The 115,343-nt window shown below is 42.3% G+C and carries 105 protein-coding genes and 1 tRNA gene (2 of these 106 cut by a window edge); 61 read left to right on the top strand and 45 right to left on the bottom strand.

Translation table 11 applies throughout. The annotated features are described in order from the left end of the window. The 6 genes from N7U62_RS16105 to N7U62_RS16080 form a co-directional block, all read left to right on the top strand. Positions 1–395 carry the 3' portion of a hypothetical protein gene (locus tag N7U62_RS16105; protein ID WP_264139042.1) on the top strand. It extends 391 nt beyond the left edge of the window, so 395 of the gene's 786 nt are visible here — the last part of the coding sequence; its start codon lies off the left edge, out of view; it ends in the stop codon at positions 393–395. Further along, positions 392–907 (top strand): DUF350 domain-containing protein, encoded by a 516-nt coding sequence (locus N7U62_RS16100; RefSeq protein ID WP_264139041.1) that lies wholly within the window; start codon positions 392–394, stop codon positions 905–907. Before N7U62_RS16105 ends, N7U62_RS16100 begins: the two co-directional genes overlap by 4 nt. Before the next feature lie 6 nt (positions 908–913). Beyond that, complete coding sequence (locus N7U62_RS16095) at positions 914–1,864, top strand: helix-turn-helix transcriptional regulator (RefSeq protein ID WP_264139040.1); 951 nt, start codon at positions 914–916, stop codon at positions 1,862–1,864. Positions 1,865–1,948: 84 nt separating this feature from the next. Next, positions 1,949–2,239, top strand: a complete 291-nt coding sequence (locus tag N7U62_RS16090) for an antibiotic biosynthesis monooxygenase family protein (RefSeq protein WP_264139039.1) — start codon at positions 1,949–1,951, stop codon at positions 2,237–2,239. Positions 2,240–2,244: 5 nt separating this feature from the next. Then, complete coding sequence (locus N7U62_RS16085) at positions 2,245–2,856, top strand: GyrI-like domain-containing protein (protein WP_264139038.1); 612 nt, start codon at positions 2,245–2,247, stop codon at positions 2,854–2,856. A 172-nt stretch (positions 2,857–3,028) separates the two neighbouring features. Beyond that, a complete protein-coding gene (locus N7U62_RS16080) occupies positions 3,029–3,634 on the top strand; it encodes a YceI family protein (protein ID WP_264139037.1) in 606 nt (201 codons plus the stop codon). A gap of 77 nt (positions 3,635–3,711) precedes the next feature. On the opposite strand, the gene N7U62_RS16075 is transcribed toward N7U62_RS16080, so the two are convergent. Continuing rightward, the gene (locus N7U62_RS16075) at positions 3,712–3,930 is read right to left on the bottom strand and encodes a hypothetical protein (protein ID WP_264139036.1); all 219 of its coding nucleotides are present in this window, start codon (positions 3,928–3,930) and stop codon (positions 3,712–3,714) included. A gap of 108 nt (positions 3,931–4,038) precedes the next feature. Then, the gene (locus N7U62_RS16070; protein ID WP_264139035.1) at positions 4,039–5,895 is read right to left on the bottom strand and encodes a vWA domain-containing protein; all 1,857 of its coding nucleotides are present in this window, start codon (positions 5,893–5,895) and stop codon (positions 4,039–4,041) included. A 141-nt stretch (positions 5,896–6,036) separates the two neighbouring features. Here N7U62_RS16070 and N7U62_RS16065 point away from each other — a divergent pair, with 141 nt between their 5' ends. Further along, positions 6,037–6,594: an RNA polymerase sigma factor gene (locus N7U62_RS16065; protein ID WP_264139034.1), complete on the top strand. Its 558-nt coding sequence runs from the start codon at positions 6,037–6,039 to the stop codon at positions 6,592–6,594. Next, positions 6,587–8,041, top strand: coding sequence for a TonB family protein (locus N7U62_RS16060; RefSeq protein ID WP_264139033.1), 1,455 nt, complete (start codon positions 6,587–6,589; stop codon positions 8,039–8,041). Before N7U62_RS16065 ends, N7U62_RS16060 begins: the two co-directional genes overlap by 8 nt. Positions 8,042–8,088: 47 nt before the next feature. On the opposite strand, the gene glmM is transcribed toward N7U62_RS16060, so the two are convergent. Then, a complete protein-coding gene (gene glmM / locus N7U62_RS16055; RefSeq protein WP_264139032.1) occupies positions 8,089–9,486 on the bottom strand; it encodes a phosphoglucosamine mutase in 1,398 nt (465 codons plus the stop codon). A gap of 120 nt (positions 9,487–9,606) precedes the next feature. Continuing rightward, entirely contained in the window at positions 9,607–9,837 is a 231-nt protein-coding gene (locus N7U62_RS16050) for a hypothetical protein (protein WP_264139030.1), read from the bottom strand. A 121-nt stretch (positions 9,838–9,958) separates the two neighbouring features. Between N7U62_RS16050 and mazG the strand changes: the two genes are divergently transcribed. The 6 genes from mazG to N7U62_RS16020 all read left to right on the top strand — a co-directional run bounded on the left by mazG (position 9,959) and on the right by N7U62_RS16020 (position 15,938). After that, entirely contained in the window at positions 9,959–10,759 is an 801-nt protein-coding gene (gene mazG, locus N7U62_RS16045; RefSeq protein WP_264139028.1) for a nucleoside triphosphate pyrophosphohydrolase, read from the top strand. An 11-nt stretch (positions 10,760–10,770) separates the two neighbouring features. Further along, positions 10,771–11,259, top strand: a complete 489-nt coding sequence (gene ispF, locus N7U62_RS16040; protein WP_264139027.1) for a 2-C-methyl-D-erythritol 2,4-cyclodiphosphate synthase — start codon at positions 10,771–10,773, stop codon at positions 11,257–11,259. Further along, a complete protein-coding gene (mnmC2, locus tag N7U62_RS16035) occupies positions 11,252–11,923 on the top strand; it encodes a tRNA (5-methylaminomethyl-2-thiouridine)(34)-methyltransferase MnmC2 (RefSeq protein WP_264139026.1) in 672 nt (223 codons plus the stop codon). Before ispF ends, mnmC2 begins: the two co-directional genes overlap by 8 nt. A gap of 104 nt (positions 11,924–12,027) precedes the next feature. Continuing rightward, a complete protein-coding gene (gene trkA, locus N7U62_RS16030; RefSeq protein WP_264139025.1) occupies positions 12,028–13,368 on the top strand; it encodes a Trk system potassium transporter TrkA in 1,341 nt (446 codons plus the stop codon). Beyond that, a complete protein-coding gene (locus tag N7U62_RS16025) occupies positions 13,365–14,822 on the top strand; it encodes a TrkH family potassium uptake protein (protein ID WP_264139024.1) in 1,458 nt (485 codons plus the stop codon). Before trkA ends, N7U62_RS16025 begins: the two co-directional genes overlap by 4 nt. A gap of 9 nt (positions 14,823–14,831) precedes the next feature. Then, positions 14,832–15,938 (top strand): prolipoprotein diacylglyceryl transferase, encoded by a 1,107-nt coding sequence (locus N7U62_RS16020; RefSeq protein ID WP_264139023.1) that lies wholly within the window; start codon positions 14,832–14,834, stop codon positions 15,936–15,938. Here the strand turns inward: N7U62_RS16020 and N7U62_RS16015 are convergent, their stop codons facing one another. The 3 genes from N7U62_RS16015 to N7U62_RS16005 form a co-directional block, all read right to left on the bottom strand. After that, on the bottom strand, positions 15,939–16,907 hold the full coding sequence (locus N7U62_RS16015) for a hypothetical protein (RefSeq protein ID WP_264139022.1): 969 nt from the start codon (positions 16,905–16,907) through the stop codon (positions 15,939–15,941). It lies immediately after the preceding gene. 72 nt (positions 16,908–16,979) lie between these two features. Further along, positions 16,980–17,630 (bottom strand): PAQR family membrane homeostasis protein TrhA, encoded by a 651-nt coding sequence (gene trhA, locus N7U62_RS16010; RefSeq protein ID WP_264139021.1) that lies wholly within the window; start codon positions 17,628–17,630, stop codon positions 16,980–16,982. 69 nt (positions 17,631–17,699) lie between these two features. Next, entirely contained in the window at positions 17,700–18,122 is a 423-nt protein-coding gene (locus N7U62_RS16005) for a hypothetical protein (RefSeq protein ID WP_264139020.1), read from the bottom strand. A gap of 82 nt (positions 18,123–18,204) precedes the next feature. On the opposite strand from N7U62_RS16005, the gene N7U62_RS16000 reads away from it, so the two are divergent. Continuing rightward, the gene (locus N7U62_RS16000; RefSeq protein WP_264139019.1) at positions 18,205–19,080 is read left to right on the top strand and encodes a hypothetical protein; all 876 of its coding nucleotides are present in this window, start codon (positions 18,205–18,207) and stop codon (positions 19,078–19,080) included. Here the strand turns inward: N7U62_RS16000 and N7U62_RS15995 are convergent. The 3 genes from N7U62_RS15995 to N7U62_RS15985 are packed head-to-tail and all read right to left on the bottom strand — an operon-like array spanning position 19,058 to position 20,977. Further along, positions 19,058–19,573 carry a GNAT family N-acetyltransferase gene (locus N7U62_RS15995; RefSeq protein WP_264139018.1) on the bottom strand — a complete coding sequence of 172 codons (516 nt, stop codon included), beginning with the start codon at positions 19,571–19,573 and terminating at the stop codon, positions 19,058–19,060. The two genes, N7U62_RS16000 and N7U62_RS15995, sit on opposite strands and share 23 nt — an antisense overlap. Continuing rightward, positions 19,570–20,037 carry a free L-methionine (R)-S-oxide reductase MsrC gene (gene msrC / locus N7U62_RS15990; RefSeq protein WP_264139017.1) on the bottom strand — a complete coding sequence of 156 codons (468 nt, stop codon included), beginning with the start codon at positions 20,035–20,037 and terminating at the stop codon, positions 19,570–19,572. Before msrC ends, N7U62_RS15995 begins: the two co-directional genes overlap by 4 nt. A gap of 4 nt (positions 20,038–20,041) precedes the next feature. Further along, positions 20,042–20,977: a polysaccharide deacetylase family protein gene (locus N7U62_RS15985; RefSeq protein WP_264139016.1), complete on the bottom strand. Its 936-nt coding sequence runs from the start codon at positions 20,975–20,977 to the stop codon at positions 20,042–20,044. A 75-nt stretch (positions 20,978–21,052) separates the two neighbouring features. Between N7U62_RS15985 and N7U62_RS15980 the strand changes: the two genes are divergently transcribed. Next, complete coding sequence (locus tag N7U62_RS15980; protein WP_264139014.1) at positions 21,053–22,162, top strand: NAD(P)/FAD-dependent oxidoreductase; 1,110 nt, start codon at positions 21,053–21,055, stop codon at positions 22,160–22,162. Between the two features lie 52 nt (positions 22,163–22,214). On the opposite strand, the gene N7U62_RS15975 is transcribed toward N7U62_RS15980, so the two are convergent. The 8 genes from N7U62_RS15975 to N7U62_RS15940 form a co-directional block, all read right to left on the bottom strand. Further along, positions 22,215–23,582, bottom strand: coding sequence for an MFS transporter (locus N7U62_RS15975; protein ID WP_264139013.1), 1,368 nt, complete (start codon positions 23,580–23,582; stop codon positions 22,215–22,217). 214 nt (positions 23,583–23,796) lie between these two features. Continuing rightward, complete coding sequence (gene amt / locus N7U62_RS15970; protein WP_264139012.1) at positions 23,797–26,097, bottom strand: ammonium transporter; 2,301 nt, start codon at positions 26,095–26,097, stop codon at positions 23,797–23,799. Between the two features lie 290 nt (positions 26,098–26,387). Further along, positions 26,388–27,320 (bottom strand): type IV pili methyl-accepting chemotaxis transducer N-terminal domain-containing protein, encoded by a 933-nt coding sequence (locus N7U62_RS15965; RefSeq protein ID WP_264139011.1) that lies wholly within the window; start codon positions 27,318–27,320, stop codon positions 26,388–26,390. A gap of 2 nt (positions 27,321–27,322) precedes the next feature. Further along, complete coding sequence (locus tag N7U62_RS15960) at positions 27,323–28,150, bottom strand: ABC transporter ATP-binding protein (protein WP_264139010.1); 828 nt, start codon at positions 28,148–28,150, stop codon at positions 27,323–27,325. A 15-nt stretch (positions 28,151–28,165) separates the two neighbouring features. Next, positions 28,166–29,050, bottom strand: coding sequence for an ABC transporter ATP-binding protein (locus tag N7U62_RS15955; protein WP_264139009.1), 885 nt, complete (start codon positions 29,048–29,050; stop codon positions 28,166–28,168). A 55-nt stretch (positions 29,051–29,105) separates the two neighbouring features. After that, positions 29,106–30,206 carry an ABC transporter permease gene (locus N7U62_RS15950; protein WP_264139008.1) on the bottom strand — a complete coding sequence of 367 codons (1,101 nt, stop codon included), beginning with the start codon at positions 30,204–30,206 and terminating at the stop codon, positions 29,106–29,108. Between the two features lie 157 nt (positions 30,207–30,363). Beyond that, positions 30,364–31,758, bottom strand: coding sequence for a CmpA/NrtA family ABC transporter substrate-binding protein (locus tag N7U62_RS15945; RefSeq protein WP_264139007.1), 1,395 nt, complete (start codon positions 31,756–31,758; stop codon positions 30,364–30,366). A gap of 20 nt (positions 31,759–31,778) precedes the next feature. Then, the gene (locus N7U62_RS15940; RefSeq protein WP_264139005.1) at positions 31,779–33,098 is read right to left on the bottom strand and encodes an alginate export family protein; all 1,320 of its coding nucleotides are present in this window, start codon (positions 33,096–33,098) and stop codon (positions 31,779–31,781) included. Positions 33,099–33,406: 308 nt separating this feature from the next. Between N7U62_RS15940 and N7U62_RS15935 the strand changes: the two genes are divergently transcribed. Further along, complete coding sequence (locus N7U62_RS15935; RefSeq protein WP_264139004.1) at positions 33,407–33,940, top strand: methyl-accepting chemotaxis protein; 534 nt, start codon at positions 33,407–33,409, stop codon at positions 33,938–33,940. Between the two features lie 50 nt (positions 33,941–33,990). Here N7U62_RS15935 and N7U62_RS15930 read toward each other — a convergent pair whose 3' ends face one another. Continuing rightward, complete coding sequence (locus N7U62_RS15930) at positions 33,991–35,487, bottom strand: MFS transporter (RefSeq protein WP_264139003.1); 1,497 nt, start codon at positions 35,485–35,487, stop codon at positions 33,991–33,993. Positions 35,488–35,581: 94 nt separating this feature from the next. Continuing rightward, positions 35,582–36,292 (bottom strand): Crp/Fnr family transcriptional regulator, encoded by a 711-nt coding sequence (locus N7U62_RS15925; RefSeq protein WP_264139002.1) that lies wholly within the window; start codon positions 36,290–36,292, stop codon positions 35,582–35,584. Positions 36,293–36,464: 172 nt separating this feature from the next. Here N7U62_RS15925 and N7U62_RS15920 point away from each other — a divergent pair, with 172 nt between their 5' ends. Further along, positions 36,465–37,775, top strand: coding sequence for a cytochrome P450 (locus N7U62_RS15920; protein ID WP_264139001.1), 1,311 nt, complete (start codon positions 36,465–36,467; stop codon positions 37,773–37,775). Positions 37,776–38,081: 306 nt separating this feature from the next. On the opposite strand, the gene recF is transcribed toward N7U62_RS15920, so the two are convergent. Continuing rightward, positions 38,082–39,188, bottom strand: a complete 1,107-nt coding sequence (gene recF / locus N7U62_RS15915) for a DNA replication/repair protein RecF (protein ID WP_264138999.1) — start codon at positions 39,186–39,188, stop codon at positions 38,082–38,084. 107 nt (positions 39,189–39,295) lie between these two features. Here recF and pdhA point away from each other — a divergent pair, with 107 nt between their 5' ends. The 4 genes from pdhA to N7U62_RS15895 all read left to right on the top strand — a co-directional run bounded on the left by pdhA (position 39,296) and on the right by N7U62_RS15895 (position 42,537). Further along, the gene (pdhA, locus tag N7U62_RS15910) at positions 39,296–40,327 is read left to right on the top strand and encodes a pyruvate dehydrogenase (acetyl-transferring) E1 component subunit alpha (RefSeq protein WP_264138998.1); all 1,032 of its coding nucleotides are present in this window, start codon (positions 39,296–39,298) and stop codon (positions 40,325–40,327) included. Between the two features lie 71 nt (positions 40,328–40,398). Then, positions 40,399–41,103, top strand: a complete 705-nt coding sequence (locus tag N7U62_RS15905; protein ID WP_264138997.1) for a tetratricopeptide repeat protein — start codon at positions 40,399–40,401, stop codon at positions 41,101–41,103. A 74-nt stretch (positions 41,104–41,177) separates the two neighbouring features. After that, positions 41,178–41,654: a 6,7-dimethyl-8-ribityllumazine synthase gene (gene ribH, locus N7U62_RS15900; protein ID WP_264138996.1), complete on the top strand. Its 477-nt coding sequence runs from the start codon at positions 41,178–41,180 to the stop codon at positions 41,652–41,654. A gap of 61 nt (positions 41,655–41,715) precedes the next feature. Further along, entirely contained in the window at positions 41,716–42,537 is an 822-nt protein-coding gene (locus N7U62_RS15895; protein WP_264138995.1) for a carboxypeptidase-like regulatory domain-containing protein, read from the top strand. On the opposite strand, the gene N7U62_RS15890 is transcribed toward N7U62_RS15895, so the two are convergent. Continuing rightward, the gene (locus tag N7U62_RS15890; RefSeq protein WP_264138994.1) at positions 42,534–44,009 is read right to left on the bottom strand and encodes a sodium:proton antiporter; all 1,476 of its coding nucleotides are present in this window, start codon (positions 44,007–44,009) and stop codon (positions 42,534–42,536) included. The genes N7U62_RS15895 and N7U62_RS15890 overlap by 4 nt on opposite strands. Before the next feature lie 213 nt (positions 44,010–44,222). On the opposite strand from N7U62_RS15890, the gene N7U62_RS15885 reads away from it, so the two are divergent. From N7U62_RS15885 to N7U62_RS15850, 8 genes are all read left to right on the top strand, one after another. Beyond that, positions 44,223–44,945, top strand: coding sequence for a type III pantothenate kinase (locus N7U62_RS15885; protein ID WP_264138993.1), 723 nt, complete (start codon positions 44,223–44,225; stop codon positions 44,943–44,945). Next, on the top strand, positions 44,929–46,203 hold the full coding sequence (gene bamG / locus N7U62_RS15880; protein WP_264138992.1) for a BamG family beta-barrel-assembly machinery protein: 1,275 nt from the start codon (positions 44,929–44,931) through the stop codon (positions 46,201–46,203). Before N7U62_RS15885 ends, bamG begins: the two co-directional genes overlap by 17 nt. 85 nt (positions 46,204–46,288) lie before the next feature. After that, the gene (locus N7U62_RS15875) at positions 46,289–47,581 is read left to right on the top strand and encodes a tetratricopeptide repeat protein (RefSeq protein WP_264138991.1); all 1,293 of its coding nucleotides are present in this window, start codon (positions 46,289–46,291) and stop codon (positions 47,579–47,581) included. A 100-nt stretch (positions 47,582–47,681) separates the two neighbouring features. Then, the gene (gene lptC / locus N7U62_RS15870; protein WP_264138990.1) at positions 47,682–48,314 is read left to right on the top strand and encodes an LPS export ABC transporter periplasmic protein LptC; all 633 of its coding nucleotides are present in this window, start codon (positions 47,682–47,684) and stop codon (positions 48,312–48,314) included. A 183-nt stretch (positions 48,315–48,497) separates the two neighbouring features. Then, positions 48,498–49,772 (top strand): hemolysin family protein, encoded by a 1,275-nt coding sequence (locus tag N7U62_RS15865; RefSeq protein ID WP_264138989.1) that lies wholly within the window; start codon positions 48,498–48,500, stop codon positions 49,770–49,772. Positions 49,773–49,864: 92 nt separating this feature from the next. Further along, positions 49,865–51,937, top strand: a complete 2,073-nt coding sequence (locus N7U62_RS15860) for a peptidylprolyl isomerase (protein WP_264138988.1) — start codon at positions 49,865–49,867, stop codon at positions 51,935–51,937. A 57-nt stretch (positions 51,938–51,994) separates the two neighbouring features. Then, entirely contained in the window at positions 51,995–52,255 is a 261-nt protein-coding gene (locus tag N7U62_RS15855; RefSeq protein WP_264138987.1) for a DUF493 domain-containing protein, read from the top strand. A 51-nt stretch (positions 52,256–52,306) separates the two neighbouring features. After that, positions 52,307–52,732, top strand: coding sequence for a hypothetical protein (locus N7U62_RS15850; RefSeq protein WP_264138986.1), 426 nt, complete (start codon positions 52,307–52,309; stop codon positions 52,730–52,732). Between the two features lie 58 nt (positions 52,733–52,790). Here N7U62_RS15850 and purB read toward each other — a convergent pair whose 3' ends face one another. Then, the gene (gene purB, locus N7U62_RS15845; protein WP_264138985.1) at positions 52,791–54,146 is read right to left on the bottom strand and encodes an adenylosuccinate lyase; all 1,356 of its coding nucleotides are present in this window, start codon (positions 54,144–54,146) and stop codon (positions 52,791–52,793) included. A 263-nt stretch (positions 54,147–54,409) separates the two neighbouring features. Here purB and N7U62_RS15840 point away from each other — a divergent pair, with 263 nt between their 5' ends. The 7 genes from N7U62_RS15840 to N7U62_RS15810 all read left to right on the top strand — a co-directional run bounded on the left by N7U62_RS15840 (position 54,410) and on the right by N7U62_RS15810 (position 65,663). Then, entirely contained in the window at positions 54,410–55,327 is a 918-nt protein-coding gene (locus N7U62_RS15840) for an ion channel (RefSeq protein WP_264138984.1), read from the top strand. A 54-nt stretch (positions 55,328–55,381) separates the two neighbouring features. Continuing rightward, complete coding sequence (susR, locus tag N7U62_RS15835) at positions 55,382–57,049, top strand: SusR family glycan utilization regulator (RefSeq protein WP_264138983.1); 1,668 nt, start codon at positions 55,382–55,384, stop codon at positions 57,047–57,049. A 267-nt stretch (positions 57,050–57,316) separates the two neighbouring features. After that, complete coding sequence (locus N7U62_RS15830; RefSeq protein WP_264138982.1) at positions 57,317–60,277, top strand: SusC/RagA family TonB-linked outer membrane protein; 2,961 nt, start codon at positions 57,317–57,319, stop codon at positions 60,275–60,277. 12 nt (positions 60,278–60,289) lie between these two features. Further along, positions 60,290–61,765, top strand: coding sequence for a RagB/SusD family nutrient uptake outer membrane protein (locus N7U62_RS15825; protein ID WP_264138981.1), 1,476 nt, complete (start codon positions 60,290–60,292; stop codon positions 61,763–61,765). Between the two features lie 25 nt (positions 61,766–61,790). After that, positions 61,791–62,720, top strand: a complete 930-nt coding sequence (locus N7U62_RS15820; RefSeq protein ID WP_264138980.1) for a PKD domain-containing protein — start codon at positions 61,791–61,793, stop codon at positions 62,718–62,720. Positions 62,721–62,781: 61 nt separating this feature from the next. Beyond that, positions 62,782–64,233 carry a glycoside hydrolase family 30 protein gene (locus N7U62_RS15815; RefSeq protein ID WP_264138978.1) on the top strand — a complete coding sequence of 484 codons (1,452 nt, stop codon included), beginning with the start codon at positions 62,782–62,784 and terminating at the stop codon, positions 64,231–64,233. Between the two features lie 2 nt (positions 64,234–64,235). Beyond that, complete coding sequence (locus N7U62_RS15810; RefSeq protein ID WP_264138977.1) at positions 64,236–65,663, top strand: glycoside hydrolase family 30 protein; 1,428 nt, start codon at positions 64,236–64,238, stop codon at positions 65,661–65,663. 61 nt (positions 65,664–65,724) lie between these two features. Here N7U62_RS15810 and N7U62_RS15805 read toward each other — a convergent pair whose 3' ends face one another. After that, a complete protein-coding gene (locus N7U62_RS15805) occupies positions 65,725–66,645 on the bottom strand; it encodes an NAD-dependent epimerase/dehydratase family protein (RefSeq protein WP_264138976.1) in 921 nt (306 codons plus the stop codon). A 65-nt stretch (positions 66,646–66,710) separates the two neighbouring features. After that, positions 66,711–67,367, bottom strand: a complete 657-nt coding sequence (locus tag N7U62_RS15800; RefSeq protein ID WP_264138975.1) for a phosphoadenylyl-sulfate reductase — start codon at positions 67,365–67,367, stop codon at positions 66,711–66,713. Positions 67,368–67,681: 314 nt separating this feature from the next. Between N7U62_RS15800 and N7U62_RS15795 the strand changes: the two genes are divergently transcribed. From N7U62_RS15795 to N7U62_RS15785, 3 genes are read left to right on the top strand one after another with little or no spacing between them, the layout of a single operon-like run. After that, positions 67,682–68,089, top strand: a complete 408-nt coding sequence (locus tag N7U62_RS15795) for a 6-pyruvoyl trahydropterin synthase family protein (protein ID WP_264138974.1) — start codon at positions 67,682–67,684, stop codon at positions 68,087–68,089. Continuing rightward, positions 68,052–68,753 carry a GTP cyclohydrolase I FolE gene (gene folE / locus N7U62_RS15790; protein WP_264138973.1) on the top strand — a complete coding sequence of 234 codons (702 nt, stop codon included), beginning with the start codon at positions 68,052–68,054 and terminating at the stop codon, positions 68,751–68,753. The genes N7U62_RS15795 and folE overlap by 38 nt, the downstream gene beginning before the upstream one ends. Before the next feature lies 1 nt (position 68,754). Further along, on the top strand, positions 68,755–69,207 hold the full coding sequence (locus N7U62_RS15785) for a DinB family protein (protein WP_318840696.1): 453 nt from the start codon (positions 68,755–68,757) through the stop codon (positions 69,205–69,207). On the opposite strand, the gene N7U62_RS15780 is transcribed toward N7U62_RS15785, so the two are convergent. Both N7U62_RS15780 and N7U62_RS15775 read right to left on the bottom strand, forming a co-directional pair. Then, positions 69,197–71,809 carry a DUF5916 domain-containing protein gene (locus N7U62_RS15780; RefSeq protein WP_264138972.1) on the bottom strand — a complete coding sequence of 871 codons (2,613 nt, stop codon included), beginning with the start codon at positions 71,807–71,809 and terminating at the stop codon, positions 69,197–69,199. The genes N7U62_RS15785 and N7U62_RS15780 overlap by 11 nt on opposite strands. A 231-nt stretch (positions 71,810–72,040) precedes the next feature. Beyond that, positions 72,041–73,129 carry an NAD-dependent epimerase/dehydratase family protein gene (locus tag N7U62_RS15775; protein WP_264138971.1) on the bottom strand — a complete coding sequence of 363 codons (1,089 nt, stop codon included), beginning with the start codon at positions 73,127–73,129 and terminating at the stop codon, positions 72,041–72,043. Positions 73,130–73,251: 122 nt separating this feature from the next. Between N7U62_RS15775 and N7U62_RS15770 the strand changes: the two genes are divergently transcribed. Together N7U62_RS15770 and N7U62_RS15765 are read left to right on the top strand one after the other, a co-directional pair. Continuing rightward, the gene (locus tag N7U62_RS15770) at positions 73,252–73,779 is read left to right on the top strand and encodes a hypothetical protein (protein ID WP_264138970.1); all 528 of its coding nucleotides are present in this window, start codon (positions 73,252–73,254) and stop codon (positions 73,777–73,779) included. Between the two features lie 75 nt (positions 73,780–73,854). Further along, positions 73,855–74,466 (top strand): hypothetical protein, encoded by a 612-nt coding sequence (locus tag N7U62_RS15765; RefSeq protein ID WP_264138969.1) that lies wholly within the window; start codon positions 73,855–73,857, stop codon positions 74,464–74,466. Positions 74,467–74,629: 163 nt separating this feature from the next. On the opposite strand, the gene N7U62_RS15760 is transcribed toward N7U62_RS15765, so the two are convergent. From N7U62_RS15760 to N7U62_RS15715, 11 genes are all read right to left on the bottom strand, one after another. Then, positions 74,630–75,292: a LiaF transmembrane domain-containing protein gene (locus N7U62_RS15760; protein ID WP_264138968.1), complete on the bottom strand. Its 663-nt coding sequence runs from the start codon at positions 75,290–75,292 to the stop codon at positions 74,630–74,632. 118 nt (positions 75,293–75,410) lie between these two features. Continuing rightward, complete coding sequence (locus N7U62_RS23275) at positions 75,411–75,647, bottom strand: T9SS type A sorting domain-containing protein (RefSeq protein WP_404818038.1); 237 nt, start codon at positions 75,645–75,647, stop codon at positions 75,411–75,413. Continuing rightward, complete coding sequence (locus N7U62_RS15755; RefSeq protein WP_264138967.1) at positions 75,647–75,901, bottom strand: hypothetical protein; 255 nt, start codon at positions 75,899–75,901, stop codon at positions 75,647–75,649. The genes N7U62_RS23275 and N7U62_RS15755 overlap by 1 nt, the downstream gene beginning before the upstream one ends. A gap of 6 nt (positions 75,902–75,907) precedes the next feature. After that, a complete protein-coding gene (locus N7U62_RS15750; RefSeq protein WP_264138966.1) occupies positions 75,908–76,321 on the bottom strand; it encodes a hypothetical protein in 414 nt (137 codons plus the stop codon). A 25-nt stretch (positions 76,322–76,346) separates the two neighbouring features. Then, on the bottom strand, positions 76,347–76,676 hold the full coding sequence (locus N7U62_RS15745) for a hypothetical protein (RefSeq protein WP_264138964.1): 330 nt from the start codon (positions 76,674–76,676) through the stop codon (positions 76,347–76,349). A gap of 304 nt (positions 76,677–76,980) precedes the next feature. After that, positions 76,981–77,364: an HU family DNA-binding protein gene (locus tag N7U62_RS15740; RefSeq protein WP_264138962.1), complete on the bottom strand. Its 384-nt coding sequence runs from the start codon at positions 77,362–77,364 to the stop codon at positions 76,981–76,983. Between the two features lie 389 nt (positions 77,365–77,753). After that, the gene (locus tag N7U62_RS15735) at positions 77,754–78,230 is read right to left on the bottom strand and encodes a hypothetical protein (protein ID WP_264138961.1); all 477 of its coding nucleotides are present in this window, start codon (positions 78,228–78,230) and stop codon (positions 77,754–77,756) included. A 26-nt stretch (positions 78,231–78,256) separates the two neighbouring features. Next, a complete protein-coding gene (locus tag N7U62_RS15730) occupies positions 78,257–78,601 on the bottom strand; it encodes a hypothetical protein (protein WP_264138960.1) in 345 nt (114 codons plus the stop codon). Beyond that, positions 78,591–79,004, bottom strand: coding sequence for a hypothetical protein (locus N7U62_RS15725; protein WP_264138959.1), 414 nt, complete (start codon positions 79,002–79,004; stop codon positions 78,591–78,593). The genes N7U62_RS15730 and N7U62_RS15725 overlap by 11 nt, the downstream gene beginning before the upstream one ends. A gap of 313 nt (positions 79,005–79,317) precedes the next feature. Beyond that, positions 79,318–79,890 carry a YceI family protein gene (locus N7U62_RS15720; protein ID WP_264138958.1) on the bottom strand — a complete coding sequence of 191 codons (573 nt, stop codon included), beginning with the start codon at positions 79,888–79,890 and terminating at the stop codon, positions 79,318–79,320. 128 nt (positions 79,891–80,018) lie between these two features. Beyond that, positions 80,019–80,396, bottom strand: coding sequence for a VOC family protein (locus N7U62_RS15715; RefSeq protein WP_264138957.1), 378 nt, complete (start codon positions 80,394–80,396; stop codon positions 80,019–80,021). Between the two features lie 163 nt (positions 80,397–80,559). Here N7U62_RS15715 and N7U62_RS15710 point away from each other — a divergent pair, with 163 nt between their 5' ends. The 10 genes from N7U62_RS15710 (at position 80,560) to N7U62_RS15665 (ending at position 96,324) form a co-directional block, all read left to right on the top strand. Then, entirely contained in the window at positions 80,560–80,763 is a 204-nt protein-coding gene (locus N7U62_RS15710; RefSeq protein ID WP_264138956.1) for a Sec-independent protein translocase subunit TatA/TatB, read from the top strand. Between the two features lie 3 nt (positions 80,764–80,766). Continuing rightward, positions 80,767–82,197, top strand: a complete 1,431-nt coding sequence (gene gatA, locus N7U62_RS15705) for an Asp-tRNA(Asn)/Glu-tRNA(Gln) amidotransferase subunit GatA (RefSeq protein ID WP_264138955.1) — start codon at positions 80,767–80,769, stop codon at positions 82,195–82,197. Continuing rightward, positions 82,194–83,561, top strand: coding sequence for a lytic transglycosylase domain-containing protein (locus N7U62_RS15700; RefSeq protein WP_264138954.1), 1,368 nt, complete (start codon positions 82,194–82,196; stop codon positions 83,559–83,561). Before gatA ends, N7U62_RS15700 begins: the two co-directional genes overlap by 4 nt. Positions 83,562–83,611: 50 nt before the next feature. Continuing rightward, entirely contained in the window at positions 83,612–84,697 is a 1,086-nt protein-coding gene (locus tag N7U62_RS15695) for a DUF4837 family protein (protein ID WP_264138953.1), read from the top strand. Positions 84,698–84,739: 42 nt separating this feature from the next. Then, a complete protein-coding gene (locus tag N7U62_RS15690) occupies positions 84,740–87,007 on the top strand; it encodes an NADP-dependent malic enzyme (RefSeq protein WP_264138952.1) in 2,268 nt (755 codons plus the stop codon). Then, positions 87,004–87,597: a Holliday junction branch migration protein RuvA gene (gene ruvA, locus N7U62_RS15685; protein WP_264138951.1), complete on the top strand. Its 594-nt coding sequence runs from the start codon at positions 87,004–87,006 to the stop codon at positions 87,595–87,597. Before N7U62_RS15690 ends, ruvA begins: the two co-directional genes overlap by 4 nt. Before the next feature lie 75 nt (positions 87,598–87,672). Then, positions 87,673–94,725 carry a T9SS outer membrane translocon Sov/SprA gene (sov, locus tag N7U62_RS15680; protein ID WP_264138950.1) on the top strand — a complete coding sequence of 2,351 codons (7,053 nt, stop codon included), beginning with the start codon at positions 87,673–87,675 and terminating at the stop codon, positions 94,723–94,725. Positions 94,726–94,816: 91 nt separating this feature from the next. Next, complete coding sequence (gene gcvH / locus N7U62_RS15675; protein ID WP_264138949.1) at positions 94,817–95,197, top strand: glycine cleavage system protein GcvH; 381 nt, start codon at positions 94,817–94,819, stop codon at positions 95,195–95,197. Further along, complete coding sequence (locus tag N7U62_RS15670; protein WP_264138948.1) at positions 95,198–95,569, top strand: VanZ family protein; 372 nt, start codon at positions 95,198–95,200, stop codon at positions 95,567–95,569. A gap of 80 nt (positions 95,570–95,649) precedes the next feature. Then, positions 95,650–96,324, top strand: coding sequence for an energy transducer TonB (locus N7U62_RS15665; protein ID WP_264138946.1), 675 nt, complete (start codon positions 95,650–95,652; stop codon positions 96,322–96,324). 88 nt (positions 96,325–96,412) lie between these two features. On the opposite strand, the gene N7U62_RS15660 is transcribed toward N7U62_RS15665, so the two are convergent. The 3 genes from N7U62_RS15660 to N7U62_RS15650 are packed head-to-tail and all read right to left on the bottom strand — an operon-like array spanning position 96,413 to position 101,664. Continuing rightward, positions 96,413–97,288, bottom strand: coding sequence for a YicC/YloC family endoribonuclease (locus tag N7U62_RS15660; RefSeq protein ID WP_264138945.1), 876 nt, complete (start codon positions 97,286–97,288; stop codon positions 96,413–96,415). 59 nt (positions 97,289–97,347) lie between these two features. Continuing rightward, positions 97,348–100,593 (bottom strand): translocation protein TolB, encoded by a 3,246-nt coding sequence (locus tag N7U62_RS15655; RefSeq protein WP_264138944.1) that lies wholly within the window; start codon positions 100,591–100,593, stop codon positions 97,348–97,350. Between the two features lie 12 nt (positions 100,594–100,605). Next, complete coding sequence (locus N7U62_RS15650; protein ID WP_264138943.1) at positions 100,606–101,664, bottom strand: NAD(P)/FAD-dependent oxidoreductase; 1,059 nt, start codon at positions 101,662–101,664, stop codon at positions 100,606–100,608. Between the two features lie 63 nt (positions 101,665–101,727). On the opposite strand from N7U62_RS15650, the gene N7U62_RS15645 reads away from it, so the two are divergent. From N7U62_RS15645 to hemH, 6 genes are all read left to right on the top strand, one after another. Then, positions 101,728–102,375 (top strand): MBL fold metallo-hydrolase, encoded by a 648-nt coding sequence (locus tag N7U62_RS15645; protein WP_264138942.1) that lies wholly within the window; start codon positions 101,728–101,730, stop codon positions 102,373–102,375. After that, on the top strand, positions 102,372–103,058 hold the full coding sequence (pssA, locus tag N7U62_RS15640; RefSeq protein ID WP_264138941.1) for a CDP-diacylglycerol--serine O-phosphatidyltransferase: 687 nt from the start codon (positions 102,372–102,374) through the stop codon (positions 103,056–103,058). Before N7U62_RS15645 ends, pssA begins: the two co-directional genes overlap by 4 nt. A gap of 62 nt (positions 103,059–103,120) precedes the next feature. Beyond that, the gene (gene porU, locus N7U62_RS15635; protein ID WP_264138939.1) at positions 103,121–106,474 is read left to right on the top strand and encodes a type IX secretion system sortase PorU; all 3,354 of its coding nucleotides are present in this window, start codon (positions 103,121–103,123) and stop codon (positions 106,472–106,474) included. A 12-nt stretch (positions 106,475–106,486) separates the two neighbouring features. After that, a complete protein-coding gene (gene porV / locus N7U62_RS15630) occupies positions 106,487–107,701 on the top strand; it encodes a type IX secretion system outer membrane channel protein PorV (RefSeq protein ID WP_264138938.1) in 1,215 nt (404 codons plus the stop codon). Between the two features lie 4 nt (positions 107,702–107,705). Beyond that, on the top strand, positions 107,706–108,974 hold the full coding sequence (locus N7U62_RS15625) for a M16 family metallopeptidase (RefSeq protein ID WP_264138937.1): 1,269 nt from the start codon (positions 107,706–107,708) through the stop codon (positions 108,972–108,974). A gap of 216 nt (positions 108,975–109,190) precedes the next feature. Beyond that, a complete protein-coding gene (gene hemH, locus N7U62_RS15620) occupies positions 109,191–110,195 on the top strand; it encodes a ferrochelatase (RefSeq protein ID WP_264138936.1) in 1,005 nt (334 codons plus the stop codon). On the opposite strand, the gene N7U62_RS15615 is transcribed toward hemH, so the two are convergent. After that, positions 110,189–111,322, bottom strand: a complete 1,134-nt coding sequence (locus tag N7U62_RS15615; RefSeq protein WP_264138935.1) for a cysteine desulfurase family protein — start codon at positions 111,320–111,322, stop codon at positions 110,189–110,191. The two genes, hemH and N7U62_RS15615, sit on opposite strands and share 7 nt — an antisense overlap. 195 nt (positions 111,323–111,517) lie before the next feature. Here N7U62_RS15615 and N7U62_RS15610 point away from each other — a divergent pair, with 195 nt between their 5' ends. Further along, a complete protein-coding gene (locus N7U62_RS15610; RefSeq protein ID WP_264138934.1) occupies positions 111,518–111,898 on the top strand; it encodes a response regulator in 381 nt (126 codons plus the stop codon). 220 nt (positions 111,899–112,118) lie between these two features. Continuing rightward, positions 112,119–112,667, top strand: a complete 549-nt coding sequence (locus N7U62_RS15605) for a hypothetical protein (RefSeq protein ID WP_264138933.1) — start codon at positions 112,119–112,121, stop codon at positions 112,665–112,667. Between the two features lie 98 nt (positions 112,668–112,765). On the opposite strand, the gene N7U62_RS15600 is transcribed toward N7U62_RS15605, so the two are convergent. The 3 genes from N7U62_RS15600 to N7U62_RS15590 all read right to left on the bottom strand — a co-directional run bounded on the left by N7U62_RS15600 (position 112,766) and on the right by N7U62_RS15590 (position 114,862). Further along, positions 112,766–112,840: transfer RNA gene (locus tag N7U62_RS15600), tRNA-Val, on the bottom strand. 100 nt (positions 112,841–112,940) lie between these two features. Further along, the gene (locus tag N7U62_RS15595) at positions 112,941–113,597 is read right to left on the bottom strand and encodes a DUF2461 domain-containing protein (protein ID WP_264138931.1); all 657 of its coding nucleotides are present in this window, start codon (positions 113,595–113,597) and stop codon (positions 112,941–112,943) included. Further along, complete coding sequence (locus tag N7U62_RS15590; RefSeq protein WP_264138930.1) at positions 113,588–114,862, bottom strand: UDP-N-acetylmuramoyl-tripeptide--D-alanyl-D-alanine ligase; 1,275 nt, start codon at positions 114,860–114,862, stop codon at positions 113,588–113,590. Before N7U62_RS15590 ends, N7U62_RS15595 begins: the two co-directional genes overlap by 10 nt. Positions 114,863–114,960: 98 nt before the next feature. On the opposite strand from N7U62_RS15590, the gene N7U62_RS15585 reads away from it, so the two are divergent. After that, on the top strand, positions 114,961–115,343 hold the 5' portion of the coding sequence (locus N7U62_RS15585; RefSeq protein WP_264138929.1) for a T9SS type A sorting domain-containing protein. It continues 1,720 nt past the right edge of the window; 383 of the gene's 2,103 nt are visible here — the first part of the coding sequence; it begins with the start codon at positions 114,961–114,963; its stop codon lies beyond the right edge, outside the window.

The following is a 115,343-nucleotide window of genomic DNA, read 5'->3' as shown; positions in this document are numbered from 1 at the left end:
TATCCACGATAGTTTCCTTAGTTCAGGATATTCCATACGTACTCATCAAAACGGGCTCTTGTGATGAAGGTACTAATTCGGGTTCTTGTGAAGGGGGGCATAAATTTGGCGTCTTGTCTGGACCAGAGTTCATCTATTCACTTAAGGGTGATTGCGATACCAGATGCTTACTATTGTATGCCGTTTTGGAGGCATTGGGCTATGATGCCATGATCATGATCAGCAAGCAATATCGACATGCCATGCTGGCGGTGAACACTACTGCAACGGGTGATTATTACATGTACCAGCACAAGAAATATTACTTTTGGGAAACGACCGGTAAAGGTTGGCAAATAGGTATGTTGCCACCGGATATGCAAAATATCAACTACTGGAAAATTGCGTTATCATGAATTATAGAATAGCTGTTTTAGGTCTGCTTGAGATTTTTTCTGCCCTCAGTATTGGAGTGTTTATTTTGGCACTGACTTACAAATTGGTCAAATGGATTGGACAGAGGTATCACGGGATTCGCGAGCAGGAAAACCTTGCCTATAGCATCTATACAGCGAGTATTTTATTTTCTGTAGGGTATTTGGTCAGCTCGGTGATTCAGCCTTTGTTGTCTTCTTTTCGCTTGCTCAGTCAGAGTGAAAGTCAATGGTTGCTTGTTTTTAAATACCTGGGTCAAGGAGCCATCTACATTGGTATCGCCTACTTTTTTGCTATGATCATAGGTCTACTCAGTACGCTGCTTTATGCCAGAATCACGCCTATCAAGGAATTTGAGGAAATCCGAAACAACAATATCGGAGTGGCGATAGTGGTCAGCGTGATCATCATCACATTGACCATGATGTGCAAGAGTGGAGTGGCCTTATTGATAGAATCCATCATCCCATATCCGGAGCTACCGCCTAATTGATAAATCATGAACCGTATCGACCGCCTTACTGCCATTTTGATCCAGCTCCAAAGCAAGAAACGTGTGCCTCTAGTAGAGATCGAGGAGCGCTTTGAGATTGGTCGGCGTACAGTCTTTAGAGATATCCGAGCACTGACGGAAGCGGGTGTTCCCATCGGAGGTGATGCAGCGGAGGGCTACTTTATCGTCGAGGGTTACCATTTGCCTCCGGTGATGTTGAACAAGGAGGAGGCGGCTGCTCTTTTGCTGGGAGGAAAACTGCTGGCGCCTAAGGCGGATAAAAAGACCTATCGAGCGTTTGAGGAAGCGTTGCTGAAAATAAAGGCGGTATTGCGCTATTCTGATAAGGACTATCTTCAAACACTGGAGGATAAAGTGCAGGTTTTGCAATTTCGACATTCCAGCGATACGGAAGATCAGGATCGTTTTTTTCCAGATATTCAGAAAGCCGTCGCAGGTCATCTTTTGGTAGATATGTTGTATTACTCCAACTACAGCGAATCGATCAATCAAAGAAAGGTAGCTCCGTTGGGTTTGGTCTATTACAACGACAACTGGCACATTATTGGCTTTTGCTTTCTGCGCAAACAGATTCGAGATTTTAGAACGACGAGGGTTCGAGAGCTGATGTTGCTGGAGGAGACTTTTGATCCCTGCGACTATCCAAACTACGATGATTTTCTGAAAGAGCAACTCAGTCGCTTTGATGTGGAAGAAGTGACAGTAGAAATCCGAAATGATATCACTCGTTTTATATCTGATGCCAAATACAATTATGGCTTTGTCAGTGAGAAGAAGGGACAGGAATGGACAGAGATGAAATTTGTGATTCCGGATCATCACTTCTTTGTGCACTGGATGATGATGCATGGCAAGTATGGCAGGATTCTTTCTCCTCCCTCTTTGATCAAAAGGGCAAAAGAGCTGAGTCGGGAGATTTTCGAGCACTATCTATAATTTTTTTTCCATCCCTAAAATAGAGTGACATAGGGCTGTCACTCTGCCTGATTTCTTTGTGTTCAAATCAAAACCATAGAACAAATGAATACGGAAATCAAAGAAGTGATTGTCTATACGATCAAAAATGAATTTGAGAAGGAGTACGGCAAAGTCCAGCACATAGTGAAAAGCTGTTTGGAGGGAATGGCAGGGTTCAAGGGAGTACATAGCTTTCGCTCGTGCAGCAAGGCCAATCAACTCATGGATTGGGTAGTGTGGGACAACTATGAAAACGCCAAGGAGGCTGAAAAGGAGTTCGAAAAACATCCACAGTTTGGATTGCTGATGAACTATCTGGAGGAGATGAAATTTTCTGATCACTTTAAAAACTAAGCGTCATGATTGCAGAAAAACTAGATTTGGCCATTACAGATAAGTCATATTATAGGGCAAAAACTGAGGCGGCTGTAGAGGATTTTGGGACTTATCCTTACTTGACGATTGCGGGTCAGTGCGCTCCAGAGGATGAGATCTTTTTAGGTGCAATTGAGAAGATCTATCAGCTGGCATATGCGATTAAATTTTTGCAGAAGGCGGATGATCTCGATTTTAAAGTGCCCAAGATGGAGTGCGAATGGTGGGTGAAAGGTGGCCCTGAGAGGCAATCTGATTTTATATCGGTCGCAAGAGAAGAATGGTGCTGGAGAATCATGATCCGAATGCCGATATCTGTGAGTGATGAGGTATACAAACAGGGAATGGCTGTTGCCAAAGAGAAGGGGAAACAGGTGGCTGATGTCCAATATGAAATTATAGAGCAGGGCAAATGCGTGCAATGTCTTCACTTGGGATCCTATGAAGAGGAGGGGCCAACGGTAGATAAGATTCTCAATTTAATGAAGGAAGAGGGCTTGAAACACCGTGGCTATCACAAGGAAATCTACCTGAGCGATCCAAGAAAAACGGCAGAGTCAAAGCTCAAAACCATCATTCGTCATCCTGTGATGTAATTCTTTTGGACCAGTAGGAGGAAACACCATGTGGTTCCGGCTTTGTCAAGGACTGATCTCTATTAGGCCTGAATGGGAGAACAGCTTGACAAAGCCTTTAATCATGGCTACTTCTATTGTATCCCTATTTCATTGTGTTAAATTTGAGTTCACCGTTAAAAAACACAAACACATGAAATTGAAAAACAACATATTAATATTAGCAGCCCTCGTGGTGACTTTTGCATGTTCTACTAAGAAAGGTGGAGAGACTGCAAGTGAGGAAAAAGAAGTGGTGACTTACGATCCATCAGCCGCTAAAATCAAGTGGACAGCTTTTAAATTGACTGATCGAGTAGGTGTATCAGGTACTTTTGATCAAGTAGCAGTTACTCCAGGAACTGGATCTACTATCGATAGCCTTTTGACTGACGGTAGTTTCGTGATTACCACCGAAAGCGTCAACTCAAATGAGGCAACTCGTGATCCTAAAATCAGAGAATCATTTTTCGGTGTATTCAACACTCCAGAGATAAAAGGAAGCATCTTGTCTGCCAAGGATGGTAAAGGCGAAGTTTCTTTGATGATGAATGACACGACTAATACAGTTCCTTTCACCTATGCAGCGACTGACTCTACTGTGGTGATGACCACTACTGTAGACGTGACTAACTGGAATGGTGGAGCCGCGATAGATTCGCTCAACAGCGTATGTGAGCTGTTGCACAAAGGCGCCGATGGTGTCTCTAAGCTTTGGCCAGACGTGGTAGTTCAGGTGACTATCCCTGCTAAGAAGTAATAAATTAAATGAACGTCACTACGACGTAAGGAGAAGTCTCATTCGGTATGCCTTGCCAAATGAGACTTTTTTTGCGCTCAAGCCAAAAGTCCATTCAATAAATCAGAGGCTGATTTGAGTTGTTTTTTCCCATCCTCGTGTAAGCGCACATCTTCGAAGGCTTCTACTAAGTCTTGAATAGACTGTTCTGTCTTTTCGTTACTTATGGTTTTTAAGATGTTCACGTAATCTAGTCCTTCTACCAGCTTTAGAAAAGCGGTAGTGTTGCTATCATCTATGTCTAAAATTACCTTCATATCCGGATGTCTATGTCTTTAGTATATCAAATATAATGAATCTAAATGGAGATTTCGGGAATACAAGGAAACGTCAAAGAGGTTCAAAACCTCTTTGACGTTAATTCATCACATCGCCATCAGCTGATAGCTTTTGACCAGTTGTATGAATTCTGATCTGTAACCATTCACATCCGTTCCTTTAGCTGCCTTTGCCATTGCAAGCGCGTCTTTCGTTTCAAAATCCCCTTTGAATTCTGAGTCTCTCAGGATCATCCCAAATGCTGCCACACTGGCCGACCATCTGAAGTTTTCCGAACTTTCGCTCAAATCAACGCTGCGGTCCATCAGAGGCTGCTCGATCAATTGACTTTCGCTGCCCTTTGGACTTTTGTATCTGAGTTTTACGTTCATGAGTTCATTGGAGGCGCTGGCGCTTTCTGTTATTTTGGTTTCCTGATATTTGAGGTCGTCCACAGGACTGAATTTGCTTATGACCCCTACTGGAATGATTTCGTAAAGGGCAGTCACTGTGTGTCCTGCACCTAGTTCACCTGCATCCTTTTTGTCATCGTTGAAATCCTCATCTTTCAAAGCACGGTTTTCATAGCCGATCAATCGGTAGGCTTGCACCTTAGTAGGATTGAATTCTACCTGGATTTTTACGTCTTTGGCTATGGTGAACAGCGTTCCGCCAAATTCGTTGACCAGTACCTTTTTGGCTTCCAATATGTTATCGATATAGGCATAGTTGCCATTGCCTTTATCAGCCAACGTTTCCATTTTTGAATCCTTGTAGTTGCCCATGCCGAATCCCAATACGGTGAGGAAAACCCCTTCTTCTCTCTTTTTCTCGATCAACCGCTCCATGGATGCGTTGCTGGATTCTCCCACATTGAAATCCCCGTCAGTGGCGAGAATGATTCGGTTGTTACCTTCTGGCTGGAAGTTCTCCTTGGCGATTTGGTAGGCCAGGTTGATACCTGCGCCACCGGCTGTGCTGCCTCCGGCTTGCAATTTGTCCAATGCTTCAAGGATTTTATCCTTTTCCTTGCCAGAGGTGGAGGGCAAGACCATACCAGCCGCCCCAGCATAAACTACGATGGCTACTCGGTCCTGCGGTCTCAACTGCTGCACCAGTAGTTTGAACCCTGATTTCAACAGCGGCAATTTATTTGGGCTACTCATGGAGCCAGATACATCGAGTAGAAAAACCAGATTAGAAGGCGGCAAATTCTCCGTTGGAATGTTTTTGCCCTGAAGACCAATATGTACAAGCTGATGTTGTTCGTTCCAGGGAGCCTGCGCTATTTCTGTATTGATTGAAAAAGGATCGTCTCCAGTGGGTTCTTTATAGTTATAGCTGAAATAATTGATCATTTCCTCAATGCGGACTGCATCTTTAGGAGGCTTCTGGCCATTGTTGATGAAACGTCGCATGTTGCTGTAAGAAGCCGCATCTACATCGATGGAGAAAGTAGAAAGTGGCTTGTTTTTGGGCTGATGAAAGATGTTTTCTTCTATCGCTTCATATTCTTCAGTATTATACTGAATTGCGGATTCATCGTACATCATCATAGATGGAGCAGAGGCTTTGGCTTTTCTGTTTACCACCTTCGCAATACTACCGGTGACAAAACTTCTTTCTTGTGCTCCATAGCCTACTACGACTACTTCCTCCAGCTGAGCCATGTCGGGTTCGAGTGCCAAGTTGATTACGCTTTGCTTCTCGACTTTTATTTCCTTGGTGACATAGCCGATGAAAGAAAAGCTCAGCGTTTTCCCTTCCATGACAGAAATGCTGTATCGGCCATCCAGATCGGTGATAGTGCCCTGAGGGCTACCTTTAATAATGACATTAACGCCCGCTATTGGGTTTCCATCATCTGCGCTGATGACTTGTCCGGTGATTTGTCTGGCTACTTGTGGGCTCTGTGCTGCAGTAGCGATGATGAATGTGAGTAGAAATATTGTAATCCGTCTCATGGTTCTTCGGTTTTTAGTGAAACATTTTGCTACTAGGATGCAGGGCCAATCAGGATTCCATAAAAGTTTTTGAAAAAATTTTTAGATTGATCGATGGGCAGTTAATCGGATGATTGCCTAAAGTGTGATATCTTCCCGAGATTGACAGTAAACAAGCCAAATACAGATAAGGAGATCATCCAGGCCTATAAGCGCTCGGGTGATATGGAATTGCTCGGAGAGCTGTACGAGCAGTACATGCACCTGGTACTTGGCGTTTGTCTCAAATATCTGAAGAGCAAAGCAGAGGCTCAGGATGCAGTCATTGAGATCTTCGAAGAGCTGGTGGTCAAGCTACAAAATCACGAAGTGGATCATTTCAAAAGTTGGCTCTATGTGCTCACTCGAAATCACTGCCTGATGAAATTGCGTAAGCAAAAGTCAAGAGGGCATGAAGAAGAAATTGGCGAGGCTTTTATGGAATCCGAGCCATTCCAGCATCATGAGGATGAGACTCGGCTGGAAGACAATCTGGAAAAACTAAAGTCTTGTATCGCAAAGCTGAAGGAGGAACAAAAGCGCTGTGTCGATTTGTTCTTTCTTCAGGAAAAATGCTATCAGGAGATAGCAGATAGTACCAATTTTGATCTGAAGAAAGTAAAGAGCTACATCCAAAACGGAAAGCGAAATCTAAAAATATGCATGGAGCAAAGTGAGTAAAGATCGCAAACATATTGACCCACTGAAGGAGCTGAGTCCTGAAATGATGGATGCTTATCTCAAGGGTAAGTTGAGTCCACGGGAGCGTCATGCAGTGGAGCGCTTCTTGCTGGACCACCCCTTCGAGGCAGAGGCCATGCAAGGTCTAGAGGCTCATGAATTCGATCTTGGTTCATCACTTCGTGGACTTAGAGACAGATTGCCGAAAGAGGACAAGGAGGAGACCAAAGTACTACCGCTGTGGAAACGACCACTAGGTATAGCTGCAACGATTGCTTTGCTTTTTGTGAGCTCCATCACGATGTGGCTGGTAGTGGATCAGCTGTTACCAAGTGATGAAGTAGTGATCAAGGAGGCACCTTTGGAGGAAGAGGAACAAGAGCAGAAAGAACTGTCTCAGCCCGAGCCTGTCCAAGATGAGGTGACTGTAGAGGAATCAGAGAAACAGGAAGTGACAGATGAGTCCAAAGAAGAAATGTCAAATGCCCCTGAGAATATCGAAAGACAAAAGGCCGCTGAATCGATCAGAATGGAGAAGGCTAGAATGGAGTCTGAACAAAAGATCGCTCCCCAACCCGTGGTTGAAGAATTGGCGCTGGCTCCAAAACCTGTTGCCAGACAAAGGGAAGTTAGCGATGAAAGGGTGATTACAGAGGAGGAAGAAGCCCAAATTGTACAAGAGTTACAAGGGGTGGTTTCAGGAGTTAAGGTTGAAGAAGAAAGTGCTTTCGCAGCAGATGAGGATGTTGTTGTAGAAGGAATGGAATTGGAGACTGTGGAAGTCGTAAGCTACGGCGTACAAAAAAAGCAATCAGTGACAGGTTCCGTAGCTGTTGTTGAGAGAAGTGCATATGCCGGTCCGCGATTGGTCAAAGGAAAAGTGGTAGATGCATCTGGAGAAGGCATACCTGGAGCCACAGTAATTGTTAAAGGCAGTACGACCGGAACGATTACCGATATCGATGGCAATTTTGAGATTGGGTTGGAAAATGAAGATGATCTCCTGGTCGCTAGTTTCATTGGTTATAACAAGAAAGAAATCAAGCCAGATAGCTTTGCACCTGTCACAATAGAAATGAGCGAGGATGTAGCTTCTTTAGAGGAAGTGGTCGTAGTGGGTTATGGAACCAGCACTACTCCAAAACCTGACAATGAAGCCTATCCTGATGGAGGTTTTATAGCTTTTCGTAGATATGTCAAGGAGAATTTGGAGTATCCAAAAGAGGCACATTTCCTTCAATTGGAGGGAAAAGTAGTGGTTAAGTTTAAAGTTAGCGATACGGGAAGCCTTTCTGATTTCGAAATCAAAAAAGGGTTGGGGCATGGCTGTGATGAAGAGGCCATCCGACTCATCCAAGAAGGACCAAGCTGGAACCCCTCAAGAGAAGAGGGGCAGTTAGTAGAAGATGAGGTGACGCTTAGAATTCGATTTAAGCTAGAAGACTAAGCGCCTTTGCTCTCTAATGCGAGATAAATGGAATCAAAAAAGCAGATTTAATCCTCTACCTTCTCGCTTACGATTTCCTTGATGTCCATCATGATTTTCTTGGCCAGTACTTCTGCAGTGTTTTGCGATTCAGATTCTGAGTAGATTCTAATGATCGGCTCAGTATTCGATTTGCGCAGATGTACCCACTCGCTCTCAAAGTCGATTTTAACCCCATCCTCAGTATTGATTGGATGTTTTTCGTACTTTTTCTTCACTTCTGCCAACACATGATCCACATCTATGTCCTTGGTCAAGTCAATCTTGTTTTTGGAGATGTGGTAGTTCGGGTAAGTTGCTCTCATAAAAGAAGAAGATTTACCAAACTTAGCCAGAGCCGTCAGGAATAAAGCAATCCCAACCAGAGCATCACGTCCATAGTGTAGTTCAGGATAGATCACACCGCCGTTTCCTTCACCGCCGATGACAGCATTGGTAGCCTTCATTTTAGTGACCACATTGACTTCTCCTACTGCGGAGGCCTCATATTGTCCACCGTTTTTCAGCGTTACATCTTTCAGGGCGCGGGTAGATGACATGTTAGAGACGGTGTTACCCGGTGTGTTTTTCAACACATAATCTGCAATCATCACCAACGTGTACTCTTCACCGAATGGCTCGCCATTGTCAGCTACAAAGGCCAATCTATCCACATCCGGATCCACTACAATGCCCAGATTGTATCTCCCACTTTCTACTTCGTTACAGATGTGGGTAATGTTTTCTGGAAGTGGTTCAGGATTGTGAGGAAATAAGCCGTTAGGCTCATCGTAGAATATTTTATAATCACGAACACCTAGTTTGTCTAGCAATTTTGGAATGGCCAGAGCTCCCGTAGAGTTGACTGCATCTACAGCAATCTTCAAATTGGCGTTCTTGATCGTTTCAACGTCTACCAGGGGTAGTTCTAAAATCTTGTCGATGTGGAAATCAAAGTAGCTATTATCTACTTTGTATTCACCCAAGTCTTTGGAGTAAGCAAATTTGATTTCACCAGAATCTGCCAATTCCAATACTTTCTTGCCTTGCTCATCATTGATGAATTCGCCATCTGCATTGAGTAGTTTCAACGCATTCCATCCATTTGGATTGTGGCTAGCCGTGATGATAATACCGCCTGCTGCTTGTTCTGCCGGTACAGCCATTTCTACAGTAGGGGTGGTCGACAGACCCAAATCCACCACATCTATTCCGAGGCTTTGCAAGGTGCCTGATACCATTTTGGCAATCAGCTCACCAGAAGGACGTGCGTCTCTTCCGATTACAATCTTTCTGAATTCACTGTTTTCTTTGGCCCATTGACCAAAAGCAGCTGCATATTTTACTACATCATTGGGAGTGAGAGATTCTCCCTTCTTGCCTCCAATGGTTCCCCGGATTCCGGAGATAGATTTAATCAATGTCATCTACGCTAGTAGTTTTTTGGGAGCGCAAAGGTATTCAAAGCTTTCAAAGCACAAAGCTATTGGCTGTTTGAAAACAATTCCCAGCTCCAAGGTTAGTTAAAAAAGGTTGCTAAATATGTGCTAGTTGAATTTGCCCAATACTTTGTCTACTTCATTATCTGGATTGCCACATGAGGCTCCAGGAGTAACTGTTTTACCACAGTAGCCACATGGTTCACCCGTTTTGTTGAGATAGGGGTTTTGCGACGCACATGTGCCTTTAAACTCTCCATTTTTCAAAAAGATGAGTCTTACGCTCATAAAAATGAAAAATATACCGACTAATCCTATTCCTAAAAGTACTGTTGTCATAATTTCCGAATACTTGCTGCAAATTTATACATTAAAGCCAATAGCTTTGTTGCTTCTTTCACGAAAGAATTAGTGATCCTTATCATTTTGTCAACTAAAGTCCCTTGCAAATCATATTATTATGAGTGAAGCGAAGAGTAAACCAGACCTAAACAGACCCGAAAAACTCAAAGCTTTTGATCGATTGCTAACCGTGATGGATGAGCTGAGGGAAAATTGCCCCTGGGATAAGAAACAGACGCTGGAGACCCTCAGACACCTGACCATAGAGGAGACTTATGAGCTATCAGATGCGATATTAGAAAATGACCTACCAGAGGTAAAAAAGGAATTGGGTGACATCATGCTGCACATGGTCTTCTATGCTCGGATCGCACAGGAGAAAGGTGAATTTGATGTGGCAGATGTGTTGAATGGGATCTGTGAAAAGTTGATTTATCGCCATCCTCATATATATGGGGATGTAAAAGCCGAAGATGAAGCGCAAGTCAAAGCCAACTGGGAAAAGTTGAAACTGAAAGAGAAAGGGAACAAGTCTGTATTGGGCGGAGTACCGAAATCTCTACCTGCTATGGTCAAAGCCATGCGTATCCAGGAGAAGGCCCGCGGAGTAGGTTTTGACTGGGATGATCAGGCACAGGTCTGGGACAAGGTGCAGGAAGAGCTAGCTGAGTTCAAAGAAGAAATAGAACAGAACGAAAAGGAAAAGGCCATGGATGAGTTCGGAGATGTACTCTTTTCTATGGTCAATTATGCGCGATTCGTGGGGATTGATCCTGAGGAAGCACTAGAGCGCACGAATAAGAAATTTATCAAGCGCTTTCAATATTTAGAATCCGAAAGTAAAAAAGACGGCAAGACCATGGGTGAAATGACGCTGGAGGAAATGGATCAGTATTGGGAGAAAGCTAAAGAACTATAAGAATTGAAGTAATGAAACCAAACATCAGAGTAGGATATGGGTATGATGTCCATCAACTAGCAGAGGGAGAAGAATTTTGGCTTGGAGGTATTAAGCTGGAGCATACTCATGGCGCAGTGGGACATTCGGATGCGGATGTTCTGATTCATGTGATTTGCGATGCATTGCTTGGAGCGGCCAATATGAGAGATATAGGTTATCATTTTGCCGATACCGACCCTCAGTACAAAGGGATTGATAGCAAGATTTTACTGAAGGATGTGATGAAGTTGCTTCGAGATGCAGGGTATGAGGTTGGTAATATCGACACCACTGTTTGTCTCCAGAGGCCGAAAGTCAACCCGCACATCGATAAGATGAAGACGGTTTTGGCGCAAGTGATGAACATGGATGAACATGACATTTCAATCAAGGCCACTACCACTGAAAAGCTTGGGTTTGTGGGGAAAGAAGAAGGAGTATCTGCGCATGCTACAGTTTTGATTTTCAAAAATGCCTAAGGTAGAAATATTCGAAACCAGAGACGGATCGCATTCTTTGCTATTGCCTGAGATGAATGAGACCTATCATTCGACACATGGGGCTGTCACCGAATCCCTCTATGTTTTTATAGACAAAGGGCTGAAGCATTTGCTAAAAGAACAGCCTGCACTCAAGGAAGTCAACATTCTGGAAGTGGGTTTTGGAACAGGACTGAATGCCTGGTTGACAGCCGTGGAAGCAGCTAATTTAGGAATCAAGGTCAATTTTGTGACGTTGGAGAAATTTCCTCTCGAAAAGGAAATCTGGAGTCAGCTTAATTATGCTCAGTCAGAAAGTGATCAAAAGCTATTCAAAAGTGTGCATGAGGCTAAGTGGAACTCTATGGAAAAGGTTTCTCAGAATTTTTCTATCCAAAAATTAGAGACGGACATTTTTGAATTCAAGCCGGAAGATATGTCCTTTGATTTGGTGTATTTCGATGCTTTTGCCCCCTCCAAGCAACCAGAAATGTGGCAGCCAGAGGTGCTGGAGAAAATGTATAATGCCTTAAAAAAGAGCGGTGTATTTGTGACCTATTGTGCGCAAGGGCAGTTCAAAAGAGATTTTAAATCGGCAGGTTTTGTTGCCGAAGAATTAGAAGGCCCTCCAGGTAAGAAGGAAATGACCAGAGGTAAAAAATAGTAGCCCAACCTAACCACTGGGTTTAACTAAACATCAAAGTAGTATCATGGATAGGATGATTAATTTATATTTGTCCAGATTCAATGAATACTCAATAGAATTCAATGAGGATAATCATAGCAGGAGCAGGAGATGTGGGCTTTCACTTGGCTAAACTTTTAGCCTTTGAGTCACATGACATCAACATCATAGACATGGATGACGATAGGCTCCAGTATATCTCCAATCACCTGGACGTACATACGACCAAGGGCAATTCCACCTCTTACAAAATACTGGAGGAGGCAGAGGTGTCTAAGGCAGACCTGCTGATCGCAGTGACTGAATCCGAGACCACCAATATCTCCACTTCTATTATTGGCAAGAGTTTAGGAGCGAAGAAAACGATCGCCAGAGTCAGCAATACTGAGTATATCCAAAGAAAGGATATTTTGGATTTGAAATCTGTGGGTATCGATGAAGTGATTTCACCTGAATCGCTTGCAGCCAAGGAGATCAAAAGGTTGCTGAAGGAAAATGCATTGACGGATACTTTTGATTTCGAAAAAGGGGTGCTATCGCTGGTTGGGATTTCTATAGATGAGGAGTCGGAACTAAAGGATAAAACTCTTGTAGAAACGGCTTATCTCAATCCCGATTATTCATTTATTACAGTTGCCATTCTTAGAGGGGAGGAGACGATCATTCCTCACGGTGACAACAAGTTTGAACTCAACGATCACGCCTACTTCATCTGTCAGCCCAATGGGGTAGACAGAGTATTGGACTTGGCTGGTAAGCAGCGCGAATCCATCAAGAATATCATGATTCTGGGTGGAAGTAAGATTGGCATCCAGGCTGCCAGACAGCTGAGCAAAAAATACAATATCAAACTGATCGAGCAAGATCGTGACAAATGTTTCGACCTGGCCGATTCTTTGCCTAACACCATGATCATCAATGGCGATGGTCGAGATGTGGAATTGCTGAAGGAAGAAGGAATCGACGATATGGACGCATTCATCGCTGTGACGGGAAACTCCGAAACCAATATGATTTCTTCTCTGGTAGCCAAAAACCACGGTGTGCCCAAGACTATTTCCCTGGTCGAGAACATGGACTACATCCACCTATCTCAGAACATAGGAGTGGACACCATGATCAATAAAAAATTGATTGCGGCGAGCTTTATTTTCCGCTATATCCGAAAAGGAGAAGTGGTCAATATGACTACTATTCATGGTGTGGATGCGGAGATAGTAGAGTTCGAAGTGAAAGAAGATACAAAAATCCTGGAGGCAGAGCTGAGAAATCTGGACTTCCCTCATTCGGCGATTATCGGCGGGGTAATCCGAAGAGGGCAAGGAATCACTGCCAGAGGTAATTTTACTTTCGAACCAAAAGACCGAGTTGTGGTGCTATCTAAACCTGAATGCATCAGAAAGGTAGAAAGCTTCTTCAAATGAGATTCAATTACAAAGTCATTTTAAACATTTTGGGTCTCCTGATTCTATTGAATGGAGCCTTTATGATGACTTGCGTTCCTTTCAGCCTTTATTTTGGAGGCAAAGATTTGAATGCCTTGCTGATATCAGGCGCTTCGGCCATGATCATTGGTTACATGATATTTGCCCTTACCCAAAAGAATCGTTCTAAGGATCTGAAAAAAAAGGATGGGTATCTCATCGTAACGCTCGGTTGGTTGTCCATGTCTTTATTTGGGACCTTGCCTTATATTCTTAGTGGTTCGATTCCCGATTTTACGGACGCTTTTTTTGAGACCATATCAGGTTTTACTACTACGGGCGCGACCATATTGACAGATATTGAGGGCCTTGATAAAGGAATTCTTTTTTGGAGGAGTCTGACGCAGTGGATCGGGGGTATGGGAATCATTGTGCTGGCGGTGGCGATCTTGCCACTGTTGGGTATTGGAGGTATGCAGCTGTTCGTGGCAGAGGCTCCAGGTATCTCACCAGACAAACTGAAACCGAGAATTACCGAAACGGCCAAACGGCTCTGGTTCATCTATGTGGCTTTGACCCTAGTGGAGATGATATTGTTGTGGGCAGGTGGTATGACCTTTTATGATGCCATCAACCATGCTTTGACTACAATGGCAACTGGGGGATTTTCTACTAAGAATGCCAGTATTGCCTATTACCAATCGCCTTTCATTCAGTATGTGATCATTTTCTTTATGTTTTTGGCAGGCACCAATTTTACAGTGACCTATTTTGCTTTGCATGGTCAGTTCAAGACCGTCCTCAAAAATGAAGAATTCAGATTCTATCTAATCATTACGTTTTTGGTAATGACCTTGATAAGCATTGGTGTTTATCAAACACAAGGTCAGGGACTAGAGCTTTCTATTCGTCAGGCTTTGTTTCAGGTAGTCTCCGTCATCACCACTACCGGATATGTCACGGCAGATTATACCCAGTGGCCTTATGAAGTAGTCTTACTTTTGTTTGTATTGATGTTCGTGGGAGCTAGCGCAGGTAGTACTGCAGGAGGTGTTAAAATCGTACGTCATCTTATACTGGTGAAAAACAGTATACTAGAGCTCAAAAGACAATTGCACCCTTCAGCGATTTTGCCAGTAAGGTTCAATGGAAAGGCGGTACATAAGGACATCACTTTTAACATCCTGGCCTTTATCATGATCTATATATCCATTTTCGCATTCGGGTCGATTTTGGTATCATTCATTGGAGTAGATTTTATGACCTCCATCAGTGCAGTGGCCACCTGTCTGGGTAACATTGGTCCTGGTTTAGGAAATGTTGGACCGGTAGATCATTTTGGAGAAATCCCCGTATTAGCCAAGTGGGTTTTGTCTATCCTTATGCTTTTGGGTAGGCTAGAGCTATTTACAGTACTGATTTTATTCACCCCATATTTTTGGAAAAAAGTTTAAAGAGAACACATGACATTATTTGAAATGATTATTTGGAGTCCCAGTCCTGAGATGTTTGTTATTCCAGGCCTGAATCATCCAGTAAGATGGTACGGTCTTTTGTTTGCACTTGGTTTTATTCTGGCGCAGCAAGTCATGTATTGGATCTTTAAGACTGAAGGAAAAAAGCAAAAAAATGTAGATCAGTTGACCATGTATTTGGTAATAGCTGTAGTGGTGGGAGCCCGATTGGGACACTGCTTATTTTATAATCCCGGCTATTATTTGAGCAATCCATTTGAAATTCTGAAAATATGGGAAGGTGGATTGGCTAGCCACGGTGGCGCAATAGGAATGCTGATTGCTTTATATCTCTACAGTCGAAAACATGCTGATCAGAGTTACTTGTGGATTTTGGATCGAGTGGCTATTGTGACCGTTCTAGTGGGCGCATGCATTCGTTTTGGTAATTTCATGAACTCTGAAATTATTGGCTTACCTACGGGTTCAGATTCAGGGATCGTGTTTGCCAGAAGTGCCGAAGACATGTTTACCAGTCTGGACTCAAGAATAGAAGAAGTGAGCTTTGAAAAGGGTGGTAAAATAGAAAGTACCGAAGCGGGTAAAATCCCTATGACGATTCATCTGGAATACAAAAGAACCGTGAAGTTGGATGAAGCAAATGCCAAACTGTTTTTTGAAACTACGCTCCCTCGTGCGATTGATAGATACTATGGAGTTGCTGAACATATCGCGCTACCAGCCAATCAGGCGGTGGTGTATGACACTTATGAGAGAAGAGGAGTGCAGCAGGCTGATGTAGCAGTTTTGGCCATCCCAAGGCATCCGGGGCAGCTCTATGAAGCTTTGGCCTGTGTGATTATGTTTCTTATTTTAGCCCATATCTGGTACCATCACCGTTCCCAAATCAAAACAGGGTTTTTGTTCGGAGTTTTTATGATGATGCTCTGGTCCGAACGCTTCTTTGTCGAGTTTTTCAAAGAAAATCAAGAGGCTTGGGAAGCAGATATTCCACTCAATATGGGGCAATGGCTCAGCATCCCAATGTTTATTATTGGATTGGTAGTTGTGATTAAGTGCTGGGGATTTACTCCTAAGGATAAAAAAGCAGAGTGATTACCACACTCTGCTGTTGCCGTCTTGATCTTCAAAAGCTTCTAATTCGCTCCAGATTATTTCTCTAACGGCGGCATAGTTTTCTGCTACCCGTGAGTCTATGATATCAGGAATTGTAAAATCTGCTGGAGGCATCTCTCCATACATGGCGGAGTAGGTGATCATAGCAGCCAAAAAGTAAACCGTGGGTCGTCCATGAGGCGCGTCATCTTCATACAGTATGTCGACTGGGATTTCGCTTAAGTTAGTTTCAGTCAACAAATGGCTTAGTATCGGACCTACAGGAATCATATGAATGCTTTGATTGGGTCTTGCCTCCACGAGCGCATCGTGATAGTCTAGCCACCATTGGTGGAAATCTCCGGTGGTATAAGCTTGGTAATTGGCAAATTCTGATTCAGTTGGTGGGAAAGAATTGATATACCCTGCCATATCTGGCCAATTTTCATAGATATAGATATCTAAACCCTCTTCTTGACTGGTCGTCCAATCCGTGATAGTAAGTGTCGACAATACTGGAGAAGTATCAGAAGCGTCACCGTCGTAGGTTTCCTCAGGGCCTTTGTATTGGATGAAATTGCCCGCAGTAATGAGTATCGAATTGAAGTCAACATCACTGAATTGATCGCCTGTTTCGTCACTCCAGATTGTAGGGATGATGTCAAAGCCCCATTGAGGTATTGGAGGCAGATCATCGTGCTGTGGTAAGAAGCCATATTGACCGGAAACGCCGTATTGGTAGTTGGCAGCCTCGGCTAGTAAAAACATCCAATGAGGAACGGAAGTTTCATTGCTAGGGACTGGGTTTACATTGTATTCGTGGTTGATCAGGCTGTGCCCGAAAATGTATGTTCTTAGTTCGGTTGTACGCGGAGTAGTTTCTATTTCTTCTTGAATATCTACGTCCTTAGAATTGTCCTGACAGGATACAGCTGTGATTAACAGTAATAGAAAAATAGCTCGATTCATAGTCTATTGGTTTTGTTACGCGCTATAAAACGATGGACTGCTAAATTATTGTGTGAAAAGTTCGAGTCTCATTTATTTGAAGACATATAGCACCATCATGAGATAATGAAGGATACTGCCAGCCATTACGAATAGATGCCAGATGAAATGGGCGAACTTAAGACGGTAATCAATGATGTAAAAAATAATACCAATGGTATAGCAAAAACCACCAGCAGCTAGCAGCCAAAAGGCACCATTTTCCATGGCGTTTCGAACCGTATCGTACTGAAAGACAACAATCCAGCCCATGAAGGCATAAAGCAGAGTAGATAGTAGATTGAATCTGCCTGTGAAAAATACTTTTAGTACGATCCCGATGACTGCCATACTCCATTGGATACCAAAAAACACCCAGCCAGTGACTCCCCCAATCGTAATAAGCATCACAGGTGTATAGGTACCAGCGATGAGCAGAAATATCCCACAATGATCCAGGATATTGAATACACGTTTGGCTTTTTGGTGGGTCAGGCTATGATATAGGGTAGAGAAGGTATATAATAACACCAAACTACTGCCATAAAACAACGCGCTAAACAAGCTCCAGGGCTGATCGCTCTTAGCTCCGAATACGATTAGCACTACAAATCCCCCTATGGCCGTCAATGCTGTAATGCCATGAGAAATGGCATTGGATATTTCTTCCCCTATAGTTTGGTTTTTTTCCTTTCGCTGACCCATTTGATGATCTTCATTTTGATGACAAAGATACGTTCAGCCCAGCTTAGAGGTTCTTGCTGTCAATATGATTTAATTCAGTTTTTCGAACTTTTGTCCGCAACCTTCTATGCAGAAATAATACAGCAGTAGTTGACCATCCTCCATCTTGTATTGGATTTGGAACTCTACATCATCATACAAATTGTCACATCCTTCAGGATAAAGAACTTCTAAATTTAAGTCCACCTTTCCTTCGGTGGTTTGTGGCTCATAATTGGCGAGACTACACATCGATCGGGTGGCCTTGAATGTTTTATTCTCAAAAAACTCAATCTGTAAATTTTTGTCAGTGGCTCGGAAGGTACCACTTCCATCACCAGGATCTGCGAGTTGTTCTATTAGTTTCCATTTGCCGACAAGTGGATTGTCTATGTTTTCTTCATGAATAACCTCCTGTTGCTGGCAAGAGGCAAGAAAAACCAACACAATTGATAGGGATAATAGCATTTTCATCTTTATATATTTTGATTTGCTATAGTAAAGGCACTATGCAGATGTTTTTGGTTGTAACACAAATTTATTTAGCTCTAGACAAATGAAATACCTGGTGGTAATATTGATGTTTTTTTCACTAGAATCTTTGGCTCAGGATATTCTGGTGTTGAATTCTGGTGAAAGGGTGCCCTTTTTGAGAATGCAGGAATATGAGGATGTAATCAGAATTAAGGATTTTGAGGAAGGGGAATTGGTAGATTACCAGCCTGATTCGGTTTTAGGCTATGCGGAGGTGAATTCTGAGCAGGATTATTTTCTGATCTTTGATCCTGAAGACACGACGAATTACCTCTTTGTTGAGCGACTGATCGTTGGTCCTATTACGCTCTATGTTTATGAGAAAGAGGGTAATGCCTTGTTTGCCGAGAAGAATGGAGAGCTAAAAGAGGTGTATAACAAATACACGAAAGGGGAAGAGGCTCAAGATCAATTTGAGCAACTGCTGAATATGGTGTCAGATGATACTAAGGTATTCAAAGCCATGAGGTCTGCGGAATATAGACATAGACAAAAGAATATCGAACAGTTGTTAATGGCATATAACCAGCGAAACTACGAAGAGAATCCTCCAGCTGAGGACGAAATATTGGGTTCGGTATACATTTACAGGACCCGGTTTCAAAAGACCAAAGACCCTATCCATGTCACACTTTTTGGAGAGAGTGAAGAGGTATGGATAGAAGACTTTATCCATCTGCAAGTACCAGTCAACAGACCCGTGAAAATGCTCCTGTCCGATCGATACACCAGCAATGAAGTTCTACTCGCCGGTCAGCTGGGAGAGCAGTTTTACGAGGTGCTATATGATCGACGTAGGGACGGATTTATTCTGGATGATAAATCTGGTACAGAGCTTCAGTATGAGTTTTATGACATTAAAAGGAAGGTTGGGGCTAGCCTTCCTGATGAGGAATAAATAAAACCATAGATTCTTCATCAAAATACTTGCCTTTGAATTTGACAGCTTGTTTTTCCAGGGAATAGCTTTTGAAACCGAACTTTTGATAGAGGTGTCTGGCAGCCGGATTACTTGCTATGACTGTCAGGTTGATTTGCTCAAGATTAGGCAGAGCTTGAGTGCGATCTAGTACTTTTTGAATGAGTGCTGAGCCTATGCCCTGACCGCTATGCTCTCGTTGCACATACATCCTGAACAACAAGCCTTTGTGACGAAGTTTTTCTCTATTGGCACCTTCACGTTGGAAGCTCACAACTCCTGCTAGTCTGTCATTGACATATGCACCTAGCGTGAAGCTGTCTTCTCGATCGTGGGTCGGGAAATTCAGGTCTTTTTCATCAGCCGGACTGATGCGGAAGTTATCCGTTTCATCAATGAGTCCTTTGGTAAAAAAGTCCTTGTATTCATCACTGAGATAACTTTTGATTTCCTTGATACTAAAATGACTCATAATGCAGTGAGCAGGTCCTCTAGATACTTTTGATCTATTTCGTCAAATGTACCTAGTTGTTCACTATCAATATCAAGAACCGCCACAACCTGGCCATCCTTAATAACAGGCAATACGATTTCTGACCGGGAAGCCGAACTACAGGCTATGTGCCCAGGAAACTGATCGACATCTACTACCACTTGCGTCTTAGCTTCAGCCCATGCGGTACCACAGACTCCTTTTCCTTTGGAAATTCGTGTACATGCTATTGGGCCTTGGAAAGGACCTAGTACCAGCTGGTCTTCTTTGACGATATAGAATCCCACCCAGAGAAAGCCAAAAGCCTCTTTCAGTGCTGCAGAGGTATTGGCCAGGTTGGCAATCCAGTCACTTTCATCGGCTACTAATGCTTTGATTTGAGGAATGAGTGATTGATAGACCTCTTCTTTATTTGTTCCTTGTAGAATTAATTCTTCTGCCATGCTCTTATAACTTCAAACTGTCCATTTGGGTTTTCAAATATTCGCTCCCCATGTTGCGATATACCAATGTCTTGAAAAATTCTTTGTCCTCTTTAGCAATTGATCCTATGAGATCACCACCAGCGGGCATTTCATTTGGTATGGATTGAAATATTTCATCCTGAAAGGCCTCTTCTGCATCTATCACCTCCCAACCCTTGGCTTTGAAATGAGCAATCAAGTCATCCAGAAACAAGGCAGCGGCGAGATTGTGATGCAGTAGCATGGTGTGTTTGATTTTTCTTCCTTGCATAGCGGTAGCTAGCGAGTCAAAGAATTGAGCAGACTGAAAGTTGTGCAATACATAGAACTCCTGAAAGTCACTGACGTCCCTGGCACTGTCTTTTTTAAGTGCATCAACCAATCGGTCGTTGATGTACCAATCATATCCATCGGCTGTAACATAGCCATGTCGGTAATTGTGCTCTTTTAAAAATTGACGAAAGCCATCTCTTTTCTCGATGGTATTGCCTCGCCTGAGATAGGGAAAGCGAAAGTAGGGGTAGTAATTGCTATATTGACGAATGATAGAATCATTTTTTAGCATTTCAACCTTGTATTCTTCTAGTGTGATCTCCCCATCAAAATTTGGGTGTGAGTAAGTATGGTTTCCTATTTTATGTCCAGCTTTATTCCATGCTTTGAGGACTTGATCGCCTTTTTCTCCCTGTAGATTCTTTCCATTGACAAAGAAAACAGCCTTTAGGTCATGATCCTGCAAGTTGTCCAAAATCATCTGGTTCCACTCTGCTCCAGGATACCCTGGCATATCTCGGACCGATCCATCATCAAATGTGAAAGAAATAGTCGGCCTGGGATCTGCGGTTTTTGTTTGGCATCCTAAGATAAAAAGAAGGAAAAATAGTAGGATGGCCCATCCTGGTTTTGGGTATTTGTTCATGGCGCTAAATTAAGCTAAATCGGATTATTTCCTTGGATTGATGGCTGTGAATGGATTTTTATGGATCTTTAGACCATGCGGGATGTGATCATCATTGGGGGTGGATTGGCAGGATTGGTCAATGCCACATTGCTTTCACGAAGCGGGCTAGATGTACTGCTGATAGAGAAGAAAAACTACCCATTTCATCGGGTGTGTGGCGAATATATCTCCAACGAAGTGAGACCTTTTTTAGAAACCAATGCTTTGTTTCCTAAGGAATTAAATCCAGCCGAAATTAAGCACTTTAGCTTGAGTTCTATCTCTGGAAAAACAGCAGAGGCTCCTTTAGGTTTGGGTGGATTTGGAATCAGTCGATACGACCTGGATCAATTTCTCTTTGAACAAGCCAAGGAGGCTGGAGCGGAAGTTTTAACAGGTCGTAGTGTTCAATCTGTTCGCTATGAGGAAGAGGATTTTTTTGTGGCCGCAAATAAAGAGATACTAAAATCGCGATTGGTCATTGGAGCCTTTGGCAAGCGATCGGCTTTAGATCGAGAGATGGATCGTGATTTCATGAAACGGCGATCGCCTTATCTAGGGGTCAAGTACCACATCAAAACTGATTTACCCAAAAATTTGATTGCTCTCCATAATTTTAAAAACGGTTATTGCGGTTTGAGTTCAGTGGGTGGTGATACTTATAACCTATGCTATCTGAGCCATCGAGACAACCTAAAAGACCGAAGTGTTGCAGAGATGGAAGCTGAAATTTTACATCGAAACTCGCACTTGAAGGCCATCTGGGAGAATTCTGATTTCCTTTTCGATCAACCAATCGTAATCAATGAGATTTCATTCGAAAAAAAGGGCCCACTGCATGACCACATATTCATGAGTGGCGATACTGCGGGCATGATTACGCCTCTCTGCGGCAATGGCATGGCCATGGCGATTCGGTCCGCCTATTTGCTGTCAGGGCTAATTCTAGCAAATTGGAATGATGGAAAGATAAATAGAGCCCGGTTAGAGAAAGAATATGTTAAGGAATGGAATAAGGCCTTTTCACAACGTCTTTGGGTAGGGCGACAGTTTCAGAAACTCTTCGGATCAGAAATTTTGTCCGAATGGGCGGTGGGACTTGTGAAAAAACCGGCGATTGCTTCCAGATTGATAGCGGCCAGCCATGGCAAGCCTTTTTCATAAAAAAAGCCTCAGTCAGTGACTAAGGCTCTTAAATAAAGTGATATAGGAATGATTAAGCGGCTAGTTTTTCTTTTCTTTTGATTTCAGCTTCGAATGCTTCCAGTTCCTTTTGCTCCTTTTGAGCGGCTTCCTCGTCCGCTTTAGAAAATTTGATTCCGAATCCCATTAAGCTAATAGCAATCACGGCCAACCCGAAGTACATGAAACTGTTTTCTAAAGTAGCCCCAGATCTCAGTAGAAACTGAGCGTAAATCACGGCACCCACATTGCCCCCGGCTCCTACGATACCAGCTACTGCTCCAAGGGATTTTTTGTTGATGAATGGAACGACTGAATAAGTGGCTCCTTCCGCCATTTGGACGAAAAGGGAGAACAAGATCATCGTGGTGATTGCGAATCCTAGCATATCCATTCTAGAGAATAGGATCAGTGCAAAACCTTCAATGAAAAGCACGATGGTCAACCATTTGACGCGACCCGCTAATCCGCCTGTTCTAGAAAATTTATCTCCTAACCAACCTCCAGTAGATCTGGCAAACAGATTCATCAGCCCGAAAAGAGCGGCAATCATACCTGCAGTCGTTTCGTCTAGCGAAAATTTCGTTTGGTAATAGGTAGCAGCCCTTCCGTTTACAAATAGTTCAAGTCCGAAGCAGGCGCCATAGATGGCAAATAGAATCCATACCCTTCTGTCTTTGACAGCTGACATAAAAAGGCCAGATTCGCCTTCTTTCTTTTCTGGTTTTAGGCCAGTAGTTGAGGCAAAGTTTCCTTTTGGAGTGTCCTGGGTGTATTTCCAATAAAGGTAAGCGACAACCAGCATGATCGCCGCAGGGACAAACATTGCGGGTCTCCATTTTGACAGTTCTGATTCGGCAAAACCGAAGGCCAACATTCCTGAAGCAATCAAAGGCATAACAGCTTGCGTGACGCCTCCACCGAGATTCCCCCAACCTGCGGTGGTGGCGTTAGCAATTCCTACTACATTAGGTGCAAACATTTTGGTGGTGTGGTATTGTGTGATCACAAAGGATGCACCTATCACACCGATAGCCATACGAGAGATCAAATAAGTCTCCCAGTTGTAGGCCAAAGAAGATCCGGCAACTACTATGGCTCCAAATACGAGCAGATATGTATAACTCTTTCTTGGTCCTATTTTATCGCAAAGGTTGCCTATGAACAGACGTGCAACAATGGTAATCCCTACAGATGCGATGAAGGCCGTAATTTTTTGAGACTGTGTCAAGTCCATGTCTGGTCCAATGGTGGAGTTCATCAATGGAGCATGGGCAAACCAGCCAAAGAAACAAAGGAAAAATGCTAACCAGCTCAGATGAAAGGTTCGCATTTGAACCGAACTAAGGTCGAATAGATTGATTCGGGTGGCTTTTTCTAGTGATGTCGAATTGTTCTGCATAATATCAAGTCTTTTACTACTACGTAGATATGTCGTTTACTACGTAGTGATATGCAAAAGTATGATGCTATTAACTTATAAATAATGTTATATAATCATGGTAAATCAAATTTATTCCCATAAAAAAACATGCGATAAGTTGGTTAAGCAGACAAAAACCTTGTTTAGAAGCTTTTAAAGACTGTTTCTATTTGATCGGAATAAAACTACGTAGTTACCGTAGTTTTATTCCGATCAATAGGACATCATCGGTCTGCATAGTTGTACCTTGCCATTCGCTGAGGTCGGCAGTAAGGATGCGATGTTGCGCTTCGGTGTCCAGATCTTTCACTTGTTTGAGCTGTGCATTGAGGCTTTCCATTCCCAGTTCTTTGCCATTGTCATTGAGCTGTTTGGCATAACCATCAGTGTACAGATAAATCATTTCTCCTGGTAGGTACGATATGACTTCACGCTTAAATTTCACTTTGTCATCTGGAGAAGATTCTCCAATAGCCCATTTGCTTCCGGGATATTCATTTAATCCGCTAGAGCTGGTGTGAATTAAATCATTGTTAGCTCCTGAGAAGTATACTTTTTGCTTGAGTTCATCAACAATGATGACCGACACGTCCATAGTATCCTTGAGTTTGGCGCTGAGCGTGCGAGTACGTAGAGAATGATCAAACTTCTTGTCAAGCAATTTTAGGAATTTGTCTGGGTACAGCAGTTTGTTGGTGCTGAATATCTCTTTGACCAGTGACATACCTAACATGCCCAAGAAGCCTCCTGATACTCCAGTACCAGTACAATTAGAAACCAATAGGACTTTGAAACCGGAGATTTGCTTGAACCAGTAGAAATCTCCCGACACTTTTATTTTGGGTCTGAATAATAAGAAAGAGTCTTCAAATAAATCTTTTAGGGCGTTTTCATCTTCTAATACCGCAGTTTGCAGGGATCCTGCATGTTGCAATGAACCTTCGAATTCGCTTTGCTTGTTGCGTAGCTCGTCTCTTTCTGCAGTGGCTTTGTCCTTCATGGTGTCCAGCATAAGCCCAAGCTGTCTAACGGCGACAAGTGGAGGAATGACAGAGCCTACTTCATCCATGTATTTGATTCTATCTTCGGCAATGAGTTTTTTACGTCTTTCCTGACTCAGAGATAAGTATTCTGTGATGTTATAGATGTTGTATCCTTTGTCACTGATACGGATAGAAACCTGAGCGACTTTTTGATCATCTCTTTCATCTATGCCAATTTCTTGGGAGTAGTTCCCAACAAAGGCACCATTTTTTTCTTCTGTAGGAGACACTCTAAGTCCAATAGTTTTCTTGATGATAGTGAACATCACATAAGAAATACCTGTGGTGAAGATGAAGCAAGTCGCAATACCCATAAATTGGATCCCTAACTGCATCCAACGGCTATGAACAAGCAACTCTTCCTGACCGAAGAGAGCAACACATAGCGTCCCGAATATCCCGCCGATTCCATGCACTGCAATGGCGCCTACTGGATCGTCCAGTTTCCATTTTTCAGAGATGATCACATAGAAAATGTTGTGAATGACACCTGATAATAGCCCAATTAAAAGACTAGAAATTGGCGTTACCACATTGCAGCAGGCTGTAATGGCCACCAAACCGGTTAAGCTACCTCCAGCGATTTTTTCGATTACATCTGTTTTGTTCTGGAAGAAATAGGCATGAAAGAATGCAGCAAAACAAGCCGCGGCTCCTGATAGATTGGTGTTCAGGATGATTTTTACCACGTCCTCGTTGAACTCCAGGGTACTGCCTCCATTAAATCCCCACCATCCGAGCCATAGAATCATGACACCTAGGATGCTATAGGCATAATCTGAGGCCTTAGTGGGTTGCAATCTACCATAGGCATCGTAGCGACCAAGTCTGGGGCCTACCATGTAAATCCCCATGACCGCCACCCAGGCTCCCGTAGAGTGTACGACGGTCGAACCGGCAAAATCCATGAAACCCATGGCTGCAAGCCAGGGTTCATTGTCGCTAATCCAGAGGTTGCCCCAGGCCCAGTGACCAAAGACCGGATAGATAATCGTCGCAGTGATCAAGGAGACGATGAAATAGGCAACAACACCTGTTCGACCAGACATAGCTCCTGATACAATCGTGAGTGCGGTACCAGCAAAGGCCAGCTGGAAAAGGAAGAAAATCAGAATTTTACCAGAATCGAGTTTATCTCCAAAAAAATAATCTAGTCCTATAAATCCATCGGCAGAATGTCCAAACATAAAGGCAAATCCTACCAGAAAGAAGGCGATACTTCCGGCGACCCAATCCAAAAGATTTTTAGCACCAATACCTGATCTGTGCTCCTTTTTTACCAGGCCAGTTTCTAAAACCTTGAAGCCCGCCTGCATGAAAAATACCAGTGCAGCTGCAACAAGTACCCACAAATCATCAAGGTTCAGCTCCATGATTTGGGCAGTTTGGGTTAAGGTCGGATCAGGTGGGGCGGCAATTATATTGCCTAGATTAGTAATGATTTGGTTCATGAAAATGAGTCGAGTTTTGAGTGATCTACGTACTCATTTTTGGTAAATGTTGTTTAATACTTTGGCTATAGAGCTACTGTCTTCGAGACGGGAAGTTCCATAGCATGCTTTTCAATAGATTATCAATAATCGCCAATGTTAGTAAGAATGGAGTGCCAATAAAATGTAGACTTGCACGAGAAAAGCTGTTTTTACCACAGGCTTTTGTAAGTGTATATAAACAAACAGCCACCTCTGCGAGCAGTCAGGTGGCCGTTACGTACACATACTTATTTACCAATAATGGTTTCTTATAGGGCTGTTTTGATTTTGGCTAGTTCTCTTTCCAGTCCTTTGATCTTTTTTTCATATTTCTTATTCAACTGTTCGATCTGAGAATCTTTTATGATTTGATCACCAGTAGCTACTATTTTGCTGTTTTCGAGGCTTTTCACAATCATGCTTAACTGTACGTTTTCCTCTGTTAGCATTTTTATTTTTTCTTCGGCTTCCTTTATCTGGTTTTCACCTTCCTGGCTTTTGCCTATGAAAGAAATCGACTTCTGCACATAGTCGTGCAATTCTGAAATCTCGGAGTCTTTCTTTTTCGAGTTTTTGATCATCGGTCGGAAGATGAAGAATGCTTCCAGCACTATTAGTAAAAGTGCAACTGCCAATAGATAGAATTCTGAGCTTGATAGCTCCTCTACTTTTTGAGCGGCTAAGTGATCATACTCAAAAGTGATGTCGTTCATCAGTTTTAGAAAGCTGGCTTCATTACCGGAAATAATTTTTACGCTTTCAGCCAGTGTTTCCTCTTGCTCGCCCGACTGGCTCGCTGAGTATCCAAGTTTTTTTACATTTTCTACGGCTCCAATTATTGAGCTGTAAAAAGGTTCTATTTGGGTAAATAGTTTGTTTAATGTAGCTGATTGATTCATTTCAGTTACATCTAGACTTTCATTTCCATGCTTCAGTGCCTCATGTGATCTGGACCATAGATCTGCGGCATTGGTCAATTCTAATTTAGTCTCATAAAACTCTTGTCGAGTCTCACAGCTTTGAAGTTTGAGGGCTGCTTTGGTTATTTTCTGGCTAAGCATCCTCTGTCTCCCCGAGATGTTGATGATTCTAGAATCTGTTTTACTGTCGGAGATAGCTTTCTGAATCAGTATCTGACTTGTAACAATGGCGACTGTGAGAATGCCAAGGAAAATCAGATACTGCACAGACAATTTTTTCATAATCAATGGTTTAAAAAGTTCATCAAATAGCTTCTATAATCGTAGTAGTCCTCGTGTTCCAGGACATGTACACGATCTCTAGGCCGTTCGAATGGGATTCTGAGCTCATCGCCAATTTTGGCAAAAGGTCCGCTTGTCATCATGATTACGCGGTCCGCCAAAAATATGGATTCGTCTACATCGTGAGTTACCATCAGAGCGGTGATTTGCTCTTTTTGCCAAACTTCCAACAGGACGTCTTGCAGTTCACCACGAGTCAGGGAATCGAGCATACCGAAAGGCTCGTCAAGTAACAAAACTTTAGGTTTCAATGCAAACGCGCGGGCGATTCCTACACGCTGCTGCATTCCCTGAGACAGTTCTATAGCCTTCTTGTGAAGGTCATTTCCCAATCCTACTTTGTCTAGATAATAGGTGCAAATATCGACTTTTTGTTTTTTAGTTGCGTGAGGGAATACTTGTTTTACTCCAATCATTACATTTTGGAGTGCTGTAAGCCATGGAAACAAGCTAGGCGATTGAAAAACTACCGCTCTGTCTGGCCCAGCCCCACGTATTGGATCCTTGTCTACTAGTACATCTCCTCCGCTGATATCGTTCAAGCCTGCAATCATCGAAAGCAAAGTGGACTTCCCACAACCCGAATGCCCGATGATGGAGATAAATTCCCCTTTTTTTACTGTCAGTTGGAGGTCTGATAGTACCGTATAATCTCCTTTTGGAGTTGGATATATTTTGGTAATGTTATCACAGACTAGCATGTCCGGACGCTTATCAATACCCTGGCTATTGGCCTTTTTTTGTATTATTTCTTTTTCTAAAACTTCCATGTGTACGTGTCTCTGTTAAAAGTATTTTACCTTCTCTTTCGGCTTTTTCTTGCCCCATTGTAATCTGCCTGGCATGATAGGCTCTAGGTCTGGCAAGACTAAATCCTCGTGTGTTTCTTGCTTTCTAGTAGCACCTACGGCAATTAGGTATTCGATCACTTCATTCCGCAGTTTCTTGTATTCAGGGTCTTTGTTGATCTCGGTAATTACTCGAGGACGATCAAAGTTCACCTTGAATTCTGGTCCCAATGTAGCATTAGGCCCTGGAGTCAAAGGAATAATTCTATCCGCCATTACAATACCCTCGTCCACATCATTGGTAATAAGCAAACATGTTTTTTGATCCTGGCTCCAGATGTTCACGATTTCTTCCTGCAGGGTTCCTCTTGTCAAGGCATCCAATGCAGACAAAGGCTCATCCATCAGTAGCATTTCCGGATTCATGGCCAATGCTCTGGCTACAGACACCCTTTGTCTCATACCCCCGGATAGTTCTGCCGGTTTTTTGTCAATTGCATGCGAAAGGTGAACCATCTCCACATACCTTTCTATGCGTTCTTTTTTCTCTTGTTTAGAAGCTTTCGGATATACTTCATCTATCGCCAGCTTCACATTGTCTCTTACGCTGAGCCAGGGAAGGAGGGAATAGTTTTGAAAAACAACTCCTCTATCTGGTCCTGGACCTTTGATCGGTTTACCGTTGAGCAATACCTCTCCACCATCGGGGAAGTGCAGACCATTGATCAGATTGATCAATGTGGTCTTGCCACTACCCGTAAAACCCACGATGGCTACAAATTCCCCTTCTTCTACATGAAGGTTGATGTCTTTGAGCACTGGAACTTTTTCCTTGCCAGTGCCATATGACTTGCTTACATTGTTCAGTTCTAAAAATGCCATTTTTTGTTGTAGTTAATTGTGATTGAAATAATTCTAGTAGTTAATATTCAACTACTTAGGCTACTTCTGATTTGTCAAATGACACGAACTTTTGAATCGTAAGCATGATTCTGTCGAGTGCAAAACCGATGATTCCAATCACGAACATGGCTACAATAATCTTGGCATTCGAGTCATTTGCACCATTTTGGAATTCCTCCCAGACAAATGATCCCAGACCTGGACTCTGAGCCAATAGTTCGATGGCAATCAGTACCATCCAAGCTACCGAAAGCGTAATTCTCAATCCTGTGAAAATCAAAGGAAAGGATGCTGGTAGGATAACTTTAAAAATATTTTTACCAACAGATAGTCTCAATACTTTAGATACATTCATGAAATCTTTGTCCACTGTAGATACGCCCATGCTGGTGTTGACCAAAGTCGCCCACATGGCACATAGACCTACGGATATAAAGGAGATCATGAAAGATTTGTCCAAATTCGGATCAGTGATCAACGTTTTGATGATCATAAATACCAAAAGCAACCAAACTACTGGTGATACGGGCTTAAAGATTTGAATCAACCAGTTGAAGGAGGTTCTTAGCGTGGAGCTAAGCCCGATGATGATACCAATAGGAATAGCGATCAATGCAGACAAAAGGAAACCTGCAAATACTGTTTTGATACTGGTTTTGATTTGATCTACGAAAGAAGGACGACCTGTATAGGTAATAGGGTCTTCACCGTTTTCCGCTCTTTTAGCATTGATTTTTGCTGTTTTTTCTTCGAACTCATCCTTTTTCTTTGCGATGTTTCTGTGATCGTCTAGCAAAGAAAGGTAGGCGCCCCATACCTGCTTTGGAGAAGGTAAGGTGTTTGGTTGGCAGGATACATTGCCTGCTTCTATACAAGCTTCCATTTCTAAAGCTGCTGCTTCGCCCTGGTCGGTACGGGCTTTTTCAATTTTTCTACTGGCTTCCTGATTGTAGAGGTAGGTTGCACCGCTGTGCCAAATGATCAAGAATAGTCCAATTGAGAACAATGGGAATAAGGCTCTTTTGACAAAAGCTGTGGCGTTTTTCTGACGCTCCTCCGCATAAAATAGTCGAATCAATGGCTCGAGAAACCCGAGACCGATGAATCGTATGGTTTTGATGATCTTATCTTTCATTGTATTAAGTATTTAAGTACGTGTATTAAGTGTTCGTATTATTTGGGAAAGATGTCATTTCGAAACTGAGAGTCCCTTGGCATTACTGCACGCTACCTCGGGTTCCAAGCCCGAAATGACATTTTTCAATCTAGATAACTAATAATGAAGTGGATGTTTAGTCCTTGTTTCCAATCTCAAAGCTGTTGATATAACCGATTGGATCTTTTCCGTCGTAAGTGATACCATCGATGAAGTCAGCAGTAGCTGGCTTGTACCCATCTGTTTTTGGAATCTCCTCTTCTGTCAAATAGCCTTCTTCCAATAGTAGCTGAGCCGCTTTTTCCCAGACATCAGGTCTGTAGATTTCCTTGATCGTTTCTGAGTACCATTCTGCTGGCTTAGACTCTGGAATTTGTCCCCATCTTCTCATTTGAGTCAGGAACCAGGTTCCGTCAGAGTAGTATGGATAAGTCGCGTGATATCTAAAGAACACGTTGAAATCTGGCATTGAGCGCTTGTCCCCTTTTTCGAATTCGAAGGTTCCAGTCATTGAGTTGGCGATCACGACAGAGTCTGCACCTACATATTCTGGCATAGAAAGAATACCTACCGCTTCAGGTCTGTTGCCTGGCGTATCCAGCCATTTACCAGCTCTGATCAGTGCTTTTGTCACAGCAACAGCCGTATTTGGATACTTTTCTACAAAATCCTTAGTCATTACAAATACTTTCTCTGGGTTGTTTTTCCAGATGTCGTAGTTAGTGGTCACTGGCACACCGATTCCTTTGAAAACAGCTTGCTGATTCCAAGGCTCACCTACACAGTATCCGTAGATCGTACCTGCTTCTAGTGTAGCTGGCATTTGTGGTGGAGGTGTTACAGATAGTAATACATCAGCATCTACCTGTCCCTGAATGTTCTCAGCAGTGTAGAAACCTGGGTTGACACCTGCAGCTGCTAACCAGTATCTGATCTCGTAGTTGTGAGTAGAAACCGGGAATACCATACCCATTTTGAATGCATTTCCGTCTTTTTTGTACTCGTCGATTACTGGCGCCAAAGCATCCGCCTTGATTGGATGTATTGGTTTTCCGTTCTCGTCCTTTGGTACGTTTGGCTCCATTTTGCTCCAAACTTCGTTTGAAACCGTGATACCATTACCGTTCAGGTCCATAGAGAATGGAGTAACTAGTTTGGCCTGACGACCGAATCCAGCTCCTGCCGCGATTGGCTGACCTGCCAACATGTGAGAGCCGTCTAGCTGACCATCTATTACTCTATCCAACACGTTTTTCCAGTTAGACTGTGCTTCGATAGTTACGAAAAGTCCCTCATCTTCGAAATAGCCAAGCTCTTTAGCGATGGCCAGTGGGGCCATATCAGTCAGTTTGATAAAACCAAAAGTCAACTGTGGCTTTTCAATTTCTAATTGAACGGTTTGAGAGGTAGCATCGGAGAGAACCTCCGTGCTACTTTCTTCAGACTTTTTGCTTCCGCACTGGCTGAGTAAGAACATCAGCGTAGCAAATGCACAAAAGCGGACAAATAAGTTGTTAAATATCTTCTTCATATCTTAAATGATTTGATTGATTACAAAAATTTAGGTTTGAATATGAGTTGAGTCCAGATCCAGTTGTTCGTTCCGATTTCTGAACTTGTAGTGTAAGTCATTCCACTCACACCAGTTTTAGATGCAAGCATGGATTCTGTTTCGAACATGTGAGAATATCCCAGTTTCCAGGTAACTCCATCAGCTAGCTTCTTGACATAAACAAGGTCAATTTCGGTACCCAACCCTTTGTCGGCAGTACCCGTACCATCAAGTGCTGTTACATCTGATGCAGACATGAAGTAGTGTAGATGACCTAATAAGGCTCCTCCAGCTACTTTGAATTTAGTTTTTAGAAAAATATCCTGCAGACCTCCTCTGTTGCCATTTCCTACATAGAAGTAATCCATGAATCCATAAAATGCGTGGTTAGTACCAAATGCAGGAGCAAAAGCTTCTGATTTATCGGTCGTTGAAGTATCATCTCCTGATAAGTAGTCAATTCCTAAGGTGATTGGCGTAATGTCTGTTTTCAAAGTGGCAGAGACAGAGAACATCAATGCGCTTAGGTCTCTTTTTGCTGCTACTTTTCCACCTTGGTAGAAAAATTCTCCATTCAAGGTCAATTGGTCTCCAACAGGTGCTCCAACCATCAAACCGTAAGTCTGTCTGTTGTTAACTGTGTCTTGGGGTACTCCTGCAACCATGTCTTGTCTGCCTTCATTTACCAGGTAAAATGATCCAGTCAGTCCAGATTCAAATTTTTTGTTCAACCACAAGTACTCCATGTGCTTGTAGTTACCCGTAGCGTGATATGGATTAACACCAGGAGAACTGTAGTTAGTACTCACAAGTCTTACTGGCTCAGCTCCATCGGCTGGATTTTGGTTGAATGCCCCACCTACGTGAAGTTTCAAGCCATCCTTTTCGTACATGAAAAGTAAAGCGTCGTGCTGACGTCCCTGCATCGCCCATTCCAATCCACCAAAAAATCTTTGGTTGTCATAAGAGATGGTTTGGCGACCTGCTTTGATAGAAACTGCATCGGTGAAGTAGTATCTACCCCAGGCATTGTGGATAGCAGTCATTGCCGAGGAGCCTTTGTAAACCTGGCCGTCTCCGCCCCACATTCTTACATCTTGTAAGTTGAATTGAACTTCAAATTTTTCGGCCTTGTAGTTCATGTAAAGTCTCGATCTCTGCTCGATAAAAAAGGCGGGATCTTGACTGTCTAAAATTGGTCTTTTAAATCCATTTCTAAACTCAGCTCGAGCGTTGACTTCCCCAGTGATTGAAAGCTGTGCATGTGCCGTAAAGGAGGCTATGCAAAGAGCTGTTAAAAGTAGATAAAGAGTTTTCATAGTGATGATAGCGTTTTGTTTAAAATTTTCTCTTTTTGAATAAAACTACGTAGTGTTTTTGCTTTTCTAAGTAGTTACTTGAGCAAACATAGGCTGAGGTTTTTCCACGGGAAATGTGATTACGCATATGAAAAAAACTTTTATAACCATAAAACAGAATGTCAAAAAGCAGCGAAAAACGAAAAAAGCCATTATTCAAGCTTTTTTGGCTGGTTGAAGTATTCGGAGTGCGAAATCGGGAATTTTCACCCAAATAAATTTTTTTCGTTAGAATTACGTAAAAATAAGTACCACTACGTAGATAAAAAATGACTATTAAGAGCAAATTGAACACAGTGATCAGTAGCATGAGCGACTTTTCGAAACAGACGAATATGGTTGCAATCAATGCTTCGATTCACGCTGGAAGGCTGAGCCCGAGAGAGGGTGCACCCTTCCAGGTTTTGGCGAGGGAGATTCAAGAAATGAGCTCCCGATCGATGGACAAATTGGCCGAACTGGATCAGCTCATGAAGGAGGTCGGAGAGATGTCTAGATTGATCAATTATACAGGTCGGCAGAGGATGCTTTTGATGAAGCTAGTCAATGGTAAATTGATGAATGACGAGGAGCAAATGAAAGCAGCCATTTCGGCATTCGAAGAAGGCCTGGATTTCATAAAGTCGTCGGGTATTAATGATGACGAATGCAGTCACATTTTAGATTTGATTGACAAGCGTAGGGCCTCTATGATCAATGATCTGAAAATTGGCTTGCAGTCTGCACTTCATGAACAAGCCAATGAAGTAATCGAATTGATTAATTCTTTGTTGGGAAGGTACGAGGAGTTTGCTGGCCAGTAATGGGCCACCCGACGTTTTCGGGTGGCCTTAATTTGAAGGGGGTAATTTTATTAAGCGGCTAGATTGTCGAATTTTTGAGAAAGTTCTGGAGCTTTTTTGTCCGCCATATTTTGGATGACACGATGCATCCAGATTAGACAAGTAGCAGAAAGTAGGATCATCACCAACCAACAGCTCGACCACAAACCTGTCATTTCTAAAAGGTATCCGAATAGTATGGGGCATATAAATCCGCCAAGTCCACCCAAAACACCAACCATGCCTCCTACTACTCCTACTTCTTCTGGAAAATAATCCGGTATATGCTTATATACTGCGGCTTTGCCAATTCCCCAAATAGATCCTAGCAGAATAGCTAAGGAGGCGAAAATCCATATGTTGGCTTGAAAATAGATGTGTGTTTTACCCTCTGCCAGTAGTTCTTTTTTAGAAACTTCGTCTCCGACCTCTACGATAGGTTGTTGCCAGGTTTCCTTTACTGGCCAAAAATGAAATTCTTCATCCACTTGGCTCAATTCATTCGATCTGTTAGCGAATGGGTAGGTTTGGTCACCAATTTGAATCGATTGTTCTGATACTTTTGAAACTATTCCTGTCTGTTTGGCAACTATGCCTTTACCAGCAGAGTAAATGTCCATCTTAGGCAATAGTAGGGCAAAGGAAATAATAAGCGAACTACCCAAAACCCAATACATGACAGTTCGGGCACCAAATCGATCAGATAGCCATCCGCCAAATGCACGGATCACGCCAGAGGGTAAACTAAAGCAAGCTGCCAGGAGCCCTGCTGTGGCTAGATCTAATCCATATACATTGGTATAGTATGGTACCAACCACCCTGCGAATGCAACAAAACATCCGAATACTAAAAAATAATAGAGACCGAATCTCCAGACTCGTGTGTTTTTTAATGGACTTAGTTGACCTTTTAGGGTTTTTGAGCTTGATTGGGGCTTTTTGTTTTCGGCAAGAAGAAAAAATATGATTGCCATTATCACCAAAAATCCGGCGTACATCATGGGCATCAATCTCCAAGCTTCTAGTTCAAGTCGATTGTTGGTAAGGTGGAGCAGGAGGCTGGGCCCGATCATTGAGGTGATGGCAGCCCCGGCATTTCCTGCGCCAAATATTCCTAATGCAAGCCCTTGCTTTTCTTTTGGGAACCATAAAGAACTGTAAGCAATACCGACTGCAAAACTAGTACCTGCAAGTCCAAAGCCTAAACTGCAGAAGGCATATCCCCAAAAACCCGTGACCTGTGATAGGAGAAACATGGGGATAGCACAAATAATTAATAGTGAAGTGAAAACAGGTTTTCCACCAAATTTGTCGGTGAGTAAGCCTGCAGGCAGTCTGAAGATTGATCCTGTAAGTACGGGAATTCCTAAAAGCCAGCCTACTTGAACTGATGACCAGGCGAAAACCTGATTGTCCACCAAAAAAGTAACCAGCACCCCATTGAGCATCCATGCTGCAAAGCTGAAGGTAAAGGCAATGGTGTTGAGACCAAGAATTTGGTTGGATTTGAAAAGATGTGTATTAGACATAAATAAGTACGTAGTAATACGCACAAAATAAATGCGTAATTACTAGACTTAATATGTGTAATAACAGGTTAAAACATGTAATAAAACATAAAGACTAGCTATCCAGGAAGAAGTTGTGTTCAGATATTTCCTTTTTAAGCAGGTCTAAGTCTACGATTCCCAGTCGTTTACCACTTGCGCGAAGTAAATTTTCCTTCTTTAAACTGGAAATTACACGGATCACTTGCTCATCAGTAGTTCCTGCAAAATCAGCAATTTCCTTTCTCGACAATTGAATGTTTAAATAGTCATTGCTCTGACCGAATTTTCTATATATGTATAGGAATGCATCAATGACTTTTTCTCTTACTGTCATTTGAGCAAATTTTCGAACCTTCGTTTCACTTCGGTTGAGTTCTTCTGCATAGAACATCATGAAGTCATAAGTAAGGTTTGGCATTTTGTGCAGCATATCCTGTAACACTTCGTTGGTGAAATTGCAGAGTACAGTATCTTCAAGTGCCACAGCGTTAATCTGATAGGATTGACCTACCCCAAAACCCCTATGGCCAATGATTTCACCATCTTTTGCGAAACGTACGATTTGCTCTCGACCTTGGAAACCAGTCTTGGCTACCTTTACTTTCCCATTGTAGACAAAGTAAAGACCGTGTACAGGTGCGCCTTCCAAAATAAACTGCTGTCCTTTTTTGCACTGAATGGTGTGTTTTTGCACTAAGAATTCTTCTGCGCCTTCACCATAGCTATTTCGCTTGATTATACAGTCCAGGTTTTGACAGGTTTTACAAGGTTCATTTTTCATCATTATTAAATTTACGTATAACTACGTACAAATAAATATAAATACTGAATAATCTGCAACTATATGTGATGAATGAAGTGAACTTATTGCAGGAAATATTAAGTGCTTAACTCAGAAAACATCCTGTATCGCTTTGAGGGGCTATTTGTGGCTAATTTGATCTATTTTCGTTTTTATGATTGATCTACCGAAAGCGTTTCCTCAGAACAGAAGCATCAAAAACTTAAAAAAGTTTCAGTCCAATCCTCTCCTTTACATGAAAGAAGCTGCCAAATGGGGATCTCCAGTGGACTTGAATTTGCCTATGGGAGATTTTGTATTGATTTCGGATCCCGAACAGGCACAATTTATACTAGCGACTAATCATCAGAATTATAAAAAGAGCCGTGGATACAAAGAGGTCGCCAGAGTGTTGGGTCAAGGTCTATTGACTGCAGAAGGTGATTTTTGGCACAAACAGCGAAAGTTGCTGCAGCCTTCATTTCATAAGCCAGAGTTGAAAAAACTATTGCCGACCGTTTGGGAGACGACGAGGAGTTACATCGAATCTTACCAACAAGATGAAATCCGTTTGGATACCGAGATGAATGGCCTGACATTGACTGTTTTGCTCAATTCTTTGATCAAATATCAGGATGAGGAGTTGAAAAGTGCCATGAGCCGAAATATTGAGTTTGCTCAGGAATTTATTGTAGATCGCATTCGATCTCCTTTAAAATGGCCCCTTTGGCTGCCTACACCTACTCATCAGCGCTATCATCGAATGATGAAAGAAAGCAATGAGCTGATTCAAAAATGTGTTGATAGCAGAAAGGCAATTGCCGAAGAGGATGTCAATGATATTCTTTCGGTGTTGATGGATCATTTGGATCCAAAAGATGAATTTGGTCAGATCAGAGATGAGCTTTTGACATTTTTGGTGGCTGGTCATGAAACCTCGGCTCTCGCGATGACATGGACCTTACATTTGTTGGCTCACTATCCTGAGGTGCAGGATAAGTTGTACCAAGAGGTGAAAGACATGGATCAATTGGAGGCCATGGACATGATGAATTTTTCTAATCTGCAATATCTGCACCGTGTGGTGATGGAATCCATGCGTTTTTATCCCCCAATATGGAACATCGTGAGGCAGGCGAAACAACCCGATGAAGTTGGGGGCGTGCGGATCGAGGTGGGTAAGCAATTGATGATTAATATTTATCAGCTCCACCATAACTCGGATTATTGGTCTGACCCAGAAACCTTTCGTCCTGAAAGATTCGAAGAAGGAGAACTCAAACACAAATTTCAGTACTTACCATTTGGAGCGGGTCCTAGATTCTGCATTGGAAACAATTTTGCCATGTTCGAGATTATGATTCTTTTGACTCAATTCGTCAAAATTTTCCGTTTTAGCCCTATTACGCCTGAAAAAGTTGAATTTAACCCATTGCTAACTCTTAGGCCTAAAGAAGAAGTTCGGGTAGTTGCCGAACGGAGATGAGAAATATACCGCTTTTGGGGTATTGTTTCTTAGTGCCACAGTTGGGACTTTTGTAAAGTATTAAAACCAACTCGAGTTATGAAAACAACAATCACCTACAAAAAAAGCAAATTGATCATTATAGCCATCTTATATTTTGTCATGATGGTATTGATTAAAACAGGTTCTACGATAGAGCTTGGTAATACACTGTGGTAATAAATACTAGAACTTATTTAGTACCTATTTTAACCTGACCAACCTAACCATAGCATTGAAGCACAATCTGGCGGTTGTATGCCTGATCGAAACCCGGTCAGGCATTTTTTATGATTTAGGTGTAATGCTGCCTTCGGTAACTAAAAAGATTTTTTTAGGTTCGAACTGATCGGTGAGTAGGCTTTCGGTTCGTTCTGCCCGGGCATCGGTGATGAAGATTTGTTTGAAGTTGTCCGAAGCGATGATTTGCAGCAGCTTTTCAATCCTGAGGTCATCCAGTTTGTCAAATATATCATCCAATAAAAGAATCGGAGTAATAGATAGGTGCTTCTTCACAAATTCGAATTGAGCGAACTTTAGAGCGATCAAAGTAGATTTTTGTTGTCCTTGAGAGCCGAATTTTTTTAGGGGTTGATCGTTGATAATCAACTGGTATTCGTCCCTGTGCACACCTACATGCGTACGAAGCATGATTCGGTCTTTTTCCAGACTGTTTTTAAATATCGATTCAAAATCCGGCTCTAAAGCTTTACTCTTATATCGAATTGTGACCATTTCCTTCTCTTCCGAAATGATGCGATAATATTTTTCGAAATAGGGTAGATAATCTTCGATCAGGCTTTTTCTTTTTTGAGCGATCCATGTACCAATCGAAATCAAATGTTGATCGTAGTTGCTCAAAAGTGTAGCGTCAAATCTTCTGGTTTCTTTGAATTGCTTGAGAAGTGCATTTCGTTGTTTGAGGTGATGATTGTATTGAATCAGTCGATTGAGGTATTCCGCATCATATTGGGATACGATGCTATCGAAGAATTTTCTTCTGATTTCGTTGCTTTCTCGAATTAACTCATCATCGTTGGGGGCGATCATTACCACAGGAAATTTCCCTATATGCTGGCTTAGTTTTTCGTATTCAGATCCATTGACCTTAAATACCTTCTTTTCTTGCTTCTTCAGACTGCAGTGTATGTGCTTGGATTTTCCGTCGATATCCATGTTTCCCTCTACTAGAAAATATGGCTGACCGTGCCGGATATTTTGACTGTCGATAGAGTTGAAAGCAGATTTAGTCAGGGAGAGATAATAGATCGCATCCAGAATATTTGTCTTTCCACTACCATTTAACCCTACGAAACAGTTGATGTGTTCGCAAAAGTTGGCCTCTTCTGCTGTGTAATTCTTAAAATTGTGGAGTTTGAGTGACTGAAGAAACATATATATTTGCTGGAGTTGCGAAAATAACTAATTTCGCACTTCGCTGAACCAGCGTTTAAGCCAAACCTTGAAAACATTGCGTATTTACGCTTTAAACCTTATTAGAAATGGCAAGTGTAAAAGATAAGAAGAATTCCAGAGCAAAATCGAAGAGTGATTTTCCAAAAGAGACATACATGGAATGGTATGAGTCCATGTTGTTGATGAGAAAGTTTGAAGAAAAAGCAGGGCAATTATATGGCCAGCAAAAAATCAAAGGGTTTTGCCATTTGTATATAGGACAAGAGGCTTGTGTAGCTGGTGCAGTATCTGCTTTGGAAAAAGGAGATAAATACATCACAGCATACCGAGATCACGCGCACCCAATGGCTTTGGGATCTGATCCTAAAGCAATCATGGCTGAGCTGTACGGTAAAGAGACAGGTATCTCAAAAGGTAAAGGAGGTTCCATGCACATGTTTGACAAGGAGAATGGATTCTTTGGAGGACATGGTATCGTAGGAGGCCAGGTGCCACTAGGAGCAGGGATTGCATTTGCTGAGCAGTATAACAATACTGGAAAACTATGTATGACCTACATGGGAGATGGTGCAGTAAGACAAGGTGCATTTCACGAGGCTTTGAACATGGCCATGACGATGAAGTTGCCAGTGATCTTCTGTATCGAGAACAACGGATATGCCATGGGTACTTCGGTAGCCAGAACATCCAACGTAACAGGTCTTGATGATCTAGGTAGCTCATACCAAATGCCTTCAGAATCTATAGATGGTATGTCTGTAATAGACGTACACCATGCTGTAGCTCGTGCTGCTAAGAGAGCAAGAGCGGGAGAAGGCCCAACTTTATTGGAGTTCAGAACTTACAGATACAAAGGACACTCTATGTCTGATCCTGCTAAGTACAGAACCAAAGAGGAAGTAGAGCAATACAAACAACGTGATCCAATCGAGCAAATCAAAGCTGAAATTTTAGATAAGAAATTGGCGACTGAAAAAGATCTGGAAGCAATAGGTAATAAGATAAAGGAGATCGTAAACGAATCAGTGAAGTTTGCTGAGGAGTCTCCATTCCCACCTGCAGAGCATGCTTACACAGATGTATATGCGGATCCATCTTATCCATTCTTAGAAGACTAATCGACCCGACAGATTATAGCTGGCTGTAAATCAAATTCTTATTAGATTTGCGGCCTTGAATTTGAAGAAGTATGACAAAAAAGAGAAAAGACGCAGAGGAGCACGGAAATGACTTACTAGAAAGTCCGGAAGCACTAGCGGAGCAAATATCCAGAACGGAGCAGTTCATTGAAAAGAACAAAACAATGGTGTCCGTAGTAGGAGCGGTATTGGCTGTAATTGTTTTAGGGTTTCTATTTGGTAGATATTATATAGAGAGCCAAAACAAAGATGCGCAAAGAGACTTGTTTCAGGCTGTTTATTATTTTGAGGCAGACAGTTTAGGTTTGGCTTTGAATGGAGATGGCAATAACTATGGCTTTCTTGAGATCATCAATAGCTACGGTATGACCGACGCGGCTAACATGGCCAATTACTATGCAGGTGCTACTTATTTGAAGTTGGGAGATTTCGACAATGCGTTGAAATATTTGAAAGCATTCAGTGCTTCTGATTATCTGATTCAGGGTAGAGCTTATGCTTTGACTGGAGATGCTTACATGGAATTGGGCGAATATGGTCAGGCTGCCAGCTATTACGAAAAGGCTGCAGGCTATAATGCCAACGACCAGTTTACTCCAGGCTACCTTGTGAAAGCTGCTATTGCTAATGAGACCAGTGGTGATACAGCTGCTGCCCTTGCCAACTACGAGACGATTGTAGATGATTACAAGGAAAGCACGGTTTATCAAGATGCCTTGAAGCATGTGACTCGTTTGAGTGGTGAAATCAACTAAGGTTGAATAAAAATATTAAAGAAGTGGAGGGATGGATTTAGGTTCATCCCTTTTTTATTGAAAAATTAAAGATCATGGCAAGTTCACAGAAAAACCTAAGTGATTACAGTAATAAAAACCTGGTAGATATCTCAGACAAGGTATTCGCTATAGTTGTTTCGGAATGGAACGAAGAGGTAACAGATTCTTTGTATAATGGCGCATTGCAAACTCTGTTGAGTCATGGTGCGAAACAGGAAAACATTGTAAAGGTAGATGTACCGGGAAGTTTTGAGTTGAGTTTAGGCGCCCAAAAGTTGGCCCAAAGAACAGATGTAGATGCAGTGATCTGCCTGGGTTGTGTGATCCAGGGAGAAACGAGGCATTTTGATTTCATCTGCGATGCAGTGGCAAAGGGAATCACAGATGTATCTCTCAAGTATGACAAGCCGGTAATTTTTGGTGTGCTAACTCCAAATACACAGAAGCAGGCCATGGACAGAGCTGGAGGAAAACATGGAAACAAGGGCGATGAGGCTGCCATAACTGCAGTCAAGATGCTCGCGCTATAATTCGTAAACAACCTTTATTACCTATTCGGCATTGATAGTTTGAAACTTAATCTTACTATCTATGCCGAATTTTTTGTGTGCTTTTTTTCTTCTAATCTCGGGTTCTCTCTATGCTCAGAGTCAAATTTCCGCCAAAGTAACCAACGGAAATGAAAGCATACCCTACGTTAATATCAACCTGCTGCATACCAATCTTAGGACCGTTTCTAATCAAAATGGTCATTTTTCATTGAGTTATACGGATGAAAATTTGGCTGATACTTTATCGATTTCCTGTGTAGGTTTCGAGCCGTATAGAAGGCCACTCAGTCAATTCTTGAAGGAAATGAAGGAAGCTAATGAACTGGTTCTGGTCCAATCCACCACGCAATTGCCAGAGTTTGTGTTTTCTGATCGACCTCTCAAGAAAAAAGTATTGGGGAGCAAGAATGCAGGTAAAATGATTCAGGTCGGATTTTCATCGGTCGGTCCGGGCGATCAGATTGGAACTATCTTTCGGGTTCGAGAGGACCTGACCTTTATCAATCAACTACACATCAAACCGACCTACGTCAACAACGATTCCTTGTTGTTCAGGCTCAATTTTTATGATATCAAAAAAGGTCTACCCAACACTAAGCATCAGGTACCATTGATTTTGTTCAACTCTTCAGAGCTCAAGGCCCACGAGGTATTTACACTTGATCTGACTGAGTATGGAATCGTAATGACTAATGATTTTTATCTTTCGATCGAATGTGTCGAAAACCTGGACGAAGATGGCCAAATAGTCTTTGCTGGAAGCTTCTCACATGGTCCAATTATTGGAAGATTGCAGGAAGATGCAGAATGGAGAAAGTTCCCAATGTTCGGAATGGGAATCTTCCTATCTGTAGAATACTAAATAATGCCCCAGTAGAAGAAGATCAACCAAACTACCACGAAAAGAGGCAGCAGAATAGGAATCGAAAATCTAATGATGTATCCAAAGAAAGAGGGCATCTTAATACCTACTTGTTCTGCTATTGATTTCACCATAAAATTTGGGCCGTTTCCAATATAGGTCATGGAACCAAAGAATACAGCCGCTACAGAAATGGCCTTTAAGGATAAAATAGAATTAACGAACTCCGAGCTTCCCTGAGAAAAGGCGATTACATCTGCCAAATTGGTAATAGAAGCGCCTTGAGATGCCATTGCGGCGGTTAAAAAGTTGATATAAGTGGGTGCATTGTCCAAAAATCCTGATAGCAAGCCTGTACCCCAATATAAAGTGTTAGGTGTAATCATCGCTGCTCCAGCGTCAGATTGTGCAAAGTTGCTTACCAATTCCAGTGCAGGCATCATGGTTCCAAAAATACCGATGAAGATAAATGCTACCTCTCTAATAGGTTCGAAATTGAATTCATTTCCATTGATAGCATCTTTATTCGCGAGTTTGTAGGATAGAAATCCCGAGCTAAGCATGATTAATTCTCTTACGAATGAGAATTTTTGCCCTTCATAGTTGATAGCAGGGACCCAATCGATCACATTAGGATCCAGAAATACTGAGCCAACAATTACGGCTAACCAAACAAAATTCTTGGTTCCAATAATGGTGAGCTTGCCCGAGGGAGTTTCCGTGTCTTCTCCAAAACTGTAATCAGACTTATTTTTTCTATCCATAAGGAAAAACACCCCTGCTAGTATCAAACTGGCAAATATCCATGGGATTAGGTTGTATTGGAGTGTCCAGAAAAACGGAACTCCTTTCAAGAACCCCAAGAAAAGTGGAGGGTCACCAATAGGAGTCAATGAACCTCCAATATTGCTCACCATAAAGATGAAAAATATGATGTGATAAGGTTTAATTCTGTTTTTGTTGAGTCGGATGAATGGTCGAATCAACAACATTGAAGCCCCTGTAGTTCCTATGATGTTGGCTACTACAGCTCCAATAAGTAGAATGAATACGTTGGTTAGTGGCTTGGCCTCCTTGTCTACCTCTATCATGATACCACCTGAGGCGATGTACAATCCACTTAGCAATGCGATAAACTGAGCATATTCTGCTAGTGCATGGACTGGGCTATGGACATTGTGAAGTACGAATAGATAGTAGGACACTACGATTGCCGCCAGGGCACATGCCACTATGGGATAGTTTTTGTGCCAAAAGTGCTCATAGAACAACGGGCCTGTTGCTATCATGAGCAGCAGAAGTACAAAAGGAATAACCGTCCAGGCAGGGGCATGATGATGCTCCTCACCGCTTTCGGTGCTTGACATTTCAATTGTTTCTCGTTCTAGGGATGTTGGGGTGGTTTCCGATGAACTGGCGTATGTCAGCTGAGCCAGATTAAGAAAAATAACTAGAAAAATAAACTTCCGCATGAGGATATAAATATCGTGGGGCAATTATATATAAATGAGTCGAACTCATCTATCCAATAATTACATTATTTGTTTCTTTTCGCAGTTTACGAGTTCTTTTTGTCGGATATAAAGATAAGAAACCCAATTTCTACTTAATGTTATTCATTCTGTATTTTTTGAATTATAAGCAGAAAAATTCACCGTAACTTCACGGCTTTCTGGAGTAAAGAAATGAAGGCTATCGCATTAGACATAGGCAACACACAGATCAAAATTGGAAAGTTTGATTCGGGTCAGATGCTTGACCTAGAAACTGTTGAGTCCCTGGTGGAAATGAAAAAAGTGGTTGATGAATTTATGCCGCTTCACATTATTTCTTCTAGTGTGGCTTATTCACCTTCAGAGCAGCAAGACTTTTTGTCTAATTATAGGGTTTTGTATTTGGATGCAAAGACACCTGTACCTGTACTCAATAAGTATGGTACTCCTCACACCTTAGGTCTGGACCGAATGGCGGCTGTAGTGGGGGCTCAGCAAATGTTTCAGGAGCGGGATTGTTTAATTATTGATGTCGGGACTTGTATCACATACGACCTTTTGGATAGTAAATCGCATTATCATGGGGGAGGTATTTCTCCCGGAGTAGAATTAAGATTCAAATCGATGAACGATTACACCAGAAATCTGCCGTTAATCACAAATTACGAGGAGGTGCCGTTGATAGGTGGCTCTACTCGAGAATCCATGATGAGTGGGGTATTTAATGGTATAGCTGCGGAAATTGATGGTATAATAGATCGTTATAGTCAAATATACCCTGATATACAGGTGATTCTGTGCGGGGGTTGGACAAAACGTTTTGAATCTAAATTAAAAGCATCCATCTTTGCATCCCCTGAATTGGTGCTGGTCGGTTTGATTAGGATTTTGGAGTACAATGAAGAGAAAAAATAGCATAGCTCTAGTAGCTGCCTTTATGATAAGTAGCTTTTGGGCTCAGGCACAAATCACGTTTTCCCCTTATTCTGTTTTTGGTATCGGAGATATTCAAAGCAGAGCTATGTCCCATCAAGGAGCTATGGGCGGAGTGGGAATTGGTACGCCTAGTTTTTATCATATCAATAGTATGAATCCTGCGCTATTGACTTATAACAGATTGACTTCATTCGAAATCGGAATCCAGGGAGAAAGCCGTACATCCGCCACCTCGATTGATTCTCAAACCAACGGTTCTGGGGGATTCAAGTATCTCAGCTTTGCATTTCCCATTATATATAATAGGATGACCACTAACATTGGGGTTCGCCCATATAGTGCAGTTAACTACAATTTTCTTTCTGAAGCATCGGTGGAAGGCAATGATCAGGTTACAGCATTGGTTGAACGTACAGGAGAAGGAGGGCTTACAGAAGTATACTGGTCCAATGGAATTAGGGCCTATAAAAACTTATCCTTTGGAGTGAGAGGGTCATTTCTTTTTGGTTTTATAGAAGATGAAAATAGAATCACCTTGACAGGAGATGATGTGACCTCTCAGGTTCCTTCTGGGATCATGCAAAAAACAAATTATAAAGGATTCACTTTGGGATTTGGTGCAGCCTATCGATTTGAAATAGGTGAGAAGAAAAATATTTCTGTGGGTGCAACCTACGATTTAGGTCAAGATTTGAAAGGAGAAAGATTGACGAGACAAGTTACCTTCATAGGAGATCGAGATTTGCCGGGTGATACTTTAGTGAATGGAAGTTATGATAGCAGTTTTGGGCTTCCAACTGAATTAGGATTAGGTATTTCGTATGAATACGAAAATCGTTTGATTGTTGGATTGGATGTAACTATTGCAGACTGGCAAGATGATGCGGCCTTTTCGGATAACAGTGCATTGGGTTTTAGAAGGACTTTATCTGCAGGGTTAGGAATAGAGATAATCCCTAAATATAATGACGTGGACAGTTATTTGAGTCGTGTCAGATACCGTGTGGGTGTGAGTTATCAGCAGCTGCCTTATGTGACGGGAAATACCAATATCGATGATATTGGCATCAATTTTGGATGGTCATTACCTGTTAAGACTGTTTCGGCTTTGAATATGACATTTAAATACGGGCAGCGAGGTACTAAGGACGATGGATTGGTTAAAGAAAATTACATCAAATTTACCTTAGGTGTTACGCTGAATGACCGCTGGTTTATCAGAAGAAAGTATAATTAATAGTCTAATAGTTGAGAAAGTGAATTGTTCATCATAATTTTTCGCTTTTTTTAGCACTTAACTATCAAAACATAAATTGGATAAAATGAAAAAGCTACTATTGATAGGGTTAGTTGTTGGTTTGAATGCAGCAGCAATCGCTCAGCCAGGATGGAACTGGCCAGAAGATGTAGATAAAGCAAAAGAGAAAAACGCACTCTATGTAGATGCTGTTAAAAGTGAGCAATATGCAACAGCAGTAGAGCCTCACAAGTGGTTACTAGAGAATTGCCCTGACCTTAACGAGTCGCTTTATATTAATGGTATCAAGATATATGAAGGATTGGCTGATGAAGAGAAAGATGCTGCCAAGCAGCTTGAGTATCAAGAGATGGCCATGAAGATGTACGATGACCGAATCAAGTATTTTGGTGATGAAGCCAATGTATTGAATAGAAAGGCCTTTAGTGCTTACAAATACTATAAAGGAAACAAAGCCAAGTATCAAGAAATGATGGATTTGTTCAAAAAAGTATTTGAACTAAATGGTACTGAAGTTCTTAACAACAACTTGGTTGGCTACATGGATGTAGTGAGAAGATATAAATTGACTGGTGGAGCAATCACTGATGAGGAGGTGATTGAGATATATGGAATGGTCTCAGATATCATCGCTGAGAAGCAAGCCAAGTCAGGCAATGATAAATATGAAAAGTATCAAGAGAATGTTGATAAACTTTTGACTGCCACGGTAGATGTCAACTGTGAGTTCATCGAAGGAAAATTGGTTCCTAAAATGAGAGAAACACAGGATGTGAAAATGGCTAAGAAAGTTTTCCAATTGATGTTATCTGCAAAATGCACTGATAGCCCAGCATTTGCCGAGGCAGGTGAGTTGGTTTACACGACTGATCCATCTTACGGTATGGCAAAAGTATTGGGGATTAAATTCGCCGCTGCTGGAGATATGGATAAGGCAACTAAATACTATGATGCTGCGATCGATATGTCAGATGATAATTTGAAGAAAGCAGAGATCTATATGAACAAGGCTCAGATGTATGCTAGTAAAGGCATGAAGCCATCAGCTAGAAGCGCTGCGAGAATGGCATTGGCCAATGATCCATCTGCTAAGGAAGCATATACTTTAATTGGTAATCTTTATTTCCAGAGCTACAATGATTGTAGAGAGGGTGTGAGCAAGGTAGATGACAGATTGGTTTTCATCGCAGCTTACAACCAGTATGCGAAAGCAGGAAATTCTGAATTGATGGCAAAGGCCAAAGAACAATTTCCTTCTATAGGAGAAATTTTCGAACTTGGATTGACTGAAGGTCAGTCTATGACTCTGGGATGTTGGATCAACGAAACGGTTGTTCTAGAAAGAAGACCGAACTAATATCTCTATATAAGAAATCAAAAAAAGCACCTTACTTTTGCGAGAAGGTGCTTTTTTTATGACAAAGCATTTCAACTGAAAATTTGATTGGTTCATTAGAATGAAACATCTTTTTCCCTTATTCATATTATTAGGTCTGTTAGCCTGTGAGGACAAAAAGGCCGTACTGGATCAAGAGCGCTATGAGGGGCCTTCTGTATCAATGGATAGCATAGATGTGATGGTATCTGATTCAGCTGTCGCTAAGATCCGTCTGGTGGCTGCCAAGCAGTTGGTCTACGAAAATGAGGATCGAGATTTTCCTGAAGGGATTTATCTGGAATTTTATGATAATGCTGGACGTCTGGCTTCCACCCTGCGAGCGAATACGGGTTACTATTTTTCTGAGGAAGATTATTATAAGGCCGAGGGAGATGTCCAAATGGTAAGTCTGGCCAAGGGTGATGATTTGCATACCGAGCTGCTCAATTGGGTACCGAAAGAAGAAAGAATTCATACGGATAAGTTTGTGACCATCCGATCCGGAGGGGAGGTACTCAAGGGAGAAGGTCTGGAAGCCAGCGAGGACTTTGATGAATACACGATCCTGAAACCAACTGGTGTCATGAATCTGGCGCCAACTAACGAAGCTAAAAGTAACTCTGGTGGATTTGACGATGATTTGGTTTTCGAGGAAGATACTACAGATTATGAGTTGCTAGAGGAAGAAGCAGAAATAGAAAAGTCAGAATAGTATGGGTGGATCGGTTTTTCAAATAGTGATATTTACATTAGCGGCTGGATTTTTTCTGATTGGCATTCACCAAACCATGCTTTATGGTGCTATGCAGTCCTATTGGATTTTTATGTTAAGCATAGGTCTTTTACTTTTATACAAATTAAAGAAGAACCCAAAGTAGTTCACATCTAATCATATATGGATACATTCCTGACAGGGGCCATCCTGACATCAATTTTCTTCTCTGCGCTGTTTTCTGGTATCGAAATAGCATTTATCACAACCGATAAGCTTCATATAGCATTGCAGGAAAAGCAGGGTGGGTTGTCAGCAAGGATTCTACACAAGTTTTCGAACAATCCTTCCAATTTCATTGCTACCACATTGATTGGTAATAACCTGACGCTTGTAGTCTATGGTATATTTATGGCGATGCTTCTGGATCCCTGGTTGGCGAGAGTGCTGCCCGAACCTTTCAACAACGATTTGGTGATTTTGCTGTCACAGACTGTAATCTCTACGATCATCGTTCTCTTTACCGCTGAGTATGTACCCAAGAGTATTTTCCTAACCAATCCTTACCGTTTTCTTTCGGTTCTATCCGTACCTATTTTGATCATTTACTACTTGCTCAGTCCGGTGGTCTTTATGGTTGTGGCTGGTAGCAAGTTTTTGTTAACCAGAGTTCTGAGGTTGGAATATTCGGATGATCGACCCGTATATGGTTTGACAGACCTGAACAACTATATCCGAAATATTATGGAGGATGATACGGAGGAAAATGATCAGGATGTCGATGCACGTTTTTTCAACAATGCCCTGGATTTTAAAACCGTTAAGGTGAGGGAGTGCATGATTCCTCGTACCGAGATCAAAGCTGTAGATGTCAGTGATACGATAGAGGAGTTAAAAGAAATGTTCATCGAAACGGGGCTTTCGAAGATCCTGGTGTATGATGAATCTATTGATGATGTGATTGGTTATTGCCATTCGCTGGCTTTGTTCAAAAAGCCACAGGATATTCCTGAAATTCTTACTAAGATCATTATAGTACCTGAAACCATGCCAGCAAATGAATTGATGATTCAATTGATTACTGAACACAAAAGTTTAGCTTTGGTGGTCGACGAGTATGGTGGTACGTCAGGGATCGTTAGTTTGGAAGATATTATCGAGGAGATTTTTGGTGAAATTCGTGATGAGCACGATGAAGAAGATTTGCTCGAGCTAAAACTCAATGATAAGGAATATGAATTCAGTGCCCGACAAGAAGTAGATTATCTTAATGATACTCATGGTTTTAACCTGCCGACAGGTGACTATGATACACTAGGAGGACTGATTTTGTCTATCAATGAGAACTTACCTGAACCCGGAGATGTGATTGAATTACCGGGATATAGCTTCGAAATTTTACTCATGGAAGAAGCTCGAATCGAAAAAATCAAATTAAGAATTTTAGATCAAGAATAGCCTCAAATACAAGGATTTAACTAAGCGCAGGAAAATTTTGATATTAACAGGAGGCTTTCTTATTTTGCGCATCTTTTTTAACATAAATAGACATGGCATTAATTAATACATTAAGGAATAAAGGGGGGAAAATAGTCGTAGGCCTTATTGGGTTTTCTATTGTCGCTTTCATTGGAGCGGATTTATTGGGACCTAATTCTCGATTATTTGGTGGAGCTGCCAATATAGGCGAGATAGCCGGACAGACTATTTCTTATCAGGACTTCTTGGACAAGCAGGAGGAGATGACTTACAATTTCCAAATGAATCAGGGAAGAAGTCCTTCAGCTTCTGAGCAGGAGTTCATCCGCAACCAAACCTGGGATGCGTTGATCAGTGAGTATGCCTTCGAAGCACAATACAATCAGTTAGGATTGGATATCTCTGCTGAAGAGATTGTAGACATGGTTCAGGGAGACAACATCAGCCCACAGATCAGACAGGCATTTACGAATCCTGAGACTGGCGTTTTCGAAAAGGAAAGAGTAATTGAGTACTTGAGAACACTTCCAGAGCAAGCACCGCAGCAGCGTGCAGCATGGTACAACTTCGAAAATAGTTTGGCACCCACTCGTCAGCGTACGAAGTACAACAATTTGATCATAAAGACTAACTATGCAACAGAAGCTGAGGCTAAGTTTGAGTATAAGTCATCTAACAATACAGCAGAAGTAAATTACATCTATGTGCCTTACTTTTCAGTATCTGATACGGCGATTGAAGTTTCTGATGCTGACTTGAAAGCATATTTCGCTGCACATAAAGATGAATACAAGGGAGAGGCTTCTAAATCATTGAAATTCGTTGTAATAGACGTGGTTCCATCTGCTACCGATACGGCAGTGGTAAAAGAAGAAATTCAAGAATTGGTGAGCCAGTTTGCTGCCGCTGAGGATGATTCTTTGTTTGCATCTATCAACTCTGACGCTACGGATGCTTTCAAAGCGTATTCGGCAGATCAATTGCCAAGCGCTGTTCAGGATGCAGCAATCGGTGATGTAGTAGGACCATTGGTAGAGAATGGTAGCTTTGTTCTTTATAAGTTGTCAGCCCTGACAGAAGGAGATGACTTCACTGCTAGAGCTAGCCACATTCTATTCAAGTTAGAGGATAAAGAAGAGGCTAATAAGGTCTTAAGACAAATCAAAAACGGTGCTGATTTTGCTGAAATGGCAAGACTGCATGGAACAGATGGTACTGCTTCTAAAGGAGGTGATCTTGGATGGTTCGGGTCTGGAAGAATGGTTCCAGAATTCGAAAAAGCAGTTTTCGATGCTACAAAAGAAGGTTTATTACCTAATCTAGTAGAAACTCAGTTTGGATACCACATCATCGATGTAACCGGTGTTAAAACCAATGAAGAGTATAAAGTAGCTAAAGTGGCTAGAGAACTATATGTAGGAGACGAAACTAGAAATGCTTTCTACAGAGATGCTGAGAAATTTGCTTTCGATACAGAGTCTTCTTCAGAATTCCAGGCCAATGCAGAGGCCGCAGGATTAGCGGTGAAATCTGCTTCTAACCTTGGACCAAATGCGAAGAGAATCCCTGGCATCAATGAGGCAAGAAACATTGTTTATTGGGCTTACAACAAGGCAAGCGTAGGGGATGTTTCTGAGGTATTCGAGATAGAAGATCAATATGTAGTTGCTACTTTGGTATCTGAGCAAGAAGAAGGTGAGGCTACTTTGGCTTCAGTAGAAGTGGAGGTTCGTAAGCAGGTTGAAAATGAGAAAAAGGCTGCGATCATTACAGAAAAATTGAACTCAATCGAAGAGGAGAACTTGGCAACTAAGTTGATCTCTTACGATGGCAATGGAGCGAAATACTATTCGATGACAGACCTGAAAATGAGCAGCAACTCATTGAAAAGTGTAGGTCTGGCGCCTAAGGCAGTTGGTTTGGCTTTCGCCATGGAGCCAGGAGAAATCACTGAGCCTTTCGCCATCGACAATGGTGTGATCCAAATGGAATTGGTGAACAAGGCAGAAGCTCCTGAAGTTTCGGACTATGAGGTCTACAGAAATCAGGTAACTTCAAAGAAACAGTCTAGATTGGCATATAGCATCGATGAGGCAGTAAGAGAGCTGGCTGAAATCGAAGATGAGAGATATAAGTTTTTCTAGGATAGAAACAAACGATAACTTTGAGTCCTGGCGATAGCCAGGACTTTTTTTATTTATATGGATTTTTCATCACAGTCATTCAAGGAAAAGTTGGAGAGTGTTCACACCTTCCCAACGCTCTACATGTTCAAGTTCATTGTTCCGCATGCCCAGCTGGATAAGGTTAAGGCCATATTGCCAAAGCATGAGATGGATCTAAAAGAATCCAAGAAGGGGACATACATTTCGGCCACTATACGTGTAATGGCCGGCAGTAGCGATCAGGTAATTGAGATCTACCAGAAGGCCAGTGAAATTGAAGGTATAGTTGCACTATAATTCAACCTGCTTCCGTTCCGTTATCGGATTATTTGATTTATCATTGAACCAGTGATACGCTCTATCTATATCGTCTCGGTATTTTTTTCTTTTGCTCTTTGTGTATTGTTCTCTTCAGAGTTGCATGCGCAGGAGGAGATCAAAAAGGAATTGCCTACCCGAAAGGTGGATAGGAAAGTGAAAGAGGATGTTCGGCGCAATCAACCTGATATTCGGGACTACAATCACATATATATCAAGGATGGAAAGAGTATGCTCTATGGTAATCGATGTGCGCTAGAAGCGACTCATCAGATGGGATTCGAATATGTGCTGGAACATAGACCAGAGCAGTCCTTCAAATCGAAATGGTATAGGTTTAAAAACAACTTTTGGGTTAAGTCCAAGCTGTGCGTAACACGAGGACCCTGGTGGAAACTCACCGTCAATAAAAGACTGAAAGAATGTGCTAAGCTCAGCGGAGATTCCAGAGGATAAAAAAAACGGGCCTAATTGCTTAGCCCCGTTTATTTCTTAAACAATTTTGGTTTACCTCTTATTTCAAAGGATTGATTCCTGTATAGTTGAAAGGCGTGATGTTTTTCATTTCCTCCTTTAGATCTTCACTAATCTCTAGCGTATCGATGAACTCTGCCAATGATTGCTGAGTCACTTCCTGATTCCCTCTTGTAAGCGCTTTGAGAGCTTCATATGGCTCAGGGTAAGCTTCGCGTCTGAGTAGGGTCTGGATCGCTTCAGAAACTACTGCCCAGTTCTGATCCAAATCAGCGTCAATGGCTGCTTGATTCAATTCCAGTTTACCCATTCCTTTCTCCAGCGATTTGAGAGCAATGAAGCCGTGTCCTACTGGCACACCGACGTTTCTCAATACAGTAGAGTCTGTCAGGTCTCTCTGAAGACGTGAGATAGGAAGTTTAGCAGACAGGTATTCAAATACCGCGTTAGCCATACCCAGGTTGCCTTCCGCATTTTCGAAATCGATAGGGTTCACCTTGTGAGGCATAGCAGACGATCCTACTTCTCCTTTTACGATTTTTTGCTTGAAGTAGCCCATAGAGATGTATTGCCAGATGTCACGTGCAAAGTCGATCAATATGGTATTGATTCTTTTCAGGTTGTCGAAAAGAGCTGCCATGTCATCGTAGTGCTCGATCTGGGTAGTTGGGTAGCTTCTTCTCAGTCCCAATGTGTTGTCCACAAAGTTGTTGGCGAATTTGATCCAGTCGATCTCTGGATAGGCGATAAAGTGAGCATTCATGTTACCAGTTGCACCACCGAACTTAGCACCATAGCGCACTGAATCCAGCATGTTTACCTGCTGTGTCAAACGCTCGTGGAATACCAAAATTTCTTTGCCCAGCATAGTCGGAGAGGCAGGCTGACCGTGCGTCTTGGCTAGCATAGGGATGTCTTTCCACTCCTCTGCCATTTCCATCAGGTTAGCTTCTATCTGATTCAAAGCTGGAATGTATTCGCTTTCTATGGCATGCTTGAGCTGCAAAGGAATCGCCGTATTGTTGATGTCCTGAGAAGTCAATCCAAAGTGGATGAATTCTTTGAATTGCTGCAGTCCTAAATTGTCGAATCTTTTCTTGATGAAGTATTCGACAGCCTTCACATCATGGTTAGTTGTTTTTTCAATGTCTTTGATCTCCTGAGCATCGGCTTCAGAAAACTCTACTACAATCTGACGTAGTTTACCGAATAGGCTGTGGTCTACACTTTCGAGCTGTGGCAGTGGGTGCTGGCAGAGGGCGATGAAATATTCTATTTCTACATGTACTCTGTATTTGATGAGTCCATACTCTGAAAAATATTCTGCTAATTCTGCAGTGTGTCTTCTGTATCTGCCGTCTACCGGCGAAATGGCTGTCAGTGCATTCAAATCCATCTTATTCTAATTTTACCTGAACGATCAGGTGTTAGTAGTTTTATGTTAATAAGAAATAGTATTGCGATTACTACTTGATTAATTAGCGAATAAAGTCAGCTACTGAAAAACCAATAACTTGAATCTATTCACCATTAACCTTGAGTTTGCCCAACAAACTCAATCCAAGTGAGGCGCAAAATTAGCCAATCTCAGCTACTAATGACTGATTCCCAGCTAACATTATTGACTAGCACTTATATTTGGGATTGATAGTTTAAACCATGAGTGAAGAAATACAAGATCCGGGTCTGGGGCTAAAGTTTGAGCGGGTAGCGAACCGGTCTATCAATAAGGATGGCTCATTCAATGTGAAGCGTGTCAATTTTGGTTATCATTTTAAGAACACCTATCAGTCTTTGATTCGGATGAACTGGTTTTTGTTTTTTGTGGTAGTTACAGTTTTTATTCTGGGGAGCAATTTACTGTTTGCGGGAGCCTATTTCTTGGCAGGGAGAGCCGAGCTGTCTGGTCTGTTTAGCCATAACGAATGGGATCATTTCTTGCAATGTGTTTATTTCTCTTTTCAGTCCTTTACTACAGTAGGCTTTGGTTCTATTTCTCCAGTGGGACACTTCAGTAGTATCGTTTCGTCGATTGAGTCGGTGTATGGATTGATTTCTTTTGCCTTCATCACGGGTTTGCTATACGGACGTTTTTCCAGACCTCAGGCGATGTTTAAATACAGCAAAAACGCTCTGATTGCTCCATACAAGGATGGAAAAAGCTTGCAGTTTCGATTTGTGAATCGACGGAGTAGCCAGATCATAGAACTGTCTGCAGATGTGATGTTGAGTTACAACAAGAAAATTGGAGGTAGCTATGCCAGAAAATTTTCCAGACTTCAATTAGAAATTGATAGTATTCTTTTCTTGCCTCTCAACTGGACGCTGGTGCATCCCATCGACGAGAAATCACCTCTTTATTCTTTGACTCAAGAGGAGCTGGTAGAAGGTGGTGCAGAAATCATGATCCTTATTAAAGGTTTTGATGACACCTTTAGTCAAATTGTTCATTCGCGATATTCATATACTTTCGACGAAGTAGTATGGGATGCCAAATTTGTAAAGCCCTATCATGTAGATGAAAATGGTGAGATGGTCCTGGATAAGGATTTGGTCGATGAGTATGAAAAAGTCTAAAAGGGATTTCTGTAATTTCGCTGTTGATTAAAACAAAATTCGCTAATATTCGAGATGCGTAGCATATTGGGACTATGGTTACTATTTGGCGTTCTATGGCCTGCTCAATCAGAGAGTTTGGATTCGCTGCTTTTGGTTTTAGATCAGGAGATTCAGGAAAGGTCCGCTTATGACTCCCAGAGAGAGCTTCGCATCAGCAGCATCAAAGGGCTATTAGATGATCCTAATCTTGATCCAAGTGAAAAATACCATGTGCAGGCGCAGCTGATTCGTGAATATGCTACCTACACTTTTGATTCAGCCCTCCACTATATCAATCAAAATATTAGCTTAGCCGAAGAGCAGGGCAATTCTGAGTTTTTGTCAGAAGCCAGATTGTATCAGGCCAAAATGCTGGCCTATTCGGGTTCTTACAAGGAAGCCTTAGATATTCTGCAATTGGTAGACAAGGAGACCTTGAAAGAAAGTACAGTTAGGATGTATTTCATGGTCTATCACAAGGTCTATGAAGATCTCCATTTTTACTCAAGAATAGAAAGCAACAATCAGAATTACCGTGTACTTCTGGATGCATACACCGATTCTTTGACCCATTATTTGAATCCAGATACTGATCTCTATTGGGATCTGATTGAGAAAGAATATCGTGACAGTCGCAAAATGGAGAAGTGTCTGGAGATCAACAAAAAGCGAATGGCACAGGCGAAAATGGCCACTCCACAGTATGCTTTGATTGCTTTTCAACGTTCCCTGATTCATGAGATCAATGGGGATATAGAGCAGCAAAAGGTTTATTTGTCCCTTTCAGCTATTTCGGATTTACGTGCTTCTATCAAGGACAATGCCTCTCTGACCCAGCTGGCTTTATTGCTTTATGAGGAGAAGGAAATCGATAGGGCCTATCGCTACATCAAAGTGTCCTTTGAGGATGCGGAGTTCTTTAATTCTCGTCTTCGGTTCATCGAGATTTCGAATATTTTTCCTTTGATCACGGCGGCCTACCAAAAGCGAATTGATAAGCAAAACGAACAACTTAGGACCAGTCTTGCATTGATTAGTTTATTGTCTCTGGGTCTTGCGATAATGGTATTCGTGACGATCCGACAAGTCAAAAAAGTGCGAAAAGGACGAAATGATCTGCGTGTGGCCAATATGAATCTCAAGGAGCTGAATGACGAAATGAAACTAGCCAATGAGAAGTTGAATGATTTAAATAATCAATTGGTTGAGTCGGACAGCATCAAAGAGCAATACATCGCCAGTTTCCTCAATATCTGTTCGGATTTCATCGATAAGCTCGACAACTATCGTCGCATGGTGAAAAAAATGATCACGAATCGCAAATACGAAGAACTCTACCAAACTACGAACTCACACGATTTGATTGATCGGGAATTGCACTTGTTCTATGAGACCTTTGACAGCACTTTTCTCAATATCTATCCGGATTTCGTACAGCAGGTCAACGGGCTCCTTTTGCCAGAGGAAAAGATTGAGCTTAAGCAAGGAGAACTCTTGAATACGGAATTAAGAATTTTTGCTCTCATTCGTTTGGGGATACAGGACAGTTCTCAAATCTCGAAGCTACTGCGCTACTCTGTCAATACGATCTATAACTATCGGGTCAAAGTCAAGAATAAGGCTGCAGGTCCTCGAGATGAATTCGAAGACCAGATCATGCAGATCAATGCAATCGCAGTCTCTAAAGACTCCCAGTCATAGTTGATTAGAAGTTTGGTTTTTGATCTCTCTTCAGAGAATTAATCCAAAATTAGATCCATTTCTATCCACTATAACTTTAAAGACATCCACTTTTCTGTACTTTAAGGTTACTTGCATTGATCAGTAAATCAAGGGGTTGAGTGTTTTTCTCGTCCACTTTGATCCACTTCTTTGCTACCCACTTTCGCAATTGCCTGCTATCATTTCTTGTTTTACAATCCCGACTTGGGAAAAGGAATCAGTTTTTACAAAGACTAAATGATTAGCATGAAACACATTGACGTTTTCAGGAAATTGGGTGTTGTATGGATGTTGGTATTATTGACCAGCACGATCACCCTGGCTCAGCAGAGCACGATTAGTGGGAAGGTATTAGACGAGTTGCAGGAGCCACTCCCTGGCGCGACAGTTCAGGTAGAAGGCACCACGGTAGGAGCCATCACGGACATCGATGGATACTTTACGATCTCACACGATTTTACCCCATCGAGCCAAATCATCATCAGCTCGCTAGGATACATCACACAAACACTAATGGTAGGTAGTCAGTCGACTTTCGAAATCAGTCTTCAGGAGGATATAGTAAGTCTTGAAGAAATCGTGGTGGTAGGATATGGTACGCAAGAGAAAAAGGATGTGACCGGTTCGATTGCAGTGGTGGGCGATGAGGATTTGAGCCAAAGACCCAATACGCAGATTGGCTCGTTGATCCAGGGAAAGGCCGCGGGCGTACAGGTGATGTCTAGTAGTGGAAAGCCCTCTCAAGGGTTGAATATCAGAATTAGAGGAACGAACTCAATCAATGCGGGTAGCGAGCCACTTTATGTAGTCGATGGAGTTCCTACGACTGATACACGCTCGATCAATCCTGCCGATGTAGAATCCATTTCTATTTTGAAGGATGCGTCTTCCGCTGCTATATATGGAGCTCAGGGCGCCAATGGAGTTGTGTTGATAACGACCAAGAAAGGCTCGACCAAACAGGCACAGATCAACTTTACTGCTTATGGGGGGTTCTCTGAAGTTTGGAATACCATACCAGTTTTGAAAAGCAGAGACTACATCGAGCTAATGCAGGAGATGGGTCAAAACACCAATTGGGCACAGTACGATGATGAGACCGATTGGCAGGACGAAGTGTTTAGAAAGGGCACTTCGCAAAACTATCAATTGTCTGTGTCCGGTATGGATGAGAAAACCAATTACTACATTTCTGGAGGCTGGACAGACCAAAAAGGAGCGATTCGAACTTCTGAAATGAATCGAACCAACTTCAAAGTGAACTTGGATCATACAGTAAATGATTGGATCAAGGTTGGAACCCGAGTAGCCTATACCATGTATTCAGATGTAGACGTTACGGATAACCAGGCCGTCAATTCAGGTGGTGTGTTGCTCGGAGCACTTTCGACTCCTCCGATCATTGGCATCTACAACGAGGACGGGACTTTTACAAGCAACCCCTTCCAAAACTGGGAGAATCCACTGGCCAGTACGGATGGCTCGGATCGTAACTACAGAAACCAAAGGTTAATTGGAAATGCTTATGCTGAGGTTTCATTCTTGAAAAACTTCACTTTCAGATCGAACATCGGTTTAGATCATAACAATGATATCTACGATTACTTTTTGAATCCCTATTTGACCAGCTATGGTCGTGCCTTGAATGGCCGAGCAGAGAATAATACCAATAAAAACCAGTACTATATTCTGGATAATACGCTGAAATTCAACAAGCAATTAGGAGAAAGTAAATTTGAAATACTGGTAGGTGCCGTTCAGCAAAAGTTCCGATGGGAAAGCAACCGAGTGGTAACGCAGAATTTCTCAAGCGATGGGATTCAAACGCCTAATGCTGGGTCAGAAATCATTGCTGCTACAGCATCAAAATCTGAAAAGGCCAATCAGTCTTATATCTCCAGAGTGCATTATGAATATGCGGACAAATACCTGATCACAGCCAATTTCAGAGCGGATGGTTCTAGTGTTTTTGGGCCGGACAACCGCTGGGGTTACTTCCCTTCAGTTTCTGCAGGATGGAGAATTTCTGAAGAAAGTTTCTTGCAGGGGATCAGTGCATTGAGTGATTTGAAATTGCGCGCTGGCTGGGGTATTGTGGGTAATGATCAGCTCAGTGGAGCGAATCAGTACTCTTACCTTGGTTTGGTAGGTGGTGGAGCCAACTATCCAATTGGTGGGATCACTCAGCCTGGAACTTACCCAGCTTCCATTAGTAACAACACCTTGAAGTGGGAAGAATCTGAGCAAATCAATTTCGGTTTGGACCTGGGACTGTGGAACAACCGAGTAGGTGTGACCATAGATGCTTATCAAAAAACTACAACGGATCTTTTGCTCAACGCACCGCTACCACGCAGCACAGGCTTTGACAATGCGATCCAAAATGTAGGAGAGCTGGAAAATAAAGGACTTGAGTTTGTGATCAGCACAGTCAATTTGGATAGTGATCTGAAATGGAATACGGATTTCAATCTTTCATTTAATAGAAACAAAGTGGTGGATATCGTAGGACAGGAGATCTACGATGGCTCGATTGCCGGTCGTGGTGAGGCGAGTTTGGTAAGAGAAGGAGAGCCATTAGGAACCTTGTATGGCTATGTCTATGGTGGAGTGGACCCTCAAACTGGTGATGCTTACTACATCGGAGCAGATGGAGAAAGTACTTTTGATCCTAGGGCTGAAGATAGAAAGATCATAGGAAATGCCAATCCCGATTTCTTCTATGGGATGACCAATACACTTTCTTACAAAGGGCTGTCGCTTTTGGTGTTCTTGCAGGGATCCTATGGCAATGACATGTTGAATGCTACTCGCATCGATACCGAGGGTATGACCGATCCAAAGAATCAATCAACGGCAGTTTTGGACAGATGGCAGCAGCCTGGTGATGTAACGGATATCCCAAGATCAAGCTGGGGGAATACGGACAATTCGAGGATTTCTACTCGCTTTATCGAGGATGCTTCTTATCTCAGAATCAAAACCATCACGCTGGGGTATGATTTGCCGCAGACGCTATTGTCTAAGGCCAATATCAAAGGGCTGAAGGTGTATGTGACAGGAGAAAACCTCTTCACCTTCACAGGATACAAAGGATTTGATCCGGAAGTTAATGCCTTTGGCTATAGCAATACCGCCCAGGGAATCGACTATGGTACCTATCCCCAAACCCGAAACTTTATCGCCGGCCTTAGCCTCACATTCTAAAATTTCAAAAGCATGAAAACGATGAATAAAAAAATCAATATTGTACTGGGTTCATTGCTGGCGTTTTGCCTGGTGGCCTGTGACGATTTTCTCGATCTCGAACCGATATCTCAAGAAACAACAGAAGTAGGCTATGACAATGCCAGCCAATTAGAGGCAGCATTGACGGGGAGTTACGAATCCTTCCAATCGGCGGAATACTATGTGTGGGATAAGATTTTATTTCAGGATGTAAGATCTGACAACCACTATGCTGGGGGAGACAATCCAGAGATCTTTCAGGTCGATTGGCTGACTATTACTCCTACCAACTCGCGCCTATTTGGCAACTGGTCCGATTTGTACAATGCCATAGCCAAAGCCAATGTGGTATTGGAGCGAGCTCCTTTGGTAGACGATCCTAAATTGACTGAAGAGAGAAGAAGTCAAATCATGGGCGAGGCTTATTTCCTACGAGCTTATCACCACTACACACTGGTGACTAGTTGGGGCGAGGTGCCCATCATGACTGCCTTTACTTCTTCCACTGACCCTGATAAAATTCGACCATCCAAGTCGAGTCAGGAGGAGGTTTACGATCAAATCATCGAAGACCTGGAAATGGCAATTGATTTGCTGCCTGACACTTATGGTTCGGATGCGAGTGTCAACAAAGCAAGAGCGACAGCAGGAGCTGCAAATGCCCTGGCGGCCAAAGCGAGTTTGCAACGTCCCAATCCAAATTACCAGGCGGCACTGGATTACTGTGTAGCAGTTGAGAAAAGTTCGGCCAATTATCAGCTGATCGACTACAACCACCTCTTCGATGGCAATCATTATAACAATGCAGAGTCGATTTTAGAGGTTCAATTCACTGGAGGTCCAGAGGGCAACTGGGGACCACAGATGCATTTACCTCCTTCTATTTCAGGAGATAGCTGGAGAAAATTTACTACTCCTTCTCATGATCTGATCGATGCTTATACAGCGGAGGGCGATGTGATCCGAAGAGATGCTACTGTGCTTTTCGAGGCTGTTGATTGGGTAGATGAGTTCTGGGGCAATGCAGTGGGAAGCACCATTCCTTTCGCTTACAAATGGAAAAATGCCAGTGGATGGGCAAGTTCGGACCGTCTGCACTTACTGCGATTGGGAGATGTGATCTTGTTGAAGGCCGAAGCATTGGTAGGCCTGAACCGACTGGGAGATGCGGCTACTGAAGTAAACAGAATTAGATCTAGAGTGAGTTTACCTGATTTGTCTGCTGCTGATCTGGCGAGCCAGGCCACGATGAGACAGGCCATCCTGGAGGAAAGAAGGCTTGAGTTGGCCCAGGAAGGACAAAGGTGGGACGATCTTGTTCGATTTGGTCAGGTAGTGTCTGTGATGAACAACCTGGTTGAGATCGATCTGAGAACGGGTCAGCCATTCGATTATAGTATGGACGAAAGTCAAATATTTCTTCCAATCCCACAAGAGGAGCTGGACAGAAATCCAAATCTGAAATAATTACTAAGCATAAAATTTATAAACGATGAAAAGACTATTTAGAAATCAGAATTATTTAATGGCACTGCTGATAGCACCCATCATGATCACTGCTTGTGGAGAAGAAAGCGATGATCCTATAGAAGCTCCACTGGCCGGGTTCGATGTGACGGTGAGCGAGGAGAACACCATGATGGTTAGTGTCAGCAATACTTCGGTCGACGGGGATACCTACAGCTGGGATTTTGGAGATGGTAGCGATCCAGTGACTACTACAGATGCATCACATACCTATACTGAAAGCGGAACTTACACCATTACTTTGACCGCTACTAATGAGGGTGGCTCTGACGATGCAACTCAACAGGTAAGTGTATCTGGATTTGGTGAGAATTTGGTTACTGCTGGAGATATGTCCGATGCTTCTGCATGGACTTCAACAGCTCTGTGGACTGCAGCGGATAACATGACTGCCCATGATTTTGTGGATGGTGCCTTTGTCTTCAAAAGCGGTACTAATGATAACGGTGATGTTTATGAATACAGCAACCACATGCTCTATCAGGAAGTAAGTCTGACTGCTGGTAGCACTTATCAATTTGAAGCTAGTCTGAGCAGCACCACCGGTTCTAATGGTACTTGGTTCGAGGTGTATTTACTTTCTGCTGAGCCAGTTGTCGAGGATGACATTCAGGGTGTACAGGTGGCATTGAAAGCCTATGGTGATGGCGAAAACTGTACAGTAGGTGAGTTCTCTGGAGATATTATGGAAGTGGCTGCTGGATGTACTGCCAATGCCTATGAAGGAATCATGGATGCCAATGGACAGTTCACAGTCACTGCTGATGATTTGAGTGAAGGTGGTAGTGTGTTCTTGCTTTTCAAAGTAGGATCCGGATGGGCTCCAGAGGGTACAGTAGCCTCTTTTGGTGACGGTATCGTGCTGGACGACATTGTAATTAAGGAAGTACTATAACTAATGTAAAATCAAAAGGAGGTGGAAGATTTTCACCTCCTGTTTTTTCAAACGGCGTGCTATGAAAAGAATTATTTTGGGCGTATGGATGTTGATGGCTTTTTTACTGGCATGTCAGGAGTCAGACGACTCGGTGGCTCCTCCCCCAAAAGTGGAACCTCCTGTGGTAGACTTACCAGAAGTAGAGACATTTATCACCAAGGCGAATGAATCCGCCAAACTACAATACTATGACTCCTACATCGGAGCTCCCGCTCAGAATCCGTCGATTGATTTGTCAATTGACTTAGCTACTACCTATCAGGAGATGGATGGCTTTGGTTTTGCCCTGACTGGCGGTAGCGCGGGTCATATTTATTACATGGGAGAGACCGAACAAAATGAATTGTTGCAGGAACTCTTCGGATCGGGAGATGGCTCAATAGGTATTTCTTATCTGCGTATCAGCGTTGGGGCATCAGATTTGGATGCTGAAGTGTTTTCTTATAATGACTTGCCGGCTGGCCAAACAGACGAGCAGCAAGAGAATTTTTCGATCGCTCACGATCAGGAGATTATAATTCCAATCTTGAAAAAGATATTGGCCATCAATCCAGACATCAAAATCATGGCAACCCCTTGGTCGCCTCCTGCATGGATGAAAACGAATGGATCAAGCGTAGGAGGAAGATTAAAAGAAGAGTACTATGATTCTTATGCGCTCTACTTGCTAAAGTATCTCCAGGCAATGGAGGCAGAAGGTATTACTATCGAGACGCTGTCCGTTCAAAATGAACCTTTGCATGAAGGCAACAACCCAAGTATGGGCATGTCAGCGGAGGAGCAAAATGCTTTTATCAAAAACAGTTTAGGTCCGCTTTTTTCAGCTAACAATATTGAGACAAAGATCATTTTGTATGATCACAATGCAGATATGGCTTCTTATCCCATTTCCATTTTGGACGATGAGGAAACCAGAAAGTATGTAGATGGATCAGGGTTTCATTTGTATGCGGGTGATATCTCTGCACTATCAAATGTCCACAATGCCCACCCGGATAAGAATGTATACTTCACCGAGCAGTGGTTTGGATCTCCGGGCAATTTCGCTGGGGATTTGAAATGGCACATCAGAGAGTTGATGATTGGCGCGACCAGAAACTGGAGCAAGAATGTAATCGAGTGGAATCTATCTTCCTCCCCAAGTTTACAACCTCACACCAATGGAGGCTGTAGTTCCTGTCTCGGAGGAATAGAAATTGATGGGAGTCAAGTGATCCGAAAGGCGGGCTATTATGTGATAGGACATGCCTCCAAATGGGTGAGGCCAGGATCGCTCCGAATCGCTTCGGACTATTCTAATAGCATTCCTAATGTTTGCTATCTCACACCAGATAATCAGATAGTCCTGCTAGCACTCAACAACACTGACAATTATCAAACATTCAATGTCACGCAGGGAGACATTTTATTTTCGGCATCACTGGATGCAGGGTCAGTTGGGACTTTCATCTGGGATCCAAATCAGGAGTAACAATGATTAAAAAAACAATGATATATGCTTTCATGGGCCTGATATTGGGTTCTTGTGCGAAGCATGACAATGGAGAAAGCACAACGGAAACTGAAGATTCGTTTCTAGCTGGTGTAGAGGTTTATATCACAGAAAGTGAAGGGGAGAGTAGGTTGACCCGTGCCGATGAGCTGATTCTCGATGAAGAAAAAGAAAGCAGGGTTAGACTTGAGATTGATCCTGCACAAAGGTTTCAGGTGATGGATGGTTTTGGTTTTGCTTTGACTGGGGGCAGTGCCAGCCACTTGAATGCCATGAGCAGCTCAGCTAGAGAAGCTTTGCTGCAAGAGCTTTTTGGGTCGGGACCAAAGGATATCGGATTGTCATACATCCGGATCAGCATAGGCGCCTCGGATCTGGATGCTGAGGTTTATTCTTACAACGATTTACCAGCAGGGGAAATTGATTTGGAACAAAACAATTTCTCTATAGATCGAGAAAAGGAAGTACTGATTCCCTTATTGAAAGAAATCAAAACCATCAATCCAGCCATCAAAATCATGGCTTCTCCCTGGTCTCCGCCTGTTTGGATGAAAAGTAACGGAGAAAGCAAGGGGGGTCAGTTGTTGGAGCAGTACTATGATACTTACGCCAGGTATTTTGTCAAGTATTTCCAGGCTATGAAGGAAGAAGGTATTGACATAGACGCGATGACTATCCAGAATGAACCCCTTCATCCCGGCAACAATCCGAGCATGAAGATGCTACCAGAGGAGCAGGCCAACTTCATCAAAAGAAGTTTAGGACCCGCTTTTGAAGCAGCTGGAATCAACACCAAAATTTTGCTCTATGATCACAATGCGGATAGGCCGGATTATCCGATTAGTATATTGGATGATCTAGAGGTAAGAAAGTATGTAGAAGGTTCGGCTTTTCATTTGTATGGCGGGAAAATTGATGCCTTGACTGAGGTGCACAATGCCCATCCGGACAAAGGCTTGTACTTCACTGAACAATGGTTTGGTGCACCTGGAAATTTTGCGGGAGATCTGATGTGGCACTTCAAAGTGCTGATGATCGGTGCGCCTCGCAATTGGAGTAAGAATGTGATAGAATGGAACCTGTCGTCGGCTCCAGATCTACAGCCCCATACAGATGGAGGGTGCACCAGATGTCTGGGAGGAATAACGATAGATGGTGATCAGGTCACGAGAAACTCTGGCTACTACTCAGTAGCACATGCCTCGAAATATGTCCCTGGTGGATCAGTAAGAATTGCCTCTACGAAAAGCGAGGAAATTCCAAATGTATGCTTTGAGACGCCTGAAGGTAGACTAGTGATGCTGGCGATCAATGAAAGTCAAGAAAGTAAGGAGATGTCTGTTAGTTCTGATGGTGGGCGGTTTGCAGTGAGGATTCCTGCCGGATCTATTGCGACCTTACTTTGGTGAAAAAATTAGTCACATCATATTCGGGAGGTTGCCTTTTGTGCACCTCCCGATATGTATTTTCTTAATAGCTGAAGCTATTCAAAAACTCGATCATCTGATCTTTGAATGATTCCTCATCACTGTAGGGGATGTACTGCTTCAGTTTTTGTTCTGCACTGACCAGCTGCTGATTGTAGTCGTTCTGTTGATTGATGAAAAGGAATTCCAATTCCGGCTTCAATTCTTTCAACACATCCACAATATCCAATACAGACATGTTTCTCTCCGATACATTGTAAGTGTCAGATGGGATTTCTTTTACCGCAATTTGCTCCAGGATATCAGCAATAGAAGAGATGTGGATGAAAGCTCTTTTCTGGTTACCACTTCCATGAATAGATAGCCTGCCATTAAAATTCGCTTCGAATACAAACTTGTTTATCACAGCATCAAAGCGCATGCTTCTGCTGTAGCCATACACGTTTCCACATCTCAGGATGATAGGGTTATGTACCTTGCTTAGTCGCTTCACATGATCTTCGCCTCTTTGTTTAGAGATGGCGTAGAAGGATGCTGGATTCACATCGTGATCTTCAGTGATAGGATCATTCGAGAAACCATATACACCCATGCTGCTCAGGTAGACGAATTTTTTCACATCGCTTTCTTCGATCGCATAGGTCAGCTCTGCTGTACCCCAGTTGTTGATTTGCTCGTAGTAGTGCAGGTTCACATTGGCGAAAGGACTGGTAGCCTTAGCAGCCAGGTGAAAAACCACATCCACACCTTTCAGTGCATTTTTCAGTTTTCTGGAATCCAACAAATCCCCTTTGATGAATTCAATCGACTCACCATGGATAAATTTATCACCTAAGAAAAGGTTGTAATTGCCGCGCATGAGGTTGTCATACACGATGATCTTTTCTATTTTCTTATTTGCACTTAGCTTTTTGATCAATCGGGTGCCGATGTATCCCGCTCCCCCTGTTACTAATACTTTCATTTAATCTTTACCAGCTAGATCTGGATTCTATTATTGGTGAGGCAGGCCGGTGGAGGCCTGCACTATTATTTACTAACTAATTCTGTGTGGAGACCACATTCTGTTTTGTTCATTCCGTACCATCTGGCTTCTCTTTCCATCATTTCCAGACTTGGCTTGCGTGTACAAGGCTCACAACCGATACTGCTATACCCTACCTGATCCAGTGGGTGACGTGGCAAGTTGTATTCTTTGATATAATCAAAAATCATCTTGTTGGTCCACTCCAGCATGGGGTGAAAACGAACCGTATTCATCTTGGATGGCTCTTCGACGCGCATTTTGGCACGATTGGCATTCTGATCTTTTCGGATACCATTGATCCAGATGTCATAGTCAGACAGAAGTTTGTCCATGGGCTGCACCTTGTTGTAATAGCAGCACAGATCTGGATCGGAAGCGAAAAGCAATTTGCCTTCTGAGTCCTTTTGGATACTCTTGGGCACATCTGGTTTGATGTCCTTGATCGTAAGACCAAATTCGTCTGCTAGTTGATCTTTGTAAGCGATCGTTTCTGGAAATAAGTAGCCTGTGTTCAGACAGTAGACAGGTATATTGTTGTCTATTCGGCTCAACAAATGAAGCAGAACGATACTGTGTGTCTGAAAGGAGGAAGTGGTAAATAGTTTCTTGCCATCTTCCTGATACTTAATGATGCTACTTTTGATCTCTTCAAAATCCATATATTGCAGGACGATAATTCAACATCTTCGTGATAAACTCACGAAGCGTGAATAGGTAAAACAATTGTTCAATCGAGCTAAATCCCGTTGAAATAAACCCTCAACAGGGATTAAAAAACGAAGTTAGTACAATTAGCCAAATTGAGCTTATAAATGCCCTCTTACGTAGAATATTCTTATAGAGATGAACATAAGTTGAGTTTTTTCGTCTAAGTGTTGAGTGTAAAAGTTTAACAAGACTGGATTTAAAAGTTTTTTGTCAAACTTTGTGGAAAGAAAGAATAGGCGCAAGTCGTCTGAATAAGGAATAATTCATGAAAACAGCCGTCATAAGGGAAGAACATTTCAATGCTGCACATCGCTTGCACAATCCAAATTGGTCCGATGAAAAAAATGCCCAAGTGTTCGGAAAATGCAATAGCCCCAATTATCATGGACACAATTACGAACTGCACGTAAAGGTGACTGGAGAGATTGACCCGGAGACGGGATATGTCTATGATATCAAGGTGCTAAGTGATTTGATCAAAGAAAAAGTGATTGAACGCTTCGATCACAAAAATTTGAATTTGGATGTGGCAGAGTTTAAAGAACTGAACCCCACAGCAGAAAATATAGTAGTGGTCATCTATGATTTGTTGAGGAAGGAAATCGACGATAAGTATGACTTAAATATTCAATTGTATGAAACAAAAAGAAACTATGTCGAATACCCCGTCTGATTCCAACCTGGATGATTTAATGGATGAGCACTTTGCTTCTTCCTTTGATACCCCGCTTAGAGCAGATGCTTTCGAGATGGACGATGAGTTGAAGAAAGAACTGATCGCCAAGCATTTCAAAGAGATCATGCAGATTCTTGGTTTGGACTTGACTGACGACAGCCTCGCAGGTACCCCTCGTCGGGTGGCCAAGATGTATGTGGAGGAGGTGTTCAGCGGATTGAATCCAAAGAACAAGCCGAAGGCACGCCTATTCGAAAACAAATTTGGCTATGACCAAATGCTGGTAGAAAAGGACATCACTTTCTACTCTCACTGTGAGCACCACTTCGTGCCGATCTATGGCAAAGCGCATGTGGCCTATATCTCCAGTGGAGAGGTGATTGGTTTGTCAAAGATCAATCGTATCGTTCAATATTACTCGAAGCGTCCGCAGGTTCAGGAGCGACTGACTGTGCAGATTGCCAATGAGCTGAAGGATGTATTGAAGACAGAAGATGTAGGAGTGGTCATAGATGCCAATCACATGTGTGTTTCTTCCAGAGGAGTAGGAGACACGAACAGCAAGACAGGAACGGCACATTTTAGTGGCAAGTTTCTGGAAGAGAAATACAAAAATGAATTCCTGAATTATATCAATTCACCAGGATCAAACCAGATATAACATGAGTGGCATGCTGACGTCATTTGAGGCTTTATTTAATACAGATCTAGATCGACTCAAAACTGAACTAGAATCCTACGAAAGTGACGCTCAGCTCTGGAAGATAGAAGGTACCATTGGAAACTCTGGTGGTACTCTCATAGTTCATCTTTGTGGAAATCTTCAGCATTTTTTTGGGGCTGTGATGGGAGGCTCTGATTACCAAAGAGACAGAGATGGAGAATTTTCAAAGAAAGATGTTTCTAAATCCGAATTGCTTGAGGAAATAGAAAAATCCCGACAGGCAGTAAAAAATGGATTACAGGCTCTTTCTGAAGATATGCTTGAATCCAATTTCCCCCTCGAAGTTTTCGGGCATCCGATGACGTACGGATATTTTCTCATCCGACTGCAGGGACATCTCAATTATCATCTGGGGCAGATCAACTACCACCGTCGCTTGATCAAAGGATGAAGCGATAGGTATACTTGATCAGAAAAGTATTGGTGGATTCCAGACCTTTCAGGTTAGCGCTTAAGTCGCTGAATTCATTTTTTTCTGAGCGATCGAATTGCCCTCCATTATTCGACCAAACCAGAAATAGGGTAGAGCCTGGAATGTATTCCCATCGAGTCACGAGGTTCGATCGGAATTCTACAATGTTGAAGTCAGGATCGTCAAATTGTAATCCGTTGTAGCCATCTATGGTATAGTAAGATTGATCTTCATCATACACATATTGAGTGTTTAGGTCGAGGAAACGGTCTTCGAACTCTCCGGCATTAGTATCACTATCAAATTTGAATTTTTGATATTGACCACTGGCCATGAAGGGTTGTGCCCAAAGCTCAATGGTAAGATTAGGAGTGATGTTGTAGTTGGCGCGCAGAGACATGCTATAGGTTTGCTGCTGTACCTCTCCCATCAGATAGTGCATTTGTTCGGCATCTTCTATTTGATCGATGTATTGCAGGGCATTTCTTCTATGAGAAACTCTTGGGGACAAGGAGACCCTTAGGGCATCTGTGGGTTGGTAGTTGACAGAAAATCTAAAATTGACATTCTTCGAAAAGTCTTCATCTCCCCAGTAGTAGCTGTTGTTATAACTGAAACTTATTTTTTTTCTACTGTTGGTTTCAAACCAGTACCAGTAATTGAATCCTCCAGGATAGGTGATCGAAGGCCCCCCTCTCAGGTCAGCATTGGAAATTCTGCTGCCTTGTCTCCACAGTCCGGTGCCTGCGCTCCAGAGATTGTGAAAGTCCCAGTTCATATTGATTTCTCCACCTTTGTTGGTGGTGACACCTCCAAAATCCAGGTTGGATTCTATATATGCTCTGTATCGTTGACTTCTGAACAGCTTCGTTGGCTTGTTGATACGGTATTGGGTCCATGCCCAATTGTTAATGATATCGGTTTGGACCAGAAAACCCACATCATTCAGTTCCAGACCCGGCGATTTGTAGTTGCTGCCTATGGTCCAGCGCCAGTTGCCACTGCGCTTGCCAAATGCCAACGTACCTGCCGAACCATAAAGAGTGGTCAATGTGCTATCTACTGATCTGTGGTCGTTGTCTGGGCGCTGGTAATAGCGCTCAGCTGAGGTTTGTGTTTCGTATATCGCTTCTTCTGATCCATTGACTCTGCTGACCATGGCTTTGAACTCAAAACCATAGTTGCGGTTGGCAAAGTTGTGGTTGATGTCTACTCCTCCGGATTGTGCATCGTCGTGCAGCAGTTCCAGCCCATTTTCGTTGTTGTTGAAGCGGTTGACATTGCTGAAGTAGGCGCCGACTACCGTTTTGCCATCCCCATAGTCCTGCTGAGCACGCGCCACCAGATAGTTGCTGTAGGGAGCGATTTTTTCTTTTCTTCGATCTCCGAGGGTATCAATCACCTGAGCATATTCACGATTGGTAAAAGATTCCAAGATACCCCATGAAAAGCCTTTGGCATTTTTGCCGGTGATTTTGGCAGCCCCCAAAATTCTACTTTGGTTAGGCGCATCGATATAGGCTACATCATCAGCATCAGCATTGCCTTGAGGTTTGCCTCCTATGCGTCGCGAATAATACAGGTTGTTGATCCCACCGCTGGTTCGGAAACTCATGATATTGCTACCCTCCAGAAAGAAGGGGCGCTGCTCTCTGAAGAAAAGTCGAAAAGCACTGAGATTGACGGCAGAAGGATCGGACTCTACCTGTCCAAAATCAGGATTGACTGTTAAGTCCAAAGTTATGTCCGAGGTGATTCCGATTTTAGCATCCACACCTACATTGGCATTTAGCTCATAGCCGTCCTCTCGAAAAGGGTTTTCCTCTTCTTTTTTAAAGGTCTCAGCAGAGCCTACCACATAGGGCATGATTTCTAATTGCTTCTGAGGTTTTATTCCTTTTATGCCTCTTAATTCACCAAATAAGTGAACCCATCCAGGCGCATTTGGATCCACAGGTTGCCATGTGGAGCGTTCTTCTTTTCTGAACAAACGTCGGGTCAATTGCAGCCCCCAGACATGTTCTTCTTTGTCTGCAAATCGCAATTGGGAGAGTGGAATTTTGAACTCGGCGATCCAGCCTTCTTCGTCGATGCTTGTCTTCAGGTACCAAATGGGGTCCCAGGTGGAGTCCCAGTTGCTGCCGTTGTTGGAGACATATTCGTCCCCTTTCACTCCCGAAACCGAGGCAGAAAAGGAGAAGGCCGTGCGCTTGTCGTGGTAGCTGTCGATATTGATTTCTACAAAATCCCCTTCAAATCCATCTCTTCGAGACATTCGACGAGCGATTTTATCTGGCTCGGTATCAAAGGAGCGAACCCCTACATAGAGGTATTTGGCATCATAGAGGATTTTGAATTGCGTTTTTTGACTAGGAGCTACGTTGTATTCGGGTCTGTGGCCAATGAAGTCTCCTCCCCAATCTACCTGAGACCAGGCAGGATCGTCTAGTAACCCATCGATTACAATTTCTGACTGTAACTGAGCTGTGGTATAAACTTTCGTTTGAGTGGTGTCAGACTGGGCCCATACATTTCCCATTCCTATCAATAGAATCCAGCCTAAAATAACCTTGCGAATCATCCTCCTTTTTATTTCTTAGTATTATTGTCAGATAAAAGGCGGATTGTTTAACGGGATGCAAAGTTAAGTCTATTTGCAATAATTAGAAATCCAACCGTCTTTCATTGAACATAGTTGTTAATAGGAGGACGATAATTGAAGAGTGCGGGTTCTTAAATGCTGTATGAACGACCGATAGTACCATACCAACGGCAGCTATTTTCTACCAATGGTCGCTTAGGCGTCAAATGGTTATTTGAGCATGTTGTAATCGACGATGAAATCTAGCATTTCTATGGCTGCTTCATCGATAGGTTTGTAGTACACGCCGAGCTCGTGTCGACTTTTGGTGTTGTCGATTTTTAGCGTTTTCCCTACATTTTCCATTACGAATTTTCTGCTGAGTCCCTTCGTGAATCCAAAGAAGTAAAGCATACGATTGGAAAGCAGCTTGGTAGGGAATGGGAAGCTATCACCAAACTTTTTCCTCAGAATAGTGGCAACTTCCAGCATGGATTTGACTTCATGAGCCAAAATAAAGCGGCCCGTAGCGTATTCATCTTGCGCGGCAAAAATATGTGCATGTGCTACGTCTCGTACGTCTACCAATCCATATTGCAGATCAGGCACGCCGGCTTCATATGTCCCATCTGCTAGCTGACGGATAAAATCAAAACTTCTTGACATGCTATAGGTCGTAAGAGAGGGGCCGATACAAAGGGCTGGATTTAAGGTAGCCATTTTCCAGCGAGACTGTTCATCGTGGATTTTCCAGGCTTCCCGTTCTGCTACGGTTTTGGCAAATCCCAGCGGCTGATATTTGAGATTTGAACTTTTATTCCAATAAGCTTCAGTAAAGGCGTCTACTTCCAGACCCTTGATGTCGGTAGCATCTCCATAGATGGCTGAGATGGCACTGGTGAAAATCACCTTTCGTACCGAGTGTGCTTTATTGACAGCATTCAAGACATTTCGAGTACCTTCAAAAGAAGGATCGATCAATTCTTTTTGTGGATTTTTGATACCCTTCGTTTTGTAAGGGGAGGCTGTATGGAATACAATGTTGCAGCCGTTCATACAGTTTTTGAAAGCCTCGGGATCTAATAGATCTGCTTCGAATAGCTCCAAACTACCCTTAGACCTCTCTGCGATTTTCGTCAGATGTCGGTAGCGATCTTCATCGTCGAGTTTGCGAACTGTCACTCTCACCTTGTAGCCATCCTCGAGCAGGTACTTGACCAGCCAGGATGCCATGTAGCCCGCTCCTCCAGTAACCAATACCGGAAATTCCCTGCTAAGTATATGAGGGTTGGGTTCGTTAAGATCAGGGCTATTCATCATAGGTTTCTAAAAATAGCCAGTAATAATGGAAAAAAAAGTAAGGACGAGAAAAAGCTACAATATTTCAGGTATTCGCTGCGTTAGCTCACCGCAAAAAATGCGTACAATTCATAAATTGCAACATGAACAGAGTGATATATTTTCTGGTTGCCTCGGTTTTGGGGGCATGTTCCGCATTAGAGGGGGAGCAAAAGACCAATGTCAATGACATCATCAAGACGCATGAAATTCGACAGTTTACGGATGTAGAGGTGGTGATGGCTTCCGAAAAATATGGGGCGAATTTATATCTTCAAATTGATACACTCATGAGTCAGGGTGTGTTGGATTGCTCGACTATTTTGAAAGGAGAAAGTGAGTATCTGGATTCGCTGAATCAGAAAATCGGTGGGCAGATCAGTTTGGGCCTGGCTGCAACAGATTTTCGTACAAAGCAGGAAAAAGAACTCTTTGAGGCCTATGAGTACAATTACGAAAATGAAATGGATAGCAAGCCATCCATACAGCGCATGGATGACCAATATGTTTTGTACACCGTAGCAGTGGAATCGAAAGACCCAAGCTATGAAACTTGCCTGCCAGAAGATACGCCCATCGCCATGTGGAGCATGATCATTCCAGTAAAGACGGTGATTATCAGTCTGGATTGATAGAATTGTTAATGGTTAATAAGAAATTAGTGAATAGGATTTTTACAGATCTGTTATGAGGCAGATTCTCACCAAATGAAGCAACCAAACTTTTATATTTTAACTGCAAAAATCCCTGAACTAGCAAAGCACGATTTTGAGAGCATTGATGAACTTGTAGAGATTCTAGCGTTGAATAACAGAGTCCTTTGGCCAACGCTTAAATTTCTTATTTTAGAACATTTACGTAACTACTTCAAAACTCAAAAACTTCACTTTGAGGATACAGATAGTATATATGAAGAGAAGTTCCTTAGCTATTATTCAAGCTCTCATGAAAATAAAATTCGTGAACAACTTGACCTCACTCTTCCCAACAGAACTATATCGAAGACAAGCTTTTTTATCGTAATATTCTCAACACTTATTTGGTTGGCCTTTATGGCTTCATTGTTATTCTCAAACCCAGAATATCTACTTTTTGGATTCGACATAATTGCAATGAACATACTTCTTTTGATTGGTATTCCATACTTAATACTCAGGTTTGCCTTTCCAAGATTAATTACTCAGGAGAAAATCAAAGGAGTTGAAACTTTTGAGGATCTAGCTGAAGACATGTATGGCCTAAACCTTTGGCGATACAGAGAAAATAACTTTAACCGGCTTACTACCGAATTAACTGAACTAATTCAAAAAGCTTCATAACTTGGCTTATCTATCCATGGCATTATCCGCTAGATTGGACAGTTCTACTTTCTTCCTACATTCTGTACGAAACAAATTTAGACGTCAATATCATGGCTGATAGACGGGCCGTGAAAGTATCTGGCTACACAACTATTTTCTATTAACCATTTATTGATAGCTACTAGCTAATCAACTCTACTCCACCGAATAGCACGAGACCTTTTACAGTCAATACATTACCGAAGTATTCTGTGGGTTTGTGAGCACGTTTGTCTTTGTATCCACCGAAAACAGTAGTTGCTTCGTAGTTGACCACCCAGTCGTCAGGCACGAAAAGTTTGACTGCCCCGAAGGTTACAAAGCAATCGATCATCGCTTGGCCTTCCTCTAGAGAAGACTGTCTCAAATCCAACTCTACTCCACCGAAGATGGAAGTGATTTTACCTCCCGCAAATTTCTTGCTGTTGATGGTTTGGTTGGTGCCGCCGAGTACGGCGAGATGATCTATTTGGTCTGAGTCAGTGTTTTGGCGGAGTTTTCCGGTCCGACTTTTGAAAAAAAAACTGAGTCCGATCGCAATCAGGAAGACAGGCCAATACTGTCTAAAGCTGATGTCGAAATAGTCTGGAATCCAGAAAATAACACCCAATGATATCAAAATCACACCCCCTCTTTGGTTGCCCGTGGCAAACTGGAATATACCGATGACTACCAGTATCATCTGCCAGGTAAACAAGTAGCGCGGGATGGAAAAGTCTATGACGTGGAGATTGTCGAGCAAAAATAAGATCCCGATCACAATCATGATGATACCCAGGGATGCTCTGCGATTTGTATGGTTCATGGCGAATATTTAATAATTGAGCTAAGCTAATCAAAAGGCGGCTTTTATCCACAAGGGTAAATAAAAAACCCTGATGCACTGCATCAGGGTTGAGATGTTATTTTGGGTAGGTCTTTGATTATTGTATTATCACAGTTTGTTCATAAACTATATTACCATTCTGGCTGATTTTTAAAAAATAAAGTCCTTCAGGTAAATGACTCGTATTGATGTTGCTTTCTTTTTTGAAATTGCTTGGGTAAACTTTTTTCTGGGTAGAGTTGAACAACACTACTTTGTAGGAAGCCGATAGTTTAGTCGAGTTAGATTCTGCTTCTTTTTCTAGTTCGTTAGAATTTTCGGCATTATTGTCTATTAGTGTTCATGCACATACCCTTCGCGTTTGGATTGGTGCGGAACTTTGGCAAAACTGTCATCAGGTTTTGCCTTTAGGTATTTTTGGAAAAAGGCATTGGCAGATTCAGGTATGTCTTTCTCTGAACCCGAAAATTTAACAGAACTGATGGTGCCGCTATTTTTTCTGTGTATAGCAGGCTGCTCATTTTTATCCTGTGCCTGGCATAGAACGAAGCTGACAAATGTTATTAAGAAAATTAATAAACTTTTCATAGTGGTTTACTTTATGCGTTGATATATGTGAATAGGATTCATTGCAGGAAATTGAAGCTCCAGCTTTAATGTATTATAGTTCAAAAATTCATACCTGTACGGCAGATTAAACACGGTAGTATCATTATTATCATAGGCATCTATAAATTCAAAGCTTCGAATTAATAGTGAATCCTCAAACCAATACTTTTCATAATAAAAAGTTTCATCTTCATAGCTATAAGATATTCGCACGCTATCTGGCAGATATTCATCGTACCCCGAAGGACTAGTTACAGGTCCAAAAGTATTTTCGATGATTTCCCATTTACCAAGAATTGCCTGCTGAGGATCGGTGACTGTAGGCAGGTCTTCTTCACAGCTGGAGCTGGCGATGGCCAGGAGAAGTATGAGTGAGAAGATGGAAAGTGAATTTTTCAAGGTACATTTTATTTTTTGTTAAAAATCAATTCAAATTAGAAATGCTCAGGGCATTGCTTTTGTAGGCATTGTAATCATAGTATAATACTGAAATCAAGACTTTTCCTTCGTGCTGTCCTTTGAGCTGGCTCATCAGGTCGAAGAGGCTACCGGGTTCGTCCATTCCTGATAGCTGGCTGCCGATGTGCATGCTGTAGAGGGAAGAGTAGAGTTTGCGATAGTAGCGCATGTCCAGGACATTGTCTGTGCTCAGACTACCGTCCAGCATCTCTATATTCATGTAGCGCACGCCATATTCTTTTAGTAGACCTGTATTTACCTTGTTGGGGTCTACATGTTCAAAAACATTATTCATCCTTTCGGAATAGTCACCGTTCTACGCCTAGGAGTGTTAAATTGGTTTACGTTGAAAATCAAACCATTAGAGTAGATTAAAAGTAACGAATCCAGTTCTAAAAACATAAAATCAAGTACAACGCTTTTATCTTATGATTCCATGTTTTTAATGACAGATTGCACGATTCGAAAAACCTATGCGCAGAGAAAAAAATCTTATGCGCATAAGTCCAGAATCCCATAGGCATAAAAATAATTTCTATGCCTATAGGATTAACTTTTTATAAGCATAGAAAAAAATCCTATACTTATAAAACTGAGGACTAGGCCTTTTGGTACTCTAGCACCTTCTGCATCTCCTTGAGTCGCTTGCCAGGGGTGAAGAGTACCTTACTGCTTTTAATGGCATTGGCCGTTACTTCTTCTTCGGTGGGTAGACCCTCACTACTGATGGAGACACGCATGCTGCCCAGATCTCCCAGGCGCACGATATTGCCGCGACTCAGCTCCTCAGAGGCGACTTCTACCAGAGAGTAGAGCACGGCTCTTATGTCTGCTCCATTGACGGTGCTGGTTCTTTCGATAGATTTGGTCAGTTGGTCTATGTCCAGCTCGCCACTCATCTTGGCACTGGCATAGTACTTCTTTTGGCCACCTCCGGCCACTCCGGGTTGTCCCCGTTCGATTACATTAAATTTAATCGGCATGTTTTCAATTGATTAAAAAGTTAAAAAAATAAACTCGATACTCGACATGCTCTGAAGCCCTGGACATCGCTATGCCGTGGTATCTATTACCTATTTTTCTCTGAAACAACATGCATTTTCACTGAAGGGGATCGCTACTCCACTGTGCTATCGCTAGAAGGGTCTTCATAGCACCAAAGTCAGTTGGTTTATTTGTCGACAGTCACGATGATACGGAGTATTAAGTAAAAATTCAAGTGTTTTGATAAATAACTGTTTGGTGCGGGTCTGGCTGTTCGATATCTAAGGTCATAGGCTTAAACCCTCAAAGGGTTTTTAGTGTCGGGACAGAGAAATCTAAGGGAATAACCCTTGGAGGGATTATAGCTATAAAGAGGAAATGCGACCATTTAGTTTTTGAATTGAATTTTGAAATCAACAGGGAGATTATTGTATTTATTTTCTATTGCAATTGCATAGAATACAGAAGTAATAGCCTGACAATCTTGCTCAAGCAAATTAACATTGTAAGCAATTCGTCCATTGCAAATGGATACGCTCTGGCTGTCTAGCAGGGCACATTGATGATGCGTGTAACTGCCTGCCAAAATGAAATACTTATTAAAATCAATCTCAGGAAGCTGTTCATGGCATGTGAAGTATTTCTCCAAATCTGCCTGATTAGTTATGACAAGATTTACTTCTTTGTTATCGCTTTCGACACTCTGAAGTCCACAAGGGATACTTGCCAATTCTTCGGAATAGAAAACTTCAGGAAACTCTGCGTTGTCTCCTTCGCAATTCTGTGTTAGGCTTTCATTTTCGCATCCTGTTGTTAATACGGCGAGGAACAATAGGCTTAGCGTAATGGTCTTAAGAGTTTTCATAAGCCGTTTTTTTATAATCTTAAAGTCTAATGTCTTTTGATTTTAGATATTTCAATTTCGTCATACCCGAATTCTCTCCAACCACAATTCCAAGTCGATTCTAAAACATTATAACTTAAGATAACTTTAAGACTATCATGTTGAAAATCAGTATGTAAGTTCACTGGAGAATAAGAAGTATTTTCATGATGTATTAACCATCCACACCCGTCAACTGCAGGATCTCCCTCGAATAGAATAAGTGCAGGAACATCAGCTTCGGAAACCGAGTTAAGTGGAGATTGGTTTTCGCAACTCAAGGCACATAAGCCAATTAACAAAATCAATATGGTGACTTTCTCTTTAAGCCATTCAAAAGATCTATTTTTCATTGTTCAAAGGACAGTTTGAGGTTGAATAATTGGTGATTGCTATTATTGGCACTCCAAGTGGAGCAATATGGGTTGGGCAAATAATATTAGTAAAATCTTCATCCTTATCTGGGTCAAAAAATTCATAATTGAAGTAAATAACAGAGTCTTGCAAAACTCCTCCAGGAAACTGGATAACCCTATCAAAATCCTTCTCTTTCAATTTAATGGATTCTCCCTTCAAATTGCCTGAAAGCACCTGAATCAAATTCACATTGTAGCAGGATTGATATCCAATCACTTTGCCTTTTACACATTCTGGTTGGTCCTGCTCCTCACAAGCAAAAGAGAAAACTCCCATTAGCAAAATCAATATGGCGGCTTTCCCTTTAAGCCATTCAAAAAGATCTATTTTTCTTTTCATCTCAAATGAGTTTTAGTTTCTAGCGTACGACCACTCTAAAGACACGATTAAACCTTAAACCGTTGGAGATGGGTGATGGAACTGGTCTAAAAGTAACGAATGATAACCGTTTGGTGTGGATCAGGCAGAGGCTAGCTAAGGTCATAGGCTTAAACCCTACAAAGGTTTTTAGTGTCGGGACAGAGAAATCTAAGGGAATAACCCTTGGAGGGATTATAGCTATAAAGAGGAAATGCGACCGATTTGTGCTGGCACACAAAAAACCCTGATGCGCTGCATCAGGGTTGAGATTTCATTTTGGGTAGGTCTTTGATTACTTGCTCGCTACTAGCGATACGATCAGCTTGAACTCGTCAGAGATTGCTTTGTCTCCCAGGTCGTCGAAAAAGCTGCTAGATCCGTATCTTACGTCGAATTTTGATCTGTCAAGCGTAATGGTAGCGTCGGCAGTTACCTTGTCACCAGATTCTGTAAGTGTAGCGGGGAAGGAAATAGTTTCTGTTTTTCCTTTGATGGTGATGTCGCCAGTTACCTCGTAGCTGCCATTGCCGGTTTTTTTCACTTTCGTGATTACGAATTTGGCAGTTGGGTTTTTCTCCACGCTGAAGAAATCGTCAGACTTCAGGTGACCATCTAATTTGTCTTTCCATTCTCCTTCTAGATCTGTACTGTTGATGGTAGTCATATCTACTACGAATGATCCACCTTTCAATTCAGACCCTTTCAATTTGAGATCGGCTTCTTTGAGAATGACGGTACCTTCATGTCCACCACCTACTACTTTAGTGGCTTCCCATTTGATCGTGCTCTCGGTTACTTTTACGTCTTTAGTATCGGCACTACCTAGAGTGAATACTGTGATGAGTGATAATAGTGTATTTAACATGATGCTATTAGTTTGAATATTTGATTTATCGTTTATTTGTTGTAACAACTTTATATGTTGCAACAAGCATTATTACGGTGCGCCTCTCTCAGGGTTCGAAAAAAAATGAAGTATTTTTCGAAATCCGCCTATGCGACTCTCCAGGGCGGATTTTTTCTGTTTTTTCCTGCGAAGAATAAAATGAGAGGGTTGCCATCCGGGTCTTTCAGCCTGGCTTCTCGCCAGAGCCAGCTCTGATCAGTAGGGGCCAGATCAAAGTTCACTTTTGCTTCTTTGAGTCTTTGGTATTCTTCGTCGAGCCTTTCTGTTTCGAAATAGAGGGTAGGCAATTCGCCTTGAGGCAATTTCTCCACCAGGTGGATAGAGAGGGTGCTTGCTCCGTCGGGACACTCCATCCGTGCGTAGCGCGGGAGGGCATCTACGATCAGTCTGAGACCTAGCAGCTGATAGAAGCGTACGGAGTTTTCCGGATCTATTGAGGGAAGAGTTACCTGATTGAGATTCATGTTTTATAAATGGGATACGTGTCTGCGCTGTTTTAGATCATTTTTCTTTCCAAGTGTAAGCATTTGTACTTCATGAGAACAAAATGGATGGTCCGGATTGATCTTGATTCTAAATGGCTATCTTTGCAGTTGCATTGCACAATGTATAAAAGCTAATAAGTATATGACAAATTCAATATTGGCATTTGGTATGCCAGGAGGCTGGGAATTGGTGATTATCGTTTTGGTCATCGTGTTGTTGTTTGGAGCCAAAAAAATTCCAGAACTGGCCAAAGGTCTGGGTCGAGGAATCAGAGAATTCAAGGACGCATCTAAAGAGATCAAAGACGAAATAGACAACGGAATCAAGGACGAGGACAAGAAATAAGTTTTGAAGAATTACCATTCACTGTCCCAGATCAAAACCGACCTGGACGCTGGGACGATCAATTGCACCGAACTCGTACAAGGCTACCTGTCCAACATCGAGCAAAAAAACCCTTCTCTCAATGCCCTCACAGAGGTATATGCAGAGGAGGCATTGGCTCAGGCTAAAGAGGTACAGGAAAAAATCAATCAGGGCAAAGCTGGACGCCTGGCAGGAATGGTAGTGACCATCAAGGACGTCTTTTGCCACAAGGACCACAGCCTGCAAAGCGGCAGTAAAATTCTCGAAGGTTTCAAATCGCAATTCACGGCCACTCCGATACAGCGCATGCTGGAGGAGGATGCCATCATCATCGGTAGAAACAACTGTGATGAATTTGCCATGGGGTCTTCTAATGAGAACTCCTATTTCGGTCCGGTCAAAAACGAAGCAGGAGAGAACAAAGTGCCAGGAGGGTCTTCTGGTGGATCTGCTGTAGCGGTTCAATCTGATATGTGTCTGGTATCGATGGGTTCTGATACAGGTGGATCGGTCAGGCAGCCTGCTGCTTTTTGTGGAGTGATTGGTTTCAAGCCGAGCTATGGCAGAATCTCAAGACATGGATTGACAGCCTATGCCAGTTCTTTCGACTGTGTGGGGATATTGTCCAAATCGGTAGATGATGCGGCGCTGGTATTAGAGGTAGTATCAGGAGCGGATGAGTACGATCATACCGCGAGCCAAAGCAAAGTGCCTGCATTTTCCAAGGCCCCAGAATGGTCCGAAAAATTCAAAGTTGTTTCCTTCGACAACATCAATTCGCACGAGGCTATCGATCCACAGATCAAATCGGCCGTAGATCAGGTGTTTGCTAAAGTGGAATCTGAAGGCAATACGGTCAACCGTATGGACTTCAACTTCCTCAAATATGTATTGCCGACCTATTATATCCTGACAACAGCGGAGGCGAGTGCTAACTTGTCACGTTTCGATGGAGTGAAGTATGGCTACCGATCTCAAAATGCCAGGGATCTCGAATCGATGTACAAAAAATCGAGAAGCGAAGGATTCGGTGAGGAGGTGATCAAAAGAATATTGCTGGGTACTTATGTATTGAGTGAAGGTTTTTATGACGCCTATTATACCAAGGCACAAAAGGTGAGACGTTTGATCAGAGATGAAATGAAGCAGCTCTTCGCTGACAATGATTTCATCATCATGCCTACGACACCTACTCCTGCATTTGATCTGAATAGCCACGATCGCGATCCACTTCAAATGTATTTAGAAGACATTTTCACAGTTCAGGCCTCTTTGGCGGGAATGCCGGCCATTTCTATCCCATGTGGGACGGATAAAGACGGTATGCCGATAGGCATTCAGGTTATTTGTAATTCTTTCGAAGAAGAGAAATTATTATCTTTCTCCAAATATTTACAAGATCACATTATATGACACATAAGCACGTACTTGCTATTCTTTCCTTACTATTGGTACTAAGCACTACATCCTGGGCTCAGACTGAGGTAGAAGAATTGCCGGATGTGAGTTATGAATTGGTGCAGGACAGGCTGTCTTGTTTAGAAAAGGATCTCCCGCTGGTCTTCAACGAAAGAGTCTTTTCTTTCATTGATTACTTTACTGTGAGGGATCGTGAATATACTCGTGAGGTGCTGGCCAGGAAGAATTTGTATTTCCCCATATTCGAACAAGTGCTGGCCGAAAAAGGCATGCCTGATGAGCTAAAATATTTGGCCATCATCGAATCAGGGTTGAATCCTAATGCCGTCTCCAGAGTAGGAGCCGGTGGTCTTTGGCAATTTATGCCTTACACCGGAAAGGCCTATAAGCTGGATCAGTCCTGGTACATCGACGAGCGCATGAACCCATGGAAATCCACTGAATCTGCCGCACGCTACCTCAAGGCGCTCTACAGCATGTTTGGCGATTGGGAGTTGGCATTGGCGGCCTACAATACTGGTCCGGGCAATGTACGAAAAGCCATCCGTCGATCTGGATACAAAAGAACTTTTTGGGACATCTATCCCTACCTGCCTAGAGAGACGCGATCTTATGTGCCACAGCTGGTGGCCATGATCTATGTGGTCAACTATGCGGATGAGCACAACCTGGTGGACCTACAGTCCGAGCAAAGAGCCATGATGGCTTATGACACCTTGCATGTGAGCAATTACATCCACATGGAGACGCTGGCCAATCAAATCAATGTATGTCTTGATGATATATTAACCCTAAATCCACAGATCATCAGAGGAGCTGTGCCTGATGGGGTTACAAATTATCCACTGAAAATGCCAGTGGATTTGATTGATTCCATCCGCGCGAAGAGAGTCGCTATTCTTGACTCAGCTTCCAAAGTGGGTAAAAAGGAACTAGAATATCTTGCCAGAAACATGCCTGGTTCAACTTACGGACGGGAAAGACAAGTGTACCGTGTCCAAAGTGGTGATGTCCTGGGCAGTATTGCGGAGCGCTATCATGTTCGGGTTTCGGACATCAAAAGATGGAATAACTTAAGCAGTAATATGATTCGTGTGGGTCAGCGACTCGATATCTGGGTGATGCCCTACTATAACCAGAGTACTAAGGATGTTTACACCGCTAAAACAACTCCAGCCCAAGCAGAACCAAAGACTGAAATCATAGCTGGAGGCAAATATCATTTGGTGCAATCTGGTGACTCTTTGTGGAGTATTTCGAAGCTGTACGGAGATGTATCCATCGAACAAATTAAAAAGCTTAACAACCTGACCTCATCTCGAATTAAACCCGGCCAAAAGTTATTAATCAACATGTAAAATGTTGAACTTAGGCACGGCTAAACATATTTCACTCAATCCACAAAAGTATGTCCAAGTTACTTGCATATCTGACGTTTTGCCTTTCATTCACTTTACTCATTTCCTGTTCGGATAAGAAAAAAGATACCGGCACAACCAAAAAAGAAGACAAAGCTTATTTACCAAACTCAGGAGGAGAACCCAATGCTATTTTAGTAGTGATGGATACCACAGCCTGGAGTGGCCCGATAGGTGATGCACTCAAGGAGGTGTATTCTCAGTATGTGCCAGCATTGCCACAGACCGAACCTTATTTCAAGCTTAGAAATATCAATCCGCTCAAGTTCAATAGCATCATTAAACGTGCTACCAACATCATCTTTGTCCATACCCTGGATTCAAGAGGAAGACAGGCGACTCAGATGGAAAAATATTACTCCAACGAGTCTCTGGAAAAGATCAAAGCGGATTCTTCGATTTTCATGCTGCCACAAAAAGACATTTATGCCAAGGATCAAACCGTCCTACACCTATTTGGTCAAACTAAGGATCAGTTGATCGATCATATTTCGGACAACAAGGAAATTCTTAAAAACTATTTCACGAAAGCCGAAGGAGACCGTATCGCTAGTAAATTGTTTAAAGTCCGAGAGAAAAATGTTGAAAAGCGACTGGGACAGGAATATGATTTTACGATGAAAATACCCTATGGATTTGAGGTAGCTAAGGGCCTGAAAGATTTTGTTTGGATTCGCCAGCTGGATCCAGAATGGGAAAAGGATGTTTTTGTACATTTTAGGCCTTTCGATAGCCAAGAGCCTTTCGAAGATGTACTGGCCTTCAGAGAAGAGATCACTTCGACCTATATGAGGGACATTCAGAAGCCGGAAATTTACATGACTCTTCAAGACACCATGGGAGTGGTCAGAGAGGTCAACTTCAATGGCATGTATGCCAAGGAGGCGCGGGGGCTTTGGAAGTTTAGCGACATATCAGCGGGAGGGCCTTTTGTGAGTTATGTTTTTGTAGACGAAAAGCAAAAAAGATTGTATTACCTGGAGGCGTTTGTGTTCAATCCAGGAGGTGACAAGCGTGTTTTCATGCAAGAGATGGAGCTGGTACTCCAATCATTCAAGTCTAGTCTCGAAGACTAGGTATCTGACGAAAGAAATTCATTACAATTACCCATTCATCAAATGAGCAAAATTAGAAAAAAGGATGCCCTGGACTTTCATGAAAAGCCAATACCGGGCAAGATAGAAGTGCGTCCTACCAAGACGCTTTCGACACAGCATGATTTGGCTTTAGCTTATTCTCCCGGAGTAGCAGAGCCATGTCTTGAAATTGCAGAAAATAAAGAAGACGTATATCGGTATACCTCTAAGGGTAATCTGGTGGGGGTTATTTCTAATGGAACAGCTGTTTTAGGATTAGGCAATATTGGGCCTGAAGCTTCCAAACCTGTAATGGAAGGAAAAGGGGTGCTCTTCAAAAAATTTGCAGGTATCGATGTGTTCGATATCGAAATCGACGAGATGGATCCAGACAAATTCATCGAGATTGTGAAGTCCCTTGAGCCAACTTTTGGAGGAATCAATCTGGAGGATATTAAAGCTCCTGAGAGTTTCAAAATAGAAACAGAACTCAAGGAGAAAATGAACATCCCCGTGATGCACGATGATCAGCATGGTACTGCGATTATTTCTAGTGCTGCATTGCTAAGTGCGCTAGAGGTAGTGGACAAGAAGATCGATGAGATCAAGATCGTGGTAAATGGAGCCGGTGGAGCTGCTATTGCCTGTACCGATCTATATGTCAAGATGGGAGCCAGGAAGGAAAACATCCTGATGCTGGATAGCAAAGGGGTGATCAAAAAAGACCGTCCAAACCTGGACCCGATGAAGGCTCAGTATGCAGTGGATTCAGATTTGACTACTTTGTCAGAAGCTGTCAAGGGTGCAGATATGTTTTTGGGTCTGTCTATGGGCGATGTGATGACTGCAGAAGATCTGCTATCGATGGCAGACAACCCGATAGTTTTCGCTCTGGCTAACCCTAATCCTGAAATCGCCTATGACCTGGCGATGAAGACCAGAGAAGATGTAGTAATGGCCACCGGTCGTTCGGATCATCCTAATCAAGTGAACAATGTTTTGGGCTTCCCATACATATTCCGTGGGGCGCTAGACGTGAGAGCCACTGCGATCAACGAAGAAATGAAACTGGCGGCTGTTCGTGCACTTGCAGAACTGACCAAATTGCCCGTACCGGATGCTGTGACCAAAGCCTATGGATCTGAAACCATTAGGTTTGGTAAGGACTATCTGATCCCGAAACCGCTGGACCCAAGACTGATTGCGAGTATTTCTTCTGCTGTGGCCAAAGCCGCAATAGATTCTGGCGTGGCTCGTACCACTATCAAGGATTGGGATGAGTACAAAATGAAACTGGAAGAAAGACTGGGAATGGGTCAACGCATCATTTCTAGATTGGCTTCCAGAGCGAAAAAAGATTTGCAGCGTCTGGTATTTGCAGAGGGAGATCGTTTGTCGATACTCAAAGCTGCACAGCTGGTGATGGACGAAGGTATCGCCATTCCTATCCTATTGGGTAACAAGGAGAAAATTCATGCTCTAATAGAAGAGAACGAGTTGGATCTGGATTGTGAGATCATCGATACCTATCACGAAAGAGAGAATCGAATGGCCTATGCAGATGTGTTGTTCGAAAAGCGTCAGAGAAAGGGCATGACCTTGAGAGAGGCCCAACGACTGATGATAGATCGTAATTATTATGGAGCCATGATGGTGGAGCGAGGACATGCAGATGCCTTGATCTCTGGTTTGTCTAATGATTATCCAAACACCATCCGTCCAGCACTTCAGATCATCGGTATGCAGCCAGGATTGAAGCGTGTGGCAGGAATGTACATCATCCGAAACCAATCGGGTACCTATTTCTTGGCGGATACTACTGTCAATGTGAATCCTGATAAAGAAGCCCTACTCAACATCATAGAATTGACGAATCGTGCGGTGAAGTTCTTCGATTTCGAACCAAGGATGGCCATGTTGTCTTATTCCAACTTTGGCTCAGCCAAGGGAGAAACACCAACAAAGGCGGCAGAAGCTGTAGCAGAAGCGAAAAAGAGATGGCCGGAAATGGTTATCGATGGCGAGATGCAGGCCAATGTGGCTTTGAATCCTGAGTTGATGGCGAAGAGCTATCCTTTCAGCAGTTTGAATGGAAAAGGAGTCAATACTTTGATCTTCCCAAATCTGGAATCAGGAAACATTGCCTATAAGCTACTGATGGAAATCGGCTCTAGTGAGGCGATTGGCCCAGTGCTGATGGGGATGAACAAACCTGTTCACGTGCTGCAGAGGGGAAGTTCAGTGAGAGAAATATTTAATATGGCGACCATTGCTGCGGTGGATGCCATAGAGTCTAAGGGCAGAACATGATATCGTATATAGAAGGTAAACTGGTGGAAATTGATCCCACCTATGTCATCATAGATAATGGAGGTATTGGCTATCATGTCAATATCTCCCTTTTAACTTATGGACAGATCAAAAACTTGCAAAATGCACACATCTTCACCCACTTTCATGTAAAAGAAGACGCGCAGACGCTGTATGGTTTTTTTGATCAGGATGAGAAAAAGCGATTTCAGCAGTTGATTTCTATATCAGGAGTGGGGCCTTCGACAGGCCTGATGATCCTCTCTTCTTTATCTCCACAAGAATTGCATTCGGCTATAGTCAATGCAGATGTGAAAACGATCAGTGGCGTGAAGGGAATCGGGCAAAAAACTGCCCAGAGAATTATCCTGGAACTGAAGGACAAAATGTCCAAAGAAGAACTTGAAAGTGGAGGACCTCTACTTTCACTCAAGAAGGAAAGCAGCGTAAAATCAGAGGCTTTGGCGGCTCTGGTTACCCTTGGAATCTCCAAAGCTGTGGCAGAGAAAACACTAGAGAAAATATTGAAAAATGCTGAAGAAGAATTAGGTCTGGAGGATTTAATTAAATTAGCGTTGAAAAGGTCCTAAACGCAATACTGAAAGACTTTGAATCGGGTCAGTCTCCACATATATTTTCTCGTGATTTTCATCGGTGTACTACTGATGAATCAGGCTGTTTTGGCCCAGCAAAACCCACCTCCAGATTCGACCCAACAGAGCCAAGGCTATGAACCGAGCTTTCGACCGACCTACCAGCAAAGAGACAGATACGGAGACCCATTTTCCAATTCTCAGAGTTCGTCCCCTTTATTGATGGATGGTCCATCCAACCTAGAATTAGAGGTAGAGATGGATTCAAGTATGAATTACACCATTCAGGAAAAGGTGGGGGCCTTGAATTATCGTCCCAGGTCCACCATGACCTTTGAGCAGTTTCAGGAGTATCAAGATGCCCAAATCAAGAAGCAGTATTGGAAAGACCGTTCGGCAGGACTGGATGGAGAAAGCCCGGTGAGTGGCAGGCGATTGATTCCCAAAATTTACATCAGCCCTGTTTTTGACCGAATCTTTGGTGGTAACTACGTAGATATTCAGCCCAATGGTTTTGTGAATATGGATTTTGGCGGTCGCTGGCAAACGATCGAGAATCCTGCAGTACCTGTCCGAAACCAGCGCACAGGAGGATTCAATTACAACCAGCAAATCTCCATGAATATCGTGGGTAAGGTAGGAGAGAAATTAGCTGTGACGGCCAACTTTGACAACAACAATTCCTTCGATTTTCAGAATAACATGAAAATTGAATACACAGGATATGAAGAGGATATCATCAAAAAAATTGAACTAGGTAATGTGAGTATGCCTATATCAAACTCCTTGATGACTGGCGGGCAGAGTTTGTTTGGAGTTAAAACTCAAATGCAGTTTGGTAAACTGTCGGTAACGGCCCTGGCTTCTCGTCAGCAGGGAAGTGCCCAAACCAAAAGCTTTCAGGATGGCTATGAAGTGGATGGAGATGGTGATGGAGATGGTGGTTTTACAATCCGTGCCTCGGAATATGATGAATATCGCCACTTCTTCTTAGGCCACTTTTTTCGTGACAACTATGAGAAATGGCTAAAGAATATACCAAGAGTGGTGTCGGGTGTGAAGGTCTCAAGACTGGAAGTGTATGTGGTCAAGCAGCAAACCGAAACTACCGGACTTAGGGGTATTTTGGCGCTATCTGATCTAGGGGAACCAAGGCGCATTGGAAATAGTACGGGTATAACGGCTGATCCCACCTCTCCAAACGACAATGAGGCAAACAATCTTTTTGCTGACCTGGTGGGGCAGGATCAAATCAGAGATATTTCCACGGCTGCTGATTATCTGGCCGCTCAGTTTGGTATGGAAGAAGGGCGCGACTATGAGGCTCGACCCAGTGTGAGGAAGCTGGATGCCACCGAGTACAAATTCAATGACCAGTTTGGTTATTTGACCTTGAATAGCAGGCTGAGACCTGGGGAAGTATTGGCGGTATCTTATGAATACACCTACAATGGTGCCCCTGAACCCTTTCAGGTAGGGGAGCTTTCGGAAAACTATCAGGGTCGACCAGATGAGGATTTGATTATTCTGAAGCTTTTGTTACCAGCAAAAAATACCCAGACGGATGTTCCACTTTGGGATCTGATGATGAGGAACATTTACAGTTTGGGAGGCTCTCGTATCAGTAAAGATGGCTTTGAACTGAAGGTGCATTATCGTGATGATATCAATAACTACAATGCCCCTAACCTAAATGAAGGGCAGAACACGAATAACATTCCTTTGATCGAAGTATTAAAATTGGATCAGCTGAATGTGAATGGTGACAATCAACCCGATGGTAATTTTGACTTTATACCTGATGTCACCTTTGATGAGGATTTCGGCAATGTGATTTTTCCAGTTCTAGAGCCTTTCGGTTCCCATTTAGAATCCGTCTTTACTGCCAGTGAACAGAATCTCAAGGACAAGTATGTTTATAGTGAGCTGTATGATCGAACGCAAACTTTGGCAGAGCAGGTATCCGCCAAAAACAAGTTTTTGCTCAAAGGTAAATTCGTAGCTGGTGGTGGAGGAGCTAGGGGTGGTCAGCAGGTGTATAACCTTAATGCATTCAACATAGCTGAAAATTCGATTACTGTAACAGCTGGTGGGACAGTGCTCACCGAAGGCCTTGATTATACTGTAAGCTATATTGGAGGTGGTTCAGTAACTATAATCAATCAAGGGGTAGTTAACTCTGGCAAAACGATCAACATTAGTTATGAGACGGACGATCTTTTCAGTTTCAGATCCAAATGGCTAACTGGAACACGCCTGGAGTATGAGTTTAGTGACAAAATCAATGTAGGGGCCACCTTGCTTCACCTAAGCGAACGTACTGGAGGGGTTTCACGATACAGCATGGGCAATGAACCCATCAAGAATACCAAATATGGATTTGATGTGAATTATCAGCAGGATTCGCGTTTGATTACCAAGATTGTAGATGCTGTACCACTGATCAGTACCAAAGAGAATTCAACTGTCACTTTCAATGGAGAATTTGCCCAATTAATTCCAGGCACTTCCAATGTGGTAAATGGTGAGAGTACGGCCTATGTTGATGATTTTGAAAGTGCTGCAACTCCTTTTAGTCTAATGGGTGGCAATCAGGGTTGGTATCTCGGTTCCGCTCCTGAGCAATTCAAAGAGACCGATCCGAATGGAACCACTTTAGGAGCCGGATTCAGGAGAGCCAAACTGGCATGGTATACCATAGATAATACGCTCTATACCAACGCTCGACCTGGAAATATTGAAGATGAAGATTTGGCCAACAACTATGTAAAGCCCGTATATGCGCAGGACATTTTTAAGCAGCAGGATCTGGGCATAAGGAATATTCCAGAAAGGACTTTTGACCTGGCCTTTTTTCCAAGGGAGCGGGGTCCTTATAATTATACCAGTGACTTGACTCAAGATGGTCTTCTGAGAAACCCTGAGAGAAACTTTGGAGCTATCACCCGACCGGTGCCTACTAATCAGGATTTCACAGCAAATAATGTAGAATACATCGAGTTCTGGTTAATGGATCCTTTTACAGATCACCCAATCGATGATGGCAATGGAAACCCACAGCCTAATCAAGATGGTGATGGAACAGGTAAGCTGATTATTCAATTGGGAGATGTTTCTGAAGATGTGCTGGAGGATGATATTAGATCTTTTGAAAACGGTTTAGCATCTGATGGTTCAGATCAAAACACCCAATATACAGACTGGGGAAGAATAACGACACAGCAGCCGTTGACTAATGCCTTTGATGCTTCTAGCTCTGCTAGAGAAAATCAAGATGTGGGTTTGGATGGTTTGGACTCCAATAGTGAGGATTATTTCACACAATTCATGGATCAAGGGGTGTTGAATAACTTGAATGCCTTGGGGCAGCAAAGAGTTTTAAATGATATTTCTGGAGATGATTTTGTTCATTATTTGGACAGATCCTATACAGAATCGGATGTACAGATACTGGCGAGATATAAAAAGTATAATGGGCATGAGGGGAACTCCCCTAGCTCATCTGGGAGCACTAGCGCTACGAACATCCCAGAGAGAGAGGATATCAATCTGGACAATGAACTGACTAGAACCGAAGGGTATTATGAATATGAAATAGATATCAACAATTCTGTTTTGGTCCCGGGGCAGGGTTATGTGATCGATGAGGTAAGAGATATCAGTGGGGAGGCAGATTGGTATCTTTTTAGAATACCGATAAGCAGTGGGACAGCGGTAGGAGAGGTAAACCTACAGGCCATGCGTCATGTACGAATGGTCATGACAGGATGGACTTCTCCTGTAGTCTTAAGGATGAATCGCTTTCAATTGGTGGCCAGCCAGTGGAGAAAATATGCGAATGATTTGGCAGAACCTGATCTTGGTGAAATTCCTGAAGTGAGTTCTTCTGATTTTGAGGTTTCAGTAGTGGGAGTAGAAGAAAACAGTTCGCCAGCAGGTGGTCGTCCTCCTTATCTGGTGCCTCCTGGTATCAATAGGGACCGTGACAATACACAGGGGATTAGTCGTCGAATCAATGAACAGTCGCTGAGAGTATGTGTAGAGGATCTGGAGGATGGAGATGCTCGAGCAGTCTACAAAACTTCGCTCAATCTAGACATGATCAATTATGGCAAGCTCAAGATGTTTTTCCATGCGGAGGCCAGTCAGGGTGAAATGATTTTGGATGATGAAGTGACTGGATTTTTGAGGCTTGGATTCGATCAAACTCAAAACTATTATGAAATTGAAGTTCCACTTAAGGTGACTCCAGACGGGCTTGGTACTTATACGGCACGAGATATTTGGCCAGAAGAAAACGAAATCAACTTGGCGCTCAATGAATTGTATACGGTAAAATCTGCTCGAAATGCGGATAACTATGATGTAACCAGACGATATACAAGAGAGTCGTTGAATGGAAAATATAAAATCTCCATCATAGGTAATCCGAAACTTAGTGGGGTGACAGATATGATGATAGGGGTAAGAAATCCTACTTCAAATGATGGGGATGATAAGTCGGTATGTATATGGGCGAATGAGTTGCGATTGACCGATTTTGATGATGAGAAAGGTTGGGCTGCTAATGCACAGCTTAATGTGAAACTGGCTGATTTTGCAACGGTCAATGCTTCTACCCGCTATACTTCGGTTGGGTTTGGAGGTATACAGCAGCGCATTTCTGAAAGAACCAGAGAAGAGACTTTCGACTATGACATGTCTGCCAATGTGAACATTGACAAATTGATTCCTGCAGAGACAGGTATTAAGATTCCGATGTTTGTGAGTACGTCAAAATCTACCTCCACACCGCGATATGATCCTCTAGATGATGATGTCCCGCTAGATGCATCGTTGGATAAATTTGATACTCAAAAAGAAAAGGATGAATACAGAGAAAAGGTGATTTCTCAAACCACCAATAAGAGTATCAATTTTAGCAATGTCCGGAAAGAGAAAGTGAAAAAGGACGCGAAGAGTCACATCTATGACATTGAGAATTTTACCTTCGATTATGCTTTTTCAGAACAAAAGTCCTCAAATGTTAACACTGCTGAGCGGATCAATAAACAATACTCTGGGGGATTGACTTATAACTATTCTACTAGTCTTCCCTCTATTGAGCCATTCAAAAATGTCAAGGCCTTTTCGAGTCCTTATTTGCAGCTGATCAAGGATATTAATTTCAACCTACTACCCAATAGTTTCTCTTTCAGAGCAGGAATGGACAGACGGTTCCAACGAACGCAGCTTCGCAATTCGGATCTAACAACCGATGGGATTAAGGCCAACTATGAGAAGTTTTTCACTTTTGACAGAAGCTATAATCTCAGGTGGAGTTTATTTAAGAATCTCAGTTTGAACTACAATGCCACTGCCCGGGCAATTATCGATGAGCCAGAAGGAGACATAAATACGGATGTCAAGCGAGATTCTATATGGAGTAATATCAAGAGATTCGGCCGTATCAAGAGCTATAATCAAAGCGTGGGTCTCAATTACCGTCTGCCTTTGGATAAGTTGCCATTGACCGACTGGATGAGTGCAGACTACAGATATTCGGTGGACTATACCTGGACGGGGGGCAACGTGGATCAGGTAGAGGAGTTTGGTAATATTCTGGAAAATCAGCGTACCCAGGATGTCACTGGAAAAATAGACATGCTGAAGCTCTACAATAAGTCAAAGTACCTCAGCAGCATCAATCGTCCGCCACGTCAATCACGAACGAGTCGATACGATACGGTAAGAACTACGGGTGGAGTAGACGCCTTCAAAGGTGTTTTGCGATTGATTATGGCGCTGAGGTCTATCAATGTGACCTATGGTGTCAGAGAAGCCACCACATTGCCAGGTATATTGCCGACCCCTTATATGGTTGGGATGGATAGAGATTTTGCTGCACCTGGATGGGATTTTATAATGGGTAGCCAGGACCCAGAGATTCGCCATCGTGCTGCTAGAAATGACTGGTTGGTCAAGAACGGTGAGTTTTCCGATTCCTTCGAACAAAGCAGGACTGAGGATCTGAATATTCGAGCTTCTATTGAGCCTTTCAAAGATTTTAGGATTCAAGTGGATGCCAAACGAAACAATAGGGCTGAATATTCAGAAATTCATAGATATGATGCTGATTCTGGTATTTTTAGATCTCTTTCACCTCTTAGGTCGGGAAGTTATACAGTAAGTTTTTTACCGATAAAAACCGCTTTTGATAAAGACAAAGGAGAAAACATTTCGTCAGTATTTCAGCAGTTTGAGGAGAACCGGGATATAATTAAAGCCAGACAGGATAATAGGAATCCCAATGGTGAATACTCCAGTAATTCTCAGGACGTGTTGATTCCCGCTTTTATAGCTGCGTATACTGATCAAAGTGCAGCTTCTGTAAATTTACTTCCGTTTCCCAAGATTCCAGTTCCCAACTGGCGAGTCGATTATGCAGGGCTAGGCAAGCTAAATGGTTTGAAGGATGTCTTTTCATATATCAATCTCACGCATGCCTATGTTTCTAGTTTTAGTATTTCTAACTATACCAATTCACTGAGGTATAGTGATGAGAATCTTTTGGACCTGACTAATAACCTACTGGACTATCCAATGGCTTCTGCCCAGGATGCTAATAATGGTAACAGCTTGGTTCCTGTTTATCAGATTAGCCAGGTAGACGTGGTAGAGCGATTTTCTCCCTTGATTGGGGTCAGTGTACGTACGAAGAGCATGTTTACTGCCAAGGTGGATTACGCCAAAGAAAGGACCTTGCGATTTGATTTGTCCAATACTCAGTTGACTGAGATGAAGAGCAACAACATTTCTTTCGATGTAGGTTTGACAAAGGACAACTGGAAATTCCCTTTCAAAATCAAAGGCCGAACCGTCACTGTCGAGAATCAAATCCAAGTGCGAATGACATTTACTGTTAGGGATACTAAAACTGTTCAACGTAAGATGGATGATGTGAATACCATCACAGATGGTAACCTGAACTATCAGGTAAGACCAACAATCAGTTATGTAGCGAGTCAGCGACTGAACCTGACGATGTATTTCGAGAAGAACATCAATGAACCAAGGATATCAAGTTCGTATAATAGGTCATCTTCTCAATTTGGAGTTCAGGTTCGATTCAGCCTGGCAGAGTAGTAGGGTATTATCTTTTGCAGGATGAAAAATTCTTGAAATTAAGCTCTATTTTTGGGCACTAAATTATTCTTTAAACAAAACAGAGTCAGAAATGAATATTCCCGATCATTTGAAATACACACCCGATCACGAATGGGTGAGCATCGAGGGAGATGTAGCAACAGTAGGTATTACAGATTTTGCTCAGGGTGAATTAGGTGATATTGTATATGTGGAGATCGAAACGGAAGGTGAAACGATAGAAAAAGGTGAGCTTTTTGGAACGATAGAGGCAGTGAAAACGGTTTCTGATTTGTTTATGCCTTTATCTGGTACTGTGGAGGAATTCAATGAGGAATTGGAAGGCGAACCAGAACTGGTTAATTCATCTCCATATGAAGATGGATGGATGATTAAAATCAAAGCATCAGACTTGAGCGAGGTAGATGATTTGCTTTCTGCCGAAGCATACAAAGAGTTAATTGGAAAGTAATTGAAGATATTTTCTAGAGGATATATAAGATTTGCATTAATAGGATGGACAGGTACCATCCTATTTTTGTTGCTGGGTAAATCAGATGGGTCAGAAAGCTGGATTCATTTGATTCCATATCATGATAAGATTGCACATTTCGGTATCTTCTTTATATGGGCGGCCCTTTTATTTTTGTCCATATTCAGTCTAGAAAGGGTCAAAAAAGCAATGCTGTCCAGTTTTGCAGCTATTGTGGCATTTGCAGCCCTGACTGAGATTCTGCAGCTCTTTGTAGAAGGGAGAAGTGCAGACCCTGCGGACTTTGCCGCTGATCTGGCAGGAGGCCTATCTGCAGTCTTTTTGACAAAGTTTTGGAAAATGAAACAATAAATATGGAAATGAATCCCAGTTTATTATATTTGACGTTACTTATTGTTAATTGAATTAGAGAAAATTTTAAATATAGGAGCATGGAGGTAAAGAAAAACCCGAAGATTGCCCTTGAGAGAAAAGCCGGTATGTTCTTCAACATCGGTTTGGCTATCAGCTTGCTTCTCGTTATTACTGCCTTCGAGTGGAGGTTTTATGACGAGGGTGATTTGGTGGACCTTGGGCAGGTAGAAGATGATTTTGAAGATATTATGGAGATTCCTCCTACGGAGCAACCCCCTCCACCACCACCAAAAATCGAGCTTCCTAAGATCATCGAGGTTCCAGATGAAGAGGAAATCGAAGAAGAGATTGAGGTAGAGCTTGACGTGGAGATTACGGAAGAAACGGTAATTGAAGATATCGTTTTTGAGGAAGAGCCAGAAGAAGAAGTTGCTGATGAAATTTTCGACATTGTTGAAGATCAACCAGCACCTCCAGGAGGTATGGGAGCTTTCTACAAGTATGTAGGTAAGTCAATGAAATACCCTAACCAAGCCAGAAGAATGGGTATCGAAGGTAGAGTATTCGTTCAGTTCGTTGTGGACAAAGACGGATCGATTACCGAGGTGAAAGCCATCAAAGGTATTGGAGCTGGGTGTGATGAAGAAGCAGTAAGAGTTCTACAAGGCGCTCCAAAATGGAAGCCTGGTAAGCAAAGAGGTAGAGCGGTGAAAGTAAGAATGATTCTTCCTATCACCTTCAAATTGAGCTAAGAAGAAGTTTAGGTTACAAATATTGATATGAAAAAACCCTGAAAGAATCCTTTCAGGGTTTTTTTGTGCCTTCGATTTTTTGTTGGCTTTAGATGATATTCAGCACTTGCTCCTTGATTTTCTCAAGCTCATCCTTCATTTCTACTACCAGCTTTTGAATATCTGAATTGTTGGCTTTTGAACCGATTGTGTTAATCTCTCTGCCCATTTCCTGACTGATGAATCCAAGCTTTTTTCCCTGTGATTCTGATTCCTCAAGTGTAGTATTAAAAAACTGCAAATGATTCTCTAATCGAACGATCTCTTCGGAGATATCTAATTTTTCGATATAGTAAATCAGTTCTTGCTCGAATCGATTAGGATCAGCCATTTCACTCGAGCTCAGCTCTTTTAGGCTTTCATTGATTCGGATTTTGAGTTGTTCGATGCGTTCAGGGTCCTTGGCTTTAATTTGCTCAAGGCTATTTTGGATATTTGTAGCGAAACTCCTCATGGCTTTGTCTACAGAGGCTCCCTCCTGCTGGCGAAATGCATCACACTTGTCAAGCGCTTGATTGACCAAAGACTCCATAGTGTCTTTGTCGATCAGATCTTTTTTATTCTGAGGTTGTTCGTAAATGTCGCTGGATTTCAAAATGCTATTCAGTATGTCTGCATCACTGAGTTGCATTCCTTCGGTAGCGGATAGAATTTCCTTTTTGTAATGCTCGAACAGTTCCCTATTGATTCTTAGGGCTTGATTGGTTCCAGATTTAACATGCAATTCTACGTTAAAGTTGACCTTTCCTCTTAGTAAGCGATCCGAGATGATTTTTCGGAGGTCATTTTCAATGGCTGAAATTTCTTTGGGAACCTTCGTATTGATATCAAGAAATTTAGAGTTCAGGGTTTTGATTTCTACCTGGATGGCCAATTCATCGTTTTCGAAATTGGCATTTCCATAACCTGTCATCGATTTTGTCATGTGCAAAAATCATGAATTATTGCCATTTAATTGATTCTTGCAACAATTAATTGTGATTATCAGAAATCGTATCCTAAAGACAGGTAGAATCTCATGTCGCCAATCGCATAATCCTCGATTGGTTTGGCCATATCAAATCTCAAGTAATACCCCATTAGTACCGTTCTCACGCCAGCTCCATAGCTCTGTAACCAGGGGTTTCTACTTGTTTTTATAATAGCTTCAAATGGAGAACCTTCTCTCTTAACGATTTTGGTGTCGACGGTGTTTTCTTCATTGAATGGAGAAACGCCCGTCCAGGCCGAACCTATATCGTAGAACCCTATGAACTGAAGGTTTCTGAGGAAATTAGATTTAATGGTTCCTCTCGTAAAGTATTTTACGATTGGAAATCGAAGCTCGACATTGCAGGCGAGTACATTTTCACCATAGAACCTGTTGTAATTGAAGCCTCGGAGGTTCACAAATTCAGTGAAGAGTATGTCTGTATTGTCTTTAAAGTTGCTGAAATAAAGGGGGGAGTTTACTTGTTCGCTATTGTCACTTTTGTTGAATATCCAATTGTCTAGTCCACCTAGCATGTAGGTTTTGGGTCGATTACCAAAAGAGGCTCCATAGTAAACTCTTGAGGCTAGAATAAGCTCTCGGTGGATTTTTTGATAGCGCCTCAAGTCTACCTTAAAATCGCTAAAACTTCTACTATTGTCATCTAAGGCTTGGTTGTGCTCAAAAGAAATTTTACCCCGCATACCCTCAAATAGGTTCAAGCCATTGACTAGCGTATTGTCAAACACCCAAGCGGCTTTGATTCCAGCAAATGTATGCTTGGCATCTGTAATAAATGGATCTGGTAAGCCACTGTCTTGTGCCAGCACATCCGGATTCACGTTGTAATAGTTGGTGAATCTCATGAAACCGTCTACCTCAAATCTGGAGGAAACAGATATCGGGAGAGCTGCTCCTACCGAAAAGGAATTCATTTTGTACTTCTGAAGTATTTCTTGATCAATTGCTTGATTGTTATTATTGAATCCCTCGTGGTGAATGACTTTTCGATCATATCTTGCTCTTAAGTCGATGGTGTTCTTGAGGTATTCGTATTGGGCAAAGAAATCGCCACTTTTGAAATCCATGATGGCCAGAAAACCACCATTGAACTTGTGGTTTTCGAGTGCATCCGTCATCTGAGTTTCTACTAAAAAGCCAAATCCTCTCAATTGATCAAAAACCATTGAGGTAACTAAGTTGTCAGCCGTAAAGCTAGTTTCATAAGGCAATGGACCCGTTACAGTAGGTTCTTTTTGTATTTTCTGATAGATGGAAAGGAAAGAAAAACGCTGTTCGTTTTCTTCCGGCTTTTCTTGTTGAGATGGTTCATCTTCAAATACATAATTGTCCGTATCGATAATTTTCTCATTGAGGTCAATGTTGCTGGTGTCAGGTTCAACTTTTTGAATGTTAGAAAGGCTGTCCTCTCTCATTTTTTCTTCTTCTAGTTCCTTTCTAACTCTTTCTTCTCTTTTCTTCCTGATGTATTCGACTTGTTGTACTTGATGACGCAAGGTGGGTGGAGTGAAGAGCCTTTGATCAATATTATACTCTTCATTTAGATAAATTCTGGTTTTACCATCATTGAGCATCAAAAATGTCAGGTCCTGTGTGTTTGGGTTTAAATCATATTCCTTTAAGCTCGTTCTATAATTGGAAACTTGATGGTAAAGGCTATCTCTAAAGTCATACTTGTAGAGGTTGTTTATACCTTTCAAATCACTTAAGAAATACACCTCATCTTTATTTAAAGGGACGGGGTAAATCTCATTGCTAATGGTATTGGTTAGACGGTAGAGTACATTTTCAGTAGTGTCTAGATCATAGGCAAACAGATTGAGAAGGCTTGGCATCTCGTTGATGTCTGGAGAGGTGATATTGAGTGTATCGGTATTTCGGTTAGAGCTGAAAACAAATGCATCTGTACCAGGGATGAATTTAGGATATAGATCGTCCCAGTTGTCTTTAGTTAATCTTTTCACTGCATTTCTCCTCATACTGATCAAATACAGATCTGTCTGACCATTTACATCGGCGCTAATGATGGCTAATTTTCCATTGTCATTAAAGTCAATCCCATTGATTTGATTGAATCGAGTCATCGATTTTCTCCTTTTGGATCGCGTAGGGATGTCGTAGGTCACGAGATAATTTCGCCCATACCAGGTCTGAACTACGCCTAGCTGTGAGTCGCTGATCCAGTCTATCAAAGGAAGTTTGTAGGACACTTCCTGATCTATCGAGTGGTAACCGCCTTTTAGGGCTACCTGTTCTTTTCCTTTGTTCAGGTCACGGATGATGACTTTGTATTTGCCTTTGTAGTTCTGAACGTAGGCCATCATCTGACCCGAGGGGCTCAGCTTTACATCGGTTAGTTTGGTCACTTTGCCAGTAACTCCTATTACTTTATCATTTTTCTCTGGTGCTATATAGCTATCGTTCAGTTCTTCGTTTGGAACGCCATAGTATTCTGCCCATTCATACATAAACTGCCTAAAGGACATGCCCAAAGTACTAGCGACACTATGTTCGGTATTTCTGATGATTCGAGTAAGATTCAGGATGTTGCTAAGGTTACTAGGGCCATATTTTACTGCCACATAGTTCCAGACAGACTGCCCTATAAGGGCGGCTTCTTCTCCTTCCAGTTTGGAGAATTTTCTAATCTTTTTTTCCTGCAAATAGTCCCTCACATAGTCGTCCATTTCCACATCCCATCCTTTGGATATGTAGTTGATGGCACCAGCTATAAACCATTCGGGTAGATTTAATAGATAGTTGCTTTGGAACATCTCTGTCAGGCTACCACCAAACATCATATCCTCTAGTAGCATTTTGGAGACTTTGTATTTCAGTTCCTTTTTGAAGTCGAGCATGTTGCCCGGATAGGCAATCTCTACCTGAAGCTTTACGAATTTGGTCTCTCCTGCTACAGTAAAAGTCGGCGACCCAACTCCAATGTTACTTTGCAGATAGTCTGTGTGAGAGTTGTAGATGAATATTTCACTTTTGGAAAAGGGAGCGTAACCGATGAGGTCGGTTATTTTTTCGAATTCCTCTTCCAGATAATCTAAAGCCAGCTCGGCATATTCTTCACCCTGACTATAGAAGTGTATGTCATAGTCTTCTGTGGAATAATAATACCAATCGAATTCCTTGTACTGCACACGGTTCTGCCCAAAGGTCTGAGGTTTGTACTGACCTAAAACCTGAGTGGCAAAAATTGTGAAGCATGCAAGTGCAAGAATCTTTCTCATTCAAATGGTGATTTACTGGCTATCATAGGAAGAGTAAAACCGGGATACGTTTACCTCATCCCACAGGGGTTGGTTCTCCTTTAAAAAGGCAGTGAATTGCTGAGCGAAATAAGGGATCAGCGAAACACCTTTGGATCCAAACCCATTGAAAACATAAATATGTTCATATTCGGGGTGTTTTCCAATGATTGGCCGACGGTCTTTTGTCGCAGGACGAACGCCTGCGACAGTATTAAGGATTTCATACTTGGCTCTACTCAACTTTTGCAATTTGTCTAGGATTTCCTGTTGCCCTTTTTTGGAGGGGAGCAAGTCTTCAAATTGGTTTTGGTAATTGGACCCAATGCGAGTGGTGTCATGATCTGTAGGCAAAATGAAAACCCCTCGATTCAAAATGGTCTCAGGCTGATGTGCTGTTTTGGCCTCCAAGACTTCTCCTTTTACTCCCTTCATGGGTAGCCAGCCAAAATGATCTGTTTGCAGCACCCTGAGTCCATTACAATAGATCACTGCCTTGTAGTCATTGCCCATGTAATTGAAGCCAGCATTAGTTTTTTCTAATTTGTCGGGATTAAAGTATGCTTCCTGGTAGCTGTTTTCTTGGACTAGGCTTTTTTTATTGGCTTCCAGCAGATCTGGAATTTTCACATACCCAGATTGGGCCAGCTGTAGGCCTCCATATTCATCATGGAGATCGTAAGATTCAATTCCCTTCTTATGGATTTTAGATATGAAGGGTTTATAACTTTCTTCGGACTGCTTCATGTCCCAATCATTTTGATCTTCATAGCTGAAGAAAGGACGGTAGATGCCAATCGGTCGAAGAAAGCTAGCACCCAACTGTGCTTCTAGTTTTTTATAGTAGGGCTCTAAGAATGGGAAGAGATGATCCGCTGCCCAGGTTTTGACCATTTTACGTCCGGTCACAGGATTGTAAAGACCTGCTGCGACTGATGAAGAATGGTTGTTTGAGGGTTGGTCTAGCACCTCTACTGTAAACCCCTGTTCCAATAAATTGTGAGACAAAATGGCGCCTGCCAGACCGTGACCGATGATAAGAAAATCTTTCAAATGTGCTAGATTTTTGCGTTTGACCAATATTAGGTCAAATTTGCAGAACTATAGTTAATTCTTATGATCCAGATACACAATTTCGTCTTCAATCCTTTTTATGAAAATACTTATGTGCTCTATGATGAGACCAAAGAAGCCATCATTATAGATCCGGGTTGCTATGAAGATACAGAGCGCAATGAGCTTTCAGATTTTATTGAGTCAGAAGGTCTGAAGGTGACGCATCTGATTAATACGCATTGTCATGTGGATCATGTATTGGGCAATGCCTATGTGATGAAAAAGTATGACGTGGGCCTTCAAACGCATCCAGAAGATGAGGCGACTTTGAGATCAGTCGAAGTGTATGCCCCTGCTTATGGATTTACAGATTATAGAACTACTTCTGCAACCAGTTTTATCAATGAGGGGGATAAAATTAGCTTCGGGAATACGGTGCTGGATGTGTATTTCACCCCTGGACATGCTCCAGGCCACATTGTTTTGGTCAACGAGGAGCAAAATATCTGTATAGGAGGAGATGTATTGTTTGATGGTAGCGTGGGAAGAACGGATTTACCAGGAGGAGATTTTGATATTCTGATGAAAAGCATCAAAGAAAAGCTATTTGTTTTCTCAGATGAAATGACGGTTTATCCAGGTCATGGGCCTTCTACAACTATAGGAAAGGAAAAAGCAACCAACCCATTCTGCGGAGAACAGTCATGAGTATTAGAAACTTCATTCCTAATGGGCTCACTTGCCTGAATCTACTTTTCGGTTGTGTGGCATTGATTGCCATTTTTGACGGTCGATATGACGAAGCGATCTATTATGTGATCTTATCTGGTGTAGCGGACTTTTTTGATGGTTTTGCAGCTCGCATGCTCAAGGCCACTTCTAACATTGGGAAAGATTTAGATTCATTGGCTGACTTGGTTTCGTTTGGTGTGGTTCCGGCCTTTGTTATGTTTAAGATGATAGAGGCTCATTCCTCTTCTTCTTACATGCCTTATTTGGGCCTGGGGATTGCTATCTTCTCAGCACTTCGATTGGCCAAATTCAACAATGACGAAAGGCAAAGTGATACCTTCTACGGATTGCCTGTCCCAGCCAATGCACTATTGATATGTGCATTGCCCTTTCTGGCTAAAGAACCCTTTTTTGTAGATCTTTTAAGTAAAGATTGGGTGCTAGTCGCGATTTCGATACTTATGTCTTTTCTATTGGTTTCGGATGTCAAATTGCTGGCATTGAAATTTGCCAACTTTGGATGGAAAGGTAATGAAGCGAGATATCTGGTCATGGTCATTTCACTAATAGCCATTGCGACATTTCAGGTCATCGCATTACCATTCGTAATTCTTTTTTATTTTGTAGCCTCTATTTTTACCAATATGCTGTCAAACTAGTATGGGTCTGCTCAATAATGAAATGGCCTGAGCGTCTGAAATTTGTCATTTCTAAACATCTATTGAAAAAGCATCTTACATATTCAGGTTTAGTCCTACTGTTTTTTAGTTTGTGGTTCCCTACTGCAAGTGCTCAATCTGTATTGTCAAGTGGCAGTTGGTATAAGGTGGCTATAATAGAAGAGGGGATTTATAAAGTAGATGCTGGGGTTTTAAAGAAACTGGGAATCAATAGAAAGGACATCGATCCTCGTAACCTCGCTATCTATGGCAATGCTTACAACGGGATGTTATCGCAATCCAATAGCGCCGAAAGGCCGCAGGATTTGATAGAAAACGCCAGACAAGGGGTGGGCTTTGAAGACGGTGTTTTCGACAAAGAGGATTATTTCTTATTCTATGGGAAGCCTGCATATGGTCTTAGTTTTGATGCGGATACCAAGGATTTTGCTTACCAGAATAATATCTACAGTGATTCGGCTTTTTATTTCATTACCATCAAAGATGAACCTGCGCTCAATCTAGAATCTAGCTCGACAGGAAACTCTACAGGTCAATGGCAAGAAAGTTATTTGAGACTGCAGGTGCATGAGTTAGAAGAAACCAATGTTTTAGAAACCGGTAGGGATTGGTTCGGTGAGCGGGTCAGTGCATTATATTCTGATGTCAATATCAATTTTGATTCAGAAGGGTTGATTGCGGGTCCCTTGAAGCTTTATGTTTCAGTAGCTTCTCAGGCGACTGTTGGGTCTCAGTTTTCTTTTTCAATTGGAGGACAAAGTTTTGGTGAAACGCGATTGACTGCAGTTTCGGGAGAAACCTATGATACATGGGTTGATGTCAAGGCGGACACCTTGCAATTAGATAATTATTCGGGGGCCAATTTCAATATGTTGGTGAAATTTTCTCTTGATGAGGGGACGGCCAGGGGGTATGTAGATTATGTCAATTTGGTAAGCCGGCATGCCTTGAATTTGAACCATCGATTGCTTTCTGTTTATGTGGAGGAGACGGGAGGTTTGAAAATCGAAGGGCCAGGAGCCTCTGCACAGGCCTGGGATGTGTCCAGTCCAACACGTCCAAAACAGAAAGTGATCAATGCAACTCAGCAGAGCATGACTTTTGGTGTACAAGAGGGCCAGCATATTATTGCCTTTGACAATCGTCATATTCAATCTCCCATTTCAAAAGAAAGAATCCGAAATCAGAACTTGAGAGCAATGCCGTCAGCTGATGTTCTGTATATCACGCATCCATCATTTCTTTACCCCACACAGAGATTGGCGGAGCATCGCCTTCAGCATGATGGCTTAAAAACCGAAGTGGTCACGATAGATCAGATCTACAACGAGTTTTCTTCAGGCCGTCAGGACGTGGTAGCCATTCGTGATTTCATACGACATCATTACGTTTCCACTGGGCAATTAAAATATGTCACATTGGTAGGCGACTGTTCTTACGATTACAAAAAATATACTCGGAACCATAAAAATTTTGTACCGGTCTATGAGGCGAGAAATTCTGTTCATAGGCTTTACAGTTATTCTTCAGAAGATTTTTATGGTTTCATGGAAGAGGATGAAGGAGAGTGGATAGAAAATAGTCAGGGGGATCATACTTTAGATATTGGTGTGGGTAGAATTCCAGTTGCCAGTTATGAGGAGGCGATGGATTATGTAAATAAGGTCATTCGCTATGAGACGAGTAGCTTTTCCTTTGGCCCATGGAAAAATAAGGTTGTCTACTTTGCTGACGATGGAGATTTCAACATCCATCAGAGAGACGCAGATCGACTGTCAGCCATAGTAGATACGGCGAGCCAGGAGTTCAATGTTCGCAAAGTCTTTTTAGATCAGTTTGAGCAGGAGGGAGAAATTGGATTTCAAACATCTCCCAGGGCTTCTCAGGCTTTGATTGATGCTTTAGAAAAGGGAAGCTTTTTGGTGAATTACACAGGTCATGGCAATGAATTTGTTTTGGCCGATGAGGATGTGCTGACCGAAGAGATGATCGATCAATTGACGAATAGAAACCAGTTGCCCTTTTTTGTCACTGCGACTTGCCAGTTTGGTAAGTATGATGACCCTGCTTTGGTTTCTGGTGGCGAAAAAATGCTTTTGAGTCCTCAAGGCGGTGCTATTGCCTTACTGACCTCTACGCGTGCAGTAGTCGCCTCTAGCAATTACACAATCAATCGTTCATTTTATGAAGCTTTCACCAAAAAAGAAAGTGGCCAGTATCGTAGGCTCGGTGATATCATGATGGAAACGAAGAACAATAGTTTGGTCGGCCCAAAAAACAGAAATTATGCATTGTTAGGAGATGCAAGCATGCGTTTGGCATTTCCTTCTTCTCAAGTTCGATTGACTTCAATCAACGACAAATCAATTGATCAATTGGATACATTGTCTGCGTTGGGTGTTTACACGATTTCTGGTCAGATCGAAAATGATGGCATATTGGAATCAAGTTTTAAAGGAACAGTGAAGATTAGTATATATGATGAGCCGGCAAGCTATCAGACACTTGGTGATGAATCTGTGGCATCAGAATATGAACAAAGAGATATCCTGTTGTTTCAGGGTGAGGCGAGTGTAGAGAATGGTTTGTTTTCAACTGAAGTGATTCTTTCTCGAGATATGGAGCTCACTTATGGTAAAGGGAAAATTAATTTCTATGCCTTGAATGATTCTTCGAATTGGGATGCAGCAGGTTCTTTTACCGAAGTGATCGTAGGCGGACTGGCTAGCGTTGATTCAGACAACAGTCCCCCACTGGCAACTATATATTTCGATGATGTAGATTATCAGGAAGGAGATCGTTTGGGAAGAAATCCTCTACTGCTGGTTAGACTCAAAGATGAAAGTGGTATCAACGTTTCCAAACTCAATAATCAAGGAATAACTGCTTCATTAGATGGTTCAGACCCTTTTGATTTGAATGACTTTTATTTTGGCTCTGTTGATGACTATCAAGAGGGTTGGGTCATGTTCCCTTTTAGCTCTTTGGATAAAGGAGAACACGAATTAGTGCTGACAGCTTATGACAACCATGGTAATGAGGTAGTACAAAGTGCCCGGTTTGTGGTCAGTGATCACAAGTCATTAGAAATTTCAGAGTTCATAAATTATCCTAATCCAATGCAGGATATAACTACTTTTAGTTTTTCGCATGATAGGGCGGGTGAAGATTTGGATATATCACTCAGCATTACCAATTTACAGGGCCAACTAATTCTTCATGAGCAGTTTGAAGTATACAATGCCTCAAACCCAGTCGATGATATTCATTGGAACGGAAAGGATCTTAGTGGCAATAAAGTCAAAAAAGGAATCTATATTTATAAATTGATTATACAAAGCCGGATAGATGGTGCCTCGACTAGCATTTCTCGCAAACTGGTTATAAGTGATTAATCCTCAACAACAATGAATACTACAGGGATCAAAGGAATTTTAGGGCTTCTTGCACTGCTCTTTATTGTTAACTCTGGACTGATGGCTCAGTCTGGCACTTTAAATGGTCAAGACAGTTTACGTCGGGTTATAACAACAGCTGTTCCATTTATTAGTTTTGCACCAGACTCACGTGCATCAGGCATGGGTGATGTAGGGGTTGCAACCTCTGCAGATGCTAACAGCGTGCATTGGAACAATGGTAAACTGGCCTTTATCGATAGTAAGTTTGGTGCTTCTATTTCATACTCCCCGTGGCTGGCAACCATTACCAATGACATGGCGCTATATTATCTTTCAGGATATTATAAAATTGACCGTGTACAAACAGTCGCAGTTTCAATGCGCTATTTCGATCTGGGTAGTATTCAATTGACAGATGATACAGGGGGGCTTTTGGGAGTTGATAATCCTAGAGAAGGGGCTGTGGATGCAACCTATTCAAGAAAATTAAGTGAGAATTTAGGGATAGGTGTGACAGCACGATATATATGGTCTAATATTATAGGAAGTGTGTCAGGCATCAGTCAAAAAGGAACCAGTGTGGCAGTGGATGTCGGTACCTACTATAACAAGGATCTACATTTAGGTAGAACCAATGCCAATTTGGCATTGGGGGCACATGTTTCGAATATCGGTCAAAAGGTTACTTACAGTACGGATGATTTTAAAGATTTTATTCCTATCAACCTGAGGTTAGGAGCTGCATTGAAACTGGAATTGGATCCGGTGAACACGCTGACTTTCGCAGTTGATTTCAACAAATTAATGGTGCCTACTCCTCCAATTTATGAATTGGATGCTGATGGAAATCCTGTCTATCAAAATGGAAAAAGAGTTATTGTTAGAGGTAAAGATCCAGATAGAAATTTGATTTCAGGAATGTTTGGTTCATTTTCGGATGCACCTGATGGCTTTTCTGAAGAGATGGCAGAAATTATGATATCTGCGGGTACCGAATATTGGTACAGGGATTTATTTGCCGCACGAGCAGGATATTTTTACGAAGCAGAATCAAAAGGAGGAAGAAAGTATTTTACCTTAGGTGTAGGTTTCCGTTATCAAAAGTTCGGAGTGGATTTCTCTTATTTGATTCCAGGAGAGCAAGATCATCCTTTGGCAGAGACTATCCGTTTCTCCCTATTATTTGATTTTGCCAAGGGAGATACAGGAGAAGACTTGAATTAATTTCATGCTAGATAGGACCATAGCCCCACCAGCCGGGGAGATTATTTATGCTCCACTTCAGGAGGCTCAAACAAAACAATTAAATAACGGAATTCAACTCTTTACACTGGATGCTGGTGTTCAGCCAGTATTCAAAGTAGAGGTTAAACTTGCCTCTGGTATTTGGTACGAGAGCAAACCAACAGTTTCCTGGTTTGCTGCCAAGATGCTGATGGAAGGCACTAAGAACCGAAGTGCCAAGGAAATTTCTGAGGCTTTTGATTCTTTAGGTGCTTTCGTGGAGATCAGCCCTGATTTTGATGACATTTCTATTTCTGTTTTTGGAGTCAATCGTACTTTTGATCAAGTTATCTCCTTACTCAATGAGATACTCACAGAGGCTACCTTTCCTCAAGAATCATTAGATACCCTACGGTCCATCAGGAAAGACCAAATTCAGGTCAATAACAAGAAAAATGATACGCTTGCCTCTAAAAAAATAAGAGAGGCACTTTTTGGACTTGACTATCCATACGGATCGGCGCAAACTGAAGAAGTGCTGGATGAAATTTCCAGACAGGATTTGCTGGATTTTTATGAAGGCTGGATGTTCAACAACCCACAAGTTTATTTGTCTGGAAACCTGGAATCTAAAATGATTCAAGGTTTGGAAAAAATGCTGGAGAATTGGTCGATGGCTGAGAGAAATGAAGGGTCGACCCTGCATCCATCAAGCCCCGAATCTAACATCTTTATTGAGCGTGCGGATAGTCTTCAAAGCTCCATCCGTTTGGCGATGAAAATCCCTGGCAAAGGAGATCAAGACTACTATGATTTTTTGATTGCCAATACTTTTTTAGGTGGCTACTTTGGTTCACGACTGATGAAAAACATTCGGGAAGAAAAGGGTTATACCTATGGCATTAGTTCCTATCCTGTACACCTTAAACATCAATCCTTTGGGGTGATTTCGACGGATGTAAAAGCAGAGTACACGCAATGCACCCTAGATGAAATTCAAAAAGAAATAGAGCTGCTTAGAACAGAAGGGCCGAGTGCTGAAGAAATTGAAACAGTTAGTAATTATCTGGCTGGAGCATTTCTTTCTTCTATTGACACTCCTTTTCAATTGATGAAGAGGTTTCAGCAAGTCAATGATTTTGGATTGGATTACAGCTATTACGAGCAATATTTCGAAGCATTAAAGTCTATTGATGCCAAAAGGATTCAAAAGGTAGTTGCTAATTATTTAGATCAGAATCAATTGTATTCTTCTATAGTAGGGAGATTCTAACTCTTTTCTTCAGTTTATTTTCGCATTTGCATCTCAACGCCTGATTTTGTCAGGATTTTAAAGAAAAATGGCAGGATTTTAAAGTCCACATAGGTTTACTTCGTTCCAGTCAAAGTAATAATTTTCAACATGCTGCTAGCTCCAGATTTAGACATTCTGGAGCTTTTTATTTTTTGGAGCTAAAACTATCGCTTTCAGCCTTTAGATTTGCCAACTATGAAAAAAGGCGTTCTTCTAGTCAATCTGGGTACACCGGATAGCCCGGGTACAGGCGATGTGCGAAAATATTTGCGGGAATTTCTCATGGATGGTCGAGTGATTGACATTCCCTATATTCCACGTTGGCTTTTGGTCAACCTGATTATCGCACCTTTTAGAGGTCCTAAGTCCGCCAAAGAGTACCAAAAGCTTTGGGAAGACCGTGGATCTCCGCTCAAATTTTATGGCGAAGATTTGCAAGCGGCTGTTCAGGATCAGCTAGGCTCAGAATACAAGGTGGTATTGGCTATGAGGTATCAGTCTCCTTCGATTGAAGCAGGTCTGCAAGAATTGAAGAGCGCCAAGGTCAATTCAATCAAAGTCATTCCGCTATTTCCGCAGTATGCCTCTGCCACTACAGGCTCGGTAATCGAAGAAGTAATGAGAAATGTAGGTCAGTGGCAAGTGATTCCTAAGCTCGAGATTGTGGATCAGTTTGTAGACAATGATTTGTTTCTTGACACTTTTGTAGAAAATGCTCAGGAGATGATGAAAGAACACGATTATGATCATTTCTTGTTTAGCTATCACGGATTGCCAGAAAGACAAATTTATAAAGCAGGCATTAGCAAGTGTCAACTTGGGTCATGCTGTGAGCATTATGGTGAAGCCAATAAATATTGCTACCGAGCTCAATGTTTTGAAACTACCCGATTGTTGGCCGATAGGCTGGGGTTGAAAAAGGAGCAGGTAACTACCGCCTTTCAGTCACGTTTGGGTAAGGATCCCTGGATTCAACCCTACACGGAGGATAAACTTAAGGAATTGGCTGAGCAAGGCCATAAGAAAGTATTGGCATTCTCTCCAGCCTTCGTGGCAGACTGCTTAGAGACTACTTTGGAAGTAGGAGAAACCTATCAGGAAGAATTCATCGAGGCGGGTGGCGAACGATGGGACTTAGTGCCGAGTCTGAATACCGAACAGAAATGGATAGAATGTGTGACGGAAATGTCCCGTCACTGATTGACGATTTCTGCTAAAGTATCCACGGCATAGCGGATTTCTTCTTCGGTCGTAAATTTCGAAAAGGAGAATCGAATGGCACCTCTGTTTGGGTCCGAATCGATGGCGTCTAATACATGAGAGCCGATGTTGGATCCGCTGGAACAAGCACTGCCACCAGAAACTGAAATCCCTTTGATATCCAAATTGAAAAGCAACATGTCATTTTCTTCTGATTCTGGGACTCCTACATTGATCACAGAATAAAGACTGTTTTCCAGATCAGCCGATTGTCCGTTGAATGAAACCCCTGTTACTTTCTCTTTTAATAATTCGATCATTAGCGACTTGAGCCCTTCGATATGCTTGCGGTTGTTATTCATGTCGCTGTAGCTTATTTCCAGAGCAGTGGCCAGCCCTACAATACCCGCGAGGTTCTCTGTGCCGCCGCGCATGTTTCTCTCCTGTGCACCTCCGTAGATGAAAGGATGGATTTTAGTTTCATTATTGATGTAAAGGAACCCTGATCCTTTCGGTCCATGAAATTTATGTGCTGCACCGACGATGAAGTCTGCCTTCAGTTCTTGCAGGTCATGCACATACTTACCCATCGCCTGAACGGTATCGCTATGGTAAGTGGCCTTATGCGCCTTGCACATCTCAGCTATGGTTTGAATGTCATTCAGGTTCCCCAGTTCATTGTTGGCATGCATCAGGGATACAAAAGCGTTTTTGTTTTCTTCTAGTAGATTTTCCAGATGCGCCATATCTATTTCACCATCCTCCAATAAGTCCACATAATAGAGGTCTAAGCCATCATTTTTGTCAAGAGCCTGAAGGGTGTGCAATACGGCATGGTGTTCGAGCCTGGAGGTGATAGCGACTTGTATTCCTTTGCTTTCTATGCTTGATCGTATGGCCGTGTTGTCTGCTTCTGTTCCTCCAGAGGTGAAAAAGATTTCGGCTGGAGAGGTGTTCAGTAGTTCGGCGACTTTTTTTCTGCTTCGTTCGACCACTGATCTGGCTTCCCTTCCATGTGAGTGGATAGAGGAGGGATTGCCAAATGTCTCGGTGAAGTAAGGCATCATGGCTTCTAGTACTTTTGGGTCAACGGGTGTAGTGGCAGAATTGTCGAGGTATACTTTCATGAAAAATAGCTAAAATATGTTTAACGTAATTCGAGGACAAAATGCTTAAAAATGGCGAATAAGCACATCTACTGCATTGTTTAGGAGAAACTCCTAATCCACGTTTTACACTACAAAAGTAAGGGGCAATTGCTATATATTCGCAGATAATTCTGTGATTAACTCTGTCCACCTGTAGTTGATTGAATGGTAAGAATGAATAAAGAAAACTACAGCTGCATTTGTATAGATGACGATAGGCTTTTCATGGAGATAATCAAGGGGGTGATCCGCCAGATTGACTACCTCGATTTGCAAGAATGTTATGGAAATCCCATGCATGCCCTGGTGGAAGTCGACCGAAATAAGCCTGATATTATATTCATAGATATAGATTTACCTGAAATCAATGGTTTCCAATTTGTAGAAGCATTGGATTACAGTCCAGTGGTGATATATGTCACTTCGCATTGGGAGCAGGAGGAAGAGGCTCTGACGAAAGGAGCTGATGGATTCATTACCAAACCCTTGAAAAGTGTTGAGCAACTCAGTGATGTACTTTTCAATGCCATTAACAATAAGCTTAGCATATCATAACAAACTGAAGATAATTAATCCCTAGATAAATCAGGCCCGAAGCAAATTTGGGTCTGGTTTTGACCTGGACTCTGCCTTGTTCATGATCAATGATTTATTGTTACCTACAGTTTATCATTGATTTGAGTCTTTTTGTTGGTTTTACTGTTCTAGCGAATTAGTAGTTTTGAGTCACTAGTGAACTTTCTGTTTTTAGAACCATTTCGAAATTCCTAAACTTATGAAACCAACTATCTTAATAGCTATTACAGGTTTGATTTTTCTCAGTTGTGAAAAAAATAAACATGTTGAGCCTTCTCTTAAGGAGCTATTGCAATCAAAAGCCTGGCAAGCGACTTCTTATCGCTTTGGAGAGAATGAATCTATAGGTGAGCTAAATGAAAGTTGCAACTCAATTAATTTTGGTGAAGAGGAGTGCAGAACCTGTGAACATACTTTGCTTGATTCATTGGAAGTAATATTTGAGGGGAATCTAGTGCATGTTAATTATTATTTCACTGCCTCAAGTTCTCAACTTGGAACCTTGTGTGCTGAGGTTTATCAAACCGATCCAGTAGAAAAGATCAAGAATGTATTTGGGCTTTATAGTTTGAACGGAATGACGCTGAACGCCAATTTCGGAGATCCTTTCAGTGCCGAAAAAAGTATATTTAAAGAACTCTATGAATTGCCATTTGATATCAATAGTTACTCCTATGATAAAGTAGAGTTAGGTGGTCAACTTTATTTCGAAGGAGAAAAGCTGGAGTATGAACTCATACTAGAGTAGTAAAAGACGGGTTGAGAATAGCATGTAGGATTAGTAACTCTCTAACAACAAGCAAAATTAGGGCATAAAAAAAGACAGCCAATTTTGACTGTCTTTTGTGGGCGCTGAGGGATTCGAACCCCCGACCCCCTCGGTGTAAACGAGGTGCTCTGAACCAGCTGAGCTAAGCGCCCGAGTGTGATTGTTTTCACTACTTTTTGCTCAAATCCGTTGATTTGGGAGTGCAAAAATAGAATCGAAATTGATTATTCCAAACCTTTCCCAAAAATATTTTCAATTAATTGCATCGTTTAAAAATTGGTTGAACGAAAAAGCCTCTTTATAGCTCTCCAGAGCCTTTTTTATAAAGTTTTCGCTGCAAGCATTTTTATCAGAATATTCTTCTAAAACGTAGTAGCTCTTGTATCGAAGTAGGTGAATGAAGGGATGATCTTTAGGGTATCCTTTAGGCGCAGTTTTTAATTGCTCCCCCTGAATCTCACCAAACCTTTCTTTGAATCCAGGAGCTTCGATGACTTTAACCAAATCCGCTGAATTGTAATCGATCTCCTGTCTAATCTTGGCTAGCATATCTGGCTGTGGCTTGTAGATTCCCCCACCGGTGAAGACATGGCCAGGAGCGACATGAAAGTAATAGCCTGTCCCCTCAGTTTTTCTGCCTGCAGCGCCCATCAGTGCTCCGAAATTGGTTTTGTAGGGTGTTTTGTCTTTACTGAAGCGGATGTCTCTGTTGATGCGGAAAATGCATTGCTTGGCTTCTACAGCTGTGAGCGAGGGATCAAAGGATGCTATCCCCTCTATCAGCTTCTGAACGATCTCCAGAATCTGAGCTCTGCAGCTCTCATATTCTTTTCGGTTTTCGTCGAACCACACTTTGTTATTATTTTCTTTTAGGCGTGTGAGAAAGTCCAGGCTGGGTTTTAGTTCCATATTTCGTTGCTTTTGACCAGGCGCTCCATTTGCATGCTACGGGATCCTTTGATCAATACGATCGACCCGGAGATCTTATCCTCTTTGAGGAATTCGATCAGCTGATCCACGTCTATCAGCACATTGACAAATTCAGAGGCCTTTTTGAATTCGTTTCCTACCAAATACAGGTTTTTGATCCCTAAGGTTTCGGCTTCCTCTACTATTTTGTTGTGCTCCTCTACTGCATACTCGCCCAACTCCTTCATTTCGCCTAGCATGGCAATCTTTTTCTCTCCCGACATCTGCGAGAGATTTTTCAGAGCGGCCTTCATTGAATCAGGGTTGGCATTGTAGGCATCCAAAATGACTGTGTTGGTACCGATCTCAATGATCTGCGAGCGATTGTTGGCCGGTTGGTACATGTCGATGGCATTGTAGGGATCGCCTACTTCGAAGTGCTGTGCGACTGTGATGGCCGCAGCGATGTTCATGTAGTTGTACTCCCCGACGATCTCGGTGCTGTGCTCATGGTCATCATTGTCCGCATAGTAGATATAAGGGCTCGCTTCGATCAGTTTGCAATCGTCATTGGGGAATTCCACATAGTGATGGAAACGCTTCGCCATGTTGACTAAGGCGGGGTCTAACTTATTGATGAATGGAGTCCCTCCGTGCATTCTCAGGTAGTCGAAGAGTTCGCTTTTGCCTCTTAGAATATTTTCTTTACCTCCGAACTCGCCGATATGGGCAGTCCCAATATTGGTGATCAAACCATGAGTAGGCTCAGCGATCTGGCATAGCAGAGCAATATCTCCCAGATGATTGGCCCCCATCTCGATGATGGCAAAATCACAATACTCATGAATATCTAGTATCGTAAGCGGGACACCTATATGGTTGTTGAGGTTGCCCTTGGTGTAGTGCACTTTGAACTTGTCGGATAGTGCACGAGCCATGAGTTCCTTGGTAGTTGTCTTGCCGTTAGATCCAGTGATGGCGAGAAAGGGGAACTTGAACTGTCGGCGGTGATGATTGGCCAATTTCTGTAAGGTGTCTAGCACATCATCTACCAACAGGTATCGCTCATCCTTCAGGAATTCAGGGTTGTCTATCACAGCAAAGCTGGCACCAGCAGCCAGGGCCTGATCGGCGTATAAGTTTCCGTCAAAGTTGTCGCCTTTGAGGGCAAAGAACATCTGGTTCGGAGAGATCGTTCGGGTGTCAGTATTTACACCAGTACTATCCTTGAATTTTTCGTATAAGTTGGCAATCGTATCTTCCAATCGTTTTGTCTTTTGAGGTCGTAAGGTAAAATTTATTTGGCCTTCATTCAACAAATAATTCAATCTATTGATGTAATATGGGCCTCAGAAATGAGAAGATGAAATCCCTTCTAAAAATAGTCATATTATCAGCTATTATCAGCAGTACTTTCGACACAGCAGCCCAGCTTCAGTTGAGACCTTTGCAGGCTTCTGTTTATGGTTCGGATCAACTACTTCAGTATCCTTTTGCCGGTGGATTGAATTCGGGACAGTATCAAGCCATGGATCTCGATGGTAATGGAGACGAGGATCTGGTGATCTTTGATCGATCGGCAGAAAGGATCACTTGTTTTGAGAACCAATCGGATCATTATGAATATCAGCCTGCCTTTGAGGCCCTCTTCCCCTCAGGTCTAAAAAACTGGATCGTTTTGGCCGACTACAATTGCGATGGCTTGATGGATTTGTTTGCTTCCGCACAGTTAGGAATCAAAGTCTA

Source organism: Reichenbachiella ulvae (assembly GCF_025833875.1).
Classification (GTDB): domain Bacteria; phylum Bacteroidota; class Bacteroidia; order Cytophagales; family Cyclobacteriaceae; genus Reichenbachiella; species Reichenbachiella ulvae.
The sequence above is the reverse complement of the archived record's forward strand: the minus strand, read 5'-3'. Positions and strand labels throughout refer to the sequence as shown.

What these genes read in the sequence shown, in the direction of transcription:
- N7U62_RS16100 (WP_264139041.1), top strand. Translation starts at nt 392, where the DNA reads ATGAATTATAGAATAGCTGTTTTAGGTCTGCTTGAGATTTTTTCTGCC.
- N7U62_RS16095 (WP_264139040.1), top strand. Translation starts at nt 914, where the DNA reads ATGAACCGTATCGACCGCCTTACTGCCATTTTGATCCAGCTCCAAAGC.
- N7U62_RS16090 (WP_264139039.1), top strand. Translation starts at nt 1,949, where the DNA reads ATGAATACGGAAATCAAAGAAGTGATTGTCTATACGATCAAAAATGAA.
- N7U62_RS16085 (WP_264139038.1), top strand. Translation starts at nt 2,245, where the DNA reads ATGATTGCAGAAAAACTAGATTTGGCCATTACAGATAAGTCATATTAT.
- N7U62_RS16080 (WP_264139037.1), top strand. Translation starts at nt 3,029, where the DNA reads ATGAAATTGAAAAACAACATATTAATATTAGCAGCCCTCGTGGTGACT.
- N7U62_RS16075 (WP_264139036.1), bottom strand. Translation starts at nt 3,930, where the DNA reads ATGAAGGTAATTTTAGACATAGATGATAGCAACACTACCGCTTTTCTA.
- N7U62_RS16070 (WP_264139035.1), bottom strand. Translation starts at nt 5,895, where the DNA reads ATGAGACGGATTACAATATTTCTACTCACATTCATCATCGCTACTGCA.
- glmM (WP_264139032.1), bottom strand. Translation starts at nt 9,486, where the DNA reads ATGACATTGATTAAATCTATCTCCGGAATCCGGGGAACCATTGGAGGC.
- N7U62_RS16050 (WP_264139030.1), bottom strand. Translation starts at nt 9,837, where the DNA reads ATGACAACAGTACTTTTAGGAATAGGATTAGTCGGTATATTTTTCATT.
- mazG (WP_264139028.1), top strand. Translation starts at nt 9,959, where the DNA reads ATGAGTGAAGCGAAGAGTAAACCAGACCTAAACAGACCCGAAAAACTC.
- ispF (WP_264139027.1), top strand. Translation starts at nt 10,771, where the DNA reads ATGAAACCAAACATCAGAGTAGGATATGGGTATGATGTCCATCAACTA.
- mnmC2 (WP_264139026.1), top strand. Translation starts at nt 11,252, where the DNA reads ATGCCTAAGGTAGAAATATTCGAAACCAGAGACGGATCGCATTCTTTG.
- trkA (WP_264139025.1), top strand. Translation starts at nt 12,028, where the DNA reads ATGAGGATAATCATAGCAGGAGCAGGAGATGTGGGCTTTCACTTGGCT.
- N7U62_RS16025 (WP_264139024.1), top strand. Translation starts at nt 13,365, where the DNA reads ATGAGATTCAATTACAAAGTCATTTTAAACATTTTGGGTCTCCTGATT.
- N7U62_RS16020 (WP_264139023.1), top strand. Translation starts at nt 14,832, where the DNA reads ATGACATTATTTGAAATGATTATTTGGAGTCCCAGTCCTGAGATGTTT.
- N7U62_RS16015 (WP_264139022.1), bottom strand. Translation starts at nt 16,907, where the DNA reads ATGAATCGAGCTATTTTTCTATTACTGTTAATCACAGCTGTATCCTGT.
- trhA (WP_264139021.1), bottom strand. Translation starts at nt 17,630, where the DNA reads ATGGGTCAGCGAAAGGAAAAAAACCAAACTATAGGGGAAGAAATATCC.
- N7U62_RS16005 (WP_264139020.1), bottom strand. Translation starts at nt 18,122, where the DNA reads ATGAAAATGCTATTATCCCTATCAATTGTGTTGGTTTTTCTTGCCTCT.
- N7U62_RS16000 (WP_264139019.1), top strand. Translation starts at nt 18,205, where the DNA reads ATGAAATACCTGGTGGTAATATTGATGTTTTTTTCACTAGAATCTTTG.
- N7U62_RS15995 (WP_264139018.1), bottom strand. Translation starts at nt 19,573, where the DNA reads ATGAGTCATTTTAGTATCAAGGAAATCAAAAGTTATCTCAGTGATGAA.
- msrC (WP_264139017.1), bottom strand. Translation starts at nt 20,037, where the DNA reads ATGGCAGAAGAATTAATTCTACAAGGAACAAATAAAGAAGAGGTCTAT.
- N7U62_RS15985 (WP_264139016.1), bottom strand. Translation starts at nt 20,977, where the DNA reads ATGAACAAATACCCAAAACCAGGATGGGCCATCCTACTATTTTTCCTT.
- N7U62_RS15980 (WP_264139014.1), top strand. Translation starts at nt 21,053, where the DNA reads ATGCGGGATGTGATCATCATTGGGGGTGGATTGGCAGGATTGGTCAAT.
- N7U62_RS15975 (WP_264139013.1), bottom strand. Translation starts at nt 23,582, where the DNA reads ATGCAGAACAATTCGACATCACTAGAAAAAGCCACCCGAATCAATCTA.
- amt (WP_264139012.1), bottom strand. Translation starts at nt 26,097, where the DNA reads ATGAACCAAATCATTACTAATCTAGGCAATATAATTGCCGCCCCACCT.
- N7U62_RS15965 (WP_264139011.1), bottom strand. Translation starts at nt 27,320, where the DNA reads ATGAAAAAATTGTCTGTGCAGTATCTGATTTTCCTTGGCATTCTCACA.
- N7U62_RS15960 (WP_264139010.1), bottom strand. Translation starts at nt 28,150, where the DNA reads ATGGAAGTTTTAGAAAAAGAAATAATACAAAAAAAGGCCAATAGCCAG.
- N7U62_RS15955 (WP_264139009.1), bottom strand. Translation starts at nt 29,050, where the DNA reads ATGGCATTTTTAGAACTGAACAATGTAAGCAAGTCATATGGCACTGGC.
- N7U62_RS15950 (WP_264139008.1), bottom strand. Translation starts at nt 30,206, where the DNA reads ATGAAAGATAAGATCATCAAAACCATACGATTCATCGGTCTCGGGTTT.
- N7U62_RS15945 (WP_264139007.1), bottom strand. Translation starts at nt 31,758, where the DNA reads ATGAAGAAGATATTTAACAACTTATTTGTCCGCTTTTGTGCATTTGCT.
- N7U62_RS15940 (WP_264139005.1), bottom strand. Translation starts at nt 33,098, where the DNA reads ATGAAAACTCTTTATCTACTTTTAACAGCTCTTTGCATAGCCTCCTTT.
- N7U62_RS15935 (WP_264139004.1), top strand. Translation starts at nt 33,407, where the DNA reads ATGACTATTAAGAGCAAATTGAACACAGTGATCAGTAGCATGAGCGAC.
- N7U62_RS15930 (WP_264139003.1), bottom strand. Translation starts at nt 35,487, where the DNA reads ATGTCTAATACACATCTTTTCAAATCCAACCAAATTCTTGGTCTCAAC.
- N7U62_RS15925 (WP_264139002.1), bottom strand. Translation starts at nt 36,292, where the DNA reads ATGATGAAAAATGAACCTTGTAAAACCTGTCAAAACCTGGACTGTATA.
- N7U62_RS15920 (WP_264139001.1), top strand. Translation starts at nt 36,465, where the DNA reads ATGATTGATCTACCGAAAGCGTTTCCTCAGAACAGAAGCATCAAAAAC.
- recF (WP_264138999.1), bottom strand. Translation starts at nt 39,188, where the DNA reads ATGTTTCTTCAGTCACTCAAACTCCACAATTTTAAGAATTACACAGCA.
- pdhA (WP_264138998.1), top strand. Translation starts at nt 39,296, where the DNA reads ATGGCAAGTGTAAAAGATAAGAAGAATTCCAGAGCAAAATCGAAGAGT.
- N7U62_RS15905 (WP_264138997.1), top strand. Translation starts at nt 40,399, where the DNA reads ATGACAAAAAAGAGAAAAGACGCAGAGGAGCACGGAAATGACTTACTA.
- ribH (WP_264138996.1), top strand. Translation starts at nt 41,178, where the DNA reads ATGGCAAGTTCACAGAAAAACCTAAGTGATTACAGTAATAAAAACCTG.
- N7U62_RS15895 (WP_264138995.1), top strand. Translation starts at nt 41,716, where the DNA reads ATGCCGAATTTTTTGTGTGCTTTTTTTCTTCTAATCTCGGGTTCTCTC.
- N7U62_RS15890 (WP_264138994.1), bottom strand. Translation starts at nt 44,009, where the DNA reads ATGCGGAAGTTTATTTTTCTAGTTATTTTTCTTAATCTGGCTCAGCTG.
- N7U62_RS15885 (WP_264138993.1), top strand. Translation starts at nt 44,223, where the DNA reads ATGAAGGCTATCGCATTAGACATAGGCAACACACAGATCAAAATTGGA.
- bamG (WP_264138992.1), top strand. Translation starts at nt 44,929, where the DNA reads ATGAAGAGAAAAAATAGCATAGCTCTAGTAGCTGCCTTTATGATAAGT.
- N7U62_RS15875 (WP_264138991.1), top strand. Translation starts at nt 46,289, where the DNA reads ATGAAAAAGCTACTATTGATAGGGTTAGTTGTTGGTTTGAATGCAGCA.
- lptC (WP_264138990.1), top strand. Translation starts at nt 47,682, where the DNA reads ATGAAACATCTTTTTCCCTTATTCATATTATTAGGTCTGTTAGCCTGT.
- N7U62_RS15865 (WP_264138989.1), top strand. Translation starts at nt 48,498, where the DNA reads ATGGATACATTCCTGACAGGGGCCATCCTGACATCAATTTTCTTCTCT.
- N7U62_RS15860 (WP_264138988.1), top strand. Translation starts at nt 49,865, where the DNA reads ATGGCATTAATTAATACATTAAGGAATAAAGGGGGGAAAATAGTCGTA.
- N7U62_RS15855 (WP_264138987.1), top strand. Translation starts at nt 51,995, where the DNA reads ATGGATTTTTCATCACAGTCATTCAAGGAAAAGTTGGAGAGTGTTCAC.
- purB (WP_264138985.1), bottom strand. Translation starts at nt 54,146, where the DNA reads ATGGATTTGAATGCACTGACAGCCATTTCGCCGGTAGACGGCAGATAC.
- N7U62_RS15840 (WP_264138984.1), top strand. Translation starts at nt 54,410, where the DNA reads ATGAGTGAAGAAATACAAGATCCGGGTCTGGGGCTAAAGTTTGAGCGG.
- susR (WP_264138983.1), top strand. Translation starts at nt 55,382, where the DNA reads ATGCGTAGCATATTGGGACTATGGTTACTATTTGGCGTTCTATGGCCT.
- N7U62_RS15830 (WP_264138982.1), top strand. Translation starts at nt 57,317, where the DNA reads ATGAAACACATTGACGTTTTCAGGAAATTGGGTGTTGTATGGATGTTG.
- N7U62_RS15825 (WP_264138981.1), top strand. Translation starts at nt 60,290, where the DNA reads ATGAAAACGATGAATAAAAAAATCAATATTGTACTGGGTTCATTGCTG.
- N7U62_RS15820 (WP_264138980.1), top strand. Translation starts at nt 61,791, where the DNA reads ATGAAAAGACTATTTAGAAATCAGAATTATTTAATGGCACTGCTGATA.
- N7U62_RS15815 (WP_264138978.1), top strand. Translation starts at nt 62,782, where the DNA reads ATGAAAAGAATTATTTTGGGCGTATGGATGTTGATGGCTTTTTTACTG.
- N7U62_RS15810 (WP_264138977.1), top strand. Translation starts at nt 64,236, where the DNA reads ATGATTAAAAAAACAATGATATATGCTTTCATGGGCCTGATATTGGGT.
- N7U62_RS15805 (WP_264138976.1), bottom strand. Translation starts at nt 66,645, where the DNA reads ATGAAAGTATTAGTAACAGGGGGAGCGGGATACATCGGCACCCGATTG.
- N7U62_RS15800 (WP_264138975.1), bottom strand. Translation starts at nt 67,367, where the DNA reads ATGGATTTTGAAGAGATCAAAAGTAGCATCATTAAGTATCAGGAAGAT.
- N7U62_RS15795 (WP_264138974.1), top strand. Translation starts at nt 67,682, where the DNA reads ATGAAAACAGCCGTCATAAGGGAAGAACATTTCAATGCTGCACATCGC.
- folE (WP_264138973.1), top strand. Translation starts at nt 68,052, where the DNA reads ATGAAACAAAAAGAAACTATGTCGAATACCCCGTCTGATTCCAACCTG.
- N7U62_RS15785 (WP_318840696.1), top strand. Translation starts at nt 68,755, where the DNA reads ATGAGTGGCATGCTGACGTCATTTGAGGCTTTATTTAATACAGATCTA.
- N7U62_RS15780 (WP_264138972.1), bottom strand. Translation starts at nt 71,809, where the DNA reads ATGATTCGCAAGGTTATTTTAGGCTGGATTCTATTGATAGGAATGGGA.
- N7U62_RS15775 (WP_264138971.1), bottom strand. Translation starts at nt 73,129, where the DNA reads ATGATGAATAGCCCTGATCTTAACGAACCCAACCCTCATATACTTAGC.
- N7U62_RS15770 (WP_264138970.1), top strand. Translation starts at nt 73,252, where the DNA reads ATGAACAGAGTGATATATTTTCTGGTTGCCTCGGTTTTGGGGGCATGT.
- N7U62_RS15765 (WP_264138969.1), top strand. Translation starts at nt 73,855, where the DNA reads ATGAAGCAACCAAACTTTTATATTTTAACTGCAAAAATCCCTGAACTA.
- N7U62_RS15760 (WP_264138968.1), bottom strand. Translation starts at nt 75,292, where the DNA reads ATGAACCATACAAATCGCAGAGCATCCCTGGGTATCATCATGATTGTG.
- N7U62_RS15755 (WP_264138967.1), bottom strand. Translation starts at nt 75,901, where the DNA reads ATGAAAAGTTTATTAATTTTCTTAATAACATTTGTCAGCTTCGTTCTA.
- N7U62_RS15745 (WP_264138964.1), bottom strand. Translation starts at nt 76,676, where the DNA reads ATGAATAATGTTTTTGAACATGTAGACCCCAACAAGGTAAATACAGGT.
- N7U62_RS15740 (WP_264138962.1), bottom strand. Translation starts at nt 77,364, where the DNA reads ATGCCGATTAAATTTAATGTAATCGAACGGGGACAACCCGGAGTGGCC.
- N7U62_RS15735 (WP_264138961.1), bottom strand. Translation starts at nt 78,230, where the DNA reads ATGAAAACTCTTAAGACCATTACGCTAAGCCTATTGTTCCTCGCCGTA.
- N7U62_RS15730 (WP_264138960.1), bottom strand. Translation starts at nt 78,601, where the DNA reads ATGAAAAATAGATCTTTTGAATGGCTTAAAGAGAAAGTCACCATATTG.
- N7U62_RS15725 (WP_264138959.1), bottom strand. Translation starts at nt 79,004, where the DNA reads ATGAAAAGAAAAATAGATCTTTTTGAATGGCTTAAAGGGAAAGCCGCC.
- N7U62_RS15720 (WP_264138958.1), bottom strand. Translation starts at nt 79,890, where the DNA reads ATGTTAAATACACTATTATCACTCATCACAGTATTCACTCTAGGTAGT.
- N7U62_RS15715 (WP_264138957.1), bottom strand. Translation starts at nt 80,396, where the DNA reads ATGAATCTCAATCAGGTAACTCTTCCCTCAATAGATCCGGAAAACTCC.
- N7U62_RS15710 (WP_264138956.1), top strand. Translation starts at nt 80,560, where the DNA reads ATGACAAATTCAATATTGGCATTTGGTATGCCAGGAGGCTGGGAATTG.
- N7U62_RS15700 (WP_264138954.1), top strand. Translation starts at nt 82,194, where the DNA reads ATGACACATAAGCACGTACTTGCTATTCTTTCCTTACTATTGGTACTA.
- N7U62_RS15695 (WP_264138953.1), top strand. Translation starts at nt 83,612, where the DNA reads ATGTCCAAGTTACTTGCATATCTGACGTTTTGCCTTTCATTCACTTTA.
- N7U62_RS15690 (WP_264138952.1), top strand. Translation starts at nt 84,740, where the DNA reads ATGAGCAAAATTAGAAAAAAGGATGCCCTGGACTTTCATGAAAAGCCA.
- ruvA (WP_264138951.1), top strand. Translation starts at nt 87,004, where the DNA reads ATGATATCGTATATAGAAGGTAAACTGGTGGAAATTGATCCCACCTAT.
- sov (WP_264138950.1), top strand. Translation starts at nt 87,673, where the DNA reads ATGAATCAGGCTGTTTTGGCCCAGCAAAACCCACCTCCAGATTCGACC.
- gcvH (WP_264138949.1), top strand. Translation starts at nt 94,817, where the DNA reads ATGAATATTCCCGATCATTTGAAATACACACCCGATCACGAATGGGTG.
- N7U62_RS15665 (WP_264138946.1), top strand. Translation starts at nt 95,650, where the DNA reads ATGGAGGTAAAGAAAAACCCGAAGATTGCCCTTGAGAGAAAAGCCGGT.
- N7U62_RS15660 (WP_264138945.1), bottom strand. Translation starts at nt 97,288, where the DNA reads ATGACAAAATCGATGACAGGTTATGGAAATGCCAATTTCGAAAACGAT.
- N7U62_RS15655 (WP_264138944.1), bottom strand. Translation starts at nt 100,593, where the DNA reads ATGAGAAAGATTCTTGCACTTGCATGCTTCACAATTTTTGCCACTCAG.
- N7U62_RS15645 (WP_264138942.1), top strand. Translation starts at nt 101,728, where the DNA reads ATGATCCAGATACACAATTTCGTCTTCAATCCTTTTTATGAAAATACT.
- pssA (WP_264138941.1), top strand. Translation starts at nt 102,372, where the DNA reads ATGAGTATTAGAAACTTCATTCCTAATGGGCTCACTTGCCTGAATCTA.
- porV (WP_264138938.1), top strand. Translation starts at nt 106,487, where the DNA reads ATGAATACTACAGGGATCAAAGGAATTTTAGGGCTTCTTGCACTGCTC.
- N7U62_RS15625 (WP_264138937.1), top strand. Translation starts at nt 107,706, where the DNA reads ATGCTAGATAGGACCATAGCCCCACCAGCCGGGGAGATTATTTATGCT.
- hemH (WP_264138936.1), top strand. Translation starts at nt 109,191, where the DNA reads ATGAAAAAAGGCGTTCTTCTAGTCAATCTGGGTACACCGGATAGCCCG.
- N7U62_RS15615 (WP_264138935.1), bottom strand. Translation starts at nt 111,322, where the DNA reads ATGAAAGTATACCTCGACAATTCTGCCACTACACCCGTTGACCCAAAA.
- N7U62_RS15610 (WP_264138934.1), top strand. Translation starts at nt 111,518, where the DNA reads ATGAATAAAGAAAACTACAGCTGCATTTGTATAGATGACGATAGGCTT.
- N7U62_RS15605 (WP_264138933.1), top strand. Translation starts at nt 112,119, where the DNA reads ATGAAACCAACTATCTTAATAGCTATTACAGGTTTGATTTTTCTCAGT.
- N7U62_RS15595 (WP_264138931.1), bottom strand. Translation starts at nt 113,597, where the DNA reads ATGGAACTAAAACCCAGCCTGGACTTTCTCACACGCCTAAAAGAAAAT.